This window comes from Micromonospora sp. NPDC048835 (assembly GCF_040649995.1).
Classification (GTDB): domain Bacteria; phylum Actinomycetota; class Actinomycetes; order Mycobacteriales; family Micromonosporaceae; genus Micromonospora.
The window spans coordinates 337,872-450,939 of sequence record NZ_JBEZGM010000002.1 but is presented as its reverse complement, the minus strand read 5'-3'; the positions used below and the strand labels follow the sequence as shown (position 1 = coordinate 450,939).

109 protein-coding genes and 2 pseudogenes (2 of these 111 only partly in view) are annotated in these 113,068 nt (G+C 71.2%); 67 read left to right on the top strand and 44 right to left on the bottom strand.

Annotation, left to right across the window (positions count from 1 at the left end):
• The 5 genes from AB0C15_RS04590 to AB0C15_RS04570 all read right to left on the bottom strand — a co-directional run.
• Positions 1-438: the beginning of a HAMP domain-containing sensor histidine kinase gene (locus AB0C15_RS04590; protein ID WP_357348596.1), read on the bottom strand. The gene continues 1,026 nt to the left of window position 1, outside the view; only the first 438 of its 1,464 coding nucleotides appear in the window; the start codon lies at positions 436-438; its stop codon lies off the left edge, out of view.
• Complete coding sequence (locus tag AB0C15_RS04585; RefSeq protein WP_357348594.1) at positions 431-1,264, bottom strand: response regulator transcription factor; 834 nt, start codon at positions 1,262-1,264, stop codon at positions 431-433. Before AB0C15_RS04585 ends, AB0C15_RS04590 begins: the two co-directional genes overlap by 8 nt.
• The gene (locus AB0C15_RS04580; RefSeq protein WP_112583835.1) at positions 1,215-1,721 is read right to left on the bottom strand and encodes a hypothetical protein; all 507 of its coding nucleotides are present in this window, start codon (positions 1,719-1,721) and stop codon (positions 1,215-1,217) included. The genes AB0C15_RS04585 and AB0C15_RS04580 overlap by 50 nt, the downstream gene beginning before the upstream one ends.
• Before the next feature lie 111 nt (positions 1,722-1,832).
• Complete coding sequence (locus AB0C15_RS04575) at positions 1,833-2,846, bottom strand: aminoglycoside phosphotransferase family protein (protein ID WP_357348592.1); 1,014 nt, start codon at positions 2,844-2,846, stop codon at positions 1,833-1,835.
• Positions 2,847-2,901: 55 nt separating this feature from the next.
• Entirely contained in the window at positions 2,902-4,074 is a 1,173-nt protein-coding gene (locus tag AB0C15_RS04570) for an acetyl-CoA C-acyltransferase (RefSeq protein WP_357348590.1), read from the bottom strand.
• A 98-nt stretch (positions 4,075-4,172) separates the two neighbouring features.
• Here AB0C15_RS04570 and AB0C15_RS04565 point away from each other — a divergent pair, with 98 nt between their 5' ends.
• Positions 4,173-4,601 (top strand): PH domain-containing protein, encoded by a 429-nt coding sequence (locus tag AB0C15_RS04565; protein WP_357348587.1) that lies wholly within the window; start codon positions 4,173-4,175, stop codon positions 4,599-4,601.
• 4 nt (positions 4,602-4,605) lie between these two features.
• Here AB0C15_RS04565 and AB0C15_RS04560 read toward each other — a convergent pair whose 3' ends face one another.
• Positions 4,606-5,523, bottom strand: a complete 918-nt coding sequence (locus tag AB0C15_RS04560; protein ID WP_357348585.1) for a rhomboid family intramembrane serine protease — start codon at positions 5,521-5,523, stop codon at positions 4,606-4,608.
• Positions 5,524-5,617: 94 nt separating this feature from the next.
• Positions 5,618-6,148, bottom strand: coding sequence for a peptidylprolyl isomerase (locus AB0C15_RS04555; protein ID WP_357223359.1), 531 nt, complete (start codon positions 6,146-6,148; stop codon positions 5,618-5,620).
• Between the two features lie 84 nt (positions 6,149-6,232).
• Between AB0C15_RS04555 and AB0C15_RS04550 the strand changes: the two genes are divergently transcribed.
• Positions 6,233-7,009, top strand: a complete 777-nt coding sequence (locus AB0C15_RS04550) for a hypothetical protein (protein WP_357348583.1) — start codon at positions 6,233-6,235, stop codon at positions 7,007-7,009.
• 69 nt (positions 7,010-7,078) lie between these two features.
• On the opposite strand, the gene corA is transcribed toward AB0C15_RS04550, so the two are convergent.
• The 4 genes from corA to AB0C15_RS04530 form a co-directional block, all read right to left on the bottom strand.
• On the bottom strand, positions 7,079-8,227 hold the full coding sequence (corA, locus tag AB0C15_RS04545; protein ID WP_357348581.1) for a magnesium/cobalt transporter CorA: 1,149 nt from the start codon (positions 8,225-8,227) through the stop codon (positions 7,079-7,081).
• Positions 8,228-8,546: 319 nt separating this feature from the next.
• On the bottom strand, positions 8,547-9,641 hold the full coding sequence (locus AB0C15_RS04540; protein ID WP_357348579.1) for a PLP-dependent aminotransferase family protein: 1,095 nt from the start codon (positions 9,639-9,641) through the stop codon (positions 8,547-8,549).
• A gap of 106 nt (positions 9,642-9,747) precedes the next feature.
• Entirely contained in the window at positions 9,748-10,206 is a 459-nt protein-coding gene (locus AB0C15_RS04535; RefSeq protein WP_357348577.1) for an ester cyclase, read from the bottom strand.
• Between the two features lie 83 nt (positions 10,207-10,289).
• A complete protein-coding gene (locus AB0C15_RS04530; RefSeq protein ID WP_357348575.1) occupies positions 10,290-10,682 on the bottom strand; it encodes a CBS domain-containing protein in 393 nt (130 codons plus the stop codon).
• A gap of 109 nt (positions 10,683-10,791) precedes the next feature.
• Here AB0C15_RS04530 and AB0C15_RS04525 point away from each other — a divergent pair, with 109 nt between their 5' ends.
• The 5 genes from AB0C15_RS04525 (at position 10,792) to AB0C15_RS04505 (ending at position 14,570) form a co-directional block, all read left to right on the top strand.
• Positions 10,792-11,244, top strand: coding sequence for an NUDIX domain-containing protein (locus AB0C15_RS04525; protein WP_357348573.1), 453 nt, complete (start codon positions 10,792-10,794; stop codon positions 11,242-11,244).
• Positions 11,241-12,008, top strand: a complete 768-nt coding sequence (locus AB0C15_RS04520) for a hypothetical protein (protein WP_357348571.1) — start codon at positions 11,241-11,243, stop codon at positions 12,006-12,008. The genes AB0C15_RS04525 and AB0C15_RS04520 overlap by 4 nt, the downstream gene beginning before the upstream one ends.
• 78 nt (positions 12,009-12,086) lie before the next feature.
• Positions 12,087-12,818, top strand: a complete 732-nt coding sequence (locus AB0C15_RS04515) for a phosphocholine cytidylyltransferase family protein (protein WP_357348569.1) — start codon at positions 12,087-12,089, stop codon at positions 12,816-12,818.
• Positions 12,806-13,873, top strand: coding sequence for an iron-containing alcohol dehydrogenase family protein (locus AB0C15_RS04510; RefSeq protein WP_357348567.1), 1,068 nt, complete (start codon positions 12,806-12,808; stop codon positions 13,871-13,873). Before AB0C15_RS04515 ends, AB0C15_RS04510 begins: the two co-directional genes overlap by 13 nt.
• Positions 13,848-14,570: a CDP-alcohol phosphatidyltransferase family protein gene (locus AB0C15_RS04505; RefSeq protein ID WP_357348565.1), complete on the top strand. Its 723-nt coding sequence runs from the start codon at positions 13,848-13,850 to the stop codon at positions 14,568-14,570. The genes AB0C15_RS04510 and AB0C15_RS04505 overlap by 26 nt, the downstream gene beginning before the upstream one ends.
• Positions 14,571-14,753: 183 nt before the next feature.
• Here the strand turns inward: AB0C15_RS04505 and AB0C15_RS04500 are convergent, their stop codons facing one another.
• Positions 14,754-16,061 carry a glycosyltransferase family 4 protein gene (locus tag AB0C15_RS04500; RefSeq protein WP_357348562.1) on the bottom strand — a complete coding sequence of 436 codons (1,308 nt, stop codon included), beginning with the start codon at positions 16,059-16,061 and terminating at the stop codon, positions 14,754-14,756.
• Between the two features lie 136 nt (positions 16,062-16,197).
• Here AB0C15_RS04500 and AB0C15_RS04495 point away from each other — a divergent pair, with 136 nt between their 5' ends.
• The 24 genes and pseudogenes from AB0C15_RS04495 (at position 16,198) to AB0C15_RS04380 (ending at position 42,384) form a co-directional block, all read left to right on the top strand.
• Positions 16,198-17,058 (top strand): DNA-formamidopyrimidine glycosylase family protein, encoded by an 861-nt coding sequence (locus AB0C15_RS04495; RefSeq protein WP_357348561.1) that lies wholly within the window; start codon positions 16,198-16,200, stop codon positions 17,056-17,058.
• Between the two features lie 263 nt (positions 17,059-17,321).
• On the top strand, positions 17,322-18,893 hold the full coding sequence (locus tag AB0C15_RS04490; RefSeq protein ID WP_357348701.1) for a sugar transferase: 1,572 nt from the start codon (positions 17,322-17,324) through the stop codon (positions 18,891-18,893).
• 39 nt (positions 18,894-18,932) lie between these two features.
• Positions 18,933-20,159, top strand: coding sequence for a histidine kinase (locus AB0C15_RS04485; RefSeq protein WP_357348559.1), 1,227 nt, complete (start codon positions 18,933-18,935; stop codon positions 20,157-20,159).
• A 23-nt stretch (positions 20,160-20,182) separates the two neighbouring features.
• The gene (locus AB0C15_RS04480) at positions 20,183-20,944 is read left to right on the top strand and encodes a LytTR family DNA-binding domain-containing protein (protein WP_357348699.1); all 762 of its coding nucleotides are present in this window, start codon (positions 20,183-20,185) and stop codon (positions 20,942-20,944) included.
• Positions 20,945-21,010: 66 nt separating this feature from the next.
• Positions 21,011-21,673, top strand: a complete 663-nt coding sequence (locus AB0C15_RS04475; RefSeq protein WP_357348558.1) for a DUF5701 family protein — start codon at positions 21,011-21,013, stop codon at positions 21,671-21,673.
• Positions 21,674-21,792: 119 nt separating this feature from the next.
• Positions 21,793-22,473, top strand: coding sequence for a response regulator transcription factor (locus AB0C15_RS04470; RefSeq protein ID WP_357348556.1), 681 nt, complete (start codon positions 21,793-21,795; stop codon positions 22,471-22,473).
• Positions 22,470-23,552, top strand: a complete 1,083-nt coding sequence (locus AB0C15_RS04465; protein WP_357348555.1) for a HAMP domain-containing sensor histidine kinase — start codon at positions 22,470-22,472, stop codon at positions 23,550-23,552. The genes AB0C15_RS04470 and AB0C15_RS04465 overlap by 4 nt, the downstream gene beginning before the upstream one ends.
• Positions 23,549-25,174 carry a DUF4153 domain-containing protein gene (locus AB0C15_RS04460; RefSeq protein WP_357348553.1) on the top strand — a complete coding sequence of 542 codons (1,626 nt, stop codon included), beginning with the start codon at positions 23,549-23,551 and terminating at the stop codon, positions 25,172-25,174. Before AB0C15_RS04465 ends, AB0C15_RS04460 begins: the two co-directional genes overlap by 4 nt.
• Positions 25,175-25,218: 44 nt before the next feature.
• On the top strand, positions 25,219-25,632 hold the full coding sequence (locus AB0C15_RS04455; RefSeq protein ID WP_357348551.1) for a hypothetical protein: 414 nt from the start codon (positions 25,219-25,221) through the stop codon (positions 25,630-25,632).
• Positions 25,633-27,276 carry a cation acetate symporter gene (locus AB0C15_RS04450; protein WP_357348549.1) on the top strand — a complete coding sequence of 548 codons (1,644 nt, stop codon included), beginning with the start codon at positions 25,633-25,635 and terminating at the stop codon, positions 27,274-27,276.
• 164 nt (positions 27,277-27,440) lie between these two features.
• A complete protein-coding gene (locus tag AB0C15_RS04445) occupies positions 27,441-28,205 on the top strand; it encodes an ABC transporter ATP-binding protein (RefSeq protein WP_357348546.1) in 765 nt (254 codons plus the stop codon).
• Positions 28,190-29,893: an ABC transporter permease gene (locus AB0C15_RS04440; RefSeq protein WP_357348544.1), complete on the top strand. Its 1,704-nt coding sequence runs from the start codon at positions 28,190-28,192 to the stop codon at positions 29,891-29,893. Before AB0C15_RS04445 ends, AB0C15_RS04440 begins: the two co-directional genes overlap by 16 nt.
• Positions 29,894-30,431: 538 nt before the next feature.
• Positions 30,432-31,140: pseudogene (locus AB0C15_RS04435) on the top strand (flavin reductase family protein).
• A 153-nt stretch (positions 31,141-31,293) separates the two neighbouring features.
• Positions 31,294-31,659 carry a DUF485 domain-containing protein gene (locus tag AB0C15_RS04430; RefSeq protein WP_354883753.1) on the top strand — a complete coding sequence of 122 codons (366 nt, stop codon included), beginning with the start codon at positions 31,294-31,296 and terminating at the stop codon, positions 31,657-31,659.
• On the top strand, positions 31,637-33,328 hold the full coding sequence (locus AB0C15_RS04425; RefSeq protein ID WP_357348542.1) for a cation acetate symporter: 1,692 nt from the start codon (positions 31,637-31,639) through the stop codon (positions 33,326-33,328). The genes AB0C15_RS04430 and AB0C15_RS04425 overlap by 23 nt, the downstream gene beginning before the upstream one ends.
• A gap of 80 nt (positions 33,329-33,408) precedes the next feature.
• Entirely contained in the window at positions 33,409-34,386 is a 978-nt protein-coding gene (locus AB0C15_RS04420) for an NAD-dependent epimerase/dehydratase family protein (protein ID WP_357348540.1), read from the top strand.
• A gap of 76 nt (positions 34,387-34,462) precedes the next feature.
• Positions 34,463-35,689, top strand: coding sequence for an LCP family protein (locus AB0C15_RS04415; RefSeq protein WP_357348538.1), 1,227 nt, complete (start codon positions 34,463-34,465; stop codon positions 35,687-35,689).
• A 158-nt stretch (positions 35,690-35,847) separates the two neighbouring features.
• A complete protein-coding gene (locus tag AB0C15_RS04410) occupies positions 35,848-37,116 on the top strand; it encodes an LCP family protein (RefSeq protein WP_357348536.1) in 1,269 nt (422 codons plus the stop codon).
• Positions 37,117-37,351: 235 nt separating this feature from the next.
• The gene (locus AB0C15_RS04405; RefSeq protein ID WP_357348697.1) at positions 37,352-38,254 is read left to right on the top strand and encodes an LCP family protein; all 903 of its coding nucleotides are present in this window, start codon (positions 37,352-37,354) and stop codon (positions 38,252-38,254) included.
• A 58-nt stretch (positions 38,255-38,312) separates the two neighbouring features.
• Positions 38,313-38,648 (top strand): rhodanese-like domain-containing protein, encoded by a 336-nt coding sequence (locus AB0C15_RS04400; RefSeq protein ID WP_357348534.1) that lies wholly within the window; start codon positions 38,313-38,315, stop codon positions 38,646-38,648.
• Positions 38,649-38,658: 10 nt separating this feature from the next.
• Positions 38,659-39,447, top strand: coding sequence for a glycerophosphodiester phosphodiesterase family protein (locus tag AB0C15_RS04395; protein WP_357348532.1), 789 nt, complete (start codon positions 38,659-38,661; stop codon positions 39,445-39,447).
• A 54-nt stretch (positions 39,448-39,501) separates the two neighbouring features.
• Positions 39,502-40,956 (top strand): PAS domain-containing sensor histidine kinase, encoded by a 1,455-nt coding sequence (locus AB0C15_RS04390; protein WP_357348530.1) that lies wholly within the window; start codon positions 39,502-39,504, stop codon positions 40,954-40,956.
• 61 nt (positions 40,957-41,017) lie between these two features.
• The gene (locus AB0C15_RS04385; protein ID WP_357348695.1) at positions 41,018-41,437 is read left to right on the top strand and encodes an ATP-binding protein; all 420 of its coding nucleotides are present in this window, start codon (positions 41,018-41,020) and stop codon (positions 41,435-41,437) included.
• Between the two features lie 59 nt (positions 41,438-41,496).
• The gene (locus tag AB0C15_RS04380; RefSeq protein ID WP_357348528.1) at positions 41,497-42,384 is read left to right on the top strand and encodes a DUF5926 family protein; all 888 of its coding nucleotides are present in this window, start codon (positions 41,497-41,499) and stop codon (positions 42,382-42,384) included.
• Between the two features lie 60 nt (positions 42,385-42,444).
• Here AB0C15_RS04380 and AB0C15_RS04375 read toward each other — a convergent pair whose 3' ends face one another.
• Positions 42,445-43,662: an arginine deiminase gene (locus AB0C15_RS04375; protein WP_357348526.1), complete on the bottom strand. Its 1,218-nt coding sequence runs from the start codon at positions 43,660-43,662 to the stop codon at positions 42,445-42,447.
• 163 nt (positions 43,663-43,825) lie between these two features.
• On the opposite strand from AB0C15_RS04375, the gene AB0C15_RS04370 reads away from it, so the two are divergent.
• The 5 genes from AB0C15_RS04370 to pheA all read left to right on the top strand — a co-directional run bounded on the left by AB0C15_RS04370 (position 43,826) and on the right by pheA (position 47,336).
• Positions 43,826-44,563 carry a hypothetical protein gene (locus tag AB0C15_RS04370; protein ID WP_357348524.1) on the top strand — a complete coding sequence of 246 codons (738 nt, stop codon included), beginning with the start codon at positions 43,826-43,828 and terminating at the stop codon, positions 44,561-44,563.
• A gap of 167 nt (positions 44,564-44,730) precedes the next feature.
• Entirely contained in the window at positions 44,731-45,189 is a 459-nt protein-coding gene (locus AB0C15_RS04365) for a hypothetical protein (protein ID WP_357348522.1), read from the top strand.
• A 75-nt stretch (positions 45,190-45,264) separates the two neighbouring features.
• Positions 45,265-45,654: an ACT domain-containing protein gene (locus tag AB0C15_RS04360; RefSeq protein ID WP_357348520.1), complete on the top strand. Its 390-nt coding sequence runs from the start codon at positions 45,265-45,267 to the stop codon at positions 45,652-45,654.
• A gap of 208 nt (positions 45,655-45,862) precedes the next feature.
• Positions 45,863-46,372 carry a hypothetical protein gene (locus tag AB0C15_RS04355; protein ID WP_357348518.1) on the top strand — a complete coding sequence of 170 codons (510 nt, stop codon included), beginning with the start codon at positions 45,863-45,865 and terminating at the stop codon, positions 46,370-46,372.
• A 10-nt stretch (positions 46,373-46,382) separates the two neighbouring features.
• Positions 46,383-47,336: a prephenate dehydratase gene (pheA, locus tag AB0C15_RS04350; RefSeq protein WP_357348516.1), complete on the top strand. Its 954-nt coding sequence runs from the start codon at positions 46,383-46,385 to the stop codon at positions 47,334-47,336.
• A gap of 46 nt (positions 47,337-47,382) precedes the next feature.
• On the opposite strand, the gene AB0C15_RS04345 is transcribed toward pheA, so the two are convergent.
• From AB0C15_RS04345 to AB0C15_RS04335, 3 genes are all read right to left on the bottom strand, one after another.
• Positions 47,383-48,105, bottom strand: a complete 723-nt coding sequence (locus AB0C15_RS04345; RefSeq protein WP_030487734.1) for an AIM24 family protein — start codon at positions 48,103-48,105, stop codon at positions 47,383-47,385.
• Positions 48,106-48,263: 158 nt separating this feature from the next.
• A complete protein-coding gene (locus AB0C15_RS04340; RefSeq protein ID WP_357348693.1) occupies positions 48,264-48,611 on the bottom strand; it encodes a metallopeptidase family protein in 348 nt (115 codons plus the stop codon).
• Positions 48,612-48,760: 149 nt separating this feature from the next.
• Positions 48,761-49,192 carry an OsmC family protein gene (locus AB0C15_RS04335; RefSeq protein ID WP_357348514.1) on the bottom strand — a complete coding sequence of 144 codons (432 nt, stop codon included), beginning with the start codon at positions 49,190-49,192 and terminating at the stop codon, positions 48,761-48,763.
• Positions 49,193-49,323: 131 nt separating this feature from the next.
• On the opposite strand from AB0C15_RS04335, the gene AB0C15_RS04330 reads away from it, so the two are divergent.
• The 3 genes from AB0C15_RS04330 to AB0C15_RS04320 all read left to right on the top strand — a co-directional run bounded on the left by AB0C15_RS04330 (position 49,324) and on the right by AB0C15_RS04320 (position 51,872).
• Entirely contained in the window at positions 49,324-50,049 is a 726-nt protein-coding gene (locus tag AB0C15_RS04330) for a hypothetical protein (RefSeq protein WP_357348512.1), read from the top strand.
• Between the two features lie 189 nt (positions 50,050-50,238).
• Positions 50,239-51,060, top strand: a complete 822-nt coding sequence (locus tag AB0C15_RS04325; RefSeq protein WP_238661811.1) for an HAD hydrolase family protein — start codon at positions 50,239-50,241, stop codon at positions 51,058-51,060.
• Positions 51,060-51,872 (top strand): HAD family hydrolase, encoded by an 813-nt coding sequence (locus AB0C15_RS04320; RefSeq protein WP_357348510.1) that lies wholly within the window; start codon positions 51,060-51,062, stop codon positions 51,870-51,872. The genes AB0C15_RS04325 and AB0C15_RS04320 overlap by 1 nt, the downstream gene beginning before the upstream one ends.
• A 4-nt stretch (positions 51,873-51,876) precedes the next feature.
• On the opposite strand, the gene AB0C15_RS04315 is transcribed toward AB0C15_RS04320, so the two are convergent.
• Complete coding sequence (locus tag AB0C15_RS04315) at positions 51,877-52,479, bottom strand: bacterial proteasome activator family protein (RefSeq protein WP_357348691.1); 603 nt, start codon at positions 52,477-52,479, stop codon at positions 51,877-51,879.
• Between the two features lie 85 nt (positions 52,480-52,564).
• On the opposite strand from AB0C15_RS04315, the gene AB0C15_RS04310 reads away from it, so the two are divergent.
• Entirely contained in the window at positions 52,565-53,362 is a 798-nt protein-coding gene (locus AB0C15_RS04310) for a prolyl oligopeptidase family serine peptidase (protein WP_357348508.1), read from the top strand.
• An 81-nt stretch (positions 53,363-53,443) separates the two neighbouring features.
• Positions 53,444-54,631 carry an ABC transporter substrate-binding protein gene (locus AB0C15_RS04305; protein WP_357348506.1) on the top strand — a complete coding sequence of 396 codons (1,188 nt, stop codon included), beginning with the start codon at positions 53,444-53,446 and terminating at the stop codon, positions 54,629-54,631.
• A gap of 67 nt (positions 54,632-54,698) precedes the next feature.
• On the opposite strand, the gene ddaH is transcribed toward AB0C15_RS04305, so the two are convergent.
• Positions 54,699-55,532 (bottom strand): dimethylargininase, encoded by an 834-nt coding sequence (gene ddaH / locus AB0C15_RS04300; RefSeq protein WP_357348504.1) that lies wholly within the window; start codon positions 55,530-55,532, stop codon positions 54,699-54,701.
• Positions 55,533-55,591: 59 nt separating this feature from the next.
• Here ddaH and AB0C15_RS04295 point away from each other — a divergent pair, with 59 nt between their 5' ends.
• Together AB0C15_RS04295 and AB0C15_RS04290 are read left to right on the top strand one after the other, a co-directional pair.
• Positions 55,592-56,056, top strand: a complete 465-nt coding sequence (locus AB0C15_RS04295; RefSeq protein WP_210787437.1) for an Lrp/AsnC family transcriptional regulator — start codon at positions 55,592-55,594, stop codon at positions 56,054-56,056.
• A 73-nt stretch (positions 56,057-56,129) separates the two neighbouring features.
• Positions 56,130-57,086: a zinc-binding dehydrogenase gene (locus tag AB0C15_RS04290; RefSeq protein WP_357348503.1), complete on the top strand. Its 957-nt coding sequence runs from the start codon at positions 56,130-56,132 to the stop codon at positions 57,084-57,086.
• 6 nt (positions 57,087-57,092) lie between these two features.
• Here the strand turns inward: AB0C15_RS04290 and AB0C15_RS04285 are convergent, their stop codons facing one another.
• From AB0C15_RS04285 to AB0C15_RS04275, 3 genes are all read right to left on the bottom strand, one after another.
• On the bottom strand, positions 57,093-58,199 hold the full coding sequence (locus AB0C15_RS04285) for a hypothetical protein (RefSeq protein WP_357348501.1): 1,107 nt from the start codon (positions 58,197-58,199) through the stop codon (positions 57,093-57,095).
• Positions 58,200-58,280: 81 nt separating this feature from the next.
• The gene (locus AB0C15_RS04280; protein WP_357348500.1) at positions 58,281-58,547 is read right to left on the bottom strand and encodes a DUF6457 domain-containing protein; all 267 of its coding nucleotides are present in this window, start codon (positions 58,545-58,547) and stop codon (positions 58,281-58,283) included.
• Positions 58,544-59,287, bottom strand: coding sequence for an NTP transferase domain-containing protein (locus AB0C15_RS04275; protein WP_357348498.1), 744 nt, complete (start codon positions 59,285-59,287; stop codon positions 58,544-58,546). The genes AB0C15_RS04280 and AB0C15_RS04275 overlap by 4 nt, the downstream gene beginning before the upstream one ends.
• A 178-nt stretch (positions 59,288-59,465) precedes the next feature.
• On the opposite strand from AB0C15_RS04275, the gene fdhD reads away from it, so the two are divergent.
• Positions 59,466-60,332: a formate dehydrogenase accessory sulfurtransferase FdhD gene (gene fdhD, locus AB0C15_RS04270; protein WP_357348496.1), complete on the top strand. Its 867-nt coding sequence runs from the start codon at positions 59,466-59,468 to the stop codon at positions 60,330-60,332.
• 13 nt (positions 60,333-60,345) lie between these two features.
• Here fdhD and AB0C15_RS04265 read toward each other — a convergent pair whose 3' ends face one another.
• The 4 genes from AB0C15_RS04265 to AB0C15_RS04250 form a co-directional block, all read right to left on the bottom strand.
• The gene (locus tag AB0C15_RS04265; RefSeq protein ID WP_357348494.1) at positions 60,346-61,209 is read right to left on the bottom strand and encodes a GAP family protein; all 864 of its coding nucleotides are present in this window, start codon (positions 61,207-61,209) and stop codon (positions 60,346-60,348) included.
• Between the two features lie 44 nt (positions 61,210-61,253).
• Positions 61,254-61,649, bottom strand: coding sequence for a hypothetical protein (locus tag AB0C15_RS04260; protein ID WP_357348492.1), 396 nt, complete (start codon positions 61,647-61,649; stop codon positions 61,254-61,256).
• Positions 61,646-61,897: a hypothetical protein gene (locus AB0C15_RS04255; RefSeq protein ID WP_357348490.1), complete on the bottom strand. Its 252-nt coding sequence runs from the start codon at positions 61,895-61,897 to the stop codon at positions 61,646-61,648. Before AB0C15_RS04255 ends, AB0C15_RS04260 begins: the two co-directional genes overlap by 4 nt.
• A 61-nt stretch (positions 61,898-61,958) precedes the next feature.
• Positions 61,959-63,002, bottom strand: coding sequence for a DUF4192 domain-containing protein (locus tag AB0C15_RS04250; protein WP_357348488.1), 1,044 nt, complete (start codon positions 63,000-63,002; stop codon positions 61,959-61,961).
• A gap of 172 nt (positions 63,003-63,174) precedes the next feature.
• On the opposite strand from AB0C15_RS04250, the gene AB0C15_RS04245 reads away from it, so the two are divergent.
• From AB0C15_RS04245 to AB0C15_RS04225, 5 genes are all read left to right on the top strand, one after another.
• On the top strand, positions 63,175-64,089 hold the full coding sequence (locus AB0C15_RS04245) for a fructosamine kinase family protein (protein ID WP_357348487.1): 915 nt from the start codon (positions 63,175-63,177) through the stop codon (positions 64,087-64,089).
• Complete coding sequence (gene moaA, locus AB0C15_RS04240; protein ID WP_357348485.1) at positions 64,086-65,099, top strand: GTP 3',8-cyclase MoaA; 1,014 nt, start codon at positions 64,086-64,088, stop codon at positions 65,097-65,099. Before AB0C15_RS04245 ends, moaA begins: the two co-directional genes overlap by 4 nt.
• A gap of 2 nt (positions 65,100-65,101) precedes the next feature.
• Positions 65,102-65,356 carry a MoaD/ThiS family protein gene (locus AB0C15_RS04235; protein ID WP_357348483.1) on the top strand — a complete coding sequence of 85 codons (255 nt, stop codon included), beginning with the start codon at positions 65,102-65,104 and terminating at the stop codon, positions 65,354-65,356.
• A gap of 13 nt (positions 65,357-65,369) precedes the next feature.
• A complete protein-coding gene (locus AB0C15_RS04230; RefSeq protein WP_357348481.1) occupies positions 65,370-66,614 on the top strand; it encodes a metallophosphoesterase in 1,245 nt (414 codons plus the stop codon).
• A gap of 61 nt (positions 66,615-66,675) precedes the next feature.
• On the top strand, positions 66,676-69,852 hold the full coding sequence (locus AB0C15_RS04225; RefSeq protein ID WP_357348480.1) for a UvrD-helicase domain-containing protein: 3,177 nt from the start codon (positions 66,676-66,678) through the stop codon (positions 69,850-69,852).
• A gap of 202 nt (positions 69,853-70,054) precedes the next feature.
• Here the strand turns inward: AB0C15_RS04225 and AB0C15_RS04220 are convergent, their stop codons facing one another.
• Positions 70,055-70,708, bottom strand: coding sequence for a prepilin peptidase (locus AB0C15_RS04220; protein WP_357348479.1), 654 nt, complete (start codon positions 70,706-70,708; stop codon positions 70,055-70,057).
• 10 nt (positions 70,709-70,718) lie between these two features.
• The gene (locus tag AB0C15_RS04215) at positions 70,719-71,741 is read right to left on the bottom strand and encodes an EamA family transporter (protein WP_357348477.1); all 1,023 of its coding nucleotides are present in this window, start codon (positions 71,739-71,741) and stop codon (positions 70,719-70,721) included.
• Between the two features lie 376 nt (positions 71,742-72,117).
• Between AB0C15_RS04215 and AB0C15_RS04210 the strand changes: the two are divergent.
• From AB0C15_RS04210 to AB0C15_RS04200, 3 genes and pseudogenes are all read left to right on the top strand, one after another.
• Positions 72,118-72,585, top strand: a pseudogene (locus tag AB0C15_RS04210) (hypothetical protein); the annotation flags it as partial.
• Between the two features lie 521 nt (positions 72,586-73,106).
• The gene (locus tag AB0C15_RS04205; RefSeq protein WP_357348689.1) at positions 73,107-73,511 is read left to right on the top strand and encodes a hypothetical protein; all 405 of its coding nucleotides are present in this window, start codon (positions 73,107-73,109) and stop codon (positions 73,509-73,511) included.
• 145 nt (positions 73,512-73,656) lie between these two features.
• Entirely contained in the window at positions 73,657-74,898 is a 1,242-nt protein-coding gene (locus AB0C15_RS04200) for an ATP-binding protein (RefSeq protein WP_357348475.1), read from the top strand.
• A gap of 23 nt (positions 74,899-74,921) precedes the next feature.
• Here AB0C15_RS04200 and AB0C15_RS04195 read toward each other — a convergent pair whose 3' ends face one another.
• Entirely contained in the window at positions 74,922-75,470 is a 549-nt protein-coding gene (locus AB0C15_RS04195) for an N-acetyltransferase (RefSeq protein ID WP_357348473.1), read from the bottom strand.
• 133 nt (positions 75,471-75,603) lie between these two features.
• Between AB0C15_RS04195 and AB0C15_RS04190 the strand changes: the two genes are divergently transcribed.
• Positions 75,604-76,149 (top strand): DoxX family protein, encoded by a 546-nt coding sequence (locus AB0C15_RS04190; RefSeq protein WP_357348471.1) that lies wholly within the window; start codon positions 75,604-75,606, stop codon positions 76,147-76,149.
• A gap of 215 nt (positions 76,150-76,364) precedes the next feature.
• Entirely contained in the window at positions 76,365-77,831 is a 1,467-nt protein-coding gene (locus tag AB0C15_RS04185; RefSeq protein ID WP_357348469.1) for a glycosyltransferase 87 family protein, read from the top strand.
• Between the two features lie 4 nt (positions 77,832-77,835).
• Here the strand turns inward: AB0C15_RS04185 and AB0C15_RS04180 are convergent, their stop codons facing one another.
• The 5 genes from AB0C15_RS04180 to AB0C15_RS04160 form a co-directional block, all read right to left on the bottom strand.
• Positions 77,836-78,264, bottom strand: a complete 429-nt coding sequence (locus AB0C15_RS04180; RefSeq protein WP_196920325.1) for a molybdenum cofactor biosynthesis protein MoaE — start codon at positions 78,262-78,264, stop codon at positions 77,836-77,838.
• Positions 78,261-79,517, bottom strand: coding sequence for a molybdopterin molybdotransferase MoeA (locus AB0C15_RS04175; protein ID WP_357348467.1), 1,257 nt, complete (start codon positions 79,515-79,517; stop codon positions 78,261-78,263). Before AB0C15_RS04175 ends, AB0C15_RS04180 begins: the two co-directional genes overlap by 4 nt.
• Positions 79,518-79,593: 76 nt before the next feature.
• Complete coding sequence (locus AB0C15_RS04170) at positions 79,594-80,064, bottom strand: MogA/MoaB family molybdenum cofactor biosynthesis protein (RefSeq protein ID WP_357348465.1); 471 nt, start codon at positions 80,062-80,064, stop codon at positions 79,594-79,596.
• On the bottom strand, positions 80,061-80,552 hold the full coding sequence (gene moaC / locus AB0C15_RS04165; protein ID WP_210782042.1) for a cyclic pyranopterin monophosphate synthase MoaC: 492 nt from the start codon (positions 80,550-80,552) through the stop codon (positions 80,061-80,063). Before moaC ends, AB0C15_RS04170 begins: the two co-directional genes overlap by 4 nt.
• Positions 80,553-80,813: 261 nt before the next feature.
• The gene (locus AB0C15_RS04160; protein ID WP_357348463.1) at positions 80,814-83,879 is read right to left on the bottom strand and encodes a BTAD domain-containing putative transcriptional regulator; all 3,066 of its coding nucleotides are present in this window, start codon (positions 83,877-83,879) and stop codon (positions 80,814-80,816) included.
• Between the two features lie 839 nt (positions 83,880-84,718).
• On the opposite strand from AB0C15_RS04160, the gene AB0C15_RS04155 reads away from it, so the two are divergent.
• From AB0C15_RS04155 to AB0C15_RS04135, 5 genes are all read left to right on the top strand, one after another.
• Positions 84,719-87,121, top strand: a complete 2,403-nt coding sequence (locus AB0C15_RS04155; RefSeq protein ID WP_357348461.1) for a bifunctional diguanylate cyclase/phosphodiesterase — start codon at positions 84,719-84,721, stop codon at positions 87,119-87,121.
• Between the two features lie 50 nt (positions 87,122-87,171).
• On the top strand, positions 87,172-88,551 hold the full coding sequence (locus AB0C15_RS04150) for a glycosyltransferase family 87 protein (RefSeq protein ID WP_357348459.1): 1,380 nt from the start codon (positions 87,172-87,174) through the stop codon (positions 88,549-88,551).
• A gap of 41 nt (positions 88,552-88,592) precedes the next feature.
• Positions 88,593-89,222: a phosphoribosyltransferase gene (locus AB0C15_RS04145; RefSeq protein WP_357348457.1), complete on the top strand. Its 630-nt coding sequence runs from the start codon at positions 88,593-88,595 to the stop codon at positions 89,220-89,222.
• A gap of 22 nt (positions 89,223-89,244) precedes the next feature.
• On the top strand, positions 89,245-89,625 hold the full coding sequence (locus tag AB0C15_RS04140) for a zf-TFIIB domain-containing protein (RefSeq protein WP_357348456.1): 381 nt from the start codon (positions 89,245-89,247) through the stop codon (positions 89,623-89,625).
• Between the two features lie 106 nt (positions 89,626-89,731).
• Complete coding sequence (locus tag AB0C15_RS04135) at positions 89,732-90,412, top strand: maleylpyruvate isomerase N-terminal domain-containing protein (protein WP_357348453.1); 681 nt, start codon at positions 89,732-89,734, stop codon at positions 90,410-90,412.
• 25 nt (positions 90,413-90,437) lie between these two features.
• Here AB0C15_RS04135 and dnaB read toward each other — a convergent pair whose 3' ends face one another.
• Positions 90,438-93,275: a replicative DNA helicase gene (dnaB, locus tag AB0C15_RS04130; RefSeq protein WP_357348451.1), complete on the bottom strand. Its 2,838-nt coding sequence runs from the start codon at positions 93,273-93,275 to the stop codon at positions 90,438-90,440.
• Positions 93,276-93,655: 380 nt separating this feature from the next.
• Between dnaB and AB0C15_RS04125 the strand changes: the two genes are divergently transcribed.
• Complete coding sequence (locus AB0C15_RS04125) at positions 93,656-95,200, top strand: hypothetical protein (protein ID WP_357348449.1); 1,545 nt, start codon at positions 93,656-93,658, stop codon at positions 95,198-95,200.
• A gap of 158 nt (positions 95,201-95,358) precedes the next feature.
• Here the strand turns inward: AB0C15_RS04125 and rplI are convergent, their stop codons facing one another.
• The 4 genes from rplI to rpsF form a co-directional block, all read right to left on the bottom strand.
• The gene (rplI, locus tag AB0C15_RS04120) at positions 95,359-95,805 is read right to left on the bottom strand and encodes a 50S ribosomal protein L9 (protein ID WP_112583905.1); all 447 of its coding nucleotides are present in this window, start codon (positions 95,803-95,805) and stop codon (positions 95,359-95,361) included.
• Between the two features lie 14 nt (positions 95,806-95,819).
• The gene (gene rpsR / locus AB0C15_RS04115; RefSeq protein WP_051723758.1) at positions 95,820-96,101 is read right to left on the bottom strand and encodes a 30S ribosomal protein S18; all 282 of its coding nucleotides are present in this window, start codon (positions 96,099-96,101) and stop codon (positions 95,820-95,822) included.
• A complete protein-coding gene (locus tag AB0C15_RS04110) occupies positions 96,101-96,634 on the bottom strand; it encodes a single-stranded DNA-binding protein (protein ID WP_030331808.1) in 534 nt (177 codons plus the stop codon). The genes rpsR and AB0C15_RS04110 overlap by 1 nt, the downstream gene beginning before the upstream one ends.
• A gap of 81 nt (positions 96,635-96,715) precedes the next feature.
• A complete protein-coding gene (gene rpsF / locus AB0C15_RS04105) occupies positions 96,716-97,006 on the bottom strand; it encodes a 30S ribosomal protein S6 (protein ID WP_036391391.1) in 291 nt (96 codons plus the stop codon).
• Between the two features lie 627 nt (positions 97,007-97,633).
• Between rpsF and AB0C15_RS04100 the strand changes: the two genes are divergently transcribed.
• Both AB0C15_RS04100 and AB0C15_RS04095 read left to right on the top strand, forming a co-directional pair.
• Positions 97,634-98,425: a deoxyribonuclease IV gene (locus AB0C15_RS04100; RefSeq protein ID WP_357348447.1), complete on the top strand. Its 792-nt coding sequence runs from the start codon at positions 97,634-97,636 to the stop codon at positions 98,423-98,425.
• Positions 98,422-100,644 carry a hypothetical protein gene (locus tag AB0C15_RS04095; protein ID WP_357348445.1) on the top strand — a complete coding sequence of 741 codons (2,223 nt, stop codon included), beginning with the start codon at positions 98,422-98,424 and terminating at the stop codon, positions 100,642-100,644. The genes AB0C15_RS04100 and AB0C15_RS04095 overlap by 4 nt, the downstream gene beginning before the upstream one ends.
• A 125-nt stretch (positions 100,645-100,769) precedes the next feature.
• Here AB0C15_RS04095 and AB0C15_RS04090 read toward each other — a convergent pair whose 3' ends face one another.
• Positions 100,770-102,275, bottom strand: coding sequence for a glycosyltransferase 87 family protein (locus tag AB0C15_RS04090; protein ID WP_357348443.1), 1,506 nt, complete (start codon positions 102,273-102,275; stop codon positions 100,770-100,772).
• Between the two features lie 126 nt (positions 102,276-102,401).
• The gene (locus AB0C15_RS04085; RefSeq protein ID WP_357348440.1) at positions 102,402-104,702 is read right to left on the bottom strand and encodes a transglycosylase domain-containing protein; all 2,301 of its coding nucleotides are present in this window, start codon (positions 104,700-104,702) and stop codon (positions 102,402-102,404) included.
• Here AB0C15_RS04085 and AB0C15_RS04080 point away from each other — a divergent pair.
• Complete coding sequence (locus tag AB0C15_RS04080; protein WP_357348438.1) at positions 104,689-105,447, top strand: hypothetical protein; 759 nt, start codon at positions 104,689-104,691, stop codon at positions 105,445-105,447. The genes AB0C15_RS04085 and AB0C15_RS04080 overlap by 14 nt on opposite strands.
• A gap of 139 nt (positions 105,448-105,586) precedes the next feature.
• On the opposite strand, the gene AB0C15_RS04075 is transcribed toward AB0C15_RS04080, so the two are convergent.
• On the bottom strand, positions 105,587-106,036 hold the full coding sequence (locus AB0C15_RS04075) for a DUF5318 domain-containing protein (RefSeq protein WP_357348436.1): 450 nt from the start codon (positions 106,034-106,036) through the stop codon (positions 105,587-105,589).
• 175 nt (positions 106,037-106,211) lie between these two features.
• Here AB0C15_RS04075 and AB0C15_RS04070 point away from each other — a divergent pair, with 175 nt between their 5' ends.
• Positions 106,212-106,853 carry a PadR family transcriptional regulator gene (locus AB0C15_RS04070; RefSeq protein ID WP_238669614.1) on the top strand — a complete coding sequence of 214 codons (642 nt, stop codon included), beginning with the start codon at positions 106,212-106,214 and terminating at the stop codon, positions 106,851-106,853.
• A gap of 23 nt (positions 106,854-106,876) precedes the next feature.
• A complete protein-coding gene (locus AB0C15_RS04065) occupies positions 106,877-107,956 on the top strand; it encodes an inositol-3-phosphate synthase (RefSeq protein ID WP_269681798.1) in 1,080 nt (359 codons plus the stop codon).
• A gap of 95 nt (positions 107,957-108,051) precedes the next feature.
• Here the strand turns inward: AB0C15_RS04065 and AB0C15_RS04060 are convergent, their stop codons facing one another.
• Both AB0C15_RS04060 and AB0C15_RS04055 read right to left on the bottom strand, forming a co-directional pair.
• Complete coding sequence (locus AB0C15_RS04060; protein WP_357348433.1) at positions 108,052-108,978, bottom strand: hypothetical protein; 927 nt, start codon at positions 108,976-108,978, stop codon at positions 108,052-108,054.
• 236 nt (positions 108,979-109,214) lie between these two features.
• On the bottom strand, positions 109,215-109,694 hold the full coding sequence (locus AB0C15_RS04055; RefSeq protein ID WP_357348431.1) for a methylated-DNA--[protein]-cysteine S-methyltransferase: 480 nt from the start codon (positions 109,692-109,694) through the stop codon (positions 109,215-109,217).
• Between the two features lie 101 nt (positions 109,695-109,795).
• On the opposite strand from AB0C15_RS04055, the gene AB0C15_RS04050 reads away from it, so the two are divergent.
• Together AB0C15_RS04050 and AB0C15_RS04045 are read left to right on the top strand one after the other, a co-directional pair.
• Positions 109,796-110,308, top strand: coding sequence for a hypothetical protein (locus tag AB0C15_RS04050; RefSeq protein WP_357348429.1), 513 nt, complete (start codon positions 109,796-109,798; stop codon positions 110,306-110,308).
• A gap of 29 nt (positions 110,309-110,337) precedes the next feature.
• Entirely contained in the window at positions 110,338-111,870 is a 1,533-nt protein-coding gene (locus tag AB0C15_RS04045; protein ID WP_357348427.1) for an SPFH domain-containing protein, read from the top strand.
• Positions 111,871-112,009: 139 nt separating this feature from the next.
• Here AB0C15_RS04045 and AB0C15_RS04040 read toward each other — a convergent pair whose 3' ends face one another.
• Positions 112,010-113,068, bottom strand: the 3' portion of a protein-coding gene (locus AB0C15_RS04040; protein ID WP_357348425.1) for a CCA tRNA nucleotidyltransferase. 402 nt of this gene lie beyond the right edge of the window; 1,059 of the gene's 1,461 nt are visible here — the last part of the coding sequence; the start codon falls outside the window, past its right edge; it ends in the stop codon at positions 112,010-112,012.

The following is a 113,068-nucleotide window of genomic DNA, read 5'->3' as shown; positions in this document are numbered from 1 at the left end:
CTCACCGTTGACCGAGCGGCGCGCCGACACGTTGCGGCCCTGCCCGATCCGCTGCACCACCCGGGGTGGCAGACCGGCCCGGTCGACCGCCCCGCGCCGGATCAGGTACGCGTCGATGCCCTGGTCGCGCAGTTGCTGGATGAGCCGCTCCTCGTCGGCGCTACGGCCCCGGTCGAGGCGGGTCCGCAGCACCTCGGCCGCGAGGCGGGCCTGGGCGGCGAGCGCCTGCTGCTCGCTCCGCTCCGCGCCACGGATCGCCAACGGCACCGCGACGATGGCGGTGACGAGCACCGACACCAGCGCCACCGCGCAGGTGACGAGCACCGCGCGGGCGGTGAGCGTACGGCCGGGTCGGCCTCGTCGAGGTGCGGCGGGTGGGCCGGTGCCGACCACCGGCAGGGCCATGGTCGGCGGCTCGACCCCGGGGTGGTCAGGCATCGACCGCGTACCCGACGCCACGGTGGGTCCGGATCACGCTCGCCGGGCCGAGCTTCGCCCGCACCTGGGCGACGTGCACGTCCACCGTCCGGGTGCCGGCGTGGGCCGCGTAGCCCCAGACCCCGGCCAGCAACTCCTCCCGGGTGAAGACCCGACCGGGCCGGGCCATCAGGTGGGCCAGCAGGTCGAACTCGGTCGAGGTGAGCTGCACCGGGGCGCCGGCGGCGGTGACCGTGCGGCGGGCCGGGTCGAGCGTCACCGGGCCGACGACCCGTGGTCGGTCCGCGCCCTCCGGGCCGCCTGCGGAACGACGCAGCACCGCCCGCACCCGGGCGACCAGCTCCCGTGGGCTGAACGGCTTGGTGACGTAGTCGTCGGCGCCCAGCTCAAGGCCGACGATGCGGTCCACCTCGTCGTCCCGGGCGGTGAGGAAGATGACCGGAGTCCAGTCGCCGGCCTCGCGGAGCTGGCGGCAGATCTCGGTGCCGGGCAGGCCGGGCAGCGCGATGTCCAGGACGCAGGCCACCGGGCGTAGCCGGCGGGCCGCGCTCAGACCTGCCGCACCGTCGCGTTCCAGGTGGACGCCGAACCCGTCCCGGGTGAGGTAGAGCCGGACCAGGTCGGCGATGCTCGGCTCGTCCTCGACGACGAGGACGAGCCCGCGATGCGGTGGTTCGACGGTGACCGGCCCATGATTGCCGACCCGGTGGGCTCGGCGCGATCGGTGCGTGTTCGAGTTCGGTAAAGGCGGTGCGCTGCCCGACCGGGGTGTCAGCTCACCAGGACGGAGCGAACATCCCGGGCCGTGCGGCGGCCGGCGCGTCACCGATGCTTGCGACGACCCGCGCGCCGGCCGGCCGCAGACGGGTCCGGAATGCCTGGTTGAGCAGCGCGTCGAGCTGCCAGACCTGCTTCGGGTGGCTGGTCCGGATCAGGAACCGCTCACGGATTCCGTCGATGGCGGTGGCCGCCATCTCGACCGACTGCAACCGCGGGTCCGGGCTCCAGGTGACGTTGCTCAGCTCGCGCAGCTCGGTGTTGAGGTGCAGGCGCAGTCGGTGCAGGAGGCGGGTCTGCTGGGTCACCACCAACCGGCGGTGGGTGAGCAGCAGCAGGTAGTCGCCGGTGACCGGGCGGTCGGGGCGGCTGCAACGGGTGACCAGGATGGTGGCGTCACCAGAGCCGACGCAGCGCCGGAAGACCGGCATGTGCCGGCTCACCGTCTGCACGGCCAGGCCAGCCTCAGCGGCGGCCGGGAGGAACGTTCGGGAGAAGACGTCCATGACGTGCCCAACGACGCCCCCAGCAGGGTGACGTGGGTCACGGCACTTTTTTGGAAGTTCCACGCCCTCTGTCGCACTGCCTGTCCGACTTCCGACTCGGACGGATCATGGTCAGGAGTTCGGCTGAAGTGGACTGGCGGCGAAGAGCTCCTCCAGCCAACCCGGGACCGCGTCGGCGTACTCGGCGCGGGACTCCTCGACGGTGTCGAGTGCTCGACGCCAGGAGAGCGACCGGCTCACCGGCCCCAGGCCGATCGCGAGGTCGGCGGCCTCGACAAGCGTCCGACGGTCGTACCTGTCGGTCCACGCCTCCAGGTAGGCGTCGCGCAACCGCACCAGCGGGGCGTCGTCCACGGCGAGATTCCGGGCATGCCCGACCGAGCGCAGGGTCACCAGCAGCGTGCCGAACGGGTGCGCCACCGAGGCGTCACCCCAGTCGAAGTAGCGGTACCCGGCAGCGCCGGCGAAGACGTTGCCGTCGTGCAGGTCGTCGTGTTGCACGGTGGCCGGAATACCGAGGTCGGCGAGCCGGCGACACCGCTCGGCGTACGACGGCAGCTCCGCCCGCAGCCGCTCGTGCAGGGCCGGGCTGAGCCCGCCCTCGGCACCGAGCAGCAGCGACTCGTGATCGTCGAGCAGTTCGGCGAAGAGGTCGGCCAGTACCTCCGGGCGCTGGTCCGGCACACCCCGGGCGACCAACTCGTCGGCGCGCGACGCGCTCGCCAGTTGCAGCGCCGCGTACCCCGGCAGCGCCCGCTCCCAGTGCGCCAGGTCGGGGTCGCGCGCCAGCACGTCGCGCAACGACTCGCCGCCGTCGGGCAGCAGCGACCAGCCCTGCGCCGGGTCCACCGCGATCGGCGTCAGCACCCGGTCCGGCGTCAGCTCGGCGAGCGCCGCGACCAGGACCGCCTCGTGCACGGTGCCCGGGTTGGTGGCCTTGAACCAGACCGGGCCGTCGTCGGTGGGCACCCGCCACACCAGCGACCAGGGCCGCAGCCTCGGCTCCACCAACCCGGTCACCCGTCGGCCGGCCCGGCTGAGCTGCGCGTCGACCCAGGACCGGGCCCGCACCTGCCACTGCTCGCTGGACCAGTCGGGGGCACGCTCACCGGCAATCGTCGTCACGTCGGGCACCTTAGGTGGCCCTCCCGGCGCGAGGCGAGGCGTTTTCCGCCGCCGGTCAGACCAGCTCGACGATCGTCGCGTTGGCCATGCCGCCGCCCTCGCACATGGTCTGCAGGCCATAGCGGAGCCCGTTGTCCCGCATGTGCTGGAGCATGGTGGTCATGATCCGCGCACCGGAGCCGCCGAGCGGGTGGCCGAGGGCGATCGTCCCGCCGCGCGGGTTGAGCCGCTCCGGGTCCGCCTCGGTCTCCGCCAGCCAGGCCAGCGGCACCGGGGCGAACGCCTCGTTCACCTCGTACACCCCGATCTCCTCGATGCCCAACCCCGCGCGGCGCAGCGCCTTCGCGGTGGCCGGGATGGGTGCGGTGAGCATGGTGACCGGGTCGTCGGCGGCGACCACCGCGGTGTGGATCCGGGCCAGTGGGCGCAGGCCGTGCCGGCTGGCCCAGTCGGAGGTGGTCACCGCGAGGGCCGCAGCGCCGTCGGAGATCTGCGACGCGGAACCGGCGGTCACCACACCGTCGGCGCGGAACGGGGTGGCCAGCTCGCCCAGCTTCTCCAGTGAGGTCTCCCGGCGGATGCCCTCGTCGGCGGCGAACTTGCCACCGTCGGCGAGCGGCACCGGGGTCAGCTCCGGATCGAACGCGCCGGCGTCCTGCGCGGCGGCTGCCTTCTCGTGGCTGGCCAACGCGAACTCGTCGAGCTGGGTACGCGAGAGACGCCACCGCTGGGCGATCAGCTCGGCCCCGACCCCCTGGTTGAACGGCAGCGGCGCGTCGTCGGCGAAGCCCTCGACGCCCCGGTAGCGGGCGCGTAGCTGGTCGCTGAACGGCATGCCGCCGGCCACACTGGAGCCCATCGGCACCCGGGTCATCGACTCGACGCCACCGGCGACCACCAGGTCGGCCTGGCCGGAGAGCACCGTCGCGGCGGCGAAGTGCAGGGCCTGCTGGCTGGAGCCGCACTGCCGGTCAAGCGTCGTGCCGGGCACCGTCTCGGGCCAGCCGGCGGCGAGCACGCCGTTGCGGGCGATGTTCCAGGACTGCTCGCCGACCTGGGACACGCAGCCCCAGAAGACGTCGTCGACCTGGGCCGGGTCGAGCCCGGTGCGCTCGGCGAGGGCACGCAGCACGTGCGCCGAGAGGTCGACCGGGTGGACGCCGGCGAGGCTGCCCTTGCGCCGCCCGACCGGGGTACGCACCGCGCCGACGATGACCGCGTCACTCATCTGTACTCCCCGGTAACTTAGGCTGTCCCGATCCTACGTCGTCGGGGCCCCCCGGCGCCCGGGGCTACGATCCGGCGCAGCGCTGGCATGCTGGGCGGGTGAATGAGACCTCCCCGGACCGACAGTGGCGAGTGCCGCCGGGCCTGCCGGCGGCGAAGGTGGCCGGCGCGGTTCTGCTCGTCGCGCTCGGGCTGCTCTTCTCCGACGGCGACCCGATCCGGCTCGCCCTGGCCGCCCTGGCCGCCGCAGCGCTTGCCGGCTGGGCGGTACGTGACCTGGTCGCGCCGGTGCGGTTGGCGGTGGACCCGGCCGGGCTCACCGTCATCCGTGGCTTCGCCGGCCGGCGGCTGCTGCCCTGGTCGACGGTCGAGGCTATCGCCGTCGACAGGCGGCCCCGGCTGGGCCTGACCAGCGAAACCCTGGAAATCGACGCGGGCAACTCGCTGCACCTGTTCGGCCGGTACGACCTGGGGGCCACCCCGGAGGAGGTGGCCGCCGCGCTGCGGGCCGCCCGCCCGAACGCCTGATCGGTCAGCCGAGCAGGTAGGCGGTGCGGACCAGCACCAGGGCGAGCAGGACCAGCAGGATGACCCCGGCACCGACGGTCTGCACAAGCGTGCGCCGACTTCGTGGCGCGTACGCGAGCACCAACGCCAGCAGCCCACCGACCACCAGCCCGCCCAGGTGCCCGGGGATCGAGATGCCCGGTACGGCGAACGTGAAGACGAGGTTGATGACGAGGATCGGCACGATCGCCGAGGTGCTGAGGCCGAGACGTCGCATGATCACGAAGATCGCGGCGAAGAGCCCGAAGGTGGCCGTCGACGCACCGACGGTCGGCGACTGGTTGGCGGGGCTGAACAGGTAGACGGCGACGTTGCCGCCCAGGCCCGCGATCAGGTAGAGGGCGAGGAAGCGCGCTCGACCGAGCACCCCCTCCAACTCCCGGCCGAGCACCCACAGTGCCCACATGTTCAGCAGCAGGTGCAGCAACCCGTAGTGCAGGAACATGGCGGTGACCAGCCTGTACCACTCGCCGGCCGCGATGCCGTGCACCGGGCCGAAGGGGATGTACGAGGCGTAGCCGAGCACGCCACCCCAACGGGTCAGTGGTGTCTCGCCACCGGCCAGCCCTCCGAACCCGGAACCGCCCGCTGCCGCGTCCCCACCCCGGTCGGAGGCGATGGACAGCAGCATGAGCAGCACGTTCAGGGCGATCAGCCCCTTGGTGACGAGGCCGTGCCGGCCGGCCATACCGCCGCCGAAGGCGGTACGCGCCGGCCGGACACTGCGACGTCCCTCGTTGACGCACTCCGGGCACTGGTGCCCGACCGAGGCCTCCCGCATGCAGTCCGGGCAGATCGGCCGGTCACAGCGGGTGCACCGGACGTAGGTCTCCCGACCGGGGTGCCGGTAGCAGACCGGGGTGGTCGGCGGAGACTCGCTCACCGGGCCAACCCTTCGTCCGCCACCGCTCGGTCCACCGGCACCGGCCATGCTCCGGAGCGCTCAATCATGCGAGCAAAGGTACCTCGCGAGTCGCTCAGGAAGCGGACCGCTCGATCTCGACCCGCTCGATGACGACGTCCTGGAGCGGACGGTCGCTCGGACCGGTAGGGGTGTTCGCGATCGAATCCACGATCTTCACCGACTGCTCGTCGGCGACCTGGCCGAAGATCGTGTGCCGGTTGTTGAGGTGCGGCGTCGGGGACACGGTGATGAAGAACTGCGAACCGTTGGTGCCCGGTCCGGCGTTCGCCATCGCCAGCAGGTACGGACGGTCGAACCGCAGTTCCGGGTGGAACTCGTCGGCGAACTTGTAGCCCGGGCCGCCCCGACCGGTGCCGGTCGGGTCGCCCATCTGGACCATGAAACCGCTGATCACCCGGTGCGAGATGGTGCCGTCGTAGTACGGACCACTGCCCGGCTGACCGGTGCGCGGGTCGGTGTACTCACGGTTGCCCTCGGCCAGGTCGACGAAGTTGCGGACGGTCTTCGGCGCGTGGTTGGGGAAGAGCTCCAGCCGGATCGGGCCAGCGTTGGTGTGCAGGGTGGCGTAGACAGCCTCGGCCACGGGTACTCCTCACTCGTTGGTCAGTTCCATGCGGATCCTCCCATGTGCCCGATCTGGCATCGCGGAGGCATCCGAAGGTGGAGGATGACGAAGGAACAACTCCCAGGAGGTAGGACCGTGTTTCGAATCGGGCGGCGCAAGTCCCAGGGTCAGTTGGCCAAGGCCGAGCTGAACCAGAGCATCAGCCACCTGATGCAGGCAGCCAACCACGCCGCGAAGGGCGCTGGAGCGACCGTCGGCCCGCGGGTCCAGGTGGCCCGGGGCTACGTCGCACCGACCGCGGCGATGGTTCGTGACCGCGCGTCGACCGGCTGGGGGACGACGCTCACCACGCTGGCACCGCTGGCGGCGGCGGCCCGTGACGGCGCCGCGCAGGCCGGGCCGCTGACCAGGAAGGCCAAGTCGAAGACCATGCGGATCACCGGTAGGAAGAAGCAGCCGCGCCGTCGCGGCTCGATGATGACTGGCCTGCTGGCGGCGGGTGCCATCGCCGGCCTGGCCGGCGCGGTGGCGCTGCGTCGTCGCCGCGAGCAGCAGGAGTGGGCCGAGTACGACCCGACCCGCAGCACCCTGGAGCCGATGCGCGACGAGGTCGACTCGATCGAGGTCCGTACGCCGTCCGCCACCCGGGGGTCGGACGGGTCCACCATGTCCGGCGCTGCGGGGATGACCGGCGCGGGCAGTTCGGCGGTGGCCGGCGGTTCCAGCGCCAGCACCACCGCCCCGGCCAAGCAGACCGGTGTCCGCCCGACCGACAAGGTCCCGTCGGTCGCCGAGGGCGCCACCGACGTCTCCGGTCGGCCGACCGACGACCTCACCAAGGCACTTGGCAAGGACACGGCCCGTAACGGCCGCCGCTGACCTCAGCGGCAGCGCGTCAGGCGCCGGCGAGCGGGTCGACCCCGCTCGTCGGCGCTTCCGCGTCGCGGGTCAGAGCCAGCCGTTGCGGCGGAACCAGCGGTAGAGGGCCAGCGACACCCCGAGCATGAGGGCCAGAGCCACCGGATAGCCGTACGTCATCTTCAGCTCGGGCATGTTGTCGAAGTTCATCCCCTCGACGCCGGCGATCGAGGTCCAGACCGCGGCGATGGCCGCCCAGGCGGCGATCTTGCGCATGTCGTTGTTCTGGTCGACGGTGACCTGGGCCAGCCGCGCCTGGAGGATCGAGTTCAGCAGGTCGTCGTAGGAGTTCACCTGCTCCACGGTGCGGCTCAGGTGGTCCTGCACGTCCCGGAAGTACTTGCGGATCTCCTTGGGCACGTCCCGGTTGACCTGGGAGGTCAGCGTCATCAGCGGCCGTTGCAGCGGCACCACCGCCCGCTTGAACTCCACCAGCTCCCGCTTCATCTGGTAGATCCGCTGGATGCGCCCGTGGCCGTGCCGGTCGAAGACCTCCGCCTCCAGCGTGTCCAGGTCGTCCTCGATCTGCTCGGCCACCTCCAGATAGAGGTCGACCACCCGGTCGGTCACCCCGTACGCCACCGCCCACGGGCCGTGCAGCAGCAACTCGTGCTTGGTCTCCAGGTCGGCGCGGATCGGGGCGAGCCGGCAGGCGTCCCCGTGCCGGACGCTGATCACGAAGTTCGGGCCGATGAAGAGCATCACCTGCCCGGTCTCCACCACCTCGGAGTTCTCGGTCAGCTCGGTGTGCTCGCAGTAACGGGCGGTGCGTAGCACCAGGAAGACGACGTCGCCGAACCGCTCCAGCTTGGGGCGCTGCTCGGCCTTGACCGCGTCCTCGACCGCCAGCTCGTGCAGACCGTAGGTCTCCGCGATCGCGGTCATCTCGGCCAGCTCCGGCTGGTGCAGGCCGATCCAGACGAAGCCGTGCTCCTCGCGACGGGCCGCGGCCAGCGCCTCCGCGTACGTCCAGTCACCGGGCTGCCGCTTGCCGTCCACGTACAGCGCGCAGTCGACCACCGCGCTGCGACCGGCGCCGATCGGGGCCGGCGCGGGCGGCGAGCCGTCGGCGTTGAGGATCCGGGTCATCGCCCGGACCGGGGAGGGCCACGCCCGGGGCCGTAGCACCCGACCGTTGGACGACGGTGCCGTCCGGTCCCGCTCTGTCCGATCCGTCATCGCGTCACCTCCCGCGCTCAGCTCGGCTTGCAGGCTACGCCGACCGCGGTCGAGGACCGGTGTGACGGCGGTCGCGTGCAGGGGCGGCGTCGGGCGGGCCGGGCCGCATCGGGGGGTGTGCGGGGGACGACACGGCCCGCCCGGCACCTGTGGGGGCGGGAGGTTGTGCTGTCGCGTCGACCCGGGCTGGGCCCGGCCCCGGAGACCGGGCCTCTCAGCTGACGGGCTGACGCTCGCAGCATTGTGGGCCAGCCGGCCGCCCGGAGGGGAGCCCCGGGACGGCCGGCATCGTCGTTCTGTCGGGAACCCGACAGAACGCTCAGCTTCGGACGGCCTCGACGGCCTCCGCGAGCCGCCGGACGCCCTCGTCGATCCGGTCGGCGGTCACCGCCGAGAAGGCCAGTCGGAGCGCGTGCTGGCCGCCGTCCAGCATGAAGTCGCTGCCCTTGACCACGGCGACCCCACGCTCGGCCGCCGCCGGGGCGAGCCGATCGACGAGCACGTCGTCCGGGAACTCCACCCAGAGGAAGTAGCCGCCGTCGGGCTCCACGAAACGCGCCTGCGGCAGGTGCCGGCGCAGCGACTCGGCGAGCACCTGGGCGCGCTCGCCGAGCGCCGCCCGGACCGTCTCGATCGAGCGGTCGATGTCACCGGAGACGCAGAACTGGTGCACGATCGCCTGGGACACCATCCCGGGGGAGATGTAGAGGCTCGTCGCGTTCTTCGCGATCGAGGCGATCAGGTCGGCCGGGCCGACCAGGTAGCCGACCCGCACGCCAGGGCAGACCGTCTTGGTGAAGCTCGACGCGTGCACCACCACGTTGCGGGTGTCCAGCGAGAGCATCGACGGCAGCGCCTCGCCCCGGAAGCGGACATCCGCGTACGGGTCGTCCTCGAAGATCGTGAACTCGTACTCGGCGGCCAGGTCCAGCAGCTCCCGACGCTTCTCCAGCGACAGCGTCATGCCGGCCGGGTTCTGGTAGTTCGGGATGACGTGCGCGAGCCGGGGCCGCACCCCGGACTCCAGCAGCTTGCGCAGCTCGGCAGTGTCCAGGCCGTCCGGCTGGACCGAGACGCTGTGCAGCTCGCTGCCCATCCGCTTCAGGTTGAGCAGCGTCCGGTCGTACGTCGGGCGCTCCACCACCACCGTGTCGCCGGGGCGGACCAGGTGGTCGAAGAGGAACGCGTCGGCCTGGAGCGACCCGTTGGTCACCAGCACCTGGTCGGCCTCGACCCCGTGCTTCTCGGCGATCCACTTCCGCAGCGGAACGTACCCGACGGAGGTGCCGTACGCCGTCACCCCCGCGGGGTCGGCGTCGAAGGCGCGGACGGCGGCGGCCTTGAGCCCCTCGACATCGACGATGTCCAGCGAGGGAGCCCCACGGGCAAAGGAGATCAACTGCTCGGCGGTCATGGATGTTGAGCGTACGGGCGGCAGCGGGGAACGCGCGGTCGGCACGGCGATGTCCGCATCCTGAGCCACCGGGTCGGGTGACTCTCCTCGTCCGGTCGGCCGCAGATCAGACCGGAAGGGCGAGCGCGTCGTGCTGCGCCGCCCGGGAAAACCCCTCAAGCTGCACGCCGAGCGCGTCGAGGAGCTGACTCCAGTCGAAGTAGGAACGCCACGCGGTGATCCGGCCCTTACGAGCCCGAACCACGTCGGCCACCTCCCAGCTCACCAGGCGGCCGGTGGGCGCGATGGTGCCGTACGGCGAATGCAGGGTGCCGGTGTGGGTGCCGGTCAGACGCAGCTCGACCGCGGCACCACCGCTCGTGCGGACCGCACCCATCGGGTCGACCCGCAGGTCGGGAAAGGCGCCGGTCCAGGTACGCAGGAGCGCCGGCAGCTCGATGGGGCGGACCGTCACACCCGGCATGGCGTAGAACGCCTCCGGGGCATAGAGATCCGGAAGGCGGGCCACGTCCCGGCGCAGGAGCATGGCGTACTGCTGCTCGACCAGCCGCTCCGCGTCGCGCATCGGGACCTCCCCCACGGGCCACGGCACCTCCGCGCCCGCGAGGGATGTCTACCCATCGATCCGTCCCGGCACACCACCCCCGGTCAGGTCGTCGCGACCGCCTGGCTCTCCGACCAGACCCGCATGATGTCCCGTACGGAGATCACGCCGGCCACCTCCCGGCCGTCAAGCACCACCAGGTGCCGGAACCCGCCCCGGGCCATCGCGGCGGCGGCCTCGGCCACCGTCCATTCCGGCCCGGCGTAGACGACGTCCCAGGTCAGGTGGGCGCTGGTGCGTTCCACGTCGCAGTCCAGGCCGGCGCCGATGGCCTTCAACACGTCGCGTTCGGTCATGATCCCCACACCCTCGGAGTCCGGGTCGATCACGACCGCCGACCCGACACCGCGGGCCGACATCATCCGGGCCGCCTGGCGGAGCGTGTGCTCCGGACCGACGACGAGGACCTGGCTGGACATCGCATCCCGTACCTGCATCACGCATCACCCCTTTGGGACGGTGGCATTCGGTACGGACATGGTGGTCGGTGGATGTTTCCGGGACAAGAGCGGCATCGCACATGCTGCGGAGGCTGGCTACTGTCGGATGGTGTCCACCGAGCCCCTGCGCTGCGCCGGCGCGCTGATCGTCGACCACGACGACCGCATCTTCTTCCAGCGCCGGTCACCACACCGAGCCCTGTTTCCCAACTGCTGGGACATCGTCGGCGGCCATCTGGAGCCGGGCGAAGACATCGACGAGGCGTTACGCCGGGAGATCACCGAGGAGACCGGCTGGGTCCTCTCGCACGTCCTGGGCCAGGTGGGCGAGTACCACTACGTCGGCGACGACGGTCTTGCCCGGACCGAGTACGACTTCCTGGTCCGCGTCGACGGCGACCTCGACCACCCGACGCTCGAGGCCGGCAAGCACACCGAGTACCGATGGCTGGCCGAGCACGAGGTGACAGTGCTCGACGAGCACCGCGACGTCAACGACGGGCTGATCCGGCGGATCGCGGAGGAGGGCTTCGCCGCCCTGCGGTCGATCGGTCGGTGAACACCGTCGAACTGGCGCCCCACCGGATCGCCGGGCTGCTCGCACCTGCCGTGGACCGGACCTTCCGCGCCGGCATGCTCGCCGGCCGGGACGGCGGTGGCGCCGAACTGTCCCAGCGCTACGGCGGAGTCACGGCGACCGGCTTCCTCGTCGACCTGCGCACCCGGCTGGCCGCTCCCGGTGGCACCGTCGACGGGCCCGGGTTCGCGGCGATCACCCGCTACCAGGACCCGGTCGTCCGCCGACGAACCGTGGACAAGCAGGTGGCACACGGGATGATCTACCGCGGCCCGGACGGCACCCTCTCCGCCACCGAGCGTGGCGCCGCATTCCTCGCCGAGCTGTACCAGGTGCACGCCGAGGTCACCGAGGAGTTGTGGGCCGGGCACGACGACCGGGTCGCCCGGCTGGTGGCAGTCCTCGGCCGACTGCTGTCGTACGCCCTGGTGCTCGCCGACGAGGAGGAGCACCCGGGCGGGTCGGCCTTCACCGCGCTGGCACCTCCGTACGAGCCGGACGGCACCCCGTCGGGCGTGCTGCTGCTCAACCGGCTCGGCGCGCTGCGACACCACCGGGCCGACGCGCACGCCGCCGCCTGGACCGCCGCCGGGCACACCGCGGCGAGCATCGGCGCCCTGCCAACCGGCCCCGAACGGCTCGCCATCGAGCTGGAAACCGACCGGCGGGCCGCCGGCCCGTACGCCACGCTCAGCACCGAGGAACGGCTGACCATGCTCGCCGACCTGGCGGCCCTGCCCGGCTGACCCGGTTGACCGGAGCGCCGCACCCGGCCGGCGCTATCCTCCAGCGGTGACCGGAGCAGGACGAGGGAGGATGTCGCGATGATCGGAATGGTGCTCGCGGCCGGCGCGGGACGACGGCTGCGCCCGTACACCGACACCCTGCCCAAGGCGTTGGTGCCGGTGGACGGCGAGACGACGATCCTGGACATCGCGCTGGGCAACCTCGCCGAGGTCGGGCTCACCGAGATCGTGATCGTCGTCGGCTACGCGGCGGACGCGGTCGTCACCCGCCAGGCGGAGCTGGAGAAGAAGTACGGGGTCACGCTCACCCTGGTGCACAACGACAAGGCCGAGGAGTGGAACAACGCCTACTCGCTCTGGCTCGCCCGGGAGCACTTCGCCCGTGGCGTGCTGCTCGTCAACGGGGACACCGTCCACCCGGTGAGCGTGGAGAAGACCCTGCTCGCCGAGCGTGGGCCGGGCATCCTGCTGGCCGTGGACACCCTCAAGCCGCTGGCCGAGGAGGAGATGAAGACCACCTTCGACGCCGCCGGCCAGCTCACCCGGATCACCAAGCTGATGGACCCGGGCGAGGCGTACGGGGAGTACATCGGCGCGACGCTCATCGAGCCGCAGGTCGCCGACGCCCTCGCCGACGCGCTGGAGGCGACCTGGCGACGGGACCCGAACCTCTACTACGAGGACGGCTACCAGGAGTTCTCCGACCGGGGCGGCGAGGTGCGGGCGGCGCCGATCGGTGACGTCCCCTGGGTCGAGGTCGACAACCACGCCGACCTGGCCCGCGCGCGGGAGATCGCGTGCCGCTACTAGCTCGGAGCGTCCTCACCCCGCTGCACATCGACGTGCGACGCGGGGCGGTCGCCGACCTGGGCGCGATCCTGGCCGACGGGCGGATCTCCTCCGGTGGTGACGTCGCCGTGGTGGTCGGCCCGGGTCAGGGTGCCCAGATCGCGGAGCTGATCCGGCCGTCACTGCGCTCGGCCGACGTGTTCACCGTCTCCGGCGGGACACTCGACGCCGCCGACGACCTGGGCGGCAAACTGCGCGCCCGGTCGTACGACGCGGTCGTCGGCATCGGCGGTGGCAAGACCATCGACGTCGCCAAGTACGCGGCGACCCGTCGTGGGCTGCCGATGGTGTCGGTGGCGACAAGTCTCGCCAACGACGGGATCGCCTCCCCGGTGGCCAGCCTGATCACCGACGGGATCAAGGGCTCCTACGGCGTACACATTCCGATCGGGGTGATCGTCGACCTGGACTTCGTGGAGAGCGGCCCGGACCGGCACAACCGGGCCGGCATCGGCGACGTGATCAGCAACATCAGCGCGCTCGCCGACTGGGAGCTGTCCCGACAGGTACGCGGTGAGCCGGTCGACGGGCTGGCCGCCTCACTCTCGCGAGCGGGTGCCGAGGCGGTGCTCAACCACCCCGGCGACATGAGCGACGACGCCTTCGTGACAGTCCTCGCCGAAGCACTGATCTCCAGCGGCCTGGCGATGGCCGTCGACGGCACCAGCCGTCCGTGCAGCGGCGGCTGCCACGAGATCATGCACGCGGTCGACTCGCTCTTCCCCGGGACCGCGTCGCACGGTGAGTTGGCCGGGCTGGGCGCGCTGTTCTGCACCTGGCTGCGCGGGGACCTCCGCCGCTTCGGCGAGATGTCGGCCTGCCTGGCCCGGCACGGTCTGCCCCGGCTCCCCGCCGAGGTCGCGCTCACCGACGACCAGTTCATCGAAGCGGTGCAGTTCGCACCGCGTACCCGGCCGGACCGGTACACCATCCTCGAACACCTGGCACTGTCGCCTACCGAGACCAAGGAACGGCTGGCAGACTACGCCGGTGCAATCCGCGACCAGCTTGGCTGACCCCCGTCCCACCGTCGCCGACTTCCACCGGGTAAACCGGGGCGGCGGCCTGTTCAGCGAGTCGATCAGCCAATGGCTGGGGGCCGTCTTCGCGCTCGTCGCCCAACGGCTCGGGCTACGACCGACCGCGTTGACGATCACCAACCTGGTGCTCGGGCTGGCCACCTCGGTCACCGTGGTGGCGCTCGCCGGCCCGGTCGCCGCCGGGGACGTACCGGCCTGGGTGGTCGGCCTGCTCGCCCTGGTCGGCTGGCAGGTGGCGTACGCCCTGGACTGCGCGGACGGGCAGTTGGCCCGGGTGACCGGCCAGGGCAGCGCGGCCGGCGCCCGGGTCGACGTGCTCTGCGACGTGGCCGCGCAGATCGCCCTGGTGGCAGCCCTGGCCGCCACCGCCGTGGCGCAGGAGCCGTCCACGCCGACCTGGCTCGTGGCGACCTTCGCGGGCACCTGGATGGTCAACCTGGTGACGTCGGTGATGCAGGCCGGCCCGAACGCGGCAAGCATGGTCACCTCGACCTCGCTGCCGGTACGCCTGGTGAAGCTGATCCGCGACTACGGCGCGGTGATCTTCGTGGCCGCCCTGGTGCTCGCTGTGGCCCCCGCGCTGACCCTCTGGGTGATTGTCGCCTTCACCATCGTCAACGGTGGCTTCCTGCTGGCCAGCATCGCCTTCTCGGCCCGCGCCTCCCTACGCTGACCCACCCCACCCGCACGCCCGTCGGGCACCCGCCCGGCCCGGCTGTTGTTGCTGCCTCGGGCTGGCGGCAGGCCGCAACAACCCTGATGTTGCGGTGATCTTGCCGGTGGGCCCACCTTCCCGACGGCAGCGCAGGGGGCAGGTGGTCGGGCGCGGAGCAGAGCCGCCGGGAAAGGCGCGGATTCAGACGTGGTTGCGGGTGTGGGCCAGACCCGCGTAGATGTCGATGAGCCGCTTGGTGACCACGTCGGGGTGGAAGGTGCGCTCGTAGCGGGCGCGGGCGGCCAGGGCCAGTCCGGCCGCGCCGGCGCGGGCGACCGGCAGGGCGGCTGCGAGCGCGGCTGGTTCCGGTGCGACCACCCAACCAGCCTCGCCCTGAGCGATCCCGGCCGGCATCGCCGACCGTCCGATCCCGGGGGCGATCGGCGAGGCGACCTCGGACGCGACCGGCGACGCGACCGCCGAGGCGACGGCTGCCGGGCCGGTGCCGGCGGGCTCGTGCGGGGCGTCCGCCCCGACCAGGTACGGAATGCCGCCAAGCGCCGTCCCGAGCACCGGCCGGCCGCTCGCCATGGCTTCGATGATCACGGTGGGCAGCACGTCGTGCCACATCGCGGCGGCGATCACCACAGCGCTCGCCTCTACCGCCGCCCGCACGCCGGCCCGGTCGAGCTGACCGAGGTAGACCACGTCGGGCCGCTCGGCGGCGGCCGCCTCCACGAGTGGGCGCAGCTCACCGTCGCCGGCCACCCGCAGCGTGCCCAGGGAGCCCACCGGGTGCCGACGCCAGGCGTCCAGCAGCAGGTCGACGCCCTTCTCCGGGGAGAGTCGGGCCATGTAGAGGAACCCGTCACCGAGCGGCGCCGGCCGACCCGGGTCGGGCACCGAGTTCGGCTTCACCACGATGCGGTCGTCCGGAATGCCGTAGTCGCGGAGGTGGTCGGCGATCGCCGAGGTGAGCGCGATGTACCTGTCCACCGAGCGCCAGGTGCCCCGGTGCACGGCGAGTGTGGTCGCCATCAGCGCGCTCTGCGCCGCCGAGTCGCGGTAGCAGCGGTGCTTGATCGCCGGCACACCCAACGCCCGACCCTTGCAGTCCTGACAGATCACGCCGTCGCGGAAGTAGATCCCCGAGGAGCAGACCTGCCGGTAGTTGTGCACCGTCTGCACCACCGGCACGCCGTGCCGGTGCGCGGTCCGCACCACCCAGGGCGAGATCAGGGGGTACGGGTTGTGCAGGTGCAACACGTCAGGTCGGTGCTCGGTGAGCAGCCGGCTCAGGTCCTGCTGGGCGCGTGGCGCCCAGATCGGCGAGATCGGCAGCAGCGCCTTGGCGGCCTTCGACATCGACGGGATCTCGTCCGAGCTGCGGATGAAGGGCAGCACCTCGACGCCAGCGGCGGTGAGCTGGGCGATCTCCGAGTCGACGATGGTGTTCTCACCGGACGGCTGGGCTTCCCGGTACCGGTTGTGCGCCACCACGATTCTCACTGAGCTTGCCCTTCGTTCGCGGCTGTGCCGACTGTTGCTCGCGACTGCGGGGCTCGCAAGCTCACTCCTCGCGCTCGCGGTGGGAACTCGCAAGCTCATTCCGCACGCTCACGGGAAAGAAGGCTACCGTTGGACCGTGCCCGAACTACCGGAGGTTGAGGCGCTCGCGGGTTACCTGCGGCAGCGCGCGGTGGGGCGGCGCGTCGATCGGCTGGAGATCGCCGCGATCAGTGCCCTGAAGACGTACGAGCCGGCACCGACCGAGGTCGCCGGTCGGGCGGTGGTCGACGCCGCTCGGCACGGCAAGTTCCTCGACGTCCTGTTCGAGGGTGACCTGCACCTTGTGGTGCATTTGGCGCGTGCCGGCTGGTTGCACTACCGGGAGGCGTTCCCCGCCACCACTCCGCTGCGCCCGGGTAAGGGCCCGATCGCCGTGCGGGTACGCCTGGACGACGGTTCCGGCTTCGACCTCACCGAGGCGGGCACCCAGAAGAAGCTCGCCGCGTATCTGGTCACCGACCTCGCGGCGGTCCCCGGGGTGGCCAAGCTGGGCCCGGACGCGCTCGCCGCGGACCTGCCCACCTTCGCCGAGCGGCTGCGGAGCCGGCGGGGGCAGGTCAAGGGGGTGCTGACCGACCAGTCGGTGCTCTCCGGGGTGGGTAACGCGTACTCCGACGAGATCCTGCACGCCGCGAAGCTGTCCCCGTTCGCGATCACCGACCGGCTCACCGACGCTCAGATCGCCACCCTGCACGCCGCCACCCGACAGGTCCTCGGCGACGCGGTCGAGCGGTCCCTCGGTCAGCGGGCCGCGGAGCTCAAGGGCGAGAAGCGCTCCGGGCTGAAGGTGCACGCCCGCACCGGGCTGCCCTGCCCGGTCTGCGGGGACACCGTCCGGGAGGTGTCGTTCGCCGACTCCAGCCTCCAGTACTGCCCGACCTGCCAGACCGGCGGCAAGCCACTCGCTGACCGTCGGTTGTCTCGCCTCGTACGGTGAGTAATTCCACTTCAGGGCTACCGAGTGGAATCGCCCTCACTGAGTGGAAGCTCCGGTCCGCCGTTCTGGTCACGCGCGCATCCATCGGTATAGTGGCCCGGTCCCCGGCTTCTGAAAAGGTGCGGAGCCGGCCAGATCCTGCCAGCACCGTCGATCGCCAATCTCCATCGGAGCGGCGACCGCTCGGAGCCCGCGTGGGAGACTGGGACGGTGGGCGACCGGGCCCTCACGCCGAGTGAGCGGCCCGTGTCATGCGGGAGGACATGGGTGAGGTGACGGCAAGCCTCCAGCGCCCGGTAACCAACGAAGGCCGGAGCAGACTCGTGCGGCACGTCGACAGCTTCGAGATCCAGCCGCCGACGCCGCCGTCCCACAACGGCGTACCCCGGTCGGCCTGGGCCCGAGCGCGACGCCGCGTCTCCCGCTGGCACCGCCCCTACACGGCGATCCTGCTGCTGCTCGACTTCGGCGCGGCGGCGTTCGCAAGTTGGATCGCGATCCAACTGTTCGATCAGGCCGCCTCCGGGTTCTCCGACCTCAAGCAGGACCCGACCTGGTTCCACACCGTCTCCTACCTGCTGCTTCCGCTCGGCTGGGTGGTAATCCTCTGGAGCAACCGGGCCTACGACCGGCGCTACCTGGGGCTCGGGCCGGACGAGTTCAAACGGGTCATCCGGGCGGCGGTGACCGTCGCCGCGAGCGTCTCGTTCCTCGCCTTCGCCACCAAGACCGCGCTGTCCCGCTGGACGGTCGGCACCGCGCTGCTCGGGGCGCTGCTGTTGATCCTGTGGGGCCGTTTCGTGGCCCGCTGGGCGCTGCACTACATCCGGCGACGCGCCGGTCAGGCCGCGCACCGGATGGTGCTGGTCGGCACCCTGCCGGAATGTCTCGAGGTCTACGCGGCGGTCACCCGCAGCCCGGCCGCCGGGCTGATGCCCGTCGCCATCCACATCACCGACGGGTACGCGGCGGCCCGCGGCATGCCGACCCCGGTTCCGGTGTACGCCGGACGCGACGTGCTGGCGCTGGTCCGTGAGGTCGGTGGAGACACCATCGCCGTCTGCGGGTCGGCCAGCGCGGAGCCGGGCGAGCTGCGCCGGCTGGCCTGGCAGTTGGAGGGCTCCGGCGTCGACCTGGTGGTCGCTCCGCAGTTGACCGACATCGCCGGGCCCCGGGTGCACATCCGGCCGATCGAGGGTCTGCCGCTGCTGCACGTCGAGGAGCCGACCCTCTCCGGGCCGGCGCTGCTGGCTAAGAACCTGATGGACCGGGTCGCCGCCGGCCTGGGCCTGCTGCTGCTGATCCCGCTCTTCCTGGCCATCGCCGTGGCGATCCGGATCTCCGATCCCGGGCCGGTCTTCTTCCGCCAGCCGCGGGTGGGGCACGAGGGGCGCACGTTCCGGGTGTGGAAGTTCCGGACCATGTACGTCAACGCCGAGGACCGGCTGGCCAGCCTGGTCGACCGCAACGAGACCGACGGCATGCTCTTCAAGATGAAGGAGGACCCTCGGGTCTTCCCGGTCGGCCGATTCCTGCGGGCCACCTCGCTCGACGAGCTGCCGCAGCTGATCAACGTGCTGTGGGGCGAGATGTCGCTGGTCGGGCCCCGACCGTTGCCGGCCGACGACGGTGACTTCCTTGGTGACGTCCGCCGCCGCCTGCTGGTCCGCCCCGGCATGACCGGGCTGTGGCAGGTCTCCGGCCGCTCCGACCTGTCCTGGGACGAGTCGGTCCGACTGGACCTCTACTACGTCGACAACTGGTCGCTCGCGTACGACCTGAGCATCCTGTGGCGCACGGTCGGAGTGGTGCTCGCCCGCAAGGGCGCGTACTAGAGGGTTGGCGCGCCGGCCCGCAGCGGCGAGGATCGCTGCGTGGCTGCCAACCTCTCCGCCGTGGTCGGCGTCGTCTCACTCGTCACCGCGCTGACCGCGGCCCTGCTCGCGGTGCTGCGGCTGCGGGCCCGCCGCGGCATCGCCACCGCCACCCAGCGGGCCACCTACGAGGTGCTGCACACCGCCGGTCTGGCCGCCGAGCCGCTGCGCGCGGGGCTGAGCGAGGCGGGCGCGGCGAAGGCCGTACGCCATCTGCGGGCTCTGGTGGGTGCGGCCGGGCTGGCGCTCACCGACGCCGACCGGCTGCTGGCCCTCGACGGACGCGGCACGCACCACGCGGCGCAACTGCTCGCGGCGGCCCAGCGCACGGTGGGCTCCGGCCGCTCGACCGTGCTCGGTGAGCAGGAGCTGCACTGCGACCGCGTCGACTGCCCGATCCGGGGTGCGGTGGTCGCACCGTTGCTCGCGGCGGACGGCCGGGTGGTCGGCGCGCTGGTGGCGGTCGCCGACAGTCCGCCACCTCCGGGCCTGGTGCAGGCCACCCTGGAGACGGCACACTGGGCCGGCAACCAGCTCGCGCTGGCCGAGCTGGACTCGTCGCGGGAGCGGCTGGCCCGCGCCGAGATCCGGGCGTTGCGGGCGCAGATCAGCCCGCACTTCATCTACAACGCGCTGACCGCGATCGGCTCGTTCGTGCGCACCGACCCGGAGCGGGCCCGGGAGTTGATCCTGGAGTTCGCCGAGTTCACCAGGTACTCGTTCCGGGCGCACGGGGAGTTCACCACGCTCGCCGAGGAGCTGCGGTCGATCGACCGTTACCTGACCATCGAGCGGGCCCGGTTCGGCGACCGGTTGCAGGTGCGCTTGCAGATCGCCCCGGAGGTGCTGCCGGTGACGTTGCCGTTCCTCTGCCTCCAGCCGTTGGTGGAGAACGCGGTTCGCCACGGGTTGTCCCGCAAGCCGGGCACGGGCATGGTGAGCATCGAGGCTCGGGACGCGGGCGCCGAATGTCACATCACGGTGGAGGACGACGGAGTGGGAATGGATCCGACCACGCTTACCGCCGGCATCGCCGAGTTGGCCCGTGGCACTGGCGACCCGGCTGACGACACGGGCCAGCACGTGGGCCTCTCCAACGTCGACGAGCGGTTGCGCTCGGTCTTCGGGGACCGCTTCGGCCTGGTCGTGGAGACCGGGCTGGGTTCGGGCACGAAGGTGAGCATGCGGGTGCCGAAGTTCCATCCCGGCGTACGGGCCGGGTCGTGAGCGAGCGGACCGGGACGGGCGCGGTGAACGCGTCCGGTTTCCTGCGCGTCCTCGCGGTGGACGACGAGCCACCCGCGCTCGACGAGTTGGCGTACCACCTGCGGGCCGACCCCAGGGTGGCCCGTCTGCACACGGCCGGGGACGCCACCGAGGCGCTGCGGCTGCTGCGCGACGCGGACGTGGACGTGGTCTTCCTGGACATCCGGATGCCTGGCCTGGACGGCATGGAGCTGGCCCGGGTGCTGCGCCGCTTCGCCCGGCCACCGGCGATCGTGTTCGTCACCGCGTACGACGACGGCGCGGTGGACGCCTTCGATCTGGGTGCCACCGACTACGTGCGGAAACCGGTTCGTGCCGATCGGTTGGCCGAGTCGCTGCGCCGGGTGATCGGCTCGCGGGTGGTGCCGTCGCACCCGGCGGCGTTGGCCCGTGCCGAGGAGGACCCGACCATCCCGATCGAGTTGGCCGGCACCACCCGGATGCTGCCCCGCTCGGCGGTGCGGTGGGTGGAGGCGCAGGGCGACTACGCCAGGTTGCACACCGCCGAGGGGTCGCACCTGGTGCGCGTCCCGCTTGCCACGTTGGCGGAGCGCTGGGCCGACGCCGGTTTCGTCCGGGTGCACCGCTCGTATCTGGTCCAGTTGAAGTTGATCGCGGAGCTGCGGCTCGTCAACTCCGGCTACGTGGTGGTGATCGACTCTTCCGAGCTGCCGGTGAGCCGGCGGCACACCAGGGAGCTGAAGGACAAGCTGGTCAGGGCCGCGAAACAGGATTGGAATCGCTGAGCCGGGAATGGGAGCAGTCCTACCGTACGTTGTACGCTAGTCCGTACGACTGTCGGGAGGCCTACCGTGACCGAAACCCCGTTCCACGCCGAAACAGAATTCGACCGGCAACTCGACCGACTGGTGCAGCTCGGCTATCCGGCCCTCGCCGGGTCGACCGAGAGCGGCTTCCGTGACCTGGTCGCACCACTGCGGGCGCGCGCGGTCGAGGGCGCCGCCGGCCTGCCCGCCCCCACCGACGCCCGGGTGCCGTTCCTGCTCGTCGTCACCCGGGAGCTGATCGGGGTACGGGAACGACTGGAGTTGACCAGCCTGGCCGGCAAGCGCAAGCCCGGCATCCTGGACCGGAACTACGCCGAGGACGACCTGCCCCGCTTCGACCCGATCAAGGAGCTGGAGGTGCCGGCCGGGCCGGCGTACCTGCTCTTCGACGTCGACCGGGGGGAGGAATTCCGGAACCTGGCCCCGGCGACGGCCATGGAGGGGATCACCGCGCAGGGCCGGCTGCCGCTCAGCATCGACGAGGGGCTCGCCTTCGTCACGCTGCACCCGGCCGCGTTGGCGAGCAACAGGTGCTTCTCGCTTGTCGGCTCCCGCTGCGGCGACAAGCGGGTGCCGGCACTGTGGATCAGCCAGGGCGCACCGAAGCTGGGCTGGTGCTGGTACGGCAACCCGCACACCTGGCTCGGCTCCGCCTCCGCCCGGCCGGAGCGCATCGGCCTGGAGTGACAGTCGGAGACCGATGATCGACCCAGCCGCAGAGTTATCCACAGGCGTGAGCGGTTCTCCACAGGTTGTTCACAACGCGACCCAACGATCTCCATGGCGGCTCCCTACAGTCAGGACCCATGAAGGAACGCCGGGTCCTGGTGGTCGAGGACGAACGAACCATCGCCGAGTCCATCGCCGCCCGTCTGAGGGCCGAGGGTTTCACCGTGGAGATCGCGGCGGACGGGCCCAGCGCGGTCGCCCAGTTCCACGCCGGACAGCCGGATCTCGTCGTCCTCGACGTGATGCTGCCCGGCTTCGACGGCCTGGAGGTGTGCCGCCGGATCCAGGCCGACCGACCGGTGCCGGTACTGATGCTCACCGCCCGGGACGACGAGACCGACCTGCTCGTGGGGCTGGCCCTCGGCGCCGACGACTACCTCACCAAACCGTTCTCCATGCGGGAACTCACCGCCCGGGTGCACGTCCTGCTGCGGCGGATGGAGCGGGCCGCCGCCACTCCGGCCCCGCCCGCCATCCGCCTCGGCGACATCGAGATCAACGAGGCCGAGCGACGGGTCCGCCGGGCCGGGGTGGACGTGCACCTCACCCCCACCGAGTTCGACCTGCTGGTCCACCTCGCGGGTCGACCCCGCACGGTGCTCCCCCGGGAACGACTGCTCGCCGATGTCTGGGGGTGGGGTGACGGGAGCGGCACCCGCACCGTGGACAGCCACATCAAGGCCCTGCGCCGCAAGCTGGGCGCCGACCTCATCCGCACCGTGCACGGGGTCGGCTACGCCCTGGAGCTGCCGTCATGACGGCGACCCTGCTCACCCGTCTGGACCGGGTGCTGGAGCTGCTGCCCCGACCGCTGGACCCGGTGCGCTCGATCAAGTTGAAGCTGGGCGTGCTGCTGGTCGCCTCCGGTGCGGCGGGGCTTGCCTACTTCTCGTACGGCATCGGCTGGCCGCCACCGGTCACCTCGGCCACCGCGATCGGCGTCGCCCTGCTCACCTCGCAGGTGCTCGCGCACGGCATGACCTCGCCGCTGCGGGACATGACCTCGGCCGCCGGTGCGATGGCCCGGGGCGACTACACCCGCCGGGTGCGTGCCACCTCCCGCGACGAGGTCGGTGAGCTGGCCCAGGCGTTCAACAAGATGGCCGAGGACCTGCACGCCGCCGACAAGCGCCGACGCGAGCTGATCGCGAACGTCTCGCACGAGCTGCGTACGCCCATCACCGCGTTGCAGGGGGTGCTGGAGAACATGGTGGACGGGGTGGCCGACCCCGAACCGGCAGCGCTGCGCTCGGCGTTGGCCCAGACCGAACGGCTCGGGCACCTCGTCGCCGACCTGCTCGACCTGTCCCGCCTCGACGCCGGCGTGGTGCCGCTACGACGCGTCCACATCGACGTGGGGGATTTCCTCGACGAGGCAGTCGAGCACGCCACGGCAAGTACGTCCGGTGCCGGCCTGGACGTGCGCTTCCAACTGCGCGACCTGCCGGCGCCGCTGACGGTCCACGCGGACCCGTGGCGGCTGCACCAGGTCTTCGCGAACCTGCTCGACAACGCGGCGCGACACAGTCCACCCGGTGGCCTGGTGCGGGTCAGCGCGGAGGAGCACGGCGACCAGCTCAGCTTCGAGGTGAGCGACGAGGGCCAGGGCATTCCACCGATCGAGCGTTCCCGGGTCTTCGAGCGGTTCACCCGCGGCGACCGGTCGGCCGGCGGCGGCACCGGGCTCGGCCTGGCCATCGCCCGCTGGGTCGTCGAACTGCACGGCGGTCGGATCCGGGTCCTCGACCCCGCTCGACCGGTCCACGGTGACCGGCCCGGCTGCCGCATCCAGGTCACCATCCCGCGCGACGGGCAGTCCCGAGAAGAGGCGGCATGACCAGCCCCGGCAACAACCCGCTCCCGGCCGGCGGGCCAGCGGACTCCCCGGCGGTGCGGCCCGGCCCGGCTGGCACACCCGTCGCCGGACGACCTCAGGCGTGGCCGGTCACCGCTGCCCCGCCCCGGCCCCCGTCGCTCGTCGCGCGCCGCTGGCCGGGGCCTCCCGACCCCGCCCGCCCGCTGACGCTGGGGGCGCTTGCGGCTGCGGCGGTCGTCGGCGCGTCGACCCTGACGATGGTTCGTCCGGGTCTCGGCTGGCTGGTGGCGGCACTCGCGGTCACCGCCGCCCTCGTGACCGCGAGCCTCCAGGCGGCCACCGCCCGTCCCGGTGCCACGGGGGCACCGGGGCGGGCGGAACAGGCCATCTGGGTCGTCATGACTGTCGCGCTGACAGCCGTCGGCACAGTCCGGGCCGCCGGCTGGCTCTTCGCCCTCTGCCTGCTCGCGGCCGTGGTGACCGGGACTCTCGCGGTGACCGGCGCGCGGAGCCCGCTCGGGATGCTGCTCGCCGCGACGCTACCGCCCGCCGCGGCGGTCCGGGCCCTCCCGTGGGCGGCACGCGGGGTACGTGAAACCGGACCGCCGGGGTCCGGGATCGGCTTCGGGCGCATCCTCACCAGCCTGGTGACCTCCGCAGTGCTGTTGGCGCTCTTCGGGGTGCTCTTCGCCTCCGCCGACGCGGTCTTCGCCGAGCTGGTCACCGGCCTACTGCCGGACATCTCACTGCCCGCCGTGATCGGCTGGACGTTCCGCCTGGCACTGATCGGCGGGGTGCTGCTCGGTGGCGCGTACCTGGTCGGTGGCGCACCCGACCTGGAGGGCCTGCGGCCGGCGCCGTCACGCCAGGTCCACCGACTGGAGTGGACCGTCCCGCTGGTGTTGCTCGACGCCCTGTTTGCCGCGTTCGTGCTGGTCCAGATCACGGTGCTGTTCGGCGGCGCGGGGCACGTGCTGCGGACGGCCGGGCTCACCTACGCCCAGTACGCCCGGGGCGGTTTCTGGCAACTGCTCGCCATCACCGCGCTCACCCTGCTGGTGATCGCCATCGCCGCTCGCCGCGCCCCGAAGGCCACCCGGGCGGACCGGCTGTTGGTCCGCATCCTGCTCGGCACGCTCACCGTGCTCAGTCTGGTGATCGTCGCCTCGGCGCTCTACCGGATGCAGGTCTACTCCGACGCGTACGGGGCGACCCGGCTGCGGCTCGTCGTGGCGACCGCGGAGCTGTGGCTCGGCCTGCTCTTCCTGCTGGTCGGGGTCGCCGTGGTGCGGCTGCGGGCCGAGTGGCTGCCCCGGTTGGTGATCGGCACGGCGGTGCTGGCGCTGCTCGGCCTGGCACTCGTCAACCCCGACCGGCTGATCGCCGACCGGAACGTCGACAGGTACCTGGAGACCGGCCGGTTGGACGTCGACTACGTGTCCGGGCTGTCCGCCGACGCCGTGCCGGCGCTGGCCCGCCTGCCCCATCCGATGCGCACCTGCGCACTGACGCGGATGGCCGCCGAGCAGCCTCGGGACGGCCTCTGGGCGACGAATCTCGGCCGGCTGCGGGCCCGAGCGGAACTCGACAAAATTCCACTGAACACCACCCTGACCTACTGTCTCGACCTGGGACGCCGCTGAGCGTGAACGCTTGACAATCGCGTACGGCGGGCGAGACTGCCGGGGTGGCCAAGCAACTGCCGGACGTGGGGTCGAGCGGAGCCGTGCCACCGCCCCGGCGGTCCCGGATCGTGCTGGCCGAGATCACCCGGCAGGACACCCGCGCCGACCGGACCCGCGCCGAGCTGGCCCAGCAGACCCAGGTCGGTGAGGCGCTGGTCCGCGGCCTGGTCCGGGCGCAACTCGCGCTGGCGCTTCGGCTGTCCCTGGTGGTGGCCATCGGGTTGGGCGGGCTGCCCTGGCTGTTCGCGATCGCGCCCTCGCTCGGCCGGACCACCGTGGCCGGCGTCAACCTGCCGTGGCTGTTGCTCGGAGTGGCCTCCTTCCCGTTCCTGATCGCCGTGGGCTGGGCGTACGTGCGGTTGGCCGAGCGCAACGAGCAGGACTTCACCGACCTGGTGCAACGGCCGGAGCACTGAGTGGGCAACGACTTCGTGGTCCCGGCCATCGTCGCGGTCACCCTGGTCACCGTCGGGATCGGCTTCTACGGGCTGCGGTTGGCCCGGACCACGTCCGATTTCCTGGTGGCGTCGCGGGCGATCAGCCCGACCTGGAACGCCGCCGCGATCGGTGGGGAGTACCTGTCGGCGGCGAGCTTCCTCGGCATCGCGGGGCTGGTCCTCAAGTACGGCGTGGACGTGCTCTGGTACCCGGTCGGGTTCGCCGCCGGCTACCTGGCCCTGCTGCTCTTCGTGGCCGCGCCGCTGCGCCGCTCCGGCGCGTTCACCCTGCCCGACTTCTGCGAGCTGCGGCTGGGGTCGCATCGACTCCGCATCCTGGCCACCGCCTTCGTGATCTTCATCGGTTGGCTGTACCTGGTACCGCAGCTCCAGGGCGCCGGGTTGACCCTGGCCACGGTGGCCGGCTCCCCGTACCCCCTCGGTGCCCTGCTGGTGGCCGCCGTGGTCACCGCGAACGTGGCGCTGGGCGGCATGCGCGCGATCACCTTCGTGCAGGCGTTCCAGTACTGGCTCAAGCTGACCGCTCTCGCCGTACCGGTGATCTTCCTGGCCCTGCAGTGGCAGGCCGACGGCCGCCCGGCGGTGACCCCGCCCGACGGGCCGACGTTCCGGGCCGCGACCACCGTCGTGGTCGAGCACCGCGCGACCCTCACCCTGCCCGACGGTGACATCCGGGAGGTACGCCCCGGCGACGAGTTGACCTTCGCTGCCGGTGATCCGGTGCCGGACGTCTCCGGGGTGGCGACCGACGCCAACGACTGGTTGCTGCCGAGCGCCGCCGGCGACGACGACCGGGGCCTGTTCGCCACGTACTCGCTGATCCTGGCCACCTTCCTGGGCACCATGGGTCTGCCGCACGTGCTGGTCCGCTTCTACACCAACCCGGACGGCGCGGCGGCCCGCCGGACCACCCTTGTCGTGCTGGCGCTCGTCGGCGCCTTCTACCTGCTCCCCACCCTCTACGGGGTGCTCGGCCGCATCTACACCCCGCAACTGCTGCTCAGCGGCCAGACCGACGCGGTGGTGGTGCTGCTGCCCGGCGCGGCGCTGGGCGACGGGCTGGTCGGCCGCCTGCTCGCCGCGCTCGTCGCCGCGGGCGCGTTCGCGGCGTTCCTCTCCACCTCGTCCGGGCTGCTGACAAGCGTCGCCGGGGTGATCTCGACGGACGTGCTCGGTCGGGGCTCGGTACGCGGGTTCCGGCTGGCCACCGTCATCGCCGGTGGTGTGCCGGCGATGCTCGCGCTGCACGTCTCCGGGCTGGACGTGTCGCAGGTCGTCGGGCTGGCCTTCGCGGTCGCCGCGTCGAGCTTCTGCCCGCTGCTGGTGCTCGGCATCTGGTGGCGCGGGCTGACCGACGTGGGCGCCACCGCCGGCGTGGTGGTCGGCGGCGGCGCGGCGATCGGCGCGGTAGTGGTCACCGTGCTCGGCCCGACGCTTTCCGGCTGGCCGGCCACACTCATCGCACAGCCGGCCGCCTGGACGGTGCCGTTGGCCTTCACCGTGATGGTCGTCGTCTCGATGGCAACCCGCCGCCGAGCCCCGGCCGACGTGGCGGCCACCATGCTCCGCCTACATACCCCGGAAGCCCTCCGCATGCAGTGATCGCGAAGGTCGCGCCGATCTTGCACTTACCGATGCCGATACAAGTAGATATACCCTTTGTCGGGGCAGAAAGTGCAAGATCGCGAAACACTACGACTTCAGAATGATCGTTGTCCGCCTCCCGCCGGAGGGCGGAACTGGCAGCCGACGGATAACGTCGGCGCATGACTGTTGAGCACCCCGCGCTCGCACTGCGTGGCCTGGCCAAGCGGTTCGACGGCACGATCGCGGTGGCCGGCGTCGACCTGGACGTCCCCGCCGGCTCCTTCTACGGCCTGCTCGGTCCGAACGGCGCCGGCAAGACCACCACCCTGTCGATGGCGGTCGGGTTGTTGCGACCGGACGCCGGCTCGGCCTGGGTGCTCGGGAACGACGTCTGGCAGAACCCGGTGGCCGCCAAGCGGCTGCTCGGCGTGATGCCCGACGGGGTGCGGCTGTTCGACCGGCTGACCGGGGCGGAGCTGCTGGCGTACAACGGGCTCCTGCGGGGGATGGACCCGGCGGTGGTCGACCAGCGGGCCGCCGAGCTGCTGGACGTGCTGGCGCTCGGCGATGCCGGTCGGACGCTCGTGGTGGACTACTCGGCGGGCATGAAGAAGAAGATCGGCCTGGCCTGCGCGCTGCTGCACGGCCCCCGGGTGCTGGTGTTGGACGAGCCGTTCGAGGCGGTCGACCCGGTGTCCGCCGCGCTGATCCGGGACATTCTCACCCGCTACGCCGCCGGTGGCGGCACCGTGGTGTTCTCCAGTCACGTGATGGAGGTCGTCGAGCGGCTCTGCTCACACGTGGCGATCCTGGCCGGCGGTGTCATCCAACGGGTCGGGACCATCGACGAGGTCCGTGGCGGTCGCTCGTTGGAGCAGGTCTTCGTCGAGGTGGTCGGCGGGCGCACCGCGACCGGCGAGGAGCTGTCGTGGCTCTCCCAGTGACCGCGGACGCCACCCCCGCCGCGTCCGTACGCGCGGTGTCCGCCCGCCACTTCGTCCGACTCAAGCTGCGGGTGATGGGCAACAACTTCCGCGGCCAGGGTTGGCGGATCGCCCTGTTCGTCGGCGGCGCGCTGCTCGGGCTCTGGTTCGCGACAAGTGGCTTCTTCCTCTTCGCCGCGCCGGGCCTGGCCGGCAACGGCCGGTACGCGGTGCTTGTCGCGGCGGCCGGCGGCGGGCTGCTCGTGCTCGGTTGGCTGCTCCTGCCACTCGTCTTCTTCGGCGTGGACGAGACACTGGACCCGGCCCGGTTCGCGTTGCTGCCGCTGCCTCGGCGCACGCTGGTGACCGGCCTCTTCGTCGCGGCCCTGATCAGCGTGCCGGTGTTCGCGGTGCTCCTCGCGACGTCCGGGCTGGTGCTGACCGCCTGGTCGTTGGGTGGGTGGTCGGCGGGGTTGGTCGCCGCCGTGGGGGTGCTCGCCGGGCTGCTGCTCTGTGTGGCCGCGAGCCGGGCGGTGACCAGCGCCTTCGCCACCATGCTGCGGTCCCGACGCGTCCGCGACCTGGCGGCGGTGCTGCTGGCGGTGACTGCCGCGCTGCTCGGCCCGTTGCAGGTCCTCGGCCTCGCCGCGCTGCGGGAGGCGGACTGGAGCCGACTGAGCGGCGTGGCGACGGTGATCGGTTGGACGCCGTTCGGCGCTCCGTGGACCGTCGGCATCGACGTGGCCCAGGGTCGGGTGTGGGCGGCACCGGTCAAGCTCCTGATCACGGTGGTGGCGCTCGGCGCCCTGCTGGCCTGGTGGTCCCGGTCGCTCGAGTCGGCGATGGTGGGTGCGGTGAGCGGCGGTAAGGCACCGGTGCGACGCGGCGTCGCCGGAGGTGCCGTCGCCCAACTGTTCCCCCGGGCCACCGGCTGGGCGCGTCGGGACCGGTTCGGCGCCCTCGTCGCCCGGGAGGCGAGGTACTGGTGGCGGGACGCCCGGCGCCGGGCCAACCTGATCACCATCGCGGTGGTCGGCATCTTCGTACCCGTGTTCATCAACGTCACGGGTGGAGACTTCGCGGCGATGGAGAACGGGGGGTTGACGGCGGCGGCGAGCGACAGCTCACCGGTCGTGGTCACCATCTCCATGGTCCTCGTGGGCGTGCTCGCCGCCGCCACCCTGGCCAACCAGTTCGGCTTCGACGGCAGCGCGTACGCCGCGAACGTGGTGGCCGGGGTGCCCGGCCGGGTGGAGTTGCGGGCGCGGATGACCGCCTTCTCGCTGTACGTGCTGCCGATGCTGGCGTTCGTGTCGGTGGTGCTGTCGGTGCTGCTCAGCCGGCCAGGGTGGGTCGGTCTCACCTTCGGCAGCCTGGTCGCCACCTACGGCGCCGGGCTGGCGGTGAACAGCCTGGTCTCGGTGCTCGGGGCGTACTCACTGCCGGAGACGAGCAACCCGTTCGCGATGAACAGCGGGGCGGGGCTCACGAAGGGGCTGCTCACCCTGCTGACCATGCTCGCCGCGACGATCGCCGCGGTGCCGATGGTGGTGGCCGCCGCGCTGCTCGGTGACGCCTGGCTCTGGCTGGCCCTGCCGGTCGGCGCCGCGTACGGGCTGGGCGCGGCGTTGCTGGGCGCGTACCTGGCCGGCGACGTGCTGGACCGACGCCAGCCCGAACTGCTGGCCACTGTCACGCCGCGCCGCTAAGCGGTTGGGCGGCTCGGACCTTGGGCGGCGTTAGCGGCGAAGCCACGCCAGGCGGCCGGAGCGTAGTAGGCCCTGGCATCCTCCCTCTTCGCGCCCTTCCGTCCAGGGTGGAGAGCACGCGGCCCGGCCGGTGGAGGCGACGTCCCGTGGGTCCTGCGCCCTCGTCGACTGGGAGGAGATCGGCCATGTTCGGGTTCGTCCTCGGCAGGAACGGGGCGGTCGGCAGGCCCGCCGAATCGTCCACCTGCGTGGGCGGACGGGCCGACGGTGGCCGTGCCGCGACCGGGCCGGTTGGCTGACCCCGGCGCAGACCTGGCGCGCGAACGGCGGCCGCTGGTGATGCCCGCCGCCCGGCCGGCGGACCGGACCTCAGTGCGCGCAAACGACCGGACGGCGCACCGCACCGGGGACCGATGTGTCACCGCGAGCGTGATGACCCTCAGACATCAATATGACTCAGAGGCATCACTGTCATTCGGGCAACGCCCTCCGCCGAGCGGCCGGCCGGCGAGCCAAGGTGAGCCGGCCACACCTGCCGATGCGGCCGCTGTGGCGGTGTCGGGGGTGCGGCGCGCACTGGCCGTGCCAGCCTTCGCGGCTGGCGCTGCTCGCCGAGTACCGGCACGACCGCACCGCGCTGCTGTTCTATCGGCGGACGCCCCGCCGATCTGCACGAGCGCTTCCTTGGTTGGGCGAGGGTCCGGGGCGGCACAATGTTTCACGTGAATCATGAGCCGGGTGCCGAGATCCACCACACCGATCCCTTCGCTGTGCCGACCGGGCAACGGTCGCCGGTACGCCGGCTGCGTGGTCGCCTCGCCGCACCGGTGACCCTCTGGACGGCACCCGGTCCGGCCGGGCTGACCGTCTCGTCCACCCTGGTGGCCGAGGGGGAACCGGACCGACTGCTCGGGCTGATCGATCCGGAGTCCGACTTCTGGGCGGCCGTCGAGGAGTCGGGGCGCTTCGCTGTCACGCCGCTCGGCCCGCCGCACCGGCAACTCGCCGACCGGTTCGCCGGCCTCTTCCCCGCCCCGGGCGGACTCTTCGCGACCGGCGCGTGGAACGAGACGCCGTACGGTCCGGTTCCGGCGGACGCCGCCGGCTGGGCCGGGTGCCGGCTGGACGCCGCTCGGGAGTACGGCTGGGGCCTGCTGGTCGAGGCCACCATCGAGGCGGTCGACCTGGCCGAGGAGGCCACCCCGCTGCTGCACTACCGCGGTCGTTACCACGAGCTGCCGGCCTGACCGATCACCGCAGTGACCTGAGTCACCTGGCGCAGCCAGTCAACCGCTCGGCGCACTCGCCGACCGGCGTCGATCTCAGCCTTCCCTGCCGGGGAGTGCGCTCTCTACGGTGCGCGAAACTCCTCTGACGCCTGTGAAGGTGGTGATCCACAGATGTCCACGGACACACCCGCTCCGGCCGCTTCCCAGTCGGACAAGTACCTGACCGTACAACGGTCGGACGAGTTCGCCGGGCTGCGGCGTGCGCTGCGCGGCTTCGTCTTCCCGATGACCGTCGCGTTCTTCCTGTGGTATGCGCTCTACGTCATTCTCTCCGCGTACGCCCGGGACTTCATGGGCACGAAGCTGTTCGGCAGCAACATCAACGTCGCGCTGGTCTTCGGCCTGCTCCAGTTCGTCTCCACGTTCCTGATCGCCTGGCTCTACTCCCGGTACGCGGACCGGAAGATCGACCCCATCGCGGACCGGATCCGCGCCGAGATCGGGGAGGTGACCCGTGAAGACGGTTCACGCGGTTGAGACGTTCCTCGCGGCTGAGGCGGGCAATCACACCGCCCGCAACCTGACCATCACTCTCTTCCTGGTCTTCGTGGCGGTGACCCTGGGCATCACGATCTGGGCCAGTCGGCAGACCAAGACGGCTACCGACTTCTACGCGGGCGGCCGGTCCTTCTCAGGGTTCCAGAACGGCATGGCGATCGGCGGCGACTACATGTCGGCCGCCTCGTTCCTCGGCATCGCCGGCATCATCGCGTTGTACGGCTACGACGGCTTCCTCTACTCGATCGGCTTCCTGGTCGCCTGGCTGGTGGCCCTGCTGCTGGTCGCGGAGCTGCTGCGGAACTCGGGCCGGTACACGATGGCGGACGTGCTCGCCTTCCGGATGCGTCAGCGTCCGGTGCGTACGGCGGCGGCGGTCTCCACCATCACGGTGTCGATCTTCTACCTGCTCGCGCAGATGGTGGGCGCCGGCGCGCTTGTCGCGCTGCTGCTCGGCATCCGGCCGGGGACGACCTTCCTCGGCATGGACGCCGCCACCGCCAAGGTGGCCACCATCATCATGGTCGGCACCCTGATGATCATCTACGTGACCGTGGGTGGCATGAAGGGCACCACCTACGTGCAGATCGTCAAGGCGTTCCTGCTCATGGGCGGCGCACTGCTGATGACCATCCTGGTGCTGGCGAAGTTCAACTTCAACCTGTCGGAGCTGCTCGGCCAGGCGGCTGCGGCCTCCGGCAAGGGCAGCGCGTTCCTCGAACCCGGGTTGCGGTACGGCGTCGAGGTCGCCGGCAACTCGACGCAGACCTTCTACAACAAGGTGGACCTGCTGTCCCTGGGTATCGCCCTGGTGCTCGGCACCGCCGGTCTGCCGCACATCCTGATCCGCTTCTACACGGTGCCGACCGCGAAGGCGGCCCGGAAGAGCGTGCTCTGGGCGATCGGCATCATTGGCACCTTCTACCTGCTCACCCTGGCCCTCGGCTTCGGTGCGGCGGCGCTCGTCGGCAGCCAGGCGATCACGGCGCAGGACAAGGCCGGCAACACGGCCGCGCCGCAGTTGGCCGAAGCGCTCGGGATCAGCTTCTTCGGCGGCGAACTGGGCGGGGCAGCCCTGCTGGCGATCATCGCGGCGGTCGCCTTCGCCACCATCCTCGCGGTGGTCGCCGGGTTGACGCTGGCCTCTTCATCCAGCCTGGCGCACGACTTCTACGCCAACGTGATGAAGAAGGGTGAGGCGTCGGAGCGGCAGGAGGTGCGGGTCGCCCGGATCTCCGCCCTGGTGATCGGCGCGGTGTCGATCGCCCTGTCGATCTACGCGCAGAACCTCAACGTGGCGTTCCTGGTGGCGCTGGCCTTCGCGGTCGCCGCCTCGGGCAACCTGCCGGCGATCCTCTACAGCCTCTTCTGGCGGCGGTTCAACACCTCCGGAGCGGTGTGGGCGATCTACGGCGGTCTGCTGTCGGCCGTGCTGCTGGTGTTCTTCTCGCCGGTGGTCTCCGGCGCGGCGACCTCGATGTTCCCGGACCACGACTGGCAGTGGTTCCCGCTGTCCAACCCCGGCATCCTCTCCATCCCGTTCGGTTTCCTCTGCGGATGGATCGGCACTGTCATCTCCAAGGAGCACGACGAGGACAAGTACGCGGAGCTGGAGGTGCGCGCCCTCACCGGCGCGGGCGCCCACTGACGCGACACCCGGGCCCCCGCCGACGCCTGGCGTCAGCGGGGGCCCGACCGCGTCCGGGGCGGCTCGGTAGGCTGGCCGGCATGAAGGTTGCTGAGCGCTTCGGTCCCGGTCACCGCGTCCTCGTCACCGGCGGAGCCGGCTTCGTCCCGTCGCACCTGGTGGACGCCCTGATCGCCCGGGGTTGCACGGTGGTGGCGCTCGACAACTTCGTGACCGGCTCCAAGGAGAACGTCGCGCACCTGCTGGACAACCCGACCTTCACCCTCGTCGAGGCGGACATCTCCGAGGGCCTGCCCACCCATCACCCGGCACTTGCCGAGCGGTTCGACGCGATCCTGCACATGGCCTCCCCGGCCAGCCCCACCGACTTCGCCCTCCTGCCGGTGGAGATCCTCCGGGTCGGCTCGGTGGGCACCCTGCACCTGCTGGAGCGCGCGGTCGCCGACGGCGCCCGGTTCCTGATGGCCTCCACCTCCGAGGCGTACGGGGACCCGAAGGAGCACCCGCAGCGGGAGACCTACTGGGGCAACGTGAACCCGATCGGGGTTCGCAGCGTCTACGACGAGGCGAAGCGCTTCTCCGAGGCCGCGACGATGGCGTACCACCGCTACCGCGGGCTCGACGCGGCGATCGTCCGGATCTTCAACACGTACGGCCCGCGGATGCGCCCGGACGACGGCCGCGCCATCCCCACCTTCATCTCCCAGGCGCTGCGCGGTGAGCCGATCACCGTGCACGGCACGGGCAACCAGACCCGGTCCATCTGCTACGTCGAGGATCTGGTGCGCGGCATCCTGCTGCTGCTCGACTCGACCGAGACGGGCCCGGTCAACTGCGGCACCGAGCACGAGCTGACCATGCGGCAACTCGCTGAGTTGATCGTGTCGCTCTCCGACAGCACCTCGAAGGTGACCTATGTCACCCGCAGCTCGGACGACCCGGAGATGCGCCGCCCGGATCTCACGCTCGCTCGCGAACTGCTGGGATACCAGCCGTCGGTAGCGCCCGAAGACGGCCTGCGACGCACGATCGAGTACTTCCGGACGCGGCTAGGGTAACCGGATCCTCGCGTACCGCCAGCCGCTGAGTGTCGCCTGAAGGCGGCAGTGGCTCTCGCTACGTACCCTGAGTTACATGTCCGCGACCTCGTCTGCCGGCGTCCCGCATCCGTTCCTGCACCGCAGCGCCGGGCGCGCGTCGGTGCCCGGCCCCGACCGGGGCGCCTCCGGGCGTGCCCGTCCGACCGAGGCGCGCTTCTACCCGTCGTACGACCAGGAGGAGCCTCGGCCCGGGGGCCCGGTGGGGCCCTCGGGGCCCGGCGGCCCGGGTGGCGCCGGTGGGCCGGGGCGCCGGGGCCCGCGACCGCGCTGGGGTCGGATCGCCCTGGTGGCGGGGGTCGCGGTGCTGGTGCTGGCGCTGCTCGGCGGGATCGGCGCCTGGCTGTACGCCCGCAACCTGAACAGTGACCTGGCCCGCACCGACCCGTTCGCGGAGATCACCGGCGGTCGGCCCGCCAAGACCGTCGACGGCGCGCTGAACATCCTGCTTGTCGGCAGCGACTCGCGGGACCCGGACGCGCCCGTCGACACCAAGAGTCAGTGGCGCGCCGACACGATCATCGTGATGCACATCCCGGCCGACCACCAGGAGGCCTATCTGGTCTCCATCCCCCGGGACCTGTACGTGCCGATCCCGGAGAGCGCCGGCGCGGACTGCGCCTCGGGTTCCCGCGCGAAGATCAACGCAGCGTTCGCGTTCGGTGGGCTGCCGCTCGCGGTGCGCACCGTGGAGTGCTTCACCGACGTTCGGATCGACCACGTGATGGCGATCGACTTCGGCGGTTTCAAGGAGGTCACCGACGCCCTCGGCGGTGTGGACCTGAAGGTGGAGCGGACCATCACCTCGATCCACAAGCCGTACCGGACATTCACCAAGGGCACCAACCACATGGATGGCGCCGAGGCGCTGGACTGGATCCGGCAGCGCAAGCAGTTCCCCGACGGGGACTTCGCCCGGATGCGGCACCAGCAGGAGTTCCTGCGGGCGCTGATGGACAAGGCGGCGAGCACCGGCACGCTTGCGAACCCGAAGAAGCTCAACGATTTCCTCAAGTCGGTGACCGCAGCCGTAACCGTCGACCAGAGTTTCTCGGTTACAGACATGGCGCTGCAGTTCCGCAACCTGCGCGGCCAGAACCTCACCTTCGTGACCAGCCCGAACTCGGGCAGCGACACGATCAACGGCGAGTCGGTGGTGGTATCGGACCGGGAGAAGGCGCTCGCGATGTACCAGGCCATGGCCGGTGACACGATGGCCGACTGGGTCAAGGCCAACCCGCCGAAGAGCAACGACGGAGGGTGACCGAGGCACCACGGCACCAGCCGTTCGGATAATCGAACGGCGACGATCGACCGAGTCTGGAAAACTCGACGTCCGGATTGACCTGAGATGAACTCGCCAAGTCGATTTCATGTACGTACAGTGGTGCCGCCCCCTCCTGATCACGAGCTGGAGCACGCATGCCGGTTCAGGCCAGTCGTCGCCCTTCCTCCCCCGGGTCCGCCGCCCCCAGCGGCCGAGTCGCCGCGTCCATACCAGCGCAGGCACGCCCCTCGGGTGGCGGGCCGGGCTCACGCCCGCCCGGCGGCAGCGGTGGCGGCGGTGGCGACCGCCCGGGTGGCGGTGGGTCGAAGAAGCGGACCAAGCGCAAGGACCCGCTCTGGGCCAGGCTGACAGTGGTCTTCGGTGCCGTGCTGATGCTGAGCAGCGGCGTGGCGATCGTCGGCAGCAAGGCGTTGATCGGGCAGGCAACCGGCGGCATCGCGAAGGGCAACCTACTGGGCGAGGCCGGCAAGTCCGACGCCGAGGGCGGGGCGAGCCTGGACGGCCCGATCGACATGCTGCTGCTCGGCGTGGACGCGCGGGAGCGCTGGGCCGCCGACGACGTCCGCTCGGACAGCATCATCATCCTGCACATTCCGGCCACGCACGACCAGGCGTACCTGATCTCGATTCCCCGGGACACCGAGGCGCAGATCCCGGCGTTCAAGAAGAGCGGCTACGGCGGCGGCTCCGGCAAGATCAATGCCGCGTTCCAGGCCGGCGCTGCGAACGGCGGCGGCTGGGAGGGCGGCGCCCAGCTGATGGCCCAGACGATCAAGCGCCTCACCGGGGTCAGCTTCGACGGCGCGGCGATCATCAACTTCGGTGGTTTCAAGAACGTCATCGACGCCCTCGGCACGGTGCGGATCTGTGTCACCCAGGAGGTCAAGTCGCTGCACATGTCGTACGTCGACGGCAAGCCGATGTGGAACGCGGACGCCAAGAAGACCGGCAAGCAGCGGACCCCGGTGGTGCACAAGAAGGGCTGCCAGGAGATGGAGGGTTGGGCCGCGCTCGACTACTCCAGGCAGCGCAAGACCCTCAAGAACGGCGACTACGACCGGCAGGCCAACCAGCAGCAGCTGATCAAGGCGATGGCCAAGAAGGCCACCGAGGGCGGGATGTTGTCAAACCCGGCCAAGATGAACAACCTGATCAAGGCCGCGGGCAAGGCGTTCGTGCTGGACACCGGCGGCGTGCCGATCGAGGACTTCATCTTCACCATGCGCGGGGTCACCGGCAACGAGCTGACCATGCTGAAGACCAACAACGGCACGTTCAACGCCAACAACAACAACACCGAGGGCCTGAACGAAGAGACGATGGCCATGTTCCGGGCTGTCAAGCAGGACAAACTCGCCGAGTTCGTCTTCACCCACCCCGAGGTGATCTCCACCCGCAAGTAGGGCCGGGAGTCGCGGAAACCCAGCGACGACCTCGTCACCGCCCGTAGCCTGACGTGAGCAGGTTTCACGTATCGGCTGCGGGGAGGCGGTCACGTCCAGGTGGGGACGGAACGCAGCGGGCCGAGCCGGAGCGGCTCCGCCCGCCCGGTCCCCCCGCGCCCGAGGGCCACGGATCCTGCTCGGCGTCGGCCTCACCCTCGTCCTGCTGGCAGGGCTCGCCGTGGCCGGGCTCAAGATGCTCAGCCACCGCTACGACCGCACGGTGACCAAGGAGCAACTGCTCGACCTTGACGCCCGGACCGACCGCACCGACCTGGACGGGCCGCTGAACTACCTTCTGGTCGGATCCGACCGGCGGCCGGGCGACAGCGGCCCGGACCAACGCTCCGACACCATCCTCATCGTGCACGTCCCCGCCGGGCAGCGGGAGGCGTACCTGGTCTCCATCCCGAGGGACCTGCTGGTCGCCATCCCACCCGCGAACGGCTTCAGCGGTGGACAAGACAAGATCAATGCGGCGTACGAGCACGGCGGCGGCGGGCAGGCCGGTGCCCAACTGCTCTCCGCCACCCTGCACCGGCTGACCGGAATCCGGTTCGACGGTGCGGCACTTGTCGACTTCTCCGGCTTCCGGAAGGTCATCGACCTGCTCGGCGGGGTGGAGATGTGCGTCGACACCGAGGTCCGCTCGATCCACACCAACCGTGTCTTCTCCACCGGCTGCCACCAGATGGACGGGGCACAGGCGCTGGACTACGTCCGACAGCGCTACGACCTGCCCGGCGGTGACTACGACCGGCAGCACCACCAGCAGCAGTTGCTCCGGGCGATGCTCGACAGCGCCGGCCGGGCGGACCTGCGGAGCAACCCCGTCAAACTCGACCAGGTGCTCCGGGCGGTCGGCGGCTCGTTGACTGTCGACACCAACGGCGTACCCCTGGAGGACCTGCTCCTCGCGCTCCGCGCGCTGCCGCCCGACGGAATGCGCGGCGTCCAGGTGCCCTCCGCGCCGCAGACCATCGACGAGGTGTCGTACGTGGTGCTGGACAACGGGGGCAACGGGCTCTTCGAGGCGCTCCGCGGCACCCGGGTGCCGGCGTGGGCGCAGGCCAACCCCCGGTGGGTGACCCGGTTGTGACAGTGCCGACGGCCCGGTCGGTGCCGAACCGGGCCACGAGGATCTAGTGTTGCTTCCTGTGTTCGGACCCCAGGTTCCCACCGTGCCCGTGACCGAGATCGCCGACGAGACCTACCTGCTTGATGTGCGGGAGGACGACGAGTGGGCGGCCGGCCACGCGCCCACCGCCCACCACCTGCCGATGATGGAGCTGCCGGCCCGGCTGGCCGAGGTGCCCACCGACCGGGAGGTGGCGGTCGTCTGTCGTTCCGGCGGGCGGTCCGCCCAGGTCGTCGCCTACCTGATCAACAACGGCTGGGAGCGGGTGCGCAACGCCGACGGCGGGATGCGCCAGTGGGCCGCGGTCGGCCGACCGGTGGTCGACGCGAACGGGCAGCCCGGCCAGGTCATCTGAGGCCGGCGGAATGGGCGGGCCACTGGTCTTCGCGCACCGAGGCGCCTCGTTCGACCTACCCGAGCACACCCTCGCCGCGTACCTGCGCGCCCTGGACGAGGGCGCCGACGGCCTGGAGTGTGACGTCCGGCTGACCCGGGACGGGCATCTGGTCTGTGTGCACGACCGACGACTCGACCGCACCAGCAACGGTCGCGGTCTGGTCAGCGCGCGTACGCTCGCCGAGCTGGACGCCCTGGACTTCGGCTCGTGGCACCCGGGCAGCGCGCCGGACGGCGACCTGCCGCCGGACGAGTCGCACACCCGGCTGCTGACCCTGGCCCGGTTGCTTGACGCGGTGCTCGCCGCCGGCCGGCCGGTTCGGCTGCTCGTCGAGACGAAGCACCCGTCCCGTTACGGCTCGAACGTGGAACGGCGACTTGTCGGTCTCCTGCGCCGGTACGGGTTGGCCGACCCCGCGCCGGACGACCCGGTGCAGGTCACCGTCATGTCGTTCTCCCCGCTGGCCGTCCGCCGGGTGCGGGAGTTGGCCCCGACGCTGCCCACGGTGCTGTTGCTGGAGGTGTTGCCGCGCTGGTTGCGGCTGGGTCGACTGCCGTTCGGCACCCGGATCGCCGGGCCGGGCATCGGCCTGGTCCGGGCCCGCCCGCAGCTACTGCCCGCACTGCGGGCCGCCGGCAACCAGGTGTACGTCTGGACGGTGAACGAGCCGACCGACCTGGAGTTGGTGCTCACCGCCGGCGTGGACGGGATCATCACCGACCGGCCGGCGTACGCCCTCGCCCGGCTGGACCGCTGACCCATCGACCGGGCGGGGGTGCCCAAAACCGGGTCGGCGGGGCAGACTCGGCACATGCCGGAGCGTATCGACTTCCCCGCTCTCCTCGCCGGCCACACCGTCGTGATCGAGATGATCAACTCTGGGGACGCGGGCCTGCCGGTCCTCACCCAGCTGCTCCGGGTGGCCCAGCCGGCGCTCGGCGCGACCGGGATGGCGTTCGTGGAGTTCGGTCCCACCGGCGGTCGCGTGATCGCCGCGACCGGCGCGGCGGAGTGGGCGCTCGGTCGGCCGTTGGCGGTCGACGACCCGGACACCGTCTGCCTGCTGGCGGGGCCGCGCTCGAGTCAGGTACGGGTGGCCGACCTCAACGGCAAGCTGGCCGGCGCACTGGCCGGCAGCGGCCTGCGCCGGATGGTGGTCTCCCGGGCCGAGATCGGCGGCCACACCGTCGGCAGCCTGCACGCGCTCTATCCGAGTGACGACGAGCCGGGCGACGAGCCGCAGGGGGTGGTCGCCTACCTCGCGTCCTGCATCGGGCACATGTACGGCGACCAGAGTGGCCTGCCGGTGCACGGCGACGGCCCGGTGGTGGCGGCCCTCGCCGACGGGCTTGCCGTCGTCGACCGGGACGGGCACGTCCGGCTCTGGAACCCGGCCGCCGCCCAGGTCACCGGCCGGCCCGTCGAGCAGGCGCTGAGCCGTCCGCTGCCGTTTCCGCTGCCACCCGCCGGGCAGGTCCGGGACCACCGGATGCCGGACGGGCGCTGGCTGCGAATCATCTCCGGCGATCTGCCCGGCCCGGGCACGTTGCGGGTGGTCACCTTCCGCGACATCACCGACCAACAGCGCCGCGACCACGACCGGGAGCTGTTCGTCGCGGTGACCAGCCACGAGCTGCGCACCCCGGTCACCGTCATCAAGGGGTACGCGGACACCCTCACCGACCACTGGGAGTCGCTGACCGAGGTCGACCGGCGGCAGGCGGCCCGGGTGATCGGGCAACGCGCCAACGAGCTGGCCCGGTTGGTCGACCGTCTCCTCAGCTCGGCGGCCGAGGTGGGGCCGGGCGACGACCCTCCCACACCGTTCGACCTCGGCGAGGCGCTGCGCTCCGCCGTCGTGGACCTGCCAGCGGAGCTGCGCCGGCGGCTGCTGCTCCGCCTCCCGAGTGACCTGCCGAAGGCGCTCGGTCACCGGCCCAGCCTGGCCACCGTGCTCACCGAGCTGACGACGAACGCCGGTAAGTACTCGGCACCGGACTCTCCCATCGAGATCACCGCCTCGGTCGACGGTCAGCTGGTGGCGTTCCGGGTCAGCGACCAGGGCATCGGCATCCGCCCCGAGCACGTGGAACGGGCGTTCGACAGGTTCTGGCAGGGCGAGTCCGGCGACCGCCGCGGCTACCCGGGGGCCGGGCTCGGTCTCTATCTCGTCCGCCGGATCGTTGAACAGCAAAATGGATGGGTATCCCTACGTCCGAGGACCGGCGGCGGTACGGTCGCAGAGGTGCGCCTACCACGCGGTTGACCAGGGGCGGCGCGACGTGGAGGCGGCGGTGGCAGCGGCAGCGAGGGATCGAGCCTGGTGCGTGGTGGTTCCCCACCACCCCGGCGGGGCACGGCTGGCCCGACACCGGCTCGCCGCCGAGTTGGCGGACGTCGTACCCCCGACGCTCCTCGCGGACCTGATCGCGGTCCTCGCGGAGCTGGTGGGGAATGCGGTACGGCACGCCAGACCTCTGCCCGGCGGTGTGATCCGGGTTGCCTGGCGGCTCCGGCCCTCGGCCGAGGGCGCACTGATCCAGTTGCGGGTCACCGACGGCGGCGGCGCGAACACCGGGCCGCGGCTCCGGACGGCGAGCGTGGACGCGGCGGACGGGCGGGGCCTGCACATCGTGGCCGGCCTGGCCACCCGGTGGGGCGTCGTACAGGACGGCATGGGCCAGCGTGTCTGGGCTGAGTTCGACCCGGTGCCGACACCCCGACCCGCCCTGGTGCCGGCGGGCTGAGCGCGGCTCGGGCGGGTCCAGGCCACGGCGGGCCGCCGAGGGCTCTAGGCTGTGACGCCGTGAGTAAGCGTCGAAAGAGCCAGCGCACCGCCGCCGACACCACCCCCCGTCGCGACAAGGTTCGGGACGTCTTCGTGCCGCGCCCGTTCGAGGGGCTGGTCGACGAGTCCGAGTGGATCGCGCTGCGCGAGTTGGTGCCCGCCGCCTCCGCCCCGCTGCGACTGGCGCCCGCCCTGGTCGAGGAGTTCGGTCACCGGGCGGCGACGCTCGCCACGGTGCTGCCGATGGCCGCCCCGGCGATCACCAAGCCGGACGGCCGTGTGCTCATCGGTCTCCAGCGCCACCAGCAGTCCGGCGACGTCTCCCGGGACCTGGCCGACGCGTTGCTCAGCGCGCTGCGCACCGAGCCGGGTGGGCAGGTGGCCGTGCCGCCACTGCCCGGTCCCGGGCCCCGTCTACAGGACATCCTCGTGGACGGCCCACTGGACATCACCATGCACGACGGTTTCGACTTCTGGCTCGACCCCGGGGCCGCCGACGACCCGACCGTCCAGGCTTCCCTGGAGCGGGCGAACGCGGCCATCTACCCGACGGTTCGGCTGACCGCGGCGAAGGCCGCGTACTGGTGCCAGGTGCCGGAGAAGGCCCACGTGCGCTGGGTGCTGCCGGAGGACGAGGACGCCGCCCTGGACGCGCTTGCCCGACTCGGCGCGGCCGGCACGTTGCCGCTCGGCGAGCAGACCAAGTTCGCCGGCATGTTCCGCGCCCACGGTCGACTCGTGCCGGTCTGGGACCTGCCGGAGCACACCCCGGCAGCCGAGTGGGAGGAGCCGGTGGCGCAGTTCGCCAAGCGGTACGCGGAGGCGCTGACCGCCACCGAACCCCTCGACGCCGCCGGTCGTCGGGCCCGTCAGGGGCTGCTCGGCCGCCAGCTCACCCTGCGCTGAGTCGGGTCCCCAGCCCGGCCGGGTCCTCAGCCCGGCCGGGTCCTCAGCCCGGCCGGGTCCTCAGCCGGCGACGGGTAGCGGGTCGCGGGTGATCGGGCAGGACATGCAGCGCGGTCCGCCCCGACCTGAGCCCAGCTCCGAGCCGGCGATCGGGATCACCTCGATGCCGGCCCGCTCCAGTTGGGCGTTGGTCTCGGTGTTGCGCTCGTAGCCGACGCAGAGCCGGGGGGCCAGCGCGAGGGTGTTGTTGCCGTCGTCCCACTGCTCGCGTTCCGCCGTGACCGGGTCCAGCCCGGTGTCGATGACCCGGAGCAGGTCGAGGTCCATCGCGTCGGCGGCGGCCCGTAGGAACGGTGCCGGCCCGTCCACCCGTGGGTCCTCGCCGTCCGCGCCGGCGATCACCGTGTACGCGGAAAGCGTGCTCGCGATGTTGGGGTACATCAGGACGGCGTCCACGTCGACCATCGTGCACACCGTGTCCAGGTGCATGGTGGCCCGCTTCTGGGCGATCGGCACCACCAGGATGGTGTGGGCCAGACCGGCGGCGAAGACCTGCCGGCCGAGGCGTTCGGCGCCGGCCGGGGTCGTCCGCTCGCCCACCCCGACGGCCAGCACCCCGGGGGCGAGCAGCAGCACGTCCCCGCCCTCCAGGTGCTCGAGGCTGGGGCGGTAGACGAACTCGGTGCCGGCGAACCGGGGGTGGTGGCGGTAGATGGCGTCGGTCAGGGTGGTCTCGCGGCGGCGGGCCGGCATGGCCAGGCTGGTGACTCCGACCCGGTCACCGATCCACAACGACGAGTCGCGGGTGAACAGCAGGTTGGGCAGCGGGTCGATGACGAAGTCGTGCCGGTCCATCAGCGTGTAGACCAGCCCGCCAGGTCGCTCCGAGCTGATCCGCAGTTCCTCATGGGCCAGCCCGGCGGTGAGCACGTCGGCCAGGGCGGCGGGGTCCAGGTAGGAGAGGTGGTCGGCGACGCGGGCGCGCAGCGTGTCGCCGAGTCGCCGCGAGCGCAGCACCTCCTCGGTCAGTTCGGCCCGGGCGTCCGCGACGGCGAGCGTCTCGGCCAGCAGGGTGGCCAGGTAGAGCACTTCGACGCCGCGCTCGCGCAGGGCTGCGGCGAACGCGTCGTGCTCCTCCTGGGCCCGCCCCACCCACGGGATCGCGTCGAAGAGAAGCGAGTCGTTGTTGCGTGGGGTGAGCCGGGCCAGTTCGGGGCCGGGCCGGTGCAGCAGTACCGTGCCGAGTCGCCCGACTTCGCTGTCGACGTAGTGGGTCACTCCCGCAGCGTAGGGCAGGGTTTAGCGGCATCCGAGAAAAGAACTGTGGATGAATATGGCATTCATCCACAGTCACTCCGGCGCTTCGGCTTGCCGAACACGGGTGGTGACGACGTAGGGTAGTGAGGACATAACTTCGAGGGACCTTTTGCCGGAGGTCGCGATGACTGTCTTTCCCGCACGACGAGCCGTACCGTCCGCTCGGGCACTGCCGCCCGTGTCGGTGCCGCACCCCCGCGTCGAGGCGCCGGGAGTGCTTGAGCCGGTCCGTCCGACACCGCTCGAATGGGCTCGTCGTCGTCGGGCCGAGCGAGGTGCCCGCCGCCTGGAGGCGGCAGGTGCACGCGCGCTGGGCCAACTCGACCACCTCGGGCCGGCCTGGCACGTGATCGAGTGGCCGCGCACCGACGTGACAGACGTCCTCGACCACGGTCAGGACGACCGGGCCGGGTTCCTCGCCATCGGGCCGAGCGGCCTCTTCGCCGTGACCATCGCCGACCACGGCCGGGCCAGGGTGCTCGTCGCCGGGGACGTGGTGCAGATCAACGGCAAGCGACCGCCGTACGTGGCGGAGTCCCGTCGGGACGCCAAGCGGGCCAGCAAGGCGCTCTCCGACGCGGTGGGGCTGCCCGTTCCGGTGACGCCGGTGCTGACCTTCGTCGGCTCCGGCGTGATCAGCGTCTACGGCCTTCCCAAGGACTGTCTGATGGCCACCCACCGGGAGTTGGACCGGTTGCTCGTGGCCGGTGGCAGCCGGATCAGCCCCGCCACCGCCGAGAAGCTTTCCCGGGTCGCACAGCATCCCGGCACCTGGCTGAACGGCACGTACCGTCCAACCGCCGACTACCGGTGGTACGACGAGGGCCGAACGGCCGCTGACAAGCCGGCCCACCGCCGGTAACGTCACCGGCGACGCCACGCGGCTCCGGTCCCCCCGTTCACCTCACCGGTCCCGCGCCGTCACTGGCCGCCTCGGTTCCCGATGCGCGGTCGGTGACCCGGTGCGCTCGGTGATTCCGTCGGCGACCCGCTAGCGTGGACAGTCGATCGGTGCACATAGGAGGCGCGGTGGCCCACGTCGAACTTTCGCTCTCGGAAGCGTTCGTGCCGGCGGCGCGGGCCTCGACAGAGCCGGAGTCCGGCAATGTCGGTCAGTGGTCGTCGACAGTCTCCCGGGCCGACGAGCCGTGCCTGCTGATCGACGCCGACACCCGGGTGGTGGCGATCTCCACGGCCGGCTGCGAGTTGCTCTGCCTCGGCGAGCCGGACGGGCTGATCGGGCGACCGCTGCTCGACGGCGGGCTGCGCCTGCTCGACTTCACCGCCAACCGGGGCGAGCTGACCGAAGCCGAGATCGACAAGATCCCGCCGCTGCTGGCGCTCTCCTCGGGCCGACTCGCCCGTGGGCTGCTCCGGGTGCAGGCGGCCTCGGCGAACAGCTCCGACGCGACAGTCGACGCGATCGCCACCCCGGTGCTCACCGACGGCACCGTTGCCGGCTCGCTCACCTTCTTCTCCGAGGTCTGACCTGCGGCGCAGTGTGGCCTTCGCCGCACGCGCCGTTACCCCGGAGCCTCCACCCGAAGGCCATAGGGTGCCATCATGCTCGATATCGCCCTGCTGCCCGGGGAATACGCCGTGTGCCGGCTGGCCGCCGGCAGCACCCTGCCGTACGCGCTGTCGAGCGGGCTGGGCGGCGCGGACGTGGTGACGGTGAGCTGGACCGCCGACGGGATCTCCGTGATCTGCCCGGCCGACCGGGCGCCGACCCAGGCCGTCGTGGAGACGACCTGGCGCTGTCTACGGGTCACCGCTCCGGTGGCGCTGGCCGGCACCGGCAGCCTGGCCGCGCTCGTCGACCCACTCGCCGAGGCACGGGTCAGCGCCGTCACGTTCTCCACCTTCGACACCGACTACCTGCTGGTGCCGACCGTTCGGCTGGCCGAGGGCACCGCCGCGCTCCAGCGCGCCGGGCACCGCGTCACCGGCTGAGGTTCACCCGACCGGCCGCTCGCCCTACGATGGGCTCGGCCACCCCCGGCCGCGACGAATTCTCCGATGTCCCGAGGATCGGCCCGTGCCGTTCACCCCACGCCACCCCGCGTCCCCCTCACCGCGGGCGACGGATCACCCCACACCGGCGACTCACGACTGGTCAGCAGGTCGTGCTCCCGCCCGGATCATCGCCCACGCGCTGCCCATGGCGCTCGCGTCGGTCGCCGTCGCGTCGCTCGCCGGGTGCGGCGCTCCGCCGGGGCTGGGCGAGCCGACGAGCGTGCCCACCCACACCTCGGCCCCGACGCCGTCCGGTCCGAGCACCGCACCCACGACCCCGCCGACCACCGCGCCGACTCCAGGTCCGGTCACGCCCACCCCGGACGCCGGGTTGGTCGCCACCGCCTGCCGCAACGGGCCGACCGGGCAGCGGGTGCTGCAACTGTTGCGCGGGCGGGCCGGCGTGCTGCCGGCTAACGTCCGGGTCCGGGTCCAGGTCCGCACCGGGCCACTCTGTGCCGGTGAGTGGCAGTTCACCGTCCTGGCGGTGACCGGGCACGAGGAACTCCAGGTGGTCACCCGGGGCGAACCCAGCGCCCCGGTGTTGGTCACCGCCGGCACGGACGTCTGCACCATCGAGGTACGCGCCACCAGCCCGGCCGGGATCCGCGCTCTCGCCTGCGACGCCGGCCCGGCCAACCAACCGGGTGCGTAGGCTGATCGGCATGCCGGGAACACCGCCGACACGTTTCGTCTACCTCGGGCCGGAGGGCACCTTCGCCGAGCAGGCGCTGCGCTCCGTACCCGCCGCCGAGCGCGGCACCCGTACGCCCGCCCGCAGCGTCGGTGAGGCGCTGGACAGCGTCCGCGCCGGCGACGCCGACGCCGCGCTGGTGCCACTCGAAAACTCGATCGGTGGCGCGGTCGGCGTCACGCTCGACGAGATGGCCGAGGGCGAGCCGTTGGTGATCACCCGGGAGGTGATCCTGTCGGTGGAGTTCGTGCTCGCCACGAGGCCCGGCACCGCGCAGTCCTCGATCCGCACCGTGGCGGCCCATCCACAGGCATCCACCCAGTGCCGCGGCTGGCTACGCGACCACCTGCCCGACGCCGTGGTGGTCGACGTGCTCTCCAACGGCGCGGCCGCCGCCGGTGCCGGCACGGGTGAGTACGACGCGGCGATCTGCGCACCGATCGGAGCCTCCCGGCACCGACTCACGATCCTCGCCGACAAGATCGCCGATCACCCCGACGCGGTGACCCGGTTCGCGCTGGTGTCCCGCCCCGGGCCGCCACCGCCACCGACCGGAGACGACCTCACCTCGCTCGCGGTCTACATCGCCCACGACAGGGTCGGCGCGCTGCTGTCCGTGCTGATGGAGTTGGCAGTCCGGGGGGTCAACCTGACCCGGATCGAGTCCCGTCCGACCGGCGAGGCGCTGGGCCGCTACGTCTTCTTCCTGGACTGCACCGGCCACGTGGCCGACGTACGCCTGGGTGAGGCGTTGCAGGGGCTCCGCCGCGTCTGTGCCGACGTCCGCTTCCTGGGCTCGTATCCCAGGCACCGGTGGGCCGAGGCTGGCGAACGTCCGGTGCCCGCGCCGGCGGGTCTCTCCGACATCGACTACGCCGACGCGGCGGCCTGGCTGACCCGACTGCGTACAGGTGAGTTGACCTGACCGGGCGGGCACTCCCGAGAGTCGGGAGCACCCGCGCCGCTCCCGATCAGCTCAGCAGACCGCCGAGCAGACCGCCCTCCTGCTGCTGCTGGCCGCTGCCCATGACCGGCGGCTCCTCGGACGGCTGCACCACCACGAAGCCCTGACCGGCGAAGCTCATGGTGAACGACTCGCCGGTGCGGCGACCGAGCAGTGTGCCGAGGCCGAGCTGCTCAGCCCGGTGGTAGCCGGTCTGGAGGTTTGCCGACCAGCAGACCGCCGCCTGCGGGTCGACGTAGGTCGGGGCGTCCACGTTGAGCACGACCGGGGTGCCCTTGGTGGTGATGGCGATCCGCCCGTACCCGCTGAACACACAGTTGAAGAGGCCGGACGAGGACGCCATCCCGGCGCCGCCGACCATCCTGATGTCGTACTGGAGGGTGGAGTCGAAGGCGAGCACGCTGGAGCCGTTGATGGAGAGCGCGTCGCCCGGCTCCAGGTCGATGATGTGCACGTCCTTGGCCAACTCGGCGAGGAAGACGTCACCCTGACCGGAGACCTTCATCAGCGGGACGCCCTCGCCGGTGAGCTTCTGCTTGAGGAACTTGCCGAGCCCACCCGAGCCCAACGCCTGGAACTGCACATTTCCCTGGTAGGCGACCATCGACCCGACCCGGGCCATCGCCTCGCCGTTGAGTTCGATCTTCAACATCTTGGAGTTCTGCAACCGCATGCCGGGCTGCGCGGACTCCTTCTCGAGATTTTCCGCGGAGAACAGCTCGCTGCGCATGAAAGGGCCTCCTGAATAGGGTCGCGTTCGCTGCACCGACGGTAGGCGACCACGGCAAGCACCGGCCGTCGGTCGCCCGGCGCGGCGCGGGGCGGCGGCGCAGCGGGGCGACGCGGTGACGGCAGCGTGTGGCGGGGATGGTCGCTGAGCGGCGGGCGTCAGCCCCAGCCGAGCGCGTGCAACCGCGCGTCGTCGATGCCGAAGTGGTGAGCGATCTCGTGCACCACGGTCACCGCCACCTCGTCGATGACGTCCTCGTCGTCGTCGCAGATCCGTAGGATCGGATGGCGATAGATGAAGATCCGGTCGGGCAGCACACCGGAGTAGTCCCAACCGCGCTCGGTGAGCGCATGCCCCTCGTAGAGGCCGAGCAGGTCGACCTCTCCCGGTGGCGGGTCGTCCTCGACCAGGATCACCACGTTGTTCATCAGGCCGAGCAGTTCTTCGGGCACCTCGTCGAGGGCTTCGCCGACCAACTCCTCGAAGCGCTCACGGCTCATCTCCACCGGCACCCCGCCAATTGTGCCCGACGCGGCGGCACACGACCCGGTGCTGCTGAACGACCGTGGCCGTCGTCCGTACATGCACGGAAGAAGCGACCACCCGGGACCGGGTGGAGGCTCCTTCCGTGGACGTACGGTGTGGGTCGGCTCGCTCAGGCGGCCAGGCGGGCGCTGAGGGTGATCTCGGCACCCGGCGAGAGCAGGCGGGAGATCGGGCAGTTGGCCTTGGCGGCCTCGGCGAGCTTCTGGAACTCCGCGTCGTCGATCCCGGGGACCTGGCCGACCGTCTCCAGGTCGATCCGGGTCACGGTCATGCCGGCGTCGGTCTTGTCCAGGTGGACCTTGGCGGTGGTCTCGACCGAGGTGGCCGTCGAGCCCGCGTCGGCGAGCGCCTTGGAGAACGCCATCGAGAAACAGCCGGCGTGCGCGGCGGCGATGAGCTCCTCGGGGTTGGTGCCCTCACCCTCCTCGAAGCGCGACTTGAAGGAGTAGTTGCCGGACAGGCCGCCCTTACCGGTGCGGACGGTGCCCGCGCCCTCGGTGAGATTGCCCTGCCATTCTGCTGAAGCGGTACGGATTGGCATGGGGCAAACGCTAGCGGAAAGGCGACCGCCGAGCGACAGACCGGCGCGCACGCCAGCCCTGCGATCCCCGTCACCACCGGTCTGCTGTGTCATGATGCGATCCAGGTCCGTGACCGGCGGAAGGGTGGCCGATGTCCGACGAACTTCCGATTCCCCGGCAGGGCGATCGATCCGACGTCCCGGCCGTGATCGAGTGGGATGGCGTCGAGGCGGCCCCGCGACGCCGGTTCGCCTGGTCCCTGGCCGACTTCACGCAGGATCCTCGGCTGCCCCTGCTGCTCGCCGGGCTGGGCGCCGTGGCCGCAATCGCCTCGGTGGTCGGTGAGTGGCTGGTGATGAACCTGCCGAACGGCGGGGCCGAGGGGAACACGACGATCAAGGTGCCCGCCGGGGTGTCCGAGATCGGTGGCTTCGGGGTCGGTTATCTGGTCGGGCTGCTCGCCCTCGTCTGCACCGTGACGCTGGCGCTGCGCGGCACCGCGGCTGCGCGACCGAACGCCCGGCTTGCCGGTCTCACCCTGGCCGGTGCCCTGCTGGTGCTGCTGGGTGCCGCCACGACCAGCCTCGACAACCCTCGGCCGTACGCGCCCGAGGAGGGCTACCAGATCGAGTACGGCCGCGGGCTGGCGATGGCATTCGTCGCCTGTGTGCTGTTCGCGGCCGCCCTGCGGCTGGCACCCGCAGCACCCCCCGGCGCGTTCGGCCCGGTCAACGACGGCCCCGCCGACACGTCAGCGCCGCGACCCTGGCGCCGCCGCCGGAGCCCCGACCCGATCATGGAGGACGGGCTACCCGCCCCAGCCGACCTGACGGTCACCCCCGCCGCCCCGTTCGCCCGTCCCAACCCCCAGCCCTGACCGACCCCCTTCCCAGCCATGGGCTGTGTTGATCATGGAGTCGTGCTGGTGAACATAAGTTGGCGTCCGATTCGCCTGGAAGTCATGGATGCGACCCGTTCCGCGAGGTACGGTTGCTGACCCGCCGTCACACCGAGACTCGGGTTCCCTGACCCTGGTGGTCTGACGGCGGCGGGCGAAGGAGGAACGATGACCCGCCCGGGACTGCCCAAGTTGATCGCGACCGACCTCGACGGGACGCTGGTCCGCAGCGATGACACCGTCTCCGCGTACACCCATGGGGTGCTCGACCGGGTGCGCGCCGCCGGAATTCCGGTGGTTGGCGCGACCGGACGCGGCCCTCGGTTGACGGAGTTGACCCGCAACGACATCCGTGCCGCCGACTTCCTGGTGATGGCCGGTGGTGGGCGGGTGGTCGACCAGAGCGACCCGAGTGGCCCGGTGGTGCTCCGCGACGAGCGGCTGCCCGCCGAGGTGCTGGCCCGGCTGCTCGCCGACCTGGAAGCGGAGGTCGGCCCGCTGACGGTGATGGTCGAGGCGTCCGACGAGCACGACGCCCCGCTGTGGGGTGACTACCACGAGAGCTGGCCCTACCAGGACCGCTTCGAGGCGCGTACTCGCGACGAGTGCCTCGCCTGCGATGTGATCAAGGCCTTTGCCCGGACGGCCGACCACCACGTGGACGAGCTGCTGGCGGTGGCCCGTCGGATCGTCCCGCCACAGGTCGCCACGCTCACCCAGGCCGGGCTCGGTTTCATCGAGATCTGCCCGCCCGGCGTGGACAAGGCGACCGGGCTGACCGTGGTGGCGCAGACGCTGGGGGTCGACCCGGCCGATGTGCTGGTCTTCGGTGACATGCCCAACGACCTGCCGATGTTCGAGTGGGCCGGCTGGTCGCGGGTGGCCGTGGCGAACGCCCACCCCGCTCTGCGCGCCGTCGCCGACGAGGTGACCTTGCGCAACGACGACGACGGGGTGGCGGTGTATCTCGACCGGCTACTGTCCCGGTAATGGGAGACACGCCCCGCCTCATCGCCACCGACATCGACGGCACGCTGATCCGCGACGACCACACCGTCAGCCCCCGCACCGCCGACCTGCTCGCGCGGATCACCGCGCAGGGCACGCCGGTCGTCCTGGTCACCGGCCGTCCGGTCCGCTGGCTCAAGATGGTGTACGACCAACTCGCCAAGCCGCTGCCGGCGGTCTGCGCCAACGGTGCCGTGGTCTACGACCCGTTCTCGGACGAGGTGGTGCGGGCCGACCCGCTCGCGCCGCACCACCTGGCCGAGGTGGCCCGGAGGCTACGGGCCGAGGTGCCCGGGATCAGCTTCGCCGTGGAGATCCTGGACAGTCGGGAGATGCGGCACGAGGCGCACTACCCGCTGCGCTGGGACGCGGACGCCGACGGCATCCGGCCGGTCGAGACACCGGAGGAGCTGCTGTCGGTGCCGGCGGTGAAGCTCCTGGCCCGGGCCGGCGAGCAGGACCCGGATGCCTTCGCCGCGCTGATCGCGGCGGCGGTGACCGGGTTGGCCGAGGCGACGCACTCGTCGTCGTCCGGCCTGGTGGAGATCTCCGCGTCCGGTGTGACCAAGGCGGCGGGGCTGGCCTGGTACTGCGACCAGATCGGGGTGGCCGCCGAGGACGTGGTGGCCTTCGGTGACATGCCCAACGACGTACCGATGCTGACCTGGGCCGGGCGCGGCGTGGCGGTGGCCAACGCGCATCGCGCCGTCCTGGCGGTCGCCGACGAGGTGACGTCGGCGAACACCGAGGACGGCGTGGCGGCGTACCTGGAGAAGGTCTTCGGGGTGGGCTGAGGGGTCAGAGGTACTGACCGGTGTTGTGACCCTCGCCGCCGCCCGGCTGGCCGATGCCCGGCATCCCGGGGACGACTCCGCCGGGGCCGCTGGGCAGCGCCTGCCGGCCGCCCCGCATCTGCTCGAGCTGCACCCGGGCGGCCATCTGCTGGGCCACCAGGGCCGCCTGGATGCCGTGGAACAGGCCCTCCAGCCAGCCGACGAGCTGGGCGTGCGCGATTCGCAGCTCGCCCTCGCTGGGGGCCTTGTCCTCGGCGAAGGGCAGCGAGATGCGCTCCAGCTCGTCGCGCAGCTCGGGGGCGAGGCCCTCCTTGAGCTCGACGATCGACCGCTCGTGGATCTCCCGCATCCGGTTGCGGCTGGCGTCGTCGAGAGGTGCGGCCTTCACCTCCTCCAGCAGCTGCTTGATCATGCTGCCGATCCGCATCACCTTGGCCGGCTGTTCGACCAGGCGGGTCGGGTCCTCGCCCTGGCCCTCGTCGGTCTGCATCGTGCCGATCGGCCGGCCGTCCGGGCCGACCACCACGACCGTGCCGGGATGGCCGGAGTCGTCGGTGCCGGGCTCGTCGTTCTCTGCAGCGGAGCGCGCTTCGGTCATGGGGTCCATCTTTACCCAGCCGGCGCGGACCATGCCGCCCGGGACCGACTCCCGGGGCCGAACCACCCGGGTGGGGCGCGCTACCGTCGGCGCCATGCCTGTCGACCCGCGCGCCGTGCTGACCCGGCCCGCACCGGAGCCGGACCGGACGATCGCGTACGGGGACGACCCGAATCAGGTGGCCGACCTGCGCCTTCCGGCGGGAGCCGGGCCGGCGCGACCGCTCGTCGTCGTTCTGCACGGCGGGTTCTGGCGGGCCGAGTACGACCGGCGGCACACCGGCCCGCTGGCCACAGCCATCGCCGCTGCCGGCTACCCGGTGGCGCAACTGGAATACCGCCGCACGGGGCAGCCTGGGGGCGGTTGGCCGGGCACCCTGACCGACGTCCTGACCGGGGTGGCCGAGCTGCCGGTGCTGGCGGCCGAGGCGCTGCCGGGCAGGGTCAGCCGGGCCGCCCCGATCCTGGTCGGCCACTCGGCCGGCGGCCACCTGGCGCTGTACGTGGCGGCCACCGCCCCGGCGACGGTGGGCGGTGTGCTCGCCCTGGCCCCGGTGGCCGATCTCAGCGAGGCGTACCGGCGAGATCTGGACTCGGGCGCGGTCGCCGCGCTGCTCGGCGGCGGCCCGACACAGGTTCCGGACCGGTACGCGGCTGCGGATCCACGAATGTTGGTACCGATACGGACACGGACCGTAGTAATGCACGGTTCGGACGATCATCAGGTTCCGGCAGAGATGAGCCGGGATTTCGTCACGGAGACTCGTGCCGCAGGTTCCGATATCGCCCTTGTTGAACTGCCCGGATGCGAGCATTTCGGGCTGATCGACCCGGAGTCCGTGACCTGGCCTCAGGTCCTCTCTGTGTTGCGGTCATTGCACGATGATCACTAGCCATTGACGCAGCGTCGCGAAGCAGGTAGAACGCCGGAGGGGCGGTGTACAGCCCTGCAACGCTTCCGTGGAAGGAACTCGGTGTCGCAGATGAATCGCAGGCGGGCGCTCCAACTATTGGCCGCGCTTGGTACCACCGGGTTCGCCGCCGCGTGTGGTTCCGACAGTGACGCCGAACCGACCGCCGCCCGTGCCCCGGTCAAGATCGGTTTGATCACTCCGCAGGCCGGTGGTTTCAAGAGCATCGGTGACGACATCACCAATGGCTTCCAGCTCTTCCTCGACCTGCACGACCAGCGGCTCGGCGGTCACCCGGTGGAGCTGCTGACCGCCGACGAGGGTGACACCGCGAAGACGGGCAAGGCCGCCGTCGAGGGCCTGCTCAAGCAGAATGTGCTGGCGCTCACCGGCGTGGTCAACTCGGCGGTGATGGTCGGCATCCGGGACACCGTGGAGCAGGCCCGGGTCCCGCTCATCGGCTCCAACGCCTCGCCGAGCAGCCTGCAGAGCGTCTTCTACATCTGGCGGACCTCGTACGTGCTCGACGAGGCCGGCCGGGCGCTGGGCCGCTATCTGCGGGAACAGCTACCGTCGAACGGCCGGATCGCGATCATCATGCCGGAGAACGTGGGCAGCCCGGACGTGGTCCGGGGCTTCCGGGAGGACTTCGGCATCTCCGACCCGCGGATCCGCGATGCGGCGACCTACACCAGCGCGACCCCCAACCCCGGCAAGACGACGTACTCCTCGGACATCAGCAAGGCGCTGGACAAGGACCCCACAGCGGTCTTCTGCTTCTTCGCCGGAGCGGCCGCCGTGGAGTTCATCAAGCAGCTACGCGAACAGTTCTCCGGCCCCATCTACGCGCCCGGCTTCCTCACCGAGGGCTCCGTGCTGGAGAACCTGAAGGACAACGCGCTGGGCATCCAGACCGCGCTCAACTACTCGGCCGACCTGAGCAACACGTCGAACCGGGTCTTCGCCTCGGCGTACCGGAAGAAGTACCAGGTCACCCCGACCACGTACGCGATGGCGTCGTACGACGCGGCGCAGGTGCTCGACCAGGCCATCCAGCTGACCGGCGGGAAGCCCACGCCGCAGCAGGTCAACCTGGCCCTGGGCAGGATCGGCCAGATCGACAGCCCGCGTGGCATCTGGCAGTTCAACCAGCCGCGTACCCCGCAGCAGAAGTGGTACCTGCGCGAGGTGCAGCGCGACGGTCAGGTCATGTCGAACGTGTTGATCAACGAGCTGGCCACGCTGGGCTGAGCGCCCACCCGGAGCACGATTCGGGGCCGGTCTCCCAGTGGGAAGCCGGCCCCGAGACGTTCGTGGGTCAGTGCCGCAGCTCGGCGACGCAGCACTTCACGCTGCCGCCGCCCTTCTTCAGCTCGGCCAGCTCGACGGGCACGGGGGTGTACCCGGCCGCCTTGAGCTTGCCGGCCAGCCGGGTGGCCTCGCTGTTGAGCACCACGTTCGCGCCGTCGCTGACGAGGTTGAGCCCGAAGGCCATCGCGTCCTCGTCGTCGGCGACCACCGCGTCCGGGAAGAGTTGGGTGAGCACCCGCTGGCTGGCCGCGGAGAACGCGCCCGGGAAGTAGACGACGTTCGCGTCGTCCAGGGCCGCGAGGGCCACGTCCAGGTGGTAGAAGCGGGGGTCGATCAGGCGCAGTGACACCACCGGGCGGCCCAGCGCCTCCTGCGCCTCCGCGTGCGCCGGGATCTCGGTGCGGAAGCCGTGCCCGGCCAGGATGAGCCCGCCGTGGGCCTCCGGCAGGTACGCGAAGTCGCCCTCGCCCTCGTTGGTCTCGCTCGGCGCGACGAACCGCCAGCCCTGCGCCTCGTAGAAGGAGTGGTGCGCGGCGGCCTCGGCGGCCCGCTGCTCGTGCTTGAACCGGGCGCCGTAGACGCTGCCGTCCACCACGAAGCCGCCGTTGGCGGCGTAGACCATGTCCGGCAGGCCCTGCTCGGGGGCGAGCAGGTGCACCTCGTGGCCGAGGCCGACGAGCGTCTCCCGCAGCCGGTCCCACTGCTTGACGGCCAGGTTCCGGTCGACCGGGGTGGTCACGTCCATCCACGGGTTGATCGCGTACTCGACCGCGAAGTACTCCGGCGAGCACATGAGATATGTCCGCTTTCGCGGGAAACGCTGCTGGTTCACGGTCACCAAGAGTAGGTACCGTGGAACTTTGAAAACAGCCACAAGTGTTGCTTCCCAGAGGCGGAACGTTGCAGATAGACGCGGTAGACCAGCGGATCATTGCGTTGCTAGTCGCGGACGCCCGGGCGTCCTACGCCGACATCGGCGCTCGGGTGTCACTCTCCGCCCCGGCGGTCAAGCGTCGCGTCGACCGACTGCGTGCCACCGGCGTGATCAGGGGATTCACGGCCGTCGTTGACCCGGCCGCCGTCGGCTGGACCACCGAGGCCTTCGTCGAGCTGTTCTGCGCCGGCCGGACCACCCCGGCGCAGATCGGCGTGGCCGCCCGCCGTCACCCCGAGGTGGTCGGCGCGTACACCGTCTCCGGGGAAGCGGACGCGCTCGTGCACCTCCGTGCCGCCGACATCGCCCACCTGGAGGCGGCGCTCGAGCGGCTGCGCGCCGAGTCCTTCGTGACCTCCACCCGCAGCACCATCGTGCTCTCCCGGCTGGTCGAGTCCCCCGGCGTCGGCCCGTCCGCCGGCGCTTCTTGACCTCAACCCGGGTTGAGGAGATGGACTTGTCCCGAGTGGGCGAGGCAGCCCATCGGGGCCGGAGGGGACTGTCATGCGGGCGATCTGGTTACGTGAGTTCGGCGGGCCCGGGGTGCTGGTACCCGGCTCCGCGCCCGACCCGGTCCCCGGCCCCGGCCAGGTGCTGATCGACGTCGCGCACGCGAACATCACCTTCATCGAGACGCAACTGCGCGCCGGTCACCCCGGCCCGTTCCGCCTCACCCCACCGCTGATCCCTGGCAACGGCGTCGGCGGCGTGATCACGGGTGTCGGGTCGGACGTCGACAGGGCGCTGACCGGGCAGCGGGTGGTCAGCGCCACCGGAGGTTCCGGCGGTTACGCCGAACGCGCGGCCGTGGACGCGTCGGCGACGATCGCCGTGCCGGCCGGGTTGGCGCTGGACGGGGCGGTGGCGCTGCTGGCCGACGGGCGGACCGCCACCATGCTGATCGAGGCAGTCGGTGTCCGCCCAGGTGACCGGGTGCTGGTGGAGGCCGCGGCCGGCGGCGTCGGCAGTCTGTTGGTGCAACTCGCGGTCCGGGCCGGGGCCCGGGTGGTCGGCGCGGCCGGCGGGCGACGCAAGGTGGACCTGCTACCCGGCCTGGGCGCCGAGTTGGCGGTCGACTACCTGCTGCCCGAGTGGGCCGAGCAGGTCCGCGCTGAGGTCGGCGGGGTCGACGTGGTGCTCGACGGGGTCGGTGGTCCGGTGGCCCGGGCCGCCTTTGACCTGCTCCCCCCGGGCGGCCGGATGGTCAGCTTCGGGTTGGCGAGCGGGGAGTGGTCCCCGGTGTCGGCGGAGGCCGCCGCGGCACGGCAGGTCACAGTGGTCCGCCCGGACGTGCCGCCGGCCCGGTTGCGGGCGTACACCGAACAGGCCCTGGCGGACGCGGCGGCCGGCCGCCTGCGACCGCTCATCGGCCAACGTTTCCCACTGGAACGCGCCGCCGACGCGCACGCCGCCATCGAGGCGCGCGCGACGGTCGGCAAGACCCTGCTGGACGTGGCCTGATCGGGCTCAGAGGTACATGCCGGTGCGGTGCTCCGACTCGTCGCGCCGGACCGGCTTGTCGCCCTCGCCGAAGAACCGCTTGCCCCCGAACTCGCCGTGCAGACGGTCGTCCAACTCGTCGGCGAGACCGGTCATCACCTGCACCGCGAGCATCAGATGGGTCGCCTGGAAGTTCCGGCCGAACACCGGGATGGACGCCCACACCGTGTCGTCGGCGCAGTAGAGGCGGCCGATCGGCATCCGGTTCGTCAGCTCGGAGAGCTTCACGTAGAGCCGCTCGGTCGGCTCCACCTCGGTGAGCACCGGGGAGAAGACGTCGACCAGGGGCGGATTGTCGCGTACCCGCACGAAGACCATCGCCGATCCGGCCCGGATGGTGATGTCGCCGTCCGAGTCGATCTGCAACCGGTCGGTGTCCGACTTCAACATCGTGGAGACCACCGTCCGGACCCGGTCGGCCAGGTCGAGCACGTCGTCCCGCTCGGCCTGCGCGGCGGCCGCCTCGGCCAACGCCTCCTCCAGGTCCGCTTCGACGTCGGCGTCCGGGCCGAACTCGCTGCGCGCCGTGCCGAGCGGTTCCACGGCCAGCGGTTCGCCCTCGGCATCGTGCACCAGATAGACGAGGAAGGCCGGGTGCGGGGCACCGTAGACGTCCCGCAGCGTGCGGGAGAGCAGCGTGGCAACCTGGGTCGACTCGGCCGTCGTGGCGTTCAACCCGAAGGAACCGCCGGAGCCGGCGACCACCCCCGGCGGGGACCAACCGAGCGCGACCATGTCCGCCACCGCGCCCCGGTCCAGTCGGTAGCCGGCCGGCAGGGTGGCGTTCCCGACCGCGCGGGCGGACAGCACCCGGTCCGCGTCCACGTCGACGCTTATCGAATAGACGGCGTCTCCGGTGCCGGAGGCGGTGGGGTCCAGGGTCACGTCGAGGTGCGTGCCGACCGGAAGTTCCCGCAGCCGTACGGCGAGGGCACGGGCGAACTCCCGCCACGCCTCGGTCACCTTCGCCCGCAGGTCGGTGGTGCTGGGCTCGTCGAGCAGGATCGACTCCGCCGGCTCAGTCGAAGCGCCGGGCAGCTCACCGTGCGGGGCCGAGGGGTGGTCAGCCGTCATGATCGCCTCCGTCCGTCACGATCACCCTACCCACGCCGCCGAACTGTCGAATCAGCCCGGACCGGGATCGGACAGCGGCGGTCAGGGGGCCGCCGGGTCCGCAGGGTCCGCGCCCAGCTCGACCGGCCAACTGCCGGCGAGCGCACTGAGCCGGGCCGCGACGTCCGCCGGATCCGCGCCCCGACCAACCGCCAACCCGAAGAGGTACGCGGTGACCGGCGCACCCGGACGCAGCACCTGATGGGCGACGTCCCGGGCCAGGTCCAGCACCGCCGGCACCGGCACCCCGGCCGCATCCAGATCCAACTCGGCGCAGACCGCCGTGACCCAGTCGTCCATCACCGTCATCGCGCCCACTCCTCCGCCCGGCGTACGTCCTCGTCAGTGTCGCAGTCGAACCACGGCGGCGGGCCCTCGCCGGACCAGGCCACCTCCCGCACGACGAGACCGGCAAGCAACGCGCGGACCGGGGCTCCGGAGAGGCTGCCACCCCGCTCGGCCGTCAGCCGGTGCACCGCCGCCCGCAGTGCGGCGACCCGCCAGACACCGCAGAGCGACTGCCGCCGCCCGTCCCCGTCCACGAAGCACGCCCCGTCAGGTCGCCGCTCGCTGGCGGGGCCGCCGCGGGCCGACGGCGCCGGAGCGAGGCCGTCGCGGGCCGGTTCGGTGTCGGAGGTCTCCAGGTCGAGGTGGTTGAGCAGGTCCCCAATCGCGGCCCGGGTGAGCAGCGGCAGATCGGCGGCGAGCAGCGCGACCAGGCTGGTGTCGGGATCCAGCAGGGCAAGGCCGGCAGCCGCCGCGGCGACCGGGCCCCCGCCGGGTGGGTCCTCCCGGACGACCCGCACACCCGGCGGTACGGCGTCGGCCGGACCGACAAGCACCCGTGGCGTCGCGTCGGCGACGGCGGCGAACACCCGGTCACGCATCGCCCGACCGCCGACCGGGAGCGCGGGCTTGTCGACCCCGCCCATCCGTCGGGCGGCCCCACCCGCGAGCACCACAGCGGCGTACGTCTCCACTCGGCCACGGTAGCCGTGCCAGCGCCCAATCGTGCCGGTGCTCGGTCCGGCCCGATCGCGGGCCCTCATCGGCCTACTCCGACCCTGCTGGCCCGACCCCTCGCCCCGGTGATCATGAAGTTGCCGCTCGACACGCCGACGACACGCGGGGGAAACTTCATGATCGACGCGCCAGGGTGGTGGTTGGGGTGGGTCTCCTGCGGCCGGTGATGTGCGGGCGTGCCGGCCTCGGGTGCAGGATGGCGGAATGGGACGGGCAACTGATCGACGGCGTGTACTCCGGATCGACCTGGACGAGGCGACCGCCGGGCGTACGTCGGTCCGTCGACCGGACACCCTCGCGGTGGAGGAGCCGCTGGAGATCCGGGTCGGCCTGGCCGGTCCCGGCCGACGTAAGCCGCTCGCCGTCACCATGCGTACCCCCGGCGACGATCTGGACCTGGCCATCGGGTTCCTGCTTACGGAGGGGCTGATCCGGTCGACCGACGACGTGCTGACCGCGCAGCTCTGCGCCGGCGCGGAGACGCCGAACACGTACAACGTGGTCGACGTGGTGCTCGCCCCCGACGTACCGGAACCGACCGCCGACCCGTCCCGGAACTTCTACACGACCAGTTCCTGCGGGGTCTGCGGCAAGGCGAGCATCGACGCGGTACGCACCCGGTCGCTCTTCCCGGTCGCGGCGGACCCGCTGCGCGTGCCGGCCACGCTCCTCGCCGAGCTGCCCGACCGGTTGCGCGCCGCTCAGCGGGGCTTCGATCGGACTGGCGGGCTACACGCGGCGGGGCTGTTCACCCCCGATGGTGAGCTGGTGGTGCTTCGGGAGGACGTAGGCCGACACAACGCAGTGGACAAGGTGATCGGCTGGGCCGTACGGGAACGCCGGCTGCCACTCGCCGGGCACCTGCTGCTGGTCTCCGGTCGGGCCAGCTTCGAGCTGACCCAGAAGGCGTGGATGGCCGGGCTGCCACTGCTCGCCGCGGTGTCCGCTCCGAGCACCCTCGCCGCCGAACTTGCCGACGAGGCGGGCATGACACTCGTCGGCTTCCTGCGCGGACGGACCATGAACGTCTACACCGGGCCGCACCGGGTCACCGTCGAGCAGCCCGCCTGACGCGAGCAGCGGGTCATCTACCGACCCGGTCGATGAGGTCGAACAGGGCCAGCCGTGCGGCGGCGTCGCGGGCGATCAGGAAACCGGCGATGCCGAGGATCCAGCCCAGCGCGCTGCCCGCCTTCGTGACGATCCAGGCGTTCAGGCGGGCCAGCACCGGCTCAACCAGTCGCGGGCGGGCCACCCTGGCCCCCAGCAACAACACCGCCGGCAGCACCATGACCAGGCAGTACCCGGTGAGCAGCCCCACCACGGTCATCGCTCCCACCTCCGAGGTGGCCAACAGACCCACCGCACCGAGGTACGGGAGCATCGTCGCCACCTCGGCAAGCGCAGCGAGCAGCGCGAGCCCGACCAGCCAACGGGCCGAGGAGTCCCCGGCGGTGGCCCGGTCCCGCCAGCGCAACACACCACCGGTACGGGGACGCCGCTTGCCGTCGTAACGGAAGCTGAGCGCCAGCATTCCCACGCCGAGGACGAGTTGCGCCCAGAGGACAGCCCGGTTGTCCAGTGCGCCGCCCAGCGCCTCGCCGAGCGCGCTGCCGCCCCAGACCAGCAGCAGCCCGACGGCGAGGTAGAACGCCGCGATGGTGGCGAGGTAGCCCAGGATCCGCCGAACGTTCACCGGCCCGGGGGAGAGCAGCAACCAGACGGGGATGAAGAGGGTGCCGATGCTGGTGCTGTCGATCAACGCCAGCCCGGCCAGCGACAGCAGCAACTCGGGGGTCATGTCGTACCAGTGCGGGAAACGGCCACGAGATCGATTTTCTGGCGGCGGTTGCCCTGCCGCGTCGGCCGTGGACAGGAACAACGCGTACATCGTTCGACGGAGGGCGCCGCCGGAGGACGGGGACCACGCCGCCAGCCGTCCACCCACCGATGTCGACACCCTGATCAGCCGGGGCGGCGACGGTGCCGGCGTCAGGCCAGGTCGAGGATGCTCCACCTGGCGGGAAGCACCTTCGCCGCCGCTGCGGGTCGCACTGTCGCGTAGTGCGCCTCGTAAGTGAGGGCCACACGGGCGGCATGGCCGAATGAGATGTCGCCGTCCACAGCGCGGGCCAGCCTGCCGGCGTCCTGCACGTCCCCAACATCGAGCGGCAGCAGACGGATCATCGGGGCAGTCACCATCAGGGCCAGCAGCGCGGCGTCGATCTCGTCGGCCACACTCGCGTAGGCAGCCGCCAGACAGGCCGCCGGGACGGCCACCTGCCGACCCTCGTCGGCGACCTCGAGCATCAACTCCCCCACCGCGACGTTGCCCTCGAGATAGGCGGTCAGCGCCGACGCGTCGAACACGGCAGCGATCTCGCTCATCCGGCGCGGCCCAACATCCGGCGTCCCTCGGCCAACGCGTCTGCCGGGATGGGGGTCGCCAGGCGCTCCCGCCACCGGGCCCTGCCCGCCTCGGTCACCTCGATGCCGGCTCGCCGCAGCACCTCGTCGAGGTGCGTCCCGCGCATCTGGGCCCGTACCGCCGCGGTGATGGCGGACGAGACGTTGGGCTGCCTGTCGAGCCACTCCGCGACGTCGTCGGGGAGGCTCACGGAGCGCTTCACTGTCACGTGCGCCAGCCTAGCAATTCTGGTAGCACCAGCGGTACTACCGCGCGGATGATCGCTTCCTTCAACGCTGGTCACGTCGCCGCCTCCTGCGCGGACGGATGACGCCGGGCATGCCGACCGACGGCCAGCCGTCCAGCTCCGCCGGGGGGACGCCGCGCCGGAGCAGGTCATCCAGCAGCAGGGCCAGTGAGTAGTCGGGGTGCAGGTCGAGCGTGCGTTCGAGCGCGACCGCCGCCAACGCGCCCTGCCCAGCTCGCCAGGCGGCGAACGCCAGCAGCGCACCGGGGGCGGCGGCCACCTCCGGCTCTGCCCGGCGCAGCACGTCGGTCCAGAGGGCGATGTCGTCGTCCCGACCGTCGGTGCGTTCCCACGCGTGGTCCCGGACCGGCAGATGGGTCATCAGCAGGCTCAGCCAGGCCACTTCGTCGTCGTCCAGCCGTTCCCCACGCCGTTGCCGGCGCTGGGCCGCGCGGACCGCCGCCACCCCGGCGGAGCGCAGCGCCCGTGCGCCGAGCAGGTCGCTCTCGGGCGCGTGCTCGACCAACTCGGCACGTCTCAGCTCGGCGCGGGCGCTGGCCGCACGAGCCGCCTCCCGGGCCGGGCCGTCGACCGGGGCCACCTGCGCCACCAGGGCGGCCCGATCGGGGAGCGCGACCTGGCCGGCGAAGACCGCCGAGGCGGTCACCCGACTGGCCGTCGGGTCGTAGCGGCGCCCCTCCGGAGGGCAGCAGTCGGGCTCGGTGCAGAGGTAGGACCACCAGCGACCGTCGGTCACCCGCACTGCGTCGAGCACCTGCAGGCCGGTGTCGTCAAGCGCGTCGCGCACCGCGTCCACGGCCGGAGTGACCCGATCCGGCTGCCCGTAACCCACCACGGTGGCGGCCTCCGCGCCCTGCCGGCGGATCACCCCGGCCAGGTGCGCGGCCAACCCGCCCGGGTCGGCCGGGTCGGGCAGGTCGGCACGGGCGGCGAAGATGATCTGTCGGCCGACGAGTGCCACGGCGACCACGCTGTCGGTGGGGTGGAACCCGAGCAGGTACGGCACAGCGGCGATCAGGTCGGCGGGTGAGCGGACGGCGAGCTGCGGGCGTTCGGTCGAGGTCATGTCGAAAGCCTGGGGCGGAGCGCCGGCCCGGGCCACCCCTGTGGACGACACGCGGCTTATCCACAGTTACTGAGCGTGTTCTACCTGCTCACGCCCAATCCACGAGGGCGGAAAAGCGGGGGATGTCGGCGGGCGACACCTGGCTGTCGTAAGGAGCAGTTACCGTGCGCTGATGGACCTGGCGTATCTGCGCGCACATCCGGCACACCTCCCGACCTTCCGGACCCATCAGCGGCTCCGGGAGACCCCGGTCGCCGGTGGAAACATCTGCGCAGCCGTCCGCCTCACCCTCGACGACGGGCACTCCGTCTTCGCCAAGTCGTGGCCGGAGGGCACCGACCGACAGGTGCCAGAGGGTTTCTTCGCCGCCGAGGCCGCCGGCCTGCGCTGGCTGCGGGAGGCGGGCGTGGTCGGCGTACCCGAGGTGATCGTGGTTCTGCCGGAGCTGCTGGCGCTCGACTGGGTGGAGCCCGGTGAGCCGACGCCGGAGGCCGCGGAGCGCTTCGGCCGTGAGCTGGCCGGGCTGCACCGGGCGGGCGCACCCGCGTTCGGCGCGACCTGGCCCGGTTTCATCGGCTCGCTCCCCCAGGACAACACCCCCACCGACGGGCGCTGGTCGACGTGGTTCGCCGAGCGGCGCCTCACCCCCTACCTACGACTGTCGGTCGACGCTGGCGGGCTGACCAGCGCCGATGCCACCATCGTCGAGCAGGCGATCGGTCGCCTCGACGGGCTCGGCGGCGACGAGCCGCCCGCACGCATCCACGGCGACCTGTGGCCGGGCAACGTGCTGTGGGGGGCCGACGACCGGGCCTGGCTGGTCGACCCGGCAGCGCACGGCGGGCACCGGGAGACGGATCTCGCCCAGCTCGCCCTCTTCGGCGGCATCGCCCACCTCGATCGGGTGCTCGCCGCCTACCAGGAGAGTTGGCCGCTACCGGATGGCTGGCGTGCCCGGGTGCCGGTGCATCAGCTGCACCTCCTTCTCGTACACACCGCACTCTTCGGTGCCGGCTTCCGAGATGCGGTCGTCCAGACCGCCCGTGCCGTCCTCGGCCGGGCCGAGCGCGCTACGGTCGTCAGGTGAGCGTCGCCCCGGGGACCGACGGCGTCCTCGTCGACCGGTACGGCCGCGTCGCCCGGGACCTGCGCGTGTCCCTCACCGACAAGTGCAACCTGCGCTGCACCTACTGCATGCCTGCGGAAGGGCTGCCCTGGCTGGCCGGCCCCGAGCTGCTGACCGACGAGGAGATCGTCCGGCTGGTCCGGGTGGCGATCGAGCTGCTCGGTGTGACCGAGGTGCGGTTCACCGGCGGTGAGCCGCTGATCCGAGCCGGGCTCGTCGACATCGTGACGGCGGTCGCCGCCCTCGAACCCCGCCCCCGGGTCTCGCTGACCACCAACGGCATCGGCCTCGACCGGCTGGCCCCGGCATTGCGGACGGCCGGCCTGGCCCGGGTGAACGTCTCACTGGACACCCTGGACCCGGACCGGTTCACCACGCTCACCCGCCGCCCCCGTCTGGACGCGGTGCTGGCCGGGCTCGCCGGAGCGGCAGCCGCCGGCCTCAATCCCGTAAAGATCAATTCAGTGCTGATGCGCGGTGTCAACGAGGACGAGGCCCCGGCGCTGCTCCGCTTCGCCCTCGACCACGACTACCAGCTACGGATCATCGAGCAGATGCCGTTGGACGCCCAGCACGGTTGGGCCCGCGACACGATGGTCACCGCCGAGGAGATCCTGGCGTCCCTGCGTACCGTGTTCGACCTCAGCCCGGACCCGGACGAGCGCGGCGCCGCACCGGCCGAGACCTGGCTCGTCGACGGGGGCCCCGCCCGGGTCGGTGTGATCGCCAGCGTCACCCGCCCCTTCTGCGGAGACTGCGACCGCACCCGGTTGACCGCCGACGGTCAGGTCCGCGCCTGCCTCTTCGCCACCGAGGAGTCGGATCTGCGCGCCGCGCTCCGCGCCGGCGCCGACGACGCCGAGTTGGCCCGACGCTGGCGAACGGCGATGTGGGGCAAGCGCGCCGGGCACGGCATCGACGATCCCACCTTCCTCCAGCCGACCCGCCCGATGTCCGCGATCGGAGGCTGACCATGCAGGTGGCACCGCTCACCGTCCGCTACTTCGCGGGTGCCCGCGCCGCCGCGGGCCGCACCGAGGAGGCCCTCCCCGGCGGGCGGTCACTCGACGACCTCACGGCCGAGCTGACCCAGCGTCACGGCGACCGACTCGCCGGGGTGCTGCGGGTGGCGAGTTTCCTCGTGAACGGCGTCACCTGTCATGATCGTCAGGCACCCCTACCGGCCGGGGCCACGATCGATGTCCTGCCCCCGTTTGCGGGCGGCTGAGGGAGGCGCGCTCATGATTGCGGTTCTGGGGTTCGTGGCCGTCCTGGCGCTGGTCACCGGTCTCATCCACCTCTACCTGTGGAAGCGGCTGGTCAGGGACACCACCACGCCGGGTCGCTGGCGGCGCGTCGGCGGGATCGCGGCTCTGGTGCTGGCCCTGCTCGTGCCGGTCACGATGGCCGGCACGCAGGCCGGGCTCTACTGGCTCGCCTGGCCGGGCTACCTGTGGCTCGCGTTGATGTTCTACCTGCTGATCGTGCTGGTGGTCCTGGAAGTGCCGATGCTCGTCGCCCGGCTGGTGCTGCGCCGCCGGGTGGTCGCCGCGGAGCCCACCACCGCCGCGCCCGAGCCGGTGCTCGTCGGTGCCGCCGGGCCGACCGAGCCTCCGGCCACCGGCGCCGTCGCGACACCGGACCACGACCCTTCCCGTCGGCTGCTGCTCGCCCGTGGGGCGGCCATCTTCGCCGGCCTCACCGCCACCGGCGTCGTGGGGTACGGCGTCCGCACCGCCCTCGGCCCGCCGCAGCTCGACCGGGTACGGATCCCGCTCGCCAAACTCCCCCGCAGCATGGACGGTCTGCGCATCGCCACCGTCTCCGACATCCACCTCGGTCCGCTGCGCGGCCGGGCGCACACCGAGCGGATCGTCGCCGCGATCAACCGGCTCGACGCGGACATCGTCGCGGTCGTCGGTGACCTGGTCGACGGCTCCGTCGCCGAGTTGGGCTCGGCCGCCGAGCCGCTGCGTGACCTGCGCTCCCGCTACGGGAGTTTCTTCGTGACCGGCAACCACGAGTACTACTCCGGCGTGGAGGAGTGGGTGCAGGAGGTCGACCGGCTCGGCCTGCGGGTGCTGCAAAACCGGCGGCAGGAGATCCAGGCCCGAGGCGGTGTGCTCGACCTGGCCGGTGTGAACGACCTCACCGGGGCGGGCACCGGCCTCGCCGCCGGGCCGGACTTCGCCGCCGCCCTCGGTGACCGCGACCCGAGCCGACCCGTTGTCCTGCTCGCGCACCAGCCACTGGCGGCCAAGGAGGCCGCCCGGTACGGCGTCGACCTGCAACTGTCCGGGCACACCCACGGCGGGCAGATGGTGCCGTTCAACCTGGCCGTCCGGCTGGAGCAGCCGGTGGTCAGCGGGCTCGGTGAGGTCGACGGCACCAAGGTGTACGTGACCAACGGCGCCGGTTTCTGGGGCCCGCCGGTCCGGGTGGGCGCGGAGCCGCAGATCAGTCTGGTCGAGCTGCGCTCGGCATAGCGGAGGTCACGTCCGCGCGTGGCGGCGGGTGGCCGGCGCGGCGGGCGTGACAGGATGCGGCGTGCCCCCGTTCAGCGCCGTACCCCCCGGTGGCCTACCGCCATTCGTCGCGGACCTGCACATCCACTCGAAGTACTCGCGCGCGTGCAGCCGTGACCTCACCCTGCCGAACCTCGCGTGGTGGGCCCGACGTAAGGGCATCGGCCTGCTCGGCACCGGCGACTTCACCCACCCCGCCTGGTACGACCACCTGCGGGAGACGCTGCGCCCGGCCGAGCCGGGGCTCTACCGGCTCGCCCCGGAGGCGGAACGGGACATCGCCCGTCGGCTGCCACCCCGGCTCGCCCATACGGCGGACGCGGACCCGGTCCGTTTCATGCTGAGCGTGGAGATCTCCACCATCTACAAGCGGGACGACCGGACCCGCAAGGTGCACCACCTGATCTACCTGCCCGATCTGGACGCGGTGGCCCGGTTCAACACCGCGCTCGGCCGGATCGGCAACCTGGGCTCCGACGGCCGACCGATCCTCGGACTGGACTCCCGCGACCTGCTGGAGATCACCCTGGAGGCCAGCCCGGACGGCTACCTGGTGCCGGCGCACATCTGGACGCCGTGGTTCTCCGCGCTTGGCTCGAAGTCCGGTTTCGACGCCATCGCGGACTGCTACGCCGACCTGGCCGAGCACATCTTCGCCGTGGAGACCGGCCTCTCCTCCGACACGGCGATGAACTGGCGGGTCGGCAGCCTGGACGGCTACCAACTGGTGTCCAACTCGGACGCACACTCGCCGCCCGCGCTCGGCCGGGAGGCGACGGTGCTGACCGCCGAACGGGACTACTTCGCCGTTCGGGAGGCGCTGCGTACCGGTGACGGCCTGGCCGGCACTGTCGAGTTCTTCCCGGAGGAGGGCAAGTACCACGCGGACGGTCACCGGCTGTGTGGGGTCAACTGGTCTCCGGAGCGCACCCGGGCCGCCGGCGGGCGCTGCCCCGAGTGCGGGAAACCCCTGACCGTGGGTGTGCTCAGCCGGATCGAGGAGTTGGCCGACCGGCCGGACGGGCACCGGCCGGCGCACGCCCGCGACGTCACCCATCTGGTGCCGCTGGCCGAGATCCTCGGCGAGATCAACAAGGTGGGTGCCCGATCGAAGAAGGTCGAGGGGCGGTTCAACGAGCTACTGGGCGCGCTCGGCCCCGAGCTGGAGATCCTGACCACGACACCGCTGACCGAGATCGCGCAGGCCGGTGGTGAGCTGCTCGCGGAGGGCATCAGCCGGCTGCGGCGCGGCGACGTCCGCCGGGTGCCCGGTTACGACGGCGAGTACGGCGTGATCACGCTCTTCGACCCGGCCGAGCTGGGCACACAGGAGACGCTGTTCGACGTACCCGTGCCGGCGCAGCGACAGCCCACGGAGCCGGCTCCCCGAGGCGCGGCCAAGCGCCCGGCGGCGAAGGCGGAGCAGAAGCGGAAGCCGGTCCCGGCGCCCGCGCCACCGATCGCGCCACAGCCGTCTCCGCACGAACCGTTCGAGCCGATGCTCGCCGGCATGGAGGAGGTCGGCACCGGCCTGCTGGACCGACTGGACGCCATGCAGCGGGTGGCCGCCTCGGCACCCGGGGGGCCGCTGCTCATCGTGGCCGGTCCGGGCACCGGCAAGACCAGGACGCTCACCCACCGGATCGCGTACCTCTGCGCGGAGCTGAACGTCTTCCCCGAGCACTGCCTCGCGATCACGTTCACCCGTCGGGCCGCCGAGGAGCTGCGGCACCGCCTCGACGGCCTGCTCGGCCCGGTCGCCGAGGACGTCACGGTGGGCACCTTCCACGCGTTGGGGTTGACGATCCTGCGGGAGAACGCCGACGCGGCGGGCCTACCGGCCGGCTTCCGGATCGCCGACGACGCCGAGCGGGCGGCGGCCCGCACCGAGGCCGGCGACGACGGTGCCGCCTACACGTCGCTGCTGCGCAAGCAGGATCTGGTCGACCTGGACGAGCTGGTCACCCTGCCGGTGGAGCTGCTCCGGGCCGACCGGAAGTTGGTCGAGCGGTACCGGGACCGCTGGCGGTGGATCTTCGTCGACGAGTACCAGGACGTCGACGAGGTGCAGTACGAGCTGCTGCGGCTGCTCAGCCCTGCCAACGGCAACCTCTGCGCGATCGGCGACCCGGACCAGGCGATCTACTCGTTCCGGGGTGCCGACGTCGGCTACTTCCTGCGCTTCTCCGAGGATTTCACCGACGCCCGACTGGTCCGGCTCAACCGCAACTACCGCTCGTCGGCTCCGATCCTGGCCGCCGCCGTGCAGGCCATCGCGCCGTCCTCGCTGGTCCGGGGTCGGCGGCTGGACCCGGCCCGGCTCGACCCGGAGGCTCCGCTGGTCGGGCGCTACCCGGCGGCGTCGGTGGCCGAGGAGGCCGACTTCGTGGTGCGTACCGTCGACGACCTGGTCGGCGGGCTGTCGCACCGCTCATTGGACTCCGGCCGCATCGACGGCCGGACCACCTCGCTGTCGTTCGCCGACATCGCCGTCCTGTACCGCACCGACGCGCAGGCCGCCCCAATTGTGGACGCCCTGGCCAGGGCGAACATCCCGGTGCAGAAGCGTTCCCACGACCGGCTGCGGGATCGGCCCGGGGTGGCGGCGATCGCCCGCGAACTACGGCACGCCGACGGTCTGGACGGCGCGCTGGCCGCCCGGGTCCGGCTGGCCGGTCAGGTGGTCGCGGAGCGGTTCGCCGTGCCCACCCTGGACGGCGCGGCCAGCACGGTCCGTCCGGAGGACGTCCGCTCGGCCGTGGACCTGCTGACCCCGCTGGCCAGGCGCTGCGGCGACGATCTGGAGACCTTCCTGTCGCAGCTGGCCACCGGCGCGGAGGTGGACGCGCTCGACCCGCGCGCCGAGGCGGTCACACTGCTCACCCTGCACGCCGCGAAGGGCCTGGAGTTCCCGGTGGTCTTCCTGGTCGGCGTCGAGGACGGGCTGCTGCCGCTGCGCTGGCCGGGCTCGACACCGGACGAGGACGCCATCGCCGAGGAGCGCCGGCTCTTCTTCGTCGGCCTGACCCGGGCCCAGGACCGGCTGTACGTCAGTCACGCCGGCCGCCGCACCCGTCACGGCACCGAGCGCGACTGCGCCCCCTCGCCGTTCCTCAACACCATCGACCCGGGCCTCTTCGAACGCTTCGGCGAAGCCGAACCCCGCCGCCCCAAGGACCGCCAACTCCGCCTGATCTGAGCACCCCCACCCGCCAAGGCCCCCGCCGCCGGCCCCGCCGCCCCCGCCGCCGCCGCCCCCGCCGCCGCCGCCGCCGCCGACGATCTTGCACTTTCGGTTGCCGTTCTGCGTGAGATGCACCTTATGTCGGCACAGAAACTGCAAGATCGACGTAGGCGGGGGCGGGGCGAGGCGGGGCGGGGGCGGGGCGGGGGGGGGGTGGTCAGGTTAGGAGGACGGCTAGCCAGGTGCCTCCCAGCAGGGCCGGGCCGAGCGGTAGCAGGGTGTGTCGACGGATCCGTCGTGCGGCGAGGAGTGCGAGCACCAGACCACCGTGCAGCACGTGCGGCAGGAGCAGCCCGGTGAGCAGGGCATCCCGGCCGAGCCAGCCGAGGGGCAGGCCGAGGACGACTGCGAGCTTCACGTCCCCGAAGCCCAGTCGTGAGCCGGGCAGCAGGGCCAGCAGCACGTGCGCCGCACCTGCGACGGTCGCACCTCCAAGCGCGCCGAGCAGCCGGCCGGGGGTGCCGGACAGCAGCGCCGCGATGGTCAGCCCGCCGAGGGCCAGCAACCCGGCGACGAGCACCAGCGGGTCGGGCAGCCGCAGGCAGGCCAGGTCGACCCGGACCAGCACCAGACCGACCGCCGCGACCGCGAGGAAGACCGGCAGCGCCGGATTGTTCCCCACGGCGACGGCAAGGCCGACGAAGACGCCGGCCGCCACCGCCGGGCCGACCCAGGGCCGTCGGAGCGTCGGCGGCCCCGGAAACGCCCCGGGCCCGGCGTCCGCGGTGACGAAGCGCCGGGACACCAGGGGTACGACGAGGCCGACAAGCGCGCCGAGCAGCGCGATCGACACCAGCGCGGCAGCCGACATGGGCCGGACGTTACTGGCGGTCGCCGCCCAACGTGGCCCCCGACCGTGATCCCGTGCCCGACCGTGATCCCGTGCCCGCCCGACGTGGCCGTTCGGTGGTCACCACCAGGGCGACCCCGGCGACGATGACGGCGCCGCCGAGCAGCACCTGCGGGGTGATCGGCTCGGCCACCAGCAGCGCGCCGAGCACCACCGCGACCGCCGGGTTCACGTAGGCGTACGTCGACACCAGCGAGATCGGTGCGTTGTGCAGCAGCCAGACGTACGCGGTGAAGGCCACGAGTGAACCGGCCACCACGAGGTAGCCGAGCGCCCACCAGGACCGGGCACTGACCGCCGCCGGGTGGAAGTCGGACAGTTCGCCCCGACCGGTGGCGACGACCGCAAGCACCAGCGCGCCGGCCATCATCTCGTACACCGTGGCCACGAAGGGGTCGGCGGGCATCCGGATCCGTCCGGACAGAAACGACCCGACCGACCAGGAGGTGGCCGCCGCCACCACGGTCAACGCCCCGAGCAGCGGCACCGCGGCCGAACTCCCGCTCGGCAGCACCAGCAGGACGAGACCGGCGAAGCCCACCGTGACCCCGGCGAACGTCCAGACCGGCGGCCGGTCCCCGGTGGCCGAGCGCAACAGCACCACCAGCAGCGGCACCGTGGCCACCAGCAGGGCGGCGATGCCGGACGGCACCGCCTCTCCCGACGGCCCCGATTCGGCGATCACCACCAGGCCGTTGCCGGCGGCGAGCAGAAGAACCCCGACCAACGCGGCCGAGCCGAGTTGCCGTCGGTCCACCCGTAGCGCTCCGGGACCTCTGCGCAGTCGCAGCACCACCGCCAGCACCAGACCGGCCACGGCGAACCGGAGTGCGGCCGACAGCAGCGGAGGCAGCGTCTCCACGGCGATCCGGATGGCCAGATACGTCGAACCCCAGAGCAGGTAGACCACGATCAACGCGGTCCAGATCAAGGTCGGAGTGGTGCTGACGCGACGGCCGGCGAGGGCCGTGGCGCTCGGTGAAGGTGAGCTCATCAGGGAGACCACGCTACGGTGACCTCGGAGTCCGCGTCCCGCTTTGGTGGCCGGCCTCTCACCACTCGTGCAGGAGGGCGGCATGACGAACTACGGACAGCCGGGGGGCGACCACCCCGGGCCGTGGCGTGGGCAGCGACCCGACGAGACGCCCGGTCGCCAAGCGCAACAGCCCTACCCTCCAACGGTTCCGTCGTACCCGTCCGCGTCGCAGGGACAGTCCGGGCCGTACGGCGGGCCACCCAACCCGCCCTATGCTGGTGCGCCCTACGGCGGTGGGACGGACACGCCCTACGGCCACGACCCCCGCACGCCCTACGGCGGCGCGTACCAGCCGCCCCCGTACGTCGGGCAGCCGTACCGACCCGACGACCCGTACGGCGAGGATCCGTCACCGCCTCGGCGCGGCCGGGGTCCACTTGTAGCGGTACTGGCCGTCGTGTTGTTGGGAGTGGCCATCGCCGGGGCGTTCTGGTTCCGCCGCGGGCAGGGCGACGCGGCGCCGACAGCCGCGCCGAGCAGTTCGGCCGTCGCCGGTGAGCCCAGCGCGGACGCAATCGAGCCCGCGCCGAGCGCCGCCGCACCGGAGTCGTCGGCCGATCCCCGGTTCGCGAAGGTCGGCCAGTGTGTCCGCAACGACGGAGCTGCCGGCGGCAAACCAAAGCTGCTGATCAGCGGCTGTACCGCGAAGTCGTACGAGGTGCTGAGCCGGATCGACGGCCCGACCAGCGGCGAGCGGGACGCCGAGGCCAAGTGCGGCAAGGTCGAGGGCTACACCAACTGGTATTTCTTCGACAGTGAGCTGGACACTCTCGACTTCGTCCTCTGCCTCAAGCAACGCTGAAACCACCCACCCCCGGGGATGACATGACGACCTACGGACCTGCGGGTTCCGATCAGCCGGACGACCCGTACCACCGCCCGCCCTCCGGGCCTGACAGCTCACCGCCTGTCGATCCGACCCTGCCCCAGTGGAGCGCCCCGCCGCCCGCGGAGGATCCGACCCGGCAGCAGTGGGGTCCGCCGTCGACCGGCTCGGAGCCGCCGACGGCCCCCATGTGGGCGCCGCAGCCCACCAACCCGGAGCCGCCCACCGTCCCGCAGTCGCCCACGAACGCGGAGTCGCCCACGAACCCGGAGCCGCCGACCGCCCCGATGTGGGCGCCGCCGCCCACCTCCGGCCCCGGCTACCCACCACCCGGGCCGTTCCCACCGGCCGGCCCGACGCCGCCCATGGCGGGGCCGGGTTACCCACCGCCCGCGCCGGTTCCGGGTCAGCCGGCCGGGCCGTGGGGGCAGCAGCCTCCCGGTGGGTACGGGCCACCGCCCCCGGTGGCGGCGAAGAAGACCGGCCGCAACGTCGCCCTGATCATCACGGTGGTGGTGCTGCTCGTGCTCTGCCCGTGCCTCGGCCTGGCCGGCTGGGCGGTCTGGAAGGTCGCTGACGCGGGCAGCGACGCCGCGCGTACCCCGCCGACGAGTGTTCCGGTCGTCCCCCCCGCTCTGCCCAGCGACGCCCCGACGTCGTCCGCACCCACCCCGGACGAGGAGTTCGCGCGGGGTGACTGCGTGGTGAACGACGGCAGTGAGGACGACGCGCAGCTCCGCAAGGTGCCGTGCGGCCCGAACACCTATCAGGTGCTGCTGCGGATACCGGCGACCACGGACGGCGATCGGTGCGAGACGCTCGCGCCGCAGGCGACCGCGAACTACGTGCACGACAACTCGGTCGACCTCTTCGACTACGTGCTCTGTTTGAAGAAGCGGTAGCCCGAGCCGATCCGATTACCAAAACTAGGGCTGTCTAGCGTGGACGCTAGACAGCCCTAGTTTGTTGTCGACGGCCCCGACACGCCGGTAGCCCCATCTATCCATGTCTAGCCCCGCCGCTAGATGGCCCGATAATCTGCGATGCGTGGATCCGGTCCGCAATCCGTACGCGCCGGGCGCCGGTCAGCGTCCGCCCGAACTTGCCGGGCGGGGGCGGGAGCTGGATGTCTTCGACATCGTGCTCGAACGCATCGCCCGAGGTCGACCCGAGCGCAGCCTGATGCTCACCGGGCTGCGTGGCGTCGGCAAGACGGTGCTGCTCAACACCCTCCGGTCGCAGGCGATCAACCGACTCTGGGGCAGCGGCAAGATCGAGGCTCGACCGGACCAGTCGTTGCGTCGCCCGGTCGCCGCCGCGCTGCACATGGCGGTCCGGGAGCTCGCCCCCCGGCACCGCGCACCGGACCGGATCGACGCGTTCCTCGGCGTCCTCAAGGCGTTCGCCCAGCGTTCCAACCCGACCGGTCGGGCCGGTGCCGCCACGAAGCTGCGTGACCGGTGGCAGCCCGGCATCGACGTGCCGGCCGCAAGCGGTCGGGCCGACTCCGGCGACATCGAGATCGACCTGGTCGAGCTGTTCAGTGACGCGGCCGCCGTGGCGAGCGACGTCGGCACCGGCATCGCCATCTTCATCGACGAGATGCAGGATCTCGGGCCGGAGGACGTGTCAGCGCTCTGCGCCGCCTGCCACGAGCTGTCCCAGCTCGGCGCGCCGCTGATCGTCGTCGGCGCCGGCCTTCCGCACCTGCCGGCCGTGCTCAGCGCCGCCAAGTCGTACTCCGAACGGCTGTTCCGCTACCAACGCATCGACCGGCTCGACCGGATCGCCGCCGACCGGGCGCTCTGCGCGCCCGCCGAGCGCGAGGAGGTCGAGTACGAGCAGAAGGCCCTCGACCTGCTCTACGAGAAGTCCGGCGGCTATCCCTACTTCGTCCAGGCGTACGGCAAGGCGACCTGGGATCACGCGCCGCGCTCGCCGATCACCGCCGCCGACGTGCGGGTGGCCGCGCCCGAGGCGGAGGCCGAGCTGGCCGTCGGGTTCTTCGGCTCCCGGTTCGAACGGGCCACTCCCGCCGAACGCGAGTACATGCGGGCGATGGCGATGATGTCGGCGGTCGAGGGCGAGGCTGGCGCGGTGGTCCGCGACGACATGGACGCCGCGGTGCCCACCGCGGAGATCGCCCGAGCGCTGGGCCGCAAGCCGGCAAGCCTGTCCCCAGCCCGCGACGCGCTGATCAAGAAGGGGCTGATCTATTCCGGCGAGCGGGGCACCGTGGCCTTCACGGTCCCGCACTTCGGCCGGTACCTGCGGACGCAGCCGGCCTGACCGCCGACGAGCGCGCCGCCCGGTCAGACCTTCGACCAGGGCGCCGGAAAGAGCACCTCACCGCGGGGCGGGGGGCCCTCCGCACTGGTGGAGGGTGGCAGCACCAACGCCTGCCAGGGCTCACCGAGGCCGGCCCACGGGCCGGTCAGGCCCAGCTCACTCGCCGGGCCGAACCCGAAGCGGCGGTAGAAGGCCGGGGCGCCGAGGACGACGACGAGCCGTTCGCCGAGCTCGGTGGAGGCGTCCAGGGCGGCCTGCACGACGGCCGTGCCGTGGCCGACACGCTGCCGGTGCGGCGCTACCGCCACCGGGCCGAGTGCCAGGACGGGCAGGTCGGTGCCTCGCTCCGGCCGCAGCCGCACCCGGGTCAGCAACGCGTAACCGACGACCTCACCGCCGTACTCGGCGACCATGGCCAGCTCCGGTAACCAGGCGGTGGTGTCGCGCAGCTCCTCGACCAGGCGGACCTCCGGCGGCGTCGCCACGTCCGGGCGGGCGAACGCGGCGCCCAGCACGCGGCGGACCGGGCCGGCGTCAGCCGGGTCCTCGGGTCGGAGCCGCAGCGTCGTCACCCGCGCGACGTTACTCGCCACCGCCCGTCCATCCGTGCCTGTCGCTCGATTCGGCGTGGCGTACGTGTACACGTACCGATCCGATCCGGCGGTTGCCGGGGTAGCAAACGTCGCGAAGGGGTATGACTGATCCATGACGCCCGTACGCTCCCTCGCCCGCGCCATGTTGAGCGGCATCTTCGTGGTCAGCGGGTATCGCAACCTCCGCAATCCCGGTCGGCTCACGGTGGCCGCCAAACCGGTGACCGACAAGGTCGCACCAATGCTGAAGAAGGCGCACCCGAACTTCCCCACGGAGACCGAGACGCTGATCCGACTCAACGCGGCGGTGCAGGTCGGCGCGGGTCTGATGCTGGCCACCGGGCGGCTCAGCCGGCCCGCCGCGCTGGTGCTGGCCGGCACCCTGGTTCCGGTGACCATCGCCGGGCATCCCTTCTGGAACAACGACGACCCGATCGCCAAGAACAACAACCAGATCCACGCCCTGAAGAACCTCGGGCTCCTCGGTGGTCTGCTGCTCGCCGCGGCGGACACCGGCGGCAAGCCGGGTCTGCGGTGGCGGACGGGCCATCGCATCGGCCACTCTCGACGTTCCATGCAACGCGCCGTCCGAACCGCCCGACGCGAGGCCCGGATCGCCGTCCGCTCCGCCTCCACCGCACGTCGACTCCCCGGCTGACCTGCGTCGATCCGTCTGTATCCCACCCCCACCCCCCGCTAAGGCGACGAATTACCTGAACCACCCGGTAGGCGTTAACGCGGTGGAAATGTCAAAAACATGTGTGGGATCGGACACGGTCGCATAACGCGGGAGGCACTGACGTGAGGCGCCGTTCTAGGCTCCGTGCAGGACCTGGACGGGTAGGACGACCTTGGTACGGGGGTGGCCACGCCATGCCGACGGCTGTCGGTAGACGGGCGGACCGCCTCGCCCCAATCCAACGTGTGTCACGCGGCATCGACCGCGTGACTCGCGGGATCGATCGTAGGAACGTCGTACGGGGCGCCATCGTGGCCGCCGTCGCCTATGCCGCATGGCTTGCCATCGGCACCTTCGGGCGGCCGTACAACTTCTTCGACATGAAGATCTACCACGGCGCCGTGGTGTGGTGGGCGAGCGGTCACGAGCTCTACGAGTTCATCGCGCCCGAAACCACACTCGGGTTCACCTACCCACCCTTCGCCGGGCTGGTGATGCTGCCGATGGCGCAGCTGCCGATCGGCGTCGCCGGCCTGGTCAACGCGGCCGCAAGCATCGCCGCGTTGGCGCTGGTGCTGGCCGGGCTGCTCCGACCCATCGTGGACCGACTGGGGTGGCCACTGTGGTTCACGGTGGCCCTGGCGGTGCCGCTCGCGGTCGCCATCGAGCCGGGTCGGGAGACGCTCGGCTACGGTCAGGTCAACATCCTGCTGTTCGCCCTGATCATGGCGGACCTCATCGGTCTTCGCTGGCGGTCCCGCCGGGGCACCCACTACGCGGCCACCGACGGCCCACTGCTGCGCTTTCTCTACGGCGGGGCCTGGGCCGGCGCCGGCATCGGCCTCGCCACCGCGGTCAAGCTGACCCCTGCGCTGTTCATCGCCTACCTGCTGATCACCCGTCAGTGGCGGGTGGCGGCCACCGCCATCGGCACCACGATCGGCGTGACGGTGGGGACCTTCGCGATCGTCGGTGACGAGTCACGGACCTACTTCGGCAGCGTGCTGTGGCAGACCGAACGGGTCGGCGCGGCGGACATGACCCCCAACCAGTCGCTCGCCGGCCTGCTGGCCCGGCTGTACGACTCGATCGAGACCCCGGGGCTGCTCTGGCTCGCCTTCTCGGTGCTGGTCCTGGCGCTGGGCCTGTCCCGCGCGGCCAGTTCCCGCGCCGACGGTGACGAGCTGACCGCCTTCACGCTCGTCGGTCTCACCGCGAACGTGATCAGCCCGATCTCCTGGACGCACCACCTGGTCTGGGTGATCCCGGCGATCATCGTGTTGGCCGACGCCGCCGTGCGCCGCCGTGAGGCGAGCCGGGGGATGCCGCAGCGCACCGGCTCGGGGCCGGCCTTCGGCGGGCTACCCGGGGTCAACGGGCTCCGCCCGCCGATCTGGTACCCGACGCTTACCGGGCTCCGCCACGGCGTCGCCGCGATCGGGCTCTACCTGCTCTTCCTGATCTCTCCGATCTGGCCCTACGAGCACCAACTGCCGGAGATGTCGCACTACCAGGATGGTCTCTTCGGAGCACTCATGGAGAACTCACTGGCGCTCGCGCTGATCTTGCTGGTGGCCGCGCTGCCGTGGCGCCCAGGCGCGGAGCCGGCGTTCTACGGCGACCGGCTGGCCAGGGCCGTGGTGGTCAACGGCCACCGCTGAGCGGTCAGGGGCAGTTGACCCACTCTTCGGTGCCGTCGGTGAAGACCTGCCGCTTCCAGATCGGCAGTCGCGCCTTGACCTCGTCGACGAGCCGGGCGCAGGCCGCGAAGGCCGCCGCCCGGTGCGCGGTGCTCACCGCGGCGACGAGCGCCACGTCGCCGATCGCCAGCGGACCGACCCGGTGCGAGACCGCCACCGCGTAGACGTCGGGCTCCGCGGCGATCTCGGCGGCCACCTCGCGCAGCACCTGCGCGGCGCTCGGGTGCCCCTCGTACTCCAGGCTGGTGACCTGACGACCGTGGTCGTGGTCGCGGACCACACCCTGGAAGGACACCACGGCACCAGCCCGGCGGTCGGCGACCGCCGCCTCGTGCGTGGCGAGGTCGAGCGGCTGGTCGGTGACCTCGCCGAAGGTGATCGTTGGTGCCGTCACGACGCACGCTCCCCGGGAAACAACGGCAGGGGCACCATCGGCACCCGGTCGCCCGGCTCGCCGCTGGTGCCGGGTCGAATGACCGCGAACCCGTCCGCGCCGGCCAGGCCCCGCAGCATCGCCGAGCCGACGTGGCGAACCGGGGACGCGACGCCGGCGGCCCGATCCAGTCGGACCAACGCCAGGTGGGTGTGGTCGCCGCGACCCGGCACCGCCTCGGCCAACGTGACCTTCGGCAGCACCGGCATCGGACGACCCTGAAGGCCGGCGAGCAGCGGCGCGACCAACGACACCAGCGCGACGATTGCGGACTGCGGGTTGCCCGGCAGCCCGGCCACGAACCGGGCCCGCCCGTCCGGGCCGGTGAGCCGGGCCAGCAGCATCGGGAAGCCAGGACGGACCGCCACCGTGTTGACCACGTAGTCGGCGCCGAGCGCCTCCAGGGTCGGGTGCAGGTGGTCGACCGGGCCGTTCATCGTGCCGCCGGTGGTGCAGATGAGGTCGGCGTTGGCGAGGGCCGAGCGCAGGGCCGCCACGTGCGCGGGCAGCGTGTCGGCCACCGGGCCGACCACGTCCGATGGGCGGACCTGGCAGCCGTACCGTCGCAACCACGCCGGCACCGCGGGGCCCAGCGCGTCACGGATGCGACCGGCCGCGGGCGGACCGGCCGTCAACAGCTCGTCGCCGAAGACCAGCAGCGCCGCCCGTGGCGCCCGCCGAACCCGCAGCGTGTCGTGCCCGCAGGCGGCGGCCAGACCGATCACCGCCGGGTCGACAGGCGTGCCGGCCGGCACCAGCTCCTCATCGGCGTACGCCTCCTCGCCGGGTTTCCGCCACTCGGGCGTCTCCCGTGGGACGCCGCGAACCAGGCCGTCGGCACTCGTCGACTCTTCCACCCGCAGCACGGCCGTCGCGCCCTCGGGCACCATCGCACCGGTGGCGATCTCGACGGTGGTGTCGTCCTCGGTGAGCGGCGCGGGGGTGCTGCCGGCCAGGACCCGGCCGACGACCCGCCACGGACCACGGCCGCGCACCGCCCAGCCGTCCACGCTCGAGGTCGGGAACGCGGGCAGGTCGGTGCGGGTGGTCAGCGGCTCGGCCAGGGTCGACCCGTCGATGTCGACAAGTGGTCGGGCGGCGGCGGGCAGCGCGGCGGCGAGGCCGACCGCGTAGACCCGCGACCGTGCCTCCTCCCACCCGGCTGGAGGCGGTGCGGCAACCCGATCCGCGGTGGGTGCGGTTTCCGTGCTCACCGACCGAGCCTATCGGCACGGACCGACGCCCGCCCGGGCCTGGCGTGCACTTGGTGCGAGGCCCAGCCGTGGTTGATCAGTGGTCCCCGCCGCGGAGCTGGTCGACAGTGTGCCCGAGGATCGGCCCGAGAACCGCCAGACCGTCCCGGGCACCACCGGTCGAGCCGGGCAGATTGACCACGAGCATCCGGCCGGCGACCCCGGCCAGGCCCCGGGACAACACCGACGTCGGCACCCGGTCACGACTGTGCGCGCGGATCGCCTCGGCGATGCCGGGGATCTCGTAGTCCAACAGAGCCCGGGTCACGTCCGGTGTCAGGTCCGACGGGGTCACTCCGGTGCCACCGCTCGTCAGCACCACGTCGACAGCGTCGGCGCGGGCGGCGCGCAGGGCTTCGCCGACCGGGTCACCGTCGGGCACCACCACCGGGTCGTCGACCTGACAGCCCAGCTCGCGCAGGCCGGCGACGAGCAGTGGCCCGCTGGTGTCGGCGTAGACACCTGCCGCGGCCCGGTTGGAGGCGACGATCACCCGGGCCCGGATCACTGCCGATCCTCCGGACGAACCCACTCGCCGGTCTTGCCGCCCTCCTTGCGCAGCACCCGGACCGCTTCCACCGAGGCCGCCGGGTCGACGGCCTTGACCATGTCGACCAGGGCGAGACCGGCGACGGCGACGGCGGTCAACGCCTCCATCTCCACGCCCGTCCGGTCCGCCGTGCGAGCGGTGGCCGTGATCTCCACCGTGTCGGCGGTCAGCCGCAGGTCGACGGTGACGCCGTGCAGGGCGATCGGGTGACAGAGCGGGATCAGGTCAGGGGTGCGCTTGGCCCCCATGATCCCGGCCAGCCGCCCGACCGCCAGCGCGTCGCCCTTGGGCAGCCCGTCGCGGTGCAACAGGTCGATGACCTCTGGTGTGGTCCGCAAACGGCCGGCCGCGACGGCCAACCGGCCCGTCACCGCCTTGGCGGAGACGTCGACCATGCGGGCCGCGCCGGCGCGGTCGACGTGGCTGAGCTGCGCGGGTTCGGTCACGGTCGTGAGCCTATCGGTGCGGTACGACGGTGTTCGGAAGGAGCGGCGCCACGGTGCCTGCCGCACCGGGTGCTGTCGGTACGACGGCCTGACGCCGCTCCTCCCTTCCCAACCCGCTCACCGCGGTCGCTGGGGGAACCCGGCGGCGGGTGTGTCGACGACCCGGTTCTGCCCAGGGGGCAGAACCTCCCCCGTTCGTCGATACGGCCGGTAAGTTACCGGGCCTGCCGATAAGAAATCGATAAGCGCCATTCGGGCTGGTCAGCGCTTTGCGACCACTGCCGCCCCGGTCAACTCGGCGAGGCGACGTTCGGCTTCGAAGCGCTCCGGCACGCCCATCCGCCGGAAGATGGCCAACGCCCGTTCCCAGTGCCGCCGCGCCTCCGTCGGGTCGGTGCGGGCGAAGTGTTCGGCGAGCCCGGCCAACGCCCGACCCTGCTCGTGCGGATGCGCGATCCGAGTGGCCAGCCGCAACGCCTCCTGGTGCACCTCGAACGCCTCGCCGCCCCGCCCCTGCGCCAGCAGGGTGCGGCCGAGTTCGTTGAGCGCGGCCGCCTCGACGTGTCGCTCCCCCGAACCGATCGACAGCTTCCGCGCCAACTCATGCTCCTGCTGGGCCTCCACGAGACGACCCAGAGCGCGATAGGCAAGCCCGAGGTCGTTGCGCACCTCGGCCTCCGCGTACCGGTGGCCGGTCCGATCGCGGAGGGCCAGGGAGGCCAGGAGAATGCGGATCGCCTGCGGAAGGTCACCCATTCGGAGGCGTACGGCGCCGATGTGGCTGAGAGCGTTGAGTGTGTGGAACTCGTCGGAGTTGGTCCGGGCCCAGGCCAGGTGCAGGCGGTGCATCCGCAGTGCCTCCTCGTAACGGCCCAGGGCCGAGAGCGCCAGACCGAGGTTCGGCAGCAGAATGGAGCCGCCGACATTCCCGTACACCTTGTGGTCACGCAGACACGCGAAGCCGAGCTCCACCGACTCGGACAGGTGACCGCTCCACCAGTAGACAGCCGCGAGGTTCGCGCGGTACCGGGCCGGGTTCAGCCGGTCCCGCGAGTTGCGGGAGAGTTCGACCGAGCGGGTCAAATGGTCCAGTGCCCCCTGTTTGTTCCCGGTGCGCACGTAGGCGGATGCCAGGTAGTTGTTCATCAGGGCGAGCGCGTCGACGTCACCGGCGGCCTCCGCCGCCTCCAGCCCGTGACGATGGGTGAGGATGATGTCCTCGAAGTAACCGCGGATGTAGCAGAAGCGCCAGAGAGCGCGGGCGAGTTGCCAACACTGCTGGTGGAAGCCCGACTCGCGTGCCGACAACACCATCGTCACCAGGTCCGTCCGCTCGGCCTCGAGCCAGTCCACCGTCGGCTCCCCGATGGCCCTGACGAGTTCGCGCTGTCCGGTCGGGACGTGCGTCACCTGGGATCTGATGACGCCCGGCTCCAGCAGGTCGGCGACCTTCAGGACGACCTCCAGCACGAAGTCGAGCAGTCGCGCCAGCCCACGTCGGCGGTCGTTCGGGGAGTCGGTGCCCAGGCACAGGTCGATCGAGTACTGCCGCATGAGGTCGTGCAGTCGGTATCGCGTCGAGTCCAGGTCCTCGACCAGGTTCCGGTCGACGAGGTCGTCGAGCGCCGCGCGAGCTTCCGCGATCGTCAAGCCGGTCAGTGCGGCGACCGCCGGCGCGCCGAAGCGGCTGCCGGGGTACAGGCCCAGGAATCGGAACACCCGCTTGGTCGGGGGCGCAAGGGGTTCATAGGAGGCAGCGAAGGCCCCGGTGACAGTGCTCTCCTCCTGCGCGAGATGGTGCAGCACCGGAGCATCGGCAGCCATCTGCTCGACCAGGTCCGCCAACCGCCAGCCGCGCCGATGCGCCAGTCTGGCCCCGGCCAACCGAATCGCCAGTGGGAGATACCCGCAGCGGCGTACCACCTCGGCGGCGGCACCCGGCTCGGCATCGACCCGGTCCCGACCGACGCTCAGACGGAGCAGATCCACGCTCTCCTGCGGGCTCATCACCGGCAGCGTCCGCGACGGCCCGGCATCCGGGTGGGACAACCGTCGTCGCGAGGTGACCAACACGACGGTGGTCGGCTCCGCCGGCAACAGGGGCATGATCTGCTCGCTGCTCGCCGCGTTGTCGAGAATCACCACTGCCCGGCGGCGGGCCAACTCCTGTCGCCACAACTCCACTCTGTCGTCGAACTCCACCGGGACCCGGTCAGCCGGCACCCCGAGTTGTCGAAGCAGGGTGAACAACGCGCCCGCCGGCTCGATCCGGTTCTTGTCACCGTGCCCGCCCAGGTCGATGAACAACGCGGCGTCCGGGTACCAGTCGGACAGCCGACGGGCGAGGTGCACGGCGAGGGCCGTCTTCCCGCTGCCCGCCATGCCGTCGATGATGTGTACGGCCGGCACCCGCTCCTCGACCCGGCGGGTCTCGGTGAGAACCCGCGTCACCACGTCCGCTCGCCCGACGAAGTCGGTGACAGCTCGGGGTAGGTGATCCACCGAGTTGAGCTGAGCCACCGGCTCCGCAGCCGCGCCGACCGCCACGCCCGCTTGCGGGCGCACCCGGTCAGGTCCGCCAACCCGTGCGGCGGCCCGCGCCGAACCGGGGCGCGACATGGCCGTGACGATGGAACGGCGCAACTCCTCGAGATTGCCCCCGGGGCCGACACCCAACTCCGTGGTCAGCGTTGTGCGAATCTCGTCGTACACCGCCAGCGCCCCCGCGTTGTCCCCGCGCTCGTACAGCGCCCGCATGAGCAGGACGTAGGCCGGCTCGCGCAGAGGATGGCGGGCCACCACCTCCCGCAACAGCGCGACTGCCAGGTCGTCCCGGCCCGATCTCAGGTGCGCGTCGGCGAGAAGTTCCACTGTCAACAGCCGCTCCTCCTCGGCCGCGACGGTTCGGGAGGTGAGGACGGGCCCGAGCGGTACGCCGGCGAGCATCGGTCCCCGCCACCGAGCCAGGGCACGTCCCAGCAGTTCACGGGCACCGTCCAGGTCACCACCGGTAAGCGCTTCCCGACCTACGTTCCGCTCCAGCTCGAAGCGGAAGACGTCGACCTGTTCCGGGTCGACCACGAGCCGATAGCCGCTGCGCTGGCGCTCGATGGCACCGCGGCCGGCCGGGAAAGCCTCGAAAGCCCGGCGCAGATTGGCGGCGTAGGTACGCACATTAGCTACTGCCGATCGCGGTGGGCGATCGGCCCATAGCTCATCGACGAGGTCGTCCACTGTCACAAGGCGTTCGGGCTGAACGGTGAGCATCGCAAGGATTGTCTGCTGTTTGGGTGTGCCAAGGCGCAGCGTGTGGGTGGAGAGTTGCACCGAAAGGCCGCCTAGAACCTGAATCTCCAACCCGCCCCCGCCAGCCCTATCAGGTATTCAGCCGATCACGCAACGGAGTGTACGACCCCGTGGGGTGGCGTACCGCTCACGGGGCGGTACGAGCGACCGTCGGTGCTGTGCGAATGCCAGCCCGCGATGGGCACGGTGCCGCCCGCAACTTGCATCTCGGCCTACTGAAACGCGATTATCCACCTGCCGTCGTCAACGATCCCGGCGAGGGCTGCCACCATTACCTGCCCTGGCTGGGCGTCTACGACCGCGCCAACTCTGCCCACGCCGCCCTTACGCCTGACCGAACTCCGGATGAGGCGACTCCGCAAGAGCCTCAGACTCAGGGAATAACGCATCTCCATAACCCGTCGGATACCGTCCGCAGTTGCAAGGTGCCACTTGAATCCAGTACCGGCAAGCTCGAGCGCACTCCGTTCAGTGACGATGGACAGAACGTAATAAAAGGGCTTCAACTTGGCTAATGTTGCGCATAGCGACATATAATTCTTCAAAGCCGCCCTTCCACCTCTTAAGCTGCCTTTCGTTAGGAAGATCTCCCCTCGGGCAGGTCTTCGAATGACACGGCAGCGGAGAGGGGCATTGCGATGCGCGGCAGCGAATGGGACTGAGAATTTCGCAGGGTACGCACGCAACTGCGGCACGTTAGGCTACGGACAAGGCGGAGGCAGTCCTTCGGGGGTGATGTGACCCATCCTCAGCGACGAGAGACTGAGACCGATCAGCGGCTACGGCTGCTCGTCGGTCTCGTCGTCGTTGTAGCGGCCGTCATCACGGCCACCTCGCTGCCGCCCGCGGTGCGGTTTGCGATGACCGCCACGCCGAACGATGTCGCGGTCCTCGTCGTGCTCACCATGACCATCGCGCTGGGAACGCTGGTCAAGGCAAGGGTGCGGATCCGGTCCACCACCCACTCGATCAGCTGGACCGAAACGGCGATCATCATCGGCCTCGCCGTCGCTCCGGCCCCGGTGGTGGTGCTCTCGACAGCGGTGGGCATCGCGTTCACCTGGCGCGGCCAACCGGCGATCAAGCTGGCCTTCAGCGTGGGAAAGAACGTCGTCGTGGCCTGGGGCGCCGGCCTCACGCTGGCGCTGACGACCTGGACCTGGCCGCCCGAGGGCACGGTGGCGCTGCTCGTGCCGTTGGCGCTGGCCTACCTGGCCGCGGCCCTGCTGGACGACATTCTCGCCATACCGGTCATCGCGCTGGCGTCCGGGACCAAGATCTCGAAGCAGTTCCGCAGCAATCTCGACCTCCGGCTCGCCGGTTTCGCCCTACGGTTCGTCGTGGCGGCCTGCACGCTGCTGATCCTTGAGGCCAACCTCAAACTCCTGCTGGCCATACCGCCGCTCGTGCTCAGCCTCCACCTGGCCTACTCCACCAGAATCCGGTCCCGCACCGAGCAACAGGCGTGGCAGCGGCTGGCCCGCACCACCGACGCGCTCAACGTGGTCGACCTGGACAACGTCCTCACCACCGCCGTCACCCAGGCCGCCGAGTTGTTCTCCGCCGACGAGGTCGAGATCGAGCTGCGCGACGGCGGGCGCACCGTACGCGGCGGCACCGGCGGCATCACCTTCGACGGCCCGACCGGCACGCCCACCGACGTGGCCGGCACCATCGTCCCCGCACCGCTTGAGGGCCACGACCGGACTGTCGACGTCGGTACGCTCCGGCTGCGCTTCCGCGGCCCGGTGCAACTCTCCGAGCGGGAGCAGTACACCCTGCGGACCTTCGCCTCCGCACTCTGCACCGCCGTCCGCAACGCCCGGGCGTACGCCGAACTGGCCCGGGTCGCCGGCGAGCACGCGTACGCGGCCTCGCACGACGCGCTGACCGGCCTGGCCAACCGCCGGCACCTCCTCGACGAGGGCACCGAACAGTTGAGCACCCGCCATGCCGACGGGGTGACCGCGCTGGTGCTGATCGACCTCAACCACTTCAAGGAGGTCAACGACACGCTCGGGCACGCCGCCGGCGACCAGGTGCTGGTGCAGGTGGCTGACCGGTTGCGGGGCGCGGCCCAGCCGAGCGACCTGGTGGCCCGCCTCGGCGGCGACGAGTTCGCCGTACTCCTGCGCGGTCTGCCGGCCCCCGCGGTCGCCGCGCACCGGGCCGAGACGCTGCTCGCCGCCCTGCACGAGCCGTTCGAGTTGGACGGCATGCGCATCAGCGTCGAAGCCAGCGGCGGCATCTCGGCCGCCCCTTCGAACGGCGGCATGGCCGAGTTGCTGCGCCGCGCCGACGTCGCCATGTACCAGGCGAAGCGAGCCGGGCAGCGGATCTCCACCTACGCCCCGACCCGCGACACCGCCGACCTCGGGCGCCTCACCCTCGGCGGTGACCTACCGCGCGCGGTCGCCGACCACGAGTTCGTCGTCAACTTCCAACCGATCGTCGACCTGGGCACCGGTGAGGTGACCAGCGCCGAGGCCCTGGCCCGCTGGCACCACCCCACCCACGGCCTGATCGACCCACTGCGGTTCCTGGAAGCGGTGGAACGGTCCGGCCTGCTACCGGCCTTCGCCGAAGCGATCCTCGACCAGGCGCTGATCGCGGCGGTCAGTTGGCGCGACGCCGGCTTCGACGTCCCGGTCGCGGTAAACGTGTCCCCGCGCAGCCTGCTCGACGCGCGGTTCCCCGGCTCGGTGCTGGCCCGCCTCCGCGCACACGACCTACCACCGGACCGGCTGATCCTGGAATTGACCGAGACGCTGACCCTCAGCCAACTCGACGTGGTCGACCGGGTGCTCAGCCGACTACGCGACGAGGGAGTCCGGTTGGCGTTGGACGACTTCGGCACCGGCTACTCCTCACTCTCGCTGCTCTCCCGAATCCCGGTTCACGAGTTGAAGATCGACCGGAGTTTCGTGACGACGATGGAGAGTTCGGCGGAGGCCGCCGCAGTCATCCGCTCCACCCTCGACCTGGGCCGCAGCCTCAACCTGGACGTGGTGGCCGAGGGGGTGGAGAGCGAGCCGCAGCGGCGGGCCCTCTGGGAGTTGGGCTGCGTCGCCGGCCAGGGGCATCTGTTCGCCCGGCCGATGCCGTCCGGCACCCTGCTCGCGGCGATGCAGCGCGGCTCGGGCGGCCGACCGGGCACCCTCGCCGCGCCGCTGCACGACATCGGGGCGGTGATCCGGTTGAGCCAGAATCGCCGCCAGGCCGGCCGCTCCAAGCCCGACCGCCAGCCGCACCTGCCCGCCTGAGCAGGGCTCGGCCCGCTGCGCGGGCAGCCCGGTCTGCCAGACTGTCGCGCGTGATCGTCGACGACCCGACCGCCCACCGCAGTCGCTGGCACTGGCGCGTCCTCGACAACGCCGCCGGCGGGCTCGCCGTCGACCTGGGTCTCTACAACGTGTCGGCCGCCTTCGCGGCGATCACAGCTGTCACGTCCACACTGCTGCCACACCGCGCCTGGGGCGCGGTCGCCGCCGTCGGCTACCTGATCGCGACGCTGACGGTGATCGCCCAACTTCTGCTGCGTCGACACTCTCCAACCTCCCGGCTGACCGGTCTGCCAGCCCGCTGGGCGGTCACCGGTCTCGCCTGGGCCACCACCACACTGCTGCCCCTGGCCTGGCAGAGCATCGACCGGGCCGGTGGGCGCACCGACCGGGCCCAGGAGGAGGTGCTGGTCGTGGAGCAGGCCGGCAGCCGGCTCCTGGAACACGGCACGCCATACCTCGGACCCGACGCCATCGCCGCCCTGCCACCGAGCGAGCAACTGCTGGGCTACACCCCGTACCAGCCCGGCATGGCGATGTTCGGTCTGCCCAGGGCGCTGCTCGACACCTGGTGGACCGACTCCCGGGTCTGGTTCGCGGTGGGCACCGCGCTGGCGCTCGCCCTGGCCGTGGCCGCCCTGCGCCGTACACCGGCCACCACCAACGAGGCCACCACCAACGAGGCCAGCACCGGCCAGGCCACCAACGTCGCGACCCGCCGACGGGACGCCGCCCTGCTGCGCGGCGTGCAGGCCGCCACCGTACTGCCGATCTGTGCCCTCACCCTCGCCACCGGCGGCGACGACCTACCCGTACTCGCGCTCTGCCTGCTGGCCCTCGCGTTCGCCGCCACCGACCGGCCCGGCCGGGCCGGAGTCGCGGTCGGGCTCGCCGGCGCACTGAAGCTGTTCGCCTGGCCGGTCGCCCTGGTCCTGATCGTCTGGGGCCTGACCCGACGCGCCGGCACCCGGGTCGCCGCCGGCGCCATCGGCCTACCCGTCGCCGCACTGCTGCCGGCACTGCTGGTGGACCGGGACGCCCTCACCGAGAACGTGTTGCGCTTCCCCCTCGGCCACGGGCTCGTCACCAGCCCCGCGCAGTCCCCCTTCCCCGGCTACCTGATCGCCACCGCACTACCCGCCGGCCGGCTGATCGCCGCCGGGCTGCTGGTCGCCGCCGGAGTGGCAATCGCCGTCCGGCTCGCCCGCCGTCCGCCCCGCACCGCCGTCGCCACCACGCTCATCTGCGGGTACGGGCTGCTCGCCGCCATCGCGCTGATGCCCTCGACCCGCTTCGGCTACCTGCTGTACCCACTGGCCCTGCTGACCTGGGCACCCGCACTGCGCCGCCCGACCGACACGCCGACCGCACCGGCCCTCGACGAGCGGTCCGGTCGGGCCACTTCGGCGTAACTCCCGGACGGAACGACGCGTCAGGGCGTAGACCTGAAGACATGACGTACCGCGACCGAGCCGACGCTGGCCGGGTGCTCTCTGAACGGCTCACCGCACTCATCGGCGAACCCGACGTCGTCGTCCTCGGCCTCGTACGAGGCGGAGTGCCCGTCGCCCGCGTCGTCGCGGAACGGCTCGGCGCGCCACTTGACGTGCTCGTCGTCCGCAAGCTCGGCATGCCGTGGGCCCGGGAGGTCGCCTTCGGCGCCCTCGGGCCCGGCGGCGTCCAGGTGCTCAACGACGCGGTGGCAAGCCGAGTCAGCAGCGACGACATCGCCGAGGTCAGCCACCGGGAGCAGGCCGAGCTGGAACGCCGGGAACGGCTCTACCGCGGCGGACGCGCGCAACTGGACCTGACCGGACGCACCGCGGTGATCGTCGACGACGGCCTCGCCACCGGAGCGACAGCCCGTGCCGCAGTCGAAGTCGTCCGTCGACTCGGGGCACACCGGGTCGTGGTCGCGGTCCCGGTCGGCGCACAGGAGGCGTACGAGTTGCTGACCGCCGAAGCGGACCAGGTCATCTGTGCTCAGCGCCCAACGGACTTCGGCTCGGTGAGCGTCTACTACGACGACTTCCACGAGGTGTCCGACGAAGAAGTCACCGAGGCGCTCACAGCAACTGCATAGGTCCACCGGGTACCGTCGGGCAATGAGTAGCCTTACCTGTCCCAAGTGTCGCGGAGAAATGCGCCAGTACGAACGCAGTGGCGTCGTCATCGACCAGTGTGGGGAGTGCCGAGGCATCTTCCTGGACCGTGGCGAGCTGGAGAAGCTGTTCGAGGCGGAGGCCAACTGGAGCCGCCAACAGAGCGGCGGCGCGCCCGGGCAGCCCGCGCAGCAGCCGGCCGGTTACCCGCCCCCGCCGCCACCGCCGCACCAGCCCGGCTACGGCACCGTCCCCCCGCCGCCCCCGCCCGCCCACGGCTACCCGCCGCAGCCGGCCTACGGCCACCAGCAGCAGCACCACGGCTACCACGGCCACTACCGGCAGAAGAAGCGCAAGGGCTTCCTCGACGAGATGTTCGGCTGAGCCCAGGCCGACCTCCAGCCCGGGCCGATCCACGTGTCGGCCCGGGCACCTCACCCAGGCCGTTGATCGTTGGCGGGCGTGCTGCGGTCGTGCGAGGCTGAATCGCATGACCGCGACCCGACCGGACGAGGCGCTGGCCCAGGCGTACGACGGGATCACCGCGGTGGTCGGTCACCTGAACGACGCCGGCCTGCAACGCGCCACCCGCTGCCGGGGTTGGCTCGTCGCCGATTTGCTCCTGCACCTGTTGGGCGACGCCCAGCGGGCACTCGTCACCCTGGCCAGCCCCGCCGACGGCCCCGCCGACGTCGACGACGTGAGCTACTGGCGTGACTTTCCCGGCGGCGACGACAACCAGGCCGCCGCACACGCCTGGTGGGTCCGCCGATCCGCAGCCGCGTTCGACCGTCCGACCGGGATCGTCGACCGCTGGCGGGACACCGCCCCGGCAGCCGTCCGGGCCGCCGCGTCAGCCATCCCCGAGGGGTACGTGACCACGCAGGGACACGTGCTGCGCGTACCGGACTTCATCGCCACCCTGACCACCGAGGCCGCCATCCACCACCTGGACCTGACGCTGGAACTACCCGACGCGCCGCTGCCCGGCCCCCTGGCGGTACGCGTCGCGGCGGCGACCATGGACGGCCTGCTCAGCGACGACACCGTTCGACCCGCCGCCTGGGACGACCACGACTTCCTGCTGAAGGCCACCGGGCGCATCCCGCTGACCGACCGCGACCGGCTGGAGTTGGGTGAGTCGGCGGGCTGGTTCCCACTGCTCGGCTGACCGACGACAGGGGCGCGGCGACCGGTCAGCCGATGGCCATGTCTACGAAACGGGACAGGTGCAGCTGGGCCGCGACGGTCACCGTGTCGGTGGGCCCATTCCGATGCTTGGCAATTATGAAATCCGCCTCCCCGGCCCGAGGCGACTCCTTGTCGTAGTAGTCGTCACGGTGCAAGAGGATGACAACATCGGCATCTTGCTCGATTGATCCCGATTCACGCAGATCAGACAGTTGGGGCCGCTTGTCGGTGCGCTGCTCGGGGCCACGGTTCAGCTGACTGACCGCGATCACCGGGCACTCGACCTCCTTGGCCAACAGCTTCAGGCCACGGGACAGGTCGGCGACCTCCTGCTGGCGGCTCTCGGTGCGCTTCGGCGAGGTCATCAGCTGGAGATAGTCGACCACGATCATCTTGAGGTCGTGCCGCTGCTTGAGCCGGCGGGCCTTGGCCCGGATCTCCATCAGGTTCATGCTCGGCGTGTCGTCGACGAAGAGCGGCGCCTCGCTGATCTCACCCATGCACCGGGCCAGCTTGGTCCAGTCGTCGTCGGAGAGCTGACCGCTACGCAGCACGTGCAGCGGCACCCGCGCCTCGGCGGAGAGCAGTCGCATGACGATCTCGACCTTGCTCATTTCCAGGGAGAAGATGGCCGCAGCCTGGTTCGCCCGAATCGCGGCGTTTCTGGCAAAGTCCATGCTGGCCGTGCTGTTGTGGGTAGGAATCATTGCCCGGCTGGCCAGGTACAGGTGTTCGTCGTTGTCGACGGTCACGCATCGCACCGGAACGCTGGGGACCGGCCGGACATCGACGATGAACCGCGAGGTCGTTCGGACGTCAGAGGCAGTGCGACGGCGTTCGGCGTGTGCAACCCGCTTACGGCTGAGCCGGAAGATCACGTCCGGGGTGGAGAAGTTCAACGTGTACGCGATCGACGACTCGCGGGTGCGACCGGATACCGACTTCGCGTTGACCGTGCAGCGGTAGCCGAGGCTGACGACGAGTTCGCGTACGTCGTCAGCCAGCCGCTTCGAGGTCGACGTGTACTGCAGGTTACCGGAGGGGGCGACGGTGCCATCGGTGTCCATCAGCCCGGCGAGCAACGCCCTGCGTTGAGCCTCGGAGGCGCGCAGATAGATGCCCGGGATGTGTTTATCTCCCACTACCCCGACCTGGCGCAACAGCCCGAGGAAGGAACCGTTCCGGTGACGGCAGTCGGCACATTTCCTGGTCGCTGGGTTCTCACGCAACGCCCTGGTGGAAACGCCACAGTCCGCGCAGACACCGTTCCCCGGAGCAACGGACGTCGTGGGCAGCAGAATGGTGTAGACCATAGGCCCGCTGGGCCGCACGACAAAGCCGTCCGCCTCGACGTGCGTGACCATCTCCGGATCTGCCGTGGTGAAACGGCTTGCGTCGCTGTGCCCGTCACCGAGCCAAGTCCCCAAGGTATAGGGCGGGACCAGCAGATCACGGTCCGGAAGTTGGATGGGAGCGCAGTTCCGTACGGCATGGTTGAGCCGCCGCTGAGCGGTGGCGGTACGCAGCGTGGCCGCGATCTCGGCAGTGGTGACGACGCCGTCGTGGTCGGCCCGGCTGCCGGCGTTGACCTCCCGCTCGGCTCTTTGGAGAAGGGCGCTCAGAAGCGGGGCAGCCGGATAGCCGGGCGCAGTCCAGTTTCGCGGTTTGCCGTTGCGGACAATGGGACGGCTGATCCGGCCGACCGACCCGACCTCACGGGCGACGGTGTGCAGGACATGCCGGAACTCCGGCCCAACCTGCTCGATCGTGTCAAAGAGCGTAATCGGCTGATTTCGCAGGTAGCTCAGCCGCTCACGTGCAGCACGTACGTTGGCGAGCGACGACTCGGGCCAGTGTCGCCGTTGCCGCGCCGGGGCCTGACGCCGGCTCGCGCGGCTGGTGGTCTTCCACAGGTGCTCCGCGTCGGCCACGATCACCGTGCCGTCGGAGAATTCCACCTCGTAGCAGGGTCGGTCGGGCATGACGTCGAAGGCGTGTGTGATCGTGGTGGGGCTGCCGTCCGCCGCCAGAAGTTGATCGCCTGCCTTGACCTCGCCCATCGTGGTCCAGCCGTCAGGGGTTGGCAGTGGGGTGTCGAGCGCGAGCGCCTTGCCCAGACCCGGCCTGCCGGCAACGATCACCAACTGCCCGGCGTGCAGGCCGTTGAGCAGTCGGTCCAGGTCGCTGAAGCCGGTGGGCACACCGGTCATCACGCCGCCCTGCGCGCCCACCGCCTCGATCTCGTCGAGCGTCGGCTGGAGCATGTCGGCCAGGATCGCGAAGTCCTCGCTGACCCGTCGTTCGGTGACGTCGTAGACGGCCTGCTGGGCGAGGTCCACGACGTCGTCCACGTCGCGGCTGCCGCCGCTGGCGGTGCCGTAACCCAACTGCACGATCTTGGTGCCGGCCTCGACCAGTCGGCGCAGCACCGCCCGCTCGCTGACGATGCGGGCGTAGTACGCCGCGTTCGCGGCGGTCGGCACGCTGGCGATGAGGGTGTGCAGGTAGGGAGCGCCGCCGATGCGTACGAGATCACCGGAGTCGGCGAGCGCCGCCGCGACCGTGATCGAGTCGGCCGGCTCACCGCGGCCGTAGATGTCGAGGATGATGTCGAAGATGGTGGCGTGCACCGGCCGGTAGAAGTCGTTGGTCTTGAGGATCTCGACGACGTCGGCGATGGCGTCCTTGGAGAGCAGCATGCCGCCGAGGACGCACTGCTCGGCGGCGACGTCCTGGGGCGGGGTCTTGTCGAACTGGCCATCCCGCGGTGCGGGTGGCTGGCCTCCGCCGGAGCGTGGCTCTGCCCGCATGTCGTCGGTGACCGACACGGGTCCCCCCTCCACTGCGCCGGATCCAGTCCCAGCTCTACCGCTGGGGTACGACACTTCCGTCCGACCGGGCCGGTCGATCGGGGGCCATCGCCGGCGGTCGAGGGCCAACCATACGGACCCCGAGGTCAGAGACTCAACAACGCCGGTGGACGAGCCTCGGGACAACCTGTGGATCCCGGGGGACAGCATGTGCGCAGCGTGTGCACAGCCTGTGGAAAACCATTGGGGAATTCTCAGCTACAAGTCGTTGACCTGCGAAAACATGCTCCCCAGCCTGTGGAGGAGAATATTTCGGTCGGGCCTGTGACACGATCGTCCCGTACTATCTCCAGCGAACGGCTACACCTGGACAGCGGATTCCGCTTTCGGTTCAGAAGGGTCACACTCCGGCCGTGAGTTACCGGGACTGGGGACGCGGCGATGGCAGCCCGCGCGAGCGCCAGCCAACCGCCTCGTGGAGTGAGCGCGCGGCGTCCGTTCCGGTTGATCCGTACGACGAGGACGGGCGTTACCGCACCTCCAGCCGACGGCGTGCGTTGGACCGCGGCCAGGACGAGCCTGTCGACGCCTACCTGCCCCGGTGGGCGCTGGAGTCCGGGGTCCGGCATGCCGACGGTGGCGGTCGCCACGCGGCCCCGGACGACGACGATCACGAGGATGAGCCCGAGCGGCCGACGTCCGGCACGGGCCGGCGGTCCGCCGAGTCGTCGAGTGGTCGACGGCGCGGTGAGACACGTCGGTGGGAACCGGCGGCGATCGGCCCGGCACCAGACTCGGACCACACCCGGGAGTGGACGCTCGATCGGCCGCAGGACCAGGGCTACGCCGGCCGCCGACGGGCCGATTCCGGGGAGGACGAGCCGGTTTCTGGCGCCGTCGCGGAGCGGCGCCCCCGCCGCGCGCCAGTTGGCCGTCCGCAGGTGGTCTGGTCGGGCGGGGAGTTGGAGGCCGCGCCGAACAAGCAGGTGCCGGACCAGGAGCCGCCCCGCCGCAGCCGGCGTAGCCGCCGTGCGGCGGAGGAGGAGTCCTGGTCCCGCCCGCCCGCCGACCCGTGGGCCCGGGGGACGGACCGGGCGGCGGAGCCCGAACCGTCGTACCCGCCGGCGGTGGACCCGTGGGACGCCTCGGGTATGCACGCCTGGCCGCCTGCGCCGGGCGCGGACAGCGGTGATCTGAGCGGGCAGTGGTCGGCCGTGGAGAGCGTCAGCGGCTGGGAGCGATCGGACCGCACCGGCCAGTGGGAACGGTCCGCGATCGAGGACGAGCAGTGGGACCGTACGCTTGCGCCGCGCTCCGATCGCCCGGTGGCGGCCGAGGGGTGGCCAAGCCGGGAAGGCGAATTCTGGTCTGGCACTCGGCTGGCCGACGACGACCCACGGTGGATGGATCCGCCGACGTCGGCGCCGCGGTCTCCGGTGGTGGGATACACCGCCCCACGGCCGCGTAGCGCGCCGGTGCCGCGTGCCGGTGCGCCCCGTCGTCGGGCAGACCGGCCGTCGGTGGGAACGGCGTCGGTACGTCAGCGGGTCGAGTCGGCTGCCACGGGCGCCTGGGCTCGGCGTCTGGAGGACGATCTGCTGGACCCGGATCCGGGTGGGTCCGTCCGGCCTCTGCTGTACACGGCCGCCTGTTACCTGGTGCCGGCGATACTGATCTTCGTTTGGCTGTTGACGTTGGACAGCCAGGCGCCGGCCGGCTGTGTGACAGACATCAGCGGGGGCGGGTGCGACTCGGCCCGGTCCCGCGCGTTGGAGTCGCTCCTCGCTGGTTCGCCGCGCTTCGGGCTGGCGTTGGCGAGCAGCCTGGTGGTGGCGGCACTGCTACGGCGGGTGGGTACGACGTGGCGCTCGGCGACCATCGCGGTTGCCGCCGCGGTCGTGGGCGGCGGTCTCTCCACGGTGCTGATCAGCGCGGTCACGGGCCAGCCCATCGGGTGACCCGCCGACTGGTCCGGGCCCACAGTCGCAGACACCGACCCGACGCCCGCGCTGGTCGTTAGGGGCCGGCCCGGTGGCTGGGCAACTGTCTGGCAGGCGTACGCACGAGGGCCCGCACCGATCGCTCGGTGCGGGCCCTCGTGGTGGTGTTGCGGACGTCAGCCCTGAACGACGTTCAGGTTGAACGCTGCGGTCACCTCGGGGTGCAGCTTGATCTTCACCGGGTAGGTGCCGGTCGACTTGATGTGACCGGGCACCTCCAGCCGACGCCGGTCGAGGACCGGGCCGCTGGCCGCCTTGACGGCGTCCACGATCTCGGCCGGGGTGACCGAGCCGAAGAGCCGTCCGCCGTCGCCGGCGCGGACCTTCAGGTTGACCTTGAGACCCTCGAGCTGAGCCTTGACCTCGTTGGCGTGGTCGAGGTCGCGGATCTCGCGGGCCCCCCGGGCCCGCTTGATGACCGTGACCTGCTTTTCCGCGCCCTTGGTCCAGGCGATCGCGAAGCCCTGCGGCAGCAGGTAGTTACGGCCGTAGCCGTTCTTGACTTCGACGATGTCGCCTGGGGCACCGAGGCCGGACACTTCCTGAGTCAGGATGATCTTCATATCGGTGCCTCCTCTCAGCGGGTGGTGGCCGTGTACGGCAGGAGCGCCATCTCACGGGCGTTCTTGACCGCACGGGCGATCTGCCGCTGCTGCTGCGAGGTCACGCCGGTCACCCGACGAGCGCGGATCTTGCCGCGGTCGGAGATGAACTTGCGCAGCAGCGCGGTGTCCTTGTAATCGATGTAGGCGATCCCGTCCTTGTCGAGCGGGTTCACCTTCTTCTTCGGCTTGCGCAGTGCCGCAGCCTTGGCCGTTGCACGTGCTCCTGGTTTGCGATCGCGAGCGCTAGGCGCCATTAGAACGGTGGCTCCTCGTCAAAATTGGCGCCCGAACCGGCACGCGCGGGAGAGGGAGCGGCCGAAGCCCAGGGGTCGTCGAAGTTGCCTCCGCCGCCACCCTGGTTGCCACCACCACCGCCACCGAAGCCGCCGCCACCGCCGCCGGAGCGGGACATCTTCTGCACCTTCGCCGTGGCGTAGCGCAGCGACGGGCCGATCTCGTCGACCTCGAGCTCGATGACGGTGCGCTTCTCACCCTCGCGGGTCTCGTACGACCGCTGACGCAGCCGGCCCGACACGATCACCCGAGCGCCGCGCTGCAGCGACTCGGCGACGTGCTCGGCGGCCTGCCGCCAGACGGTGCAGGCGAGGAACAGCGGCTCGCCGTCCTTCCATTCGTTCGACGCCTTGTCCATGAAACGGGGCGTCGAAGCGACTCGGAACTTGGCGACCGCAGCCCCGGAGGGGGTGAACCGCAACTCGGGGTCATCGGTCAGATTGCCGATGACCGTGATGGTGGTGTCTCCTGCCATGACCATCTCCTCGCGCACTCAGCGTCTCGTCGTACAGGCTCTCAGAGCCCTGCGACAGAGTCGCGGAGGCTGATCCGGACGAACCGGGGGTTGGAAGGCTTAGCGCATTTCCGGTCGGATGACCTTGGTGCGCAGCACGGACTCGTTGAGCCGGAGCTGACGGTCCAGCTCGGCCACCGCAGCAGGCGTGGCCTGCAGGTCGATGACGGCGTAGATGCCCTCGGCCTTTTTGTTGATCTCGTACGCGAGGCGCCGGCGGCCCCACACGTCGGTCTTCTCAACCGAGCCACCCGCGGTCCGAATCACGTTCAGGTACGTGTCGAGCGACGGTGCGACGGTGCGCTCCTCGAGGCTGGAGTCGAGGATGACCATCAGTTCGTAGTGACGCAAGACGTGCTCACCTCCTGTGGGCTAAGCGGCCACGGTCCTTCCGTGGCAGGAGGTCTTGTGTCGCTGCCCGCACGCGCCGAGGGAACCCGGCCGGACGCGGACAACCTGACCAGGATACCCGGTCCGAACGATCATGCCCGGGGTGGTCGGGTCCGCGCCCGGACGTGCCGACGGGGGTCCACCGTCCGACCGTCGATCGGTCGTGGTGGACCCCCGTCTACGAGGCCGCGGGGCGTCCGGTCCGCATTCCTTGGGTGGGACCTGGGGAGGAACGACCACACCGATGAGGTTGGACCGAAGACGCCCCGCGGAGCTTTATCATGTTGTTATCCGACGATACAACAGCACTCGTGCCATGTCGGGGGAAAAAGCACAATTTTTCCGAGATTCGTCGTCACTCGGTGCCCGCTGTGCGACAGGTCGCCCCCGCTACGCCGGGCCGCGCGGCGGGGGTGACCTCGCTGTCGGCCGTCGACCACCGGTCGCCGCGTGCGACGCTCGCGCCGCTGGCCGCACCGGGCGCTGGTCGCCGGTTCACACCCATCAACGATCGTCGGTTCGTCCGGTGACGCGACACCGCCCCGGCCGTCACCATGCCGGTCGGGGTCGCGACGTAGGCTCGCTCGCATGCGTATCGGAGCCCACGTCGATTCGACCGACCCGCTGGCGGAGGCGGCCGCCCGGTCCGCCGACACCGTGCAGTTCTTCCTCTCCGACCCACAGGGTTGGAAGGCGCCAAAGCCTCGCGAAGACGCCGAGCGGCTTCGCGCCGCCGAGGTCGACCTCTACGTCCACGCCCCGTACGTCATCAACGTGGCCACTCTCAACAACCGCATCCGGATCCCCAGCCGGAAGCTGCTGCTCGGGCACGCCAACGCGGCCGCCGCCATCGGCGCCAAGGGCCTGATCGTCCACGGTGGGCACGTCAACGCCGGTGACGACCTGTCCGTCGGCTTCGACAACTGGCGTAAGACGTTCGCGTACGCGGCGGACTCCGGCGGTTTCGGCGTACCTGTTCTGATCGAGAACACCGCCGGCGGCGACAACGCGTGCGCCCGACGACTGGACGCGCTCGCCCGGCTCTGGGACGCCATCGGCGACCACGAGGTCGGCTTCTGCCTGGACACCTGCCACGCGTACGCCGGCGGCGAAGAACTGCTCGGCCTGGTCGACCGGGTCAAGGCGATCACCGGGCGGATCGATCTGGTGCACGCCAACAACTCCAAGGGCGCCTTCAACTCTGGCCAGGACCGACACGACAACCTGGGCGGCGGGACCATCGACCCGGAGTTGGTGGTGGCGGTGATCCGGGCGGCCGGCGCACCGGTCGTCGTCGAGACACCGGGTGGGGTGGCAGGTCAGGCCGCCGATATCGACTACCTGCGCGAGCAACTCGGAGCGGAGAGCGCGGCGGCATGACGAGCGGACAATCCGGGACCGGCAGCGCCCGGCCCACCCCCGCCGGCTCGGACGCCGCGAGCCGACCTGCCACGGGCGGCGCCGCCGGGACGGACCCGGCCCGGCGGACCACCCGAAAGGGCGCCACGACCAAGCCCGACACCACAGCCACGTCCGACGCCACCGCCAAGCAGGGCACCGCAGCCGAGCGGGACACCGCGGGTCTCCGCACCGGCACCAACGGCAGCGACCCGGCCAAGAAGAGCAACTCGGCCACGGACAGCGACCCGGCCAACAAGAGCGACTCAGCCACGGACAGCGAGGCCACCAAGAAGAGCGACGCCACCAAGAAGAGCGATTCGGCCAAGAAGAGCGGCGCGACGAAGGACAGCGACCCGGCCAAGGGCGACAAGGCAGGTGACGCCGCCGGTTCGGAGACAGCCGACGGCGAGGCGAAGCCGGTCGACCCGGAGCGTTGGGAGGCGTTCGCCTCCGCGCCGGAACCACGGCCCTCCATCGTCACCCGGTCGGGCCGGGCCGTCGGGCGGTTCCTGATCCACGAGTGGACCCTGGCCACGCTCGGCGCACTGGCACTGGCCGTGCTGATGACCTGGCCGACGCTTCGCTTTCCGCGCTACACCCTGCCGCAGGACTACTGGGACCCGAGCCTGCAGGCCTGGCAGATGGCCTGGTCCGGGCACGTCCTGCTGGCTGACCCGGCGCGCCTCTGGCAGTCGAACACGTTCTTCCCCGAGCTGTGGAGCTTCGCGTTCTCCGACACGCTGCTCGGGTACGCCCCGGCCGGGATGCTCGGCAGCGGCCCTGAGGACGCCGTGCTGCGCTACAACATCATGTTCGTGCTGGCGCACGCGCTCGCCACGCTCGGGGCGTACGCGCTGGCCCGGCAGCTCGGTGCCGGCCGGATCGGTGCGGCAGTCGCCGGCGTGAGCTACACCTACGCACCGTGGCTGCTGGCCCAGGCCGGTCACCTGCACGTGCTCTCCAACGGCGGGATTCCGCTGGCGCTGGCGATGTTGGCGCGCGGGCACGGGTGGTCGTTGCGGCACGGCTACCGGCCCGAGCTCCGGCACGACGGTTGGGTCTACGCGGGTTGGTTGGTGGCGGCCTGGCAACTCAGCCTCGGCTTCGGCATCGGCCTGCCATTCGCGTACTTCCTGGCCGGCGCGGTGGTTGTCACCGCCGTCCTCTTCCTCGTGCGGCGGCTGCGCACCGGGCAGGCTGTCCCGTTCGGTCGTCGGTTGTTCACCGCCGACGTGCTGGGCGGGGTGTTGTTCGCCGGTGTGGGTCTGTTGATGGCGTACCCGTTCTTCAAGGTGACCGAACTGCACCCGTACGCCGAGCGCACGATCGGCGACATCAGCCTCTTCTCACCCCCGGCATCGGGCTTCGTGACGGCGCCCGCGGAGTCGCGGATCTGGGGTGGGCTGCACGAGGGAGCCCGGGAGGCACTGCCCTGGCACCCGGAGATGACCCTGCTGCCGGGCTTCGTGCTCTACGCGCTCGCCGCGGGCGGGTTGTTGTTCTCGGTCTGGCGGCTGCGGCACCGACTGCTGCTGCTCGTCGGGGTGCTGGTGACGATGGCCTTCGCGATGGGCACCCGGTTCTTCGACGGCACCTTCACCTACGTGCCGCTCTTCGAGCACCTGCCCGGCTGGAGCGGGCTGCGTACCCCCGGGCGGTTGATGCTCTGGACCACGTTGCTGCTCTGCCTGCTCGCGGCGGGCGCGGTCACCGCGCTCACCGACCGGGTCCGCGAGTTGACCGCGCAGCGGATTCCGTCGTGGCCGGGGCCGTGGCTGCGGATGGCGACTCTGCTGCCCCTGCTGCTGGTCACCGTCGAGGGTCTGAACACCACCCCGCATCCGGTGGTGCCGACCCAGCCGGCCGCGATGCGTTCGGCGGAGGGGCCGCTGCTGGTGCTGCCCAGCAATCAGAGCCTGGACCAGCACGTGATGCTGTGGTCGACGAGCGGGTTTCCCGATGTGGTCAACGGCGGCAGTGGCTTCACGCCGCGTCAGCTCGACGACGTCCGCCGGGTGAGTCAGTCGTTCCCGGACCAGACGAGCGTCGACTACCTGCGCACACTCGGAGTCCGCACGGTGGTGCTGTTGCGCGGCCAGGTGGTCGGCACGCCGTGGGAGATCACCATCGACGCGCCGGTCGAGTCGCTCGGCATCAGCCGGCAGGAGGTCGGGGACGCCGTGGTGTACCGGCTCTGAGCGTGGCTGGTCTAGGGCGGATTGTCGGGGGCACCCACCCGGCTCCGGGCGGTCAGCCTTGATCCCTGCGCCGGGCGGGCTCCCCCCGACAATCCTGACGTGGTTCGGCCGCGTCGGCCTCAGGGTCAGGTGGTGGGTACGGGTTCCGGAGAGGGTTCGATCTTGCGAGGGCGACGCCATCGATCAAGCCAGGGGGCGTCGGGTGCGCCGTCGAGAACGCCGCCGTCCGGGTCGTCGGGGTAGGTGGCCCGGACCGCGTCCTGCTCGGGGTGCAGGATCTCCTTGACGACGAACACGCAGAGGATGACCACAGTGGTCAGCCGCAACGTCGAGGCCAGCACGAACACCCCCTCCGGGAAGACGGGCTTGCTGGTCGCCGCGCCGAGCAGTTCGCCGTAGAAGGCGACGAAGTAGCAGACCTCGGCGATCTGCCAGGCCAGGAACGCGCCCCACTTCGGCCGGGCCAGCACCACGAGCGGGAGCAGCCAGAGGACGAACTGCTGCGACCAGACCTTGCTGAAGATGAGGAACGCCGCAACCACCAGGAAGCCGAGCTGCGCCAGCCGCGGTCGGCGCGGCGCCCGCAGCGCCAGCACGGCCACGCCGAGGCAGGCGAGGGCGAACAACGCGTACGAGACGGTGTTGAGGGTCGGGATGTTGGCGTTGAGCCACTCGAACGGGCCGAGGTTGGCGGGGTCGTTGCCGACCTTGCCGTCCAGGTAGCGCCCGATGTACCAGAGCGTGCCCCAGTCGATGGGCCGCGTGGTGTTCAGCTCGAAGAATCGGTCCCAGTTCTCCGGGTACGCCCGCGCCGCCGGCAGGTTCACCAGGACCACGGCCGCGATCGCCGTACCGGTGGCCATGAGCGCGGCCCGAACCCGGTCGGCCCGCAGCGCCAGGATGAGGATGGGCCCGAGCAGGAACAACGGCCACAGCTTCGCCGCGCCGGCCAGACCGAGCAGCACGCCGGCCAGTGCTGGTCGTTTTCGGGCCCAGGCCAGCAGGCCGAAGGCGGCCAGCCCGATGGCGAGCAGGTCCCAGTTGACGGTGGCGGTGAGCACGAGCGCCGGGGCGAGTGCGAACATCGCCGCGTCCCAGGGTCGTCGGCGGCGCAGCGCCAGGATCACCCCCACCGTCGCCACCGCGAGCGCGCCAAGCACCAACGCGTTGAGGTTGTAGAACCACTGACCCTGGTTGATGCTCGGGTCACCGTCACCGATGGCGTGCACCGGCAGGCCCAGCGCCCCCATGAAGTAGCCGGTCAGCACTGGGTACTCGACCGGGTGGTCCCGGTAGGGCACCTTGCCCTCGTTGAGCCCTTCGGCGTAGTAGAGGGCGAGGACGTCGGTGTAGCAGAACCGGGTGTACTGGACGTTGTTCTGCCAGGCGCCGTTCTGGCAGGGCGATTTCTGCACCCAGTGCAGCGCGAGCGTGAGGCACACGAGCGCCAACACGATCCGCGCGGCGGTCCAGAAGTGACGCTCCCGACCGGCCGGTCGGTCCAGCGCGGTGGCGTGGTCACCGAGTGGACCGCCGATGACACCGGAGATGCCGCGGACGAACCCGTCGGAGCGGGACGGGTGATCAGTGGTTCCGGCGTCGTCGATGCCGGGCGTCGACTGGGTGCTCATGAAGAGGCATCCTGCCGTACGACAGGGGTGCCCGTCCTGTCCCGGCGCGGAGTTCCGGGCACGAAAACGCCGCCGCCGGCCGGGACCTGTCGTCCGGCCGGCGGCGGCGTCGTGCGCTGGTGCTGGTCAGTCGCGGTTGGGTGGCAGGCCGGGCAGCAGACCGCCACCGCCCCCACCACCGCCAGGATTGCCACCGGGGTTGCCACCACCGCCAGGGTTGCCACCACCGCCAGGGTTGCCACCACCGCCAGGGTTTCCACCGCCACCGGGGTTGCCACCGCCGCCGGGGTTGCAGAACAGGTCGATCAGCGGGTTGCAGGGCACGTTGGGTTGGTTCGGCTGCGTGGGCGGCGGGGGCGGCGGCGGAGGCGCTTCACCGTTTCCGGAATCCGGATCGCCCACATTCTGCGCCGGCGGGAAGTCGACCTTCGGTTTGCCGTCCAGCGCCTTGTCCATGAACCGCTCCCAGATGTCACCGGGAAGGTTTCCACCACTGACCTTGCGGCCGTCCTTGAGGATGAGGGGCTTCCGGTCCTTCACATTGCCCACCCACACCGCGGTGGCCAACTGCGGGGTGTAACCGATCATCCAGGCGTCGCCGTTGTCCTCGCTGCCTTCCTTGAGCTCCCAGGTGCCGGTCTTGGAGGCCGCCTTGCGACCGTCGTCGAGCCGGTGGTTGACAGCGGCCGGGTAGTCCTTCAGCACCGACGTCACGTCGTCGACGACGCCCTTGTCGATCCGCCGCTTCGAGTCGAGCTTCTCGCTGTAGATCTTGTCCCACTTACCGCTGTTCGGGTTCTGCTTCTCCACCGAGTAGAGGAAGTGGGCCTTGTTGTAGACGCCCCCGTTGGCGAAGGTCGCGACACCGTTGGCGTGGTCCAGCACCGTGATCGGGTATTGGCCGTAGCCGACCACGTTGAAGAACGGCTCGGGCGTGATGTCCTTCGGGTCGCTCTTGGTCAGGTCGTAGGCCTTCGCCGGGTTGGTGTCCGTACGCCACATGGTGGTGACGCCGGCCTGCTTGGCCATGTCGACGACCTTGTCCGCGCCGATCTCCTCGGTGACGTAGTAGAACGGCACGTTCAGGGACTTGAGGGTGGAGACCCGGAGGGTGCAGGAGTTGCCGCAGGACGGATTGTCGGTGCCGGCGTTGCTGACCTTGAAGGTGCCGGTCGGCTTGAAGGCCTTGCCCTTCCACCGGGACTCGAGCGCCTTCTTCTCCTTCAGCGCGGCCGCCAGGGTGTAGATCTTGAAACTTGAACCCGGCGAGTGACCACCGCTGATCGCCCCGGAGGAGTCGGTGTTCTTGCCGGCGTAGTCGGTGCCGGTGCCGTTGTCACCGCCGTAGTAGGCGACGACCCGACCGTTCGTGGGGTCGATCGCCACCATCGCGGCCATGATGTTGCTCTTCTCACCGTCCAGCTCGGAGCCCTTGGACTTGCGCTGGACCGTCTCGACCGCCGCCTTCTGCATCTTGGTGTCGACGGTGGTGCGGATCCGGTAACCGCCGGCCATCAGCGCCTGGGAGCACGACGGCTTGGCGTCCGTCACCTCCGCGTCCTTCTCGACACAGATGCCCTTCTCCCGCATCTCCTGCCGGACGTAGTTGATGACGTTGCCGTACGGCGTGTCGACGCCGAAGTCGACGCCGATGCCGCCCTTCTTCGGGGCCTTGATGGTCTTCGGGTAGGCGGCCGGCCGTGGCTCCTTGCCGGGCACACCGAGCCAGCCCTCCTTGACCATGCCGTCGATCACGTAAGTCCAGCGATCCTGGGCCGCGGTCGGGTTGATCGCCGGGTCGTACCCCTGGTGGGTGGAGCTGGGTTCCGGCTGCTTGATCAGGGCCGCGAGCACCGCGCCTTCACCCGGGTCGAGCTTGCCGACCGGCTTGCCGAAGTACGTCTGCGCAGCGGCCTCGATGCCGTAGGCACCTCGGCCGAAGTAGATCACGTTGAGGTAGTGCTGCATGATCTGCGGCTTCGTGTACTCGTCGTTGAGCTTGGAGGCGAAGATCGCCTCCTTCACCTTCCGGGCGTACGTGTCGTCCTTCAGGTTGTCGTAGGCGTTACGCGCGTACTGCTGGGTGATGGTGGAGGCACCCTGCTTGTCGCCGCCGGAGAGGTTGTTCCAGCCGGCACGGGCGATGCCCTTGTAGTCCACACCGGAGTGCCGGTAGAAGTTCCGGTCCTCGGCCGCCGCCACCGCGTCCTGCACGTACTTCGGGATCTGGTCGATGGTGACCAGGGTGCGGTTCTGGTCACCGACCTTGGCGATGATCGTCTTGTTGTCGAAGGCGTACAGCGTGGTCGCCTGCGGCGGGGTGATCTCGTCGGGGAGCACCACGCTCGTCGAGTAGTACGTGAACCCGACCACGCCGATGCCGGCGAGCATGATGAAGACGGCGAACCCGGCGATGAGCAGGTTCATCCGCTTGCGCTTCTTCGCCCGCGCCGCGGCACCCGAGTCACCCGGACCACGGCCGCCCCGACCGGGGCCACCGGGCCCGCCCGGACCGCCCGGCCCACCGGGACCGCCCGGCCCGCCGGAGACCGGTGAGACGCTCGCCCGTGCCACCGCCGCGCGGCCACCGACCGAGGCGGAGCCGACGCTTGCCCGGCCGGCGGATGCGGTGCCGACCGAGGCGCTGCCGACCGAGGCCGCACCGACCACGGCCCGACCTGCCGGTGCGCCCGGGGCCGGGGAGACGGGCACCGAGGCCCGCCCGGCGCCGGCACGGCCGGCGGCCACGCCAGGTGCCGGCGACACCGGCACCGAGGCCCGGCCGGGCCGAGCGGGCGATGCCGAACCCACCGAGGCGGACCCGGCTGCCGCGCCGCCACGCGGCGGCACCGAGGCCGAACCGCCAACCGCCGCGCCACCGCGTGGCGGCACCGAGGCCGAACCGCCGACCGTGGCGCGACCACCGGCCGCTCGCGGTGTCACCGAGGCGCGGCCCGGGGTCCCCGCGCCGCCCTCCGAGGCTGACCAGCCGCTCCCGCCGGAGTCACCGCCGGGCCGGCGGTACGCGTCGTCCGCGCCCGCGCCGGGGTCACCGTCTGGACCCGGGTACTGGGCCCGTCCGCGCGCAGAACTGGGATCGCCGTACGAGTTCATTCCTCACACCCTGCCGGTCGCGGTGGGGCGCGACTGCGCCGCCACCGGGTTGCCGTGAGTTGCTTCACCCGGAACGCCGGCACGGGGGTGCCAGCCAAGCGGGGTCATTGCCGTATCAATCGGGCCAATCGGACCACCAGGAGGTCGACCTTCCCGGGTTTCGCCTGCGGCCCCGGGGCCGGTACAACCAGCTGAGATCACCGTTGCGCCTCTCGCCTCCGCCGGCCGGCGCCCTCGGCGCCCGCCGCGTCCTGCTCGCTGGTGCCGTCGCTGTCGCCGACGAGACCGTCCCGGCCGAGCAGGTACTGCTCGACGAGATGGTTCCAGTCACAGCCGAGGCACACCTCCACCACGAAGACCTGGAACTCACGCAGCGTCATCGCCAACACGGGCAACTCGGCAAGTGTCCGGGCCTGACCGGCGGACTGCTTGAGCTCGTCCCCGTAAATGTAGTGGACCAGGGTCAGGTTTTCGCTCCGGCAGATCGGGCAGCGCCGGTCGGTCGGCTCACCGTGGAACCGAGCGGCGTTCTTCAGGTACGGCGACGCGTCGCAGACGTCGTACGTGCCGACTCGGCCGGCCAGGAGCTCACGCAGCACTGCTCGCTTCTGAAGCGAGTAGTCGACGACCTGGCGCTGCGTACGCATGCGGAGAAGGGTACGCGGTCCGGCCCAAGCAGGCGACCGCGCTCACAATCCGTGACAACGACATCTCGGAACGGGGGTTTGCCCTGGCCCGCGCGAGCCGCTAACGTGCGATGTATCGGTCCGATACATCGCGGCGGTTACCGCTCCACGCCGGAGGGTAAAGAGAGGGTGGCCAGTGCTCGAGTTCGCCATCCTCGGCCTCCTGCAGGAGTCTCCGATGCACGGCTACGAGCTGCGCAAGGAGCTGACCGCCAAACTCGGCGCGATCCGGGCGGCGATCAGCTACGGCTCGCTCTACCCCACGCTACGCAGGCTGCAGGCGGCGGGGTGGATCACCGAAGCTGCTGAGACGCCCGCCACTGCCGAGGAGGTTCCCGCGCTGACCAGCCGACGAGGTCGGGTGGTCTACAAAATCACCGCGGAAGGCAAGGAACGCTTCGCCCAGCTGATCGCACAGGCGGGGCCCGAGACGTACGACGACACGGGCTTCGGGGTGCACTTCGCGTTCTTCGCCCGGACCGACCAGGCGACCCGACTGCGCATTCTGGAGGGTCGCCGCCGCAAGATCGAGGAGCGTCGCGAAGGGCTTCGTGACGTGCTGGGCCGGGCGGCCGAGCGCCTCGACGCTTACACGCTGGAACTGCAGCGCCACGGCCTTGATGCCTGTGAGCGCGAGGTCCGCTGGCTGGAGGAGCTCATCGCCAACGAGCGCTCCGGCCGAGCCCCGACGGTCCCGAACAACATCGGGACAGCCGGCGGCCGACGAGAAGACAACAGCCCGCCTCCGCCTGGAGAGACCAGGAATGAGCGGCCGTGACAGAAAAGAAGGAGGCAGACGCTATGGGCTCCGTCCGCGTCGCCATCGTCGGTGTGGGTAACTGCGCCTCGTCCCTGGTTCAGGGCGTCGAGTACTACCGGAACGCCAACCCGAACGACCGCGTCCCGGGTCTCATGCACGTCGCCTTCGGCGACTACCACGTCAACGCCGTGGAGTTCGTCGCGGCATTCGACGTGGACGCCAAGAAGGTGGGCATGGACCTCGCGGAGGCGATCGTCGCCAGCGAGAACAACACCATCAAGCTCTGCGACGTCCCGCCGACCGGCGTGAGCGTGCAGCGCGGTCCGACCTTCGACGGTCTGGGCCAGTACTACCGCGAGATCGTCGAGGAGTCGGACGCCACCCCGGTCGACGTGGCGCAGGCGCTGCGTGACGCCCAGGTCGACGTCGTCGTCTGCTACCTGCCGGTCGGCTCCGAGCAGGCCGCCAAGTTCTACGCCCAGGCCGCGATCGACGCCGGCTGCGCGTTCGTCAACGCCCTGCCGGTCTTCATCGCCTCCGACCCCGAGTGGGCCAAGAAGTTCGAGGACGCGGGCCTGCCGATCGTCGGTGACGACATCAAGAGCCAGGTCGGTGCCACCATCGTGCACCGCGCCCTCGCGAAGCTCTTCGAGGACCGCGGCGTCGAGCTGCTGCGCACGTACCAGCTCAACTTCGGCGGCAACATGGACTTCATGAACATGCTGGAGCGCAAGCGGCTGGTCTCGAAGAAGATCTCGAAGACCCAGTCGGTCACCTCGCAGATCCCGCACGAGATGAGCAAGAGCGACGTGCACATCGGCCCGTCGGACCACGTGCCGTGGCTGGACGACCGCAAGTGGGCGTACATCCGCCTGGAGGGTCGCTCGTTCGGTGACACCCCCCTGAACGCCGAGCTCAAGCTCGAGGTGTGGGATTCGCCGAACTCGGCCGGCGTCATCATCGACGCGGTCCGCGCCGCAAAGATCGCGCTGGACCGGAAGATCGGCGGCCCGATCCTGTCGGCCTCGTCGTACTTCATGAAGTCCCCGCCGGTGCAGTACGCCGACCACGACGCCCACCAGGCCGTCGAGGAGTTCATCGCCGGCGAGGTCGCGCGCTGACCCGCTGAAACAGCAAGCACCGGTGAGGGCCGGGTCCGAAAACGGACCCGGCCCTCACCGCGTACGCAAACCTCGCCGTTGGTCCGGCGACCGCCCTACTTCCAGCTCGGCGTGCTCTGCTTGGCCCGGGCAGCCCGCTTCGCGGCGCGGTCGACGGTCGCCTCCGCGCCACCGGACTTCGCCGAGGCGGAGTAGGGCAGGATCGCCGGGTTGACCGACCCCACGCCCACCACGAACGCAACGATGTCGATGATGATGTGGGTGGCGCGCATGGTGTAGACCGAGATGTAGTCGAAGTCGTAGCCGATGCCCGTCATGAACGAGTTGGACAGCGTCTGGTTGGTCAGGTAGTTGATCGACGAGAAGTTCGCCGGGCGCGTGACGCCGTGCGGGTAGACCTGCACAAAACCGGCCGCGGCCGTGGTGGTGACGGTGAGGTTGCCGAAGAGCGCGTCACCGATGAACACGTAGTCGGACAGGTCGAGGTGGATCGTCTGGCGTTCGCGGAGGCGACCCGAGCTGTCCAGCGTGGTCGACGACGCGTTGACGATCCGGGTACGCCCAGCCGCGGTACGGGTGTCGACCAGCCGTTGCGGCGTGATCGGCACGATGCTGTTCGAGTTGCCCGTGGTCTGTACGTAGTCGACGTAGCCCGGAGTGGAGATGACCTGAAAGTTGCCGAACTGGTCCACGCCGACCGAGCCGACCGGGGAATTGTCGTTCAGGAAATCGCCGCTGGGCTTGAGCTGCAGCGCCGGGCCGGAGAGCCGCCAATCACCCTCCTCAGTGATCCGCGTGTTGCCAAGCGCCAAGGTCGGGCCGGCACTGTTGATGGACAGCGACGTGGTGGAGGAACCAGCCACGTTGTCGCCGCCCTGGACCACCGGGTCACCGGGCGCGGCCTGGGCCGGCGCGGCGACGGTGGCGCCGACCACGGCGGTGCCGGCCACACCGGCGGCTACGGTGCCCGCACGGCGCAGCAGCCGGCGACGGTTGACGGTCCTGTCTTCGTTTTCGCTCATCGGTCCCCCGCAAGTCGGAAAAATGACGCCTGATCATGTCGGTTGGGGCGGAGTGTCCACATCGCCCGATCGGCCAATCCCGTGACCGACTTCGATCTGATGCGCCCGGTCGGGCCGGTCCGGACCCTGCCCTGTGCGGGGCGAAGGGGGACCCGGCCCGTCGACGTCAGCCAGCCCCATTTCCGGGTACGACAGCCGTCCCGTGATCCTCGCCACCGCCCACGGGACCACGGGCGTTAGTGCCAGGCGCGTAGCAGGGCGACCCCGGCCTCCAGCTCCAGCAGCTTGACCTTGCGGGGCAGACCCCCGCCGAAGCCGACGAGCTTGCCGCCCACGCCGACGATCCGGTGACACGGCACGATCACCGGCACCGGGTTGCGGTTGCAGGCCACGCCCACCGCCCGGGCCGCCCCCGGATCGCCGACCAGGCGCGCCACCTCGCCGTAGGTCAGCGTCTCCCCGTACGGAATCCGCGTCATCTCCGCCCACACGGCCCGCTCGAAATCGGAGCCGCGCGGCATCGACACCGGGATGGTGAACGCGGTCAGCTCACCGGCGAAGTACGCCCGCAGCTCGGTCACCGCCCGCTGGGACAGCGCGTCGCCGGGCTCGTCGACCGCCGTGTCGACCCGGCCGAAGGCGGCGCCGCAGACGTTCGTGCCGTCCGAAGCGACGGAGAACTCGCCGATCGGTGAGTCGAGCACGGTCCAGCGCATCAACCCATTCTCCCCGATGCCGCTGCCGGCGCGGCTGTCAGCGTCGGGCCGGGCGCCCACTCGGCCGTTCGTCGTTGCGTGGCGTCGATACCGTCAAGGTCGTGGCAACGGGGACGCTCATCTTTCTGATCATCGGTGGGGCGGGCATCGGCGTGCTCGCGCTCGCCCTGCTCGGCAGCGAGCTGCTCCAGTTCGGCCACGCCGACGTGGACGGCCCGATCTCGGTCGAGACAGTCGCCGGCTTCGCGGGAGCTTTCGGCTTCGGTGCGGCCATCGTCAACGAACTGCTCGGTGCGCGTACACCGGGAATGGTCGTCGGCGCGGCGGTCGGCGGCGTGCTCGCGGCCGTGCCCACCGCCTGGTTGGCGTCCCGACTCAGCCGGGCGGCACGGAACATGCGCACCGACCCCACCCCCACCCGCGACGACCTGGTCGGCGCGCTCGGCCTTGTCGTCACCCCGGTGCCGGCCGACGGGTACGGCGAGGTTCGGATCCGCCTCGCCGGACAACCGGTCAAGCTCAGCGCCCGTGCGGACCAGCCGATCCCGCTCGGCGCCCAGGTGTTCGTCGTGCAGGCGCTCAGCGAAACCAGCGTGCACGTCGAGACCTACTGACCTCACCCCTCACAGACGGGACTCCTTGCATGGCCCTACTCATCGCCATCGGTGGCGCAGTCGTCCTCGCGCTCATCCTGGTGCTCTTCGTGCTCTCCCGGATCAAGGTGGCCGGCCCGAACGAGGCGTTCATCGTCACCGGTCGCAAGGGCCGCACCACGCAGACCGCCGACGGCGGCCGGTCGACCGACACCTCCGGGCAGAAGGTCGTGCTTGGCGCGTCGGTGTTCGTGCTGCCGGTGGTGCAGAAACTCCAGTCCCTCGACCTGTCCAGCCGACGGATCGACGTCGGCATCCGGGGCGCGGTGAGCAAGCAGGGCATCCGCGCCGACCTGCACGGCGTGGCGATCGTCAAGGTCGGCGGGACCGAGGACGCGATCCGGGCCGCCGCCCAGCGGTTCCTGCACCAACAGGACGAGATCGACAACTTCACCCGCGAGGTGCTGGCCGGCGCGCTGCGCTCGATCGTCGGCCGGCTCACCGTCGAGGAGGTCATCCGGGACCGGGCCGCGTTCGCCAGCGCGGTCGCCGAGGAGGCCGAGCACTCGATGACCAACCAGGGTCTGGTGCTGGACACCTTCCAGCTCCAGGACATCCTCGCCGAGGGCTCGTACCTCCAGGACCTGGGCCGCCCCGAGGCCGCCCGGGTGCTCAAGGACGCGGCGATCGCCGAGGCGCGGGCCCGGCAGCAGGCCGAGCAGGAGCGGCTGCTCGCCGAGGAGGCCATCGCCGAGGCGAACCGGAACCTGGCCCTCAAGCAGGCCGGCATCCAGGCCGAGATCGACGCGGCAAAGGCGAAGTCCGCGGCGGCCGGTCCGCTCGCGCAGGCCGAACGGGACCAGGCGATCCTCTCCGAGCAGCAGAAGGTCGCCGAGCGCAACGCCGAACTCAAGCAGCGCCAACTCGACACCGAGGTGCGCAAGCCGGCCGACGCGGCCCGGTACAAGGTGGAGCAGGAGGCCGAGGCGGCCCGCAACGCGGCGGTGCTGCACGCTGACGCGCAGCGCCAGTCCGTCATCGCCGCCGCGCAGGCCTCCGCCGAGCAGGCACGGCTCACCGGTGAGGGCGAGCGGGCCCGGCGTGCCGCGCTCGCCGAGGCGAACGCCATCGAGGGCGCCAAGGAAGGTGAGGCCGAGCAGCGCCGACGCTCCGCGATCGCCGAGGCTGTCGAGCGGGAGGGTCAGGCCGACGCCGCGGCCATCCTGGCCAAGGGCGAGGCCGAGGCGGACGCGATGGCACGCAAGGCGGAGGCGTTCGCCGCGTACGGCGAGGCAGCCGTACTGGACCTGCTGGTCAGGGTGCTGCCGCAGGTCGTCGAGGCAGCCAGCGCGCCGATCGGGGCGATCGACAAGATGACTGTCATCTCCACCGACGGCGCGTCGTCGCTGACCAAGTCGGTGGCCGGCAACGTGGCCCAGGGGCTTCAGCTCGGCAGCGACCTGACCGGGATCGACCTGGCCGGCCTGCTGGCGCGGCTCGGCTCGGCGTCCACCGCCGGCAACGGCACCTCCGCCGGCAAGAGCGCCCCGGCCGTGGACGGGACCGCCGTCGAGACCCGCTGACGACGTACCCAGACGGGCGCCGCTCCCGGTTCGGGGCCGGCGCCCGTCAGATCCACTCGGGTTCCTGAAAATCGGGGCGTCCTGGCGACCGGGACACCCCGATTTCCGTGAAATCGAGTCGATCTAGACCGGCCAGCGACTAACTGATCAGGCCCTCGGCGCGGGCCCAGCGCAGCAGCTCCACCTCGGCGGCGTCGCGGTCCAGCGGGCCGTGCTCGAGGCGCTGCTCCTTGAGGTGCTTCCACGCCCGCCCGACCACCGGCCCCGGTGGTACGCCGAGCAGCTCCATGATTGCGTTGCCGTCGAGGTCGGGCCGGACCCGTGCCAGGTCCTCCTCGGCCGCGATCCGGGCGATCCGATCCTCCAGCGCGTCGTAGTCGGCCGCGAGCTGGGCGGCCTTACGCCGGTTGCGGGTCGTGCAGTCGGAGCGGGTCAGCTTGTGCAGCCGGGGCAACAGGTCACCGGCGTCGGCCACGTAGCGGCGGACCGCCGAGTCGGTCCACTCGCCGCGCCCGTACCCGTAGAAGCGCAGGTGCAGCGCGACAAGCGCGGTCACCTTCGCGGTGACCTCCTTCGGGTACCGCATCGCCTTCATCCGGGCCTTGGTCAGCCGGGCGCCGACCACCTCGTGGTGGTGGAAGCTGACCCGGCCGTCGGACCCGACCGCCTTCGTCGCCGGCTTGCCCACGTCGTGCAGGAGGGCGGCCATCCGCAGGATGAAGTCGCAGCTCTCCTCCTCGTAGGAGACCGCGTTCTCGACGACCGTCAAAGTGTGCTCGTAGACGTCCTTGTGCTGGGCGTGCTCGTCGATCTCCAGCTTCAAGCCGGTCAGCTCGGGCAGGAACCGCTCGGCCAACCCGGTGTCGACGAGCAGCCGCAGCCCGGTGATCGGGTCCGCGCCACAGAGCAGCTTGGTGAACTCGTCGCGGATCCGCTCGGCGGTGATCCGGTCCAGGTCGGCGGCCATCCTCGTCATCGCCAGGTGCACGTCCGGGTGCACCGCGAAACGCAGCTGCGCGGCGAACCGGGCGGCCCGCAGCATCCGCAGCGGGTCGTCGCCGAACGACTCACCAGGCGTGCTCGGGGTACGGATCACCTTGGCCGAGAGATCGCCCAGCCCGCCGTGCGGGTCGGTGAACAGGTGGTCGGGCAGGCTGACCGCCATGGCGTTGATGGTGAAGTCGCGGCGCTTCAGATC

Coding starts and splice junctions, on each gene's coding strand:
- AB0C15_RS04580 (WP_112583835.1), bottom strand. CDS start 1,721: ATGGACGTCTTCTCCCGAACGTTCCTCCCGGCCGCCGCTGAGGCTGGC.
- AB0C15_RS04570 (WP_357348590.1), bottom strand. CDS start 4,074: ATGAGTGACGCGGTCATCGTCGGCGCGGTGCGTACCCCGGTCGGGCGG.
- AB0C15_RS04550 (WP_357348583.1), top strand. CDS start 6,233: ATGACGAAGGAACAACTCCCAGGAGGTAGGACCGTGTTTCGAATCGGG.
- corA (WP_357348581.1), bottom strand. CDS start 8,227: ATGACGGATCGGACAGAGCGGGACCGGACGGCACCGTCGTCCAACGGT.
- AB0C15_RS04540 (WP_357348579.1), bottom strand. CDS start 9,641: ATGACCGCCGAGCAGTTGATCTCCTTTGCCCGTGGGGCTCCCTCGCTG.
- AB0C15_RS04535 (WP_357348577.1), bottom strand. CDS start 10,206: ATGCGCGACGCGGAGCGGCTGGTCGAGCAGCAGTACGCCATGCTCCTG.
- AB0C15_RS04530 (WP_357348575.1), bottom strand. CDS start 10,682: ATGCAGGTACGGGATGCGATGTCCAGCCAGGTCCTCGTCGTCGGTCCG.
- AB0C15_RS04525 (WP_357348573.1), top strand. CDS start 10,792: ATGGTGTCCACCGAGCCCCTGCGCTGCGCCGGCGCGCTGATCGTCGAC.
- AB0C15_RS04515 (WP_357348569.1), top strand. CDS start 12,087: ATGATCGGAATGGTGCTCGCGGCCGGCGCGGGACGACGGCTGCGCCCG.
- AB0C15_RS04490 (WP_357348701.1), top strand. CDS start 17,322: ATGGGTGAGGTGACGGCAAGCCTCCAGCGCCCGGTAACCAACGAAGGC.
- AB0C15_RS04470 (WP_357348556.1), top strand. CDS start 21,793: ATGAAGGAACGCCGGGTCCTGGTGGTCGAGGACGAACGAACCATCGCC.
- AB0C15_RS04465 (WP_357348555.1), top strand. CDS start 22,470: ATGACGGCGACCCTGCTCACCCGTCTGGACCGGGTGCTGGAGCTGCTG.
- AB0C15_RS04460 (WP_357348553.1), top strand. CDS start 23,549: ATGACCAGCCCCGGCAACAACCCGCTCCCGGCCGGCGGGCCAGCGGAC.
- AB0C15_RS04445 (WP_357348546.1), top strand. CDS start 27,441: ATGACTGTTGAGCACCCCGCGCTCGCACTGCGTGGCCTGGCCAAGCGG.
- AB0C15_RS04430 (WP_354883753.1), top strand. CDS start 31,294: ATGTCCACGGACACACCCGCTCCGGCCGCTTCCCAGTCGGACAAGTAC.
- AB0C15_RS04420 (WP_357348540.1), top strand. CDS start 33,409: ATGAAGGTTGCTGAGCGCTTCGGTCCCGGTCACCGCGTCCTCGTCACC.
- AB0C15_RS04415 (WP_357348538.1), top strand. CDS start 34,463: ATGTCCGCGACCTCGTCTGCCGGCGTCCCGCATCCGTTCCTGCACCGC.
- AB0C15_RS04410 (WP_357348536.1), top strand. CDS start 35,848: ATGCCGGTTCAGGCCAGTCGTCGCCCTTCCTCCCCCGGGTCCGCCGCC.
- AB0C15_RS04405 (WP_357348697.1), top strand. CDS start 37,352: ATGCTCAGCCACCGCTACGACCGCACGGTGACCAAGGAGCAACTGCTC.
- AB0C15_RS04395 (WP_357348532.1), top strand. CDS start 38,659: ATGGGCGGGCCACTGGTCTTCGCGCACCGAGGCGCCTCGTTCGACCTA.
- AB0C15_RS04390 (WP_357348530.1), top strand. CDS start 39,502: ATGCCGGAGCGTATCGACTTCCCCGCTCTCCTCGCCGGCCACACCGTC.
- AB0C15_RS04370 (WP_357348524.1), top strand. CDS start 43,826: ATGACTGTCTTTCCCGCACGACGAGCCGTACCGTCCGCTCGGGCACTG.
- AB0C15_RS04360 (WP_357348520.1), top strand. CDS start 45,265: ATGCTCGATATCGCCCTGCTGCCCGGGGAATACGCCGTGTGCCGGCTG.
- AB0C15_RS04355 (WP_357348518.1), top strand. CDS start 45,863: ATGGCGCTCGCGTCGGTCGCCGTCGCGTCGCTCGCCGGGTGCGGCGCT.
- pheA (WP_357348516.1), top strand. CDS start 46,383: ATGCCGGGAACACCGCCGACACGTTTCGTCTACCTCGGGCCGGAGGGC.
- AB0C15_RS04345 (WP_030487734.1), bottom strand. CDS start 48,105: ATGCGCAGCGAGCTGTTCTCCGCGGAAAATCTCGAGAAGGAGTCCGCG.
- AB0C15_RS04335 (WP_357348514.1), bottom strand. CDS start 49,192: ATGCCAATCCGTACCGCTTCAGCAGAATGGCAGGGCAATCTCACCGAG.
- AB0C15_RS04330 (WP_357348512.1), top strand. CDS start 49,324: ATGTCCGACGAACTTCCGATTCCCCGGCAGGGCGATCGATCCGACGTC.
- AB0C15_RS04325 (WP_238661811.1), top strand. CDS start 50,239: ATGACCCGCCCGGGACTGCCCAAGTTGATCGCGACCGACCTCGACGGG.
- AB0C15_RS04320 (WP_357348510.1), top strand. CDS start 51,060: ATGGGAGACACGCCCCGCCTCATCGCCACCGACATCGACGGCACGCTG.
- AB0C15_RS04315 (WP_357348691.1), bottom strand. CDS start 52,479: ATGGACCCCATGACCGAAGCGCGCTCCGCTGCAGAGAACGACGAGCCC.
- AB0C15_RS04310 (WP_357348508.1), top strand. CDS start 52,565: ATGCCTGTCGACCCGCGCGCCGTGCTGACCCGGCCCGCACCGGAGCCG.
- AB0C15_RS04290 (WP_357348503.1), top strand. CDS start 56,130: ATGCGGGCGATCTGGTTACGTGAGTTCGGCGGGCCCGGGGTGCTGGTA.
- AB0C15_RS04285 (WP_357348501.1), bottom strand. CDS start 58,199: ATGACGGCTGACCACCCCTCGGCCCCGCACGGTGAGCTGCCCGGCGCT.
- AB0C15_RS04280 (WP_357348500.1), bottom strand. CDS start 58,547: ATGACGGTGATGGACGACTGGGTCACGGCGGTCTGCGCCGAGTTGGAT.
- AB0C15_RS04275 (WP_357348498.1), bottom strand. CDS start 59,287: ATGAGGGCCCGCGATCGGGCCGGACCGAGCACCGGCACGATTGGGCGC.
- fdhD (WP_357348496.1), top strand. CDS start 59,466: ATGGGACGGGCAACTGATCGACGGCGTGTACTCCGGATCGACCTGGAC.
- AB0C15_RS04260 (WP_357348492.1), bottom strand. CDS start 61,649: ATGAGCGAGATCGCTGCCGTGTTCGACGCGTCGGCGCTGACCGCCTAT.
- AB0C15_RS04250 (WP_357348488.1), bottom strand. CDS start 63,002: ATGACCTCGACCGAACGCCCGCAGCTCGCCGTCCGCTCACCCGCCGAC.
- AB0C15_RS04245 (WP_357348487.1), top strand. CDS start 63,175: ATGGACCTGGCGTATCTGCGCGCACATCCGGCACACCTCCCGACCTTC.
- AB0C15_RS04235 (WP_357348483.1), top strand. CDS start 65,102: ATGCAGGTGGCACCGCTCACCGTCCGCTACTTCGCGGGTGCCCGCGCC.
- AB0C15_RS04230 (WP_357348481.1), top strand. CDS start 65,370: ATGATTGCGGTTCTGGGGTTCGTGGCCGTCCTGGCGCTGGTCACCGGT.
- AB0C15_RS04220 (WP_357348479.1), bottom strand. CDS start 70,708: ATGTCGGCTGCCGCGCTGGTGTCGATCGCGCTGCTCGGCGCGCTTGTC.
- AB0C15_RS04215 (WP_357348477.1), bottom strand. CDS start 71,741: ATGAGCTCACCTTCACCGAGCGCCACGGCCCTCGCCGGCCGTCGCGTC.
- AB0C15_RS04190 (WP_357348471.1), top strand. CDS start 75,604: ATGACGCCCGTACGCTCCCTCGCCCGCGCCATGTTGAGCGGCATCTTC.
- AB0C15_RS04185 (WP_357348469.1), top strand. CDS start 76,365: ATGCCGACGGCTGTCGGTAGACGGGCGGACCGCCTCGCCCCAATCCAA.
- AB0C15_RS04155 (WP_357348461.1), top strand. CDS start 84,719: ATGACCGCCACGCCGAACGATGTCGCGGTCCTCGTCGTGCTCACCATG.
- AB0C15_RS04145 (WP_357348457.1), top strand. CDS start 88,593: ATGACGTACCGCGACCGAGCCGACGCTGGCCGGGTGCTCTCTGAACGG.
- AB0C15_RS04140 (WP_357348456.1), top strand. CDS start 89,245: ATGAGTAGCCTTACCTGTCCCAAGTGTCGCGGAGAAATGCGCCAGTAC.
- AB0C15_RS04135 (WP_357348453.1), top strand. CDS start 89,732: ATGACCGCGACCCGACCGGACGAGGCGCTGGCCCAGGCGTACGACGGG.
- rplI (WP_112583905.1), bottom strand. CDS start 95,805: ATGAAGATCATCCTGACTCAGGAAGTGTCCGGCCTCGGTGCCCCAGGC.
- rpsR (WP_051723758.1), bottom strand. CDS start 96,101: ATGGCGCCTAGCGCTCGCGATCGCAAACCAGGAGCACGTGCAACGGCC.
- AB0C15_RS04100 (WP_357348447.1), top strand. CDS start 97,634: ATGCGTATCGGAGCCCACGTCGATTCGACCGACCCGCTGGCGGAGGCG.
- AB0C15_RS04095 (WP_357348445.1), top strand. CDS start 98,422: ATGACGAGCGGACAATCCGGGACCGGCAGCGCCCGGCCCACCCCCGCC.
- AB0C15_RS04090 (WP_357348443.1), bottom strand. CDS start 102,275: ATGAGCACCCAGTCGACGCCCGGCATCGACGACGCCGGAACCACTGAT.
- AB0C15_RS04080 (WP_357348438.1), top strand. CDS start 104,689: ATGAGCAGGTTCATCCGCTTGCGCTTCTTCGCCCGCGCCGCGGCACCC.
- AB0C15_RS04085 (WP_357348440.1), bottom strand. CDS start 104,702: ATGAACCTGCTCATCGCCGGGTTCGCCGTCTTCATCATGCTCGCCGGC.
- AB0C15_RS04075 (WP_357348436.1), bottom strand. CDS start 106,036: ATGCGTACGCAGCGCCAGGTCGTCGACTACTCGCTTCAGAAGCGAGCA.
- AB0C15_RS04065 (WP_269681798.1), top strand. CDS start 106,877: ATGGGCTCCGTCCGCGTCGCCATCGTCGGTGTGGGTAACTGCGCCTCG.
- AB0C15_RS04060 (WP_357348433.1), bottom strand. CDS start 108,978: ATGAGCGAAAACGAAGACAGGACCGTCAACCGTCGCCGGCTGCTGCGC.
- AB0C15_RS04055 (WP_357348431.1), bottom strand. CDS start 109,694: ATGCGCTGGACCGTGCTCGACTCACCGATCGGCGAGTTCTCCGTCGCT.
- AB0C15_RS04045 (WP_357348427.1), top strand. CDS start 110,338: ATGGCCCTACTCATCGCCATCGGTGGCGCAGTCGTCCTCGCGCTCATC.